Source organism: Nitrobacter hamburgensis X14, assembly GCF_000013885.1.
GTDB classification, from domain to species: domain Bacteria; phylum Pseudomonadota; class Alphaproteobacteria; order Rhizobiales; family Xanthobacteraceae; genus Nitrobacter; species Nitrobacter hamburgensis.
This window is the reverse complement of record NC_007964.1, coordinates 2,105,058-2,219,262: the sequence shown is the minus strand read 5'-3', so window position 1 is coordinate 2,219,262 and position 114,205 is coordinate 2,105,058. Positions and strand designations below refer to the sequence as shown.

The 114,205-nt window shown below is 58.1% G+C and carries 109 protein-coding genes and 8 pseudogenes (2 of these 117 only partly in view); 55 read left to right on the top strand and 62 right to left on the bottom strand.

The features are described 5' to 3' along the window. The 5 genes from NHAM_RS10175 to NHAM_RS27550 all read right to left on the bottom strand — a co-directional run. Window positions 1-1,917: the 5' portion of a UvrD-helicase domain-containing protein gene (locus NHAM_RS10175; protein ID WP_011510476.1), read on the bottom strand. The gene continues 1,416 nt to the left of window position 1, outside the view; only the first 1,917 of its 3,333 coding nucleotides appear in the window; it begins with the start codon at window positions 1,915-1,917; its stop codon lies off the left edge, out of view. Continuing rightward, complete coding sequence (locus tag NHAM_RS10170) at window positions 1,914-4,568, bottom strand: PD-(D/E)XK nuclease family protein (protein ID WP_011510475.1); 2,655 nt, start codon at window positions 4,566-4,568, stop codon at window positions 1,914-1,916. Before NHAM_RS10170 ends, NHAM_RS10175 begins: the two co-directional genes overlap by 4 nt. 416 nt (window positions 4,569-4,984) lie before the next feature. Further along, a complete protein-coding gene (locus NHAM_RS10165) occupies window positions 4,985-6,499 on the bottom strand; it encodes a UvrD-helicase domain-containing protein (protein ID WP_011510474.1) in 1,515 nt (504 codons plus the stop codon). After that, window positions 6,496-8,268 carry an ATP-dependent nuclease gene (locus tag NHAM_RS10160; protein WP_011510473.1) on the bottom strand — a complete coding sequence of 591 codons (1,773 nt, stop codon included), beginning with the start codon at window positions 8,266-8,268 and terminating at the stop codon, window positions 6,496-6,498. Before NHAM_RS10160 ends, NHAM_RS10165 begins: the two co-directional genes overlap by 4 nt. 562 nt (window positions 8,269-8,830) lie before the next feature. Further along, window positions 8,831-10,387: a helicase C-terminal domain-containing protein gene (locus NHAM_RS27550; RefSeq protein ID WP_198136917.1), complete on the bottom strand. Its 1,557-nt coding sequence runs from the start codon at window positions 10,385-10,387 to the stop codon at window positions 8,831-8,833. Window positions 10,388-10,720: 333 nt separating this feature from the next. Here NHAM_RS27550 and NHAM_RS28165 point away from each other — a divergent pair, with 333 nt between their 5' ends. Further along, window positions 10,721-11,023: a hypothetical protein gene (locus NHAM_RS28165; RefSeq protein WP_245269867.1), complete on the top strand. Its 303-nt coding sequence runs from the start codon at window positions 10,721-10,723 to the stop codon at window positions 11,021-11,023. A 35-nt stretch (window positions 11,024-11,058) separates the two neighbouring features. Here the strand turns inward: NHAM_RS28165 and NHAM_RS29270 are convergent. Next, window positions 11,059-11,310, bottom strand: a pseudogene (locus tag NHAM_RS29270) (DEAD/DEAH box helicase); the annotation flags it as partial. 382 nt (window positions 11,311-11,692) lie between these two features. On the opposite strand from NHAM_RS29270, the pseudogene NHAM_RS26655 reads away from it, so the two are divergent. After that, a pseudogene (locus NHAM_RS26655) lies at window positions 11,693-11,857 on the top strand (hypothetical protein); the annotation flags it as partial. Between the two features lie 174 nt (window positions 11,858-12,031). On the opposite strand, the gene NHAM_RS10150 reads toward NHAM_RS26655, so the two are convergent. From NHAM_RS10150 to NHAM_RS10135, 4 genes are all read right to left on the bottom strand, one after another. Next, window positions 12,032-12,421 carry a hypothetical protein gene (locus NHAM_RS10150; protein ID WP_011510470.1) on the bottom strand — a complete coding sequence of 130 codons (390 nt, stop codon included), beginning with the start codon at window positions 12,419-12,421 and terminating at the stop codon, window positions 12,032-12,034. Window positions 12,422-12,496: 75 nt separating this feature from the next. Continuing rightward, on the bottom strand, window positions 12,497-12,859 hold the full coding sequence (locus tag NHAM_RS10145; RefSeq protein WP_198136915.1) for a hypothetical protein: 363 nt from the start codon (window positions 12,857-12,859) through the stop codon (window positions 12,497-12,499). 559 nt (window positions 12,860-13,418) lie between these two features. Beyond that, the gene (locus NHAM_RS10140; RefSeq protein WP_011510468.1) at window positions 13,419-13,841 is read right to left on the bottom strand and encodes a DUF1810 domain-containing protein; all 423 of its coding nucleotides are present in this window, start codon (window positions 13,839-13,841) and stop codon (window positions 13,419-13,421) included. Beyond that, the gene (locus tag NHAM_RS10135; RefSeq protein ID WP_011510467.1) at window positions 13,838-14,305 is read right to left on the bottom strand and encodes an NUDIX domain-containing protein; all 468 of its coding nucleotides are present in this window, start codon (window positions 14,303-14,305) and stop codon (window positions 13,838-13,840) included. The genes NHAM_RS10140 and NHAM_RS10135 overlap by 4 nt, the downstream gene beginning before the upstream one ends. Before the next feature lie 51 nt (window positions 14,306-14,356). Here NHAM_RS10135 and NHAM_RS27540 point away from each other — a divergent pair. After that, window positions 14,357-14,437, top strand: a pseudogene (locus NHAM_RS27540) (flavin-dependent oxidoreductase); the annotation flags it as partial. A gap of 6 nt (window positions 14,438-14,443) precedes the next feature. On the opposite strand, the gene NHAM_RS10130 reads toward NHAM_RS27540, so the two are convergent. Then, entirely contained in the window at window positions 14,444-15,727 is a 1,284-nt protein-coding gene (locus NHAM_RS10130; protein WP_011510466.1) for a DUF2235 domain-containing protein, read from the bottom strand. A gap of 228 nt (window positions 15,728-15,955) precedes the next feature. Here NHAM_RS10130 and NHAM_RS10125 point away from each other — a divergent pair, with 228 nt between their 5' ends. The 3 genes from NHAM_RS10125 to NHAM_RS10115 all read left to right on the top strand — a co-directional run bounded on the left by NHAM_RS10125 (window position 15,956) and on the right by NHAM_RS10115 (window position 20,891). Next, a complete protein-coding gene (locus NHAM_RS10125) occupies window positions 15,956-19,306 on the top strand; it encodes a DEAD/DEAH box helicase (RefSeq protein WP_011510465.1) in 3,351 nt (1,116 codons plus the stop codon). Between the two features lie 414 nt (window positions 19,307-19,720). After that, complete coding sequence (locus tag NHAM_RS10120; RefSeq protein ID WP_198137022.1) at window positions 19,721-20,623, top strand: RES family NAD+ phosphorylase; 903 nt, start codon at window positions 19,721-19,723, stop codon at window positions 20,621-20,623. Then, window positions 20,607-20,891 (top strand): hypothetical protein, encoded by a 285-nt coding sequence (locus NHAM_RS10115; protein WP_157043590.1) that lies wholly within the window; start codon window positions 20,607-20,609, stop codon window positions 20,889-20,891. The genes NHAM_RS10120 and NHAM_RS10115 overlap by 17 nt, the downstream gene beginning before the upstream one ends. Before the next feature lie 286 nt (window positions 20,892-21,177). Here NHAM_RS10115 and NHAM_RS10110 read toward each other — a convergent pair whose 3' ends face one another. After that, complete coding sequence (locus tag NHAM_RS10110) at window positions 21,178-21,387, bottom strand: hypothetical protein (protein ID WP_041357940.1); 210 nt, start codon at window positions 21,385-21,387, stop codon at window positions 21,178-21,180. Window positions 21,388-21,577: 190 nt separating this feature from the next. Here NHAM_RS10110 and NHAM_RS10105 point away from each other — a divergent pair, with 190 nt between their 5' ends. From NHAM_RS10105 to NHAM_RS10070, 8 genes are all read left to right on the top strand, one after another. After that, window positions 21,578-22,117: a hypothetical protein gene (locus tag NHAM_RS10105; protein ID WP_011510462.1), complete on the top strand. Its 540-nt coding sequence runs from the start codon at window positions 21,578-21,580 to the stop codon at window positions 22,115-22,117. 436 nt (window positions 22,118-22,553) lie between these two features. Then, window positions 22,554-23,399: a metallophosphoesterase gene (locus NHAM_RS10100; protein WP_011510461.1), complete on the top strand. Its 846-nt coding sequence runs from the start codon at window positions 22,554-22,556 to the stop codon at window positions 23,397-23,399. A gap of 11 nt (window positions 23,400-23,410) precedes the next feature. Further along, window positions 23,411-24,070, top strand: coding sequence for a hypothetical protein (locus NHAM_RS10095; protein WP_011510460.1), 660 nt, complete (start codon window positions 23,411-23,413; stop codon window positions 24,068-24,070). 145 nt (window positions 24,071-24,215) lie between these two features. Further along, on the top strand, window positions 24,216-25,640 hold the full coding sequence (locus tag NHAM_RS23995) for an AAA family ATPase (RefSeq protein ID WP_049769323.1): 1,425 nt from the start codon (window positions 24,216-24,218) through the stop codon (window positions 25,638-25,640). Beyond that, entirely contained in the window at window positions 25,640-25,954 is a 315-nt protein-coding gene (locus tag NHAM_RS10085; RefSeq protein ID WP_011510458.1) for a hypothetical protein, read from the top strand. The genes NHAM_RS23995 and NHAM_RS10085 overlap by 1 nt, the downstream gene beginning before the upstream one ends. 42 nt (window positions 25,955-25,996) lie before the next feature. Next, on the top strand, window positions 25,997-26,359 hold the full coding sequence (locus NHAM_RS10080) for a DUF6634 family protein (protein WP_011510457.1): 363 nt from the start codon (window positions 25,997-25,999) through the stop codon (window positions 26,357-26,359). A 22-nt stretch (window positions 26,360-26,381) separates the two neighbouring features. Further along, window positions 26,382-27,095 (top strand): hypothetical protein, encoded by a 714-nt coding sequence (locus tag NHAM_RS10075; protein ID WP_011510456.1) that lies wholly within the window; start codon window positions 26,382-26,384, stop codon window positions 27,093-27,095. A gap of 327 nt (window positions 27,096-27,422) precedes the next feature. Beyond that, complete coding sequence (locus NHAM_RS10070; RefSeq protein WP_011510455.1) at window positions 27,423-27,695, top strand: hypothetical protein; 273 nt, start codon at window positions 27,423-27,425, stop codon at window positions 27,693-27,695. A 760-nt stretch (window positions 27,696-28,455) separates the two neighbouring features. Here NHAM_RS10070 and NHAM_RS10065 read toward each other — a convergent pair. Together NHAM_RS10065 and NHAM_RS10060 are read right to left on the bottom strand one after the other, a co-directional pair. After that, window positions 28,456-29,952 (bottom strand): RES domain-containing protein, encoded by a 1,497-nt coding sequence (locus NHAM_RS10065; RefSeq protein ID WP_086008312.1) that lies wholly within the window; start codon window positions 29,950-29,952, stop codon window positions 28,456-28,458. A 92-nt stretch (window positions 29,953-30,044) separates the two neighbouring features. Beyond that, complete coding sequence (locus tag NHAM_RS10060) at window positions 30,045-31,268, bottom strand: DUF6035 family protein (RefSeq protein ID WP_245270046.1); 1,224 nt, start codon at window positions 31,266-31,268, stop codon at window positions 30,045-30,047. Between the two features lie 415 nt (window positions 31,269-31,683). Between NHAM_RS10060 and NHAM_RS10050 the strand changes: the two genes are divergently transcribed. Further along, window positions 31,684-32,472 carry a HEPN domain-containing protein gene (locus NHAM_RS10050; RefSeq protein ID WP_011510452.1) on the top strand — a complete coding sequence of 263 codons (789 nt, stop codon included), beginning with the start codon at window positions 31,684-31,686 and terminating at the stop codon, window positions 32,470-32,472. Window positions 32,473-32,687: 215 nt separating this feature from the next. On the opposite strand, the gene NHAM_RS29265 is transcribed toward NHAM_RS10050, so the two are convergent. Then, the gene (locus NHAM_RS29265; protein ID WP_430707705.1) at window positions 32,688-32,894 is read right to left on the bottom strand and encodes a KTSC domain-containing protein; all 207 of its coding nucleotides are present in this window, start codon (window positions 32,892-32,894) and stop codon (window positions 32,688-32,690) included. 1 nt (window position 32,895) lies between these two features. Next, a complete protein-coding gene (locus NHAM_RS10040) occupies window positions 32,896-34,389 on the bottom strand; it encodes an ATP-binding protein (protein WP_198137021.1) in 1,494 nt (497 codons plus the stop codon). Window positions 34,390-34,419: 30 nt separating this feature from the next. Here NHAM_RS10040 and NHAM_RS27535 point away from each other — a divergent pair, with 30 nt between their 5' ends. After that, complete coding sequence (locus tag NHAM_RS27535) at window positions 34,420-34,788, top strand: hypothetical protein (protein ID WP_198137020.1); 369 nt, start codon at window positions 34,420-34,422, stop codon at window positions 34,786-34,788. On the opposite strand, the gene NHAM_RS29055 is transcribed toward NHAM_RS27535, so the two are convergent. From NHAM_RS29055 to NHAM_RS10030, 4 genes are all read right to left on the bottom strand, one after another. Beyond that, the gene (locus NHAM_RS29055) at window positions 34,774-35,178 is read right to left on the bottom strand and encodes an SIR2 family protein (protein WP_198137019.1); all 405 of its coding nucleotides are present in this window, start codon (window positions 35,176-35,178) and stop codon (window positions 34,774-34,776) included. The genes NHAM_RS27535 and NHAM_RS29055 overlap by 15 nt on opposite strands. A 15-nt stretch (window positions 35,179-35,193) precedes the next feature. Next, window positions 35,194-35,988 carry an SIR2 family protein gene (locus NHAM_RS29050; protein ID WP_198137018.1) on the bottom strand — a complete coding sequence of 265 codons (795 nt, stop codon included), beginning with the start codon at window positions 35,986-35,988 and terminating at the stop codon, window positions 35,194-35,196. A 521-nt stretch (window positions 35,989-36,509) separates the two neighbouring features. Continuing rightward, window positions 36,510-37,028 (bottom strand): thermonuclease family protein, encoded by a 519-nt coding sequence (locus tag NHAM_RS24835; RefSeq protein WP_011510451.1) that lies wholly within the window; start codon window positions 37,026-37,028, stop codon window positions 36,510-36,512. A 10-nt stretch (window positions 37,029-37,038) separates the two neighbouring features. Continuing rightward, window positions 37,039-37,407, bottom strand: coding sequence for a hypothetical protein (locus tag NHAM_RS10030; RefSeq protein WP_011510450.1), 369 nt, complete (start codon window positions 37,405-37,407; stop codon window positions 37,039-37,041). Window positions 37,408-37,584: 177 nt separating this feature from the next. Between NHAM_RS10030 and NHAM_RS10025 the strand changes: the two genes are divergently transcribed. Beyond that, window positions 37,585-37,731 carry a hypothetical protein gene (locus tag NHAM_RS10025; protein WP_347336449.1) on the top strand — a complete coding sequence of 49 codons (147 nt, stop codon included), beginning with the start codon at window positions 37,585-37,587 and terminating at the stop codon, window positions 37,729-37,731. A gap of 11 nt (window positions 37,732-37,742) precedes the next feature. After that, entirely contained in the window at window positions 37,743-38,084 is a 342-nt protein-coding gene (locus tag NHAM_RS10020; protein ID WP_157043589.1) for a hypothetical protein, read from the top strand. On the opposite strand, the gene NHAM_RS10015 is transcribed toward NHAM_RS10020, so the two are convergent. The 6 genes from NHAM_RS10015 to NHAM_RS09990 form a co-directional block, all read right to left on the bottom strand. Then, complete coding sequence (locus tag NHAM_RS10015; protein ID WP_157043588.1) at window positions 38,074-38,340, bottom strand: hypothetical protein; 267 nt, start codon at window positions 38,338-38,340, stop codon at window positions 38,074-38,076. The two genes, NHAM_RS10020 and NHAM_RS10015, sit on opposite strands and share 11 nt — an antisense overlap. Window positions 38,341-38,391: 51 nt before the next feature. Further along, window positions 38,392-38,544, bottom strand: coding sequence for an aa3-type cytochrome c oxidase subunit IV (locus NHAM_RS24830; RefSeq protein WP_081435064.1), 153 nt, complete (start codon window positions 38,542-38,544; stop codon window positions 38,392-38,394). A 934-nt stretch (window positions 38,545-39,478) separates the two neighbouring features. After that, on the bottom strand, window positions 39,479-39,856 hold the full coding sequence (locus tag NHAM_RS10005; protein ID WP_049769322.1) for a transposase: 378 nt from the start codon (window positions 39,854-39,856) through the stop codon (window positions 39,479-39,481). Window positions 39,857-40,352: 496 nt separating this feature from the next. Further along, window positions 40,353-40,562, bottom strand: coding sequence for a PRC-barrel domain-containing protein (locus NHAM_RS10000; protein ID WP_011510445.1), 210 nt, complete (start codon window positions 40,560-40,562; stop codon window positions 40,353-40,355). A gap of 476 nt (window positions 40,563-41,038) precedes the next feature. Then, window positions 41,039-41,539, bottom strand: coding sequence for a pyridoxamine 5'-phosphate oxidase family protein (locus tag NHAM_RS24825; protein ID WP_081434979.1), 501 nt, complete (start codon window positions 41,537-41,539; stop codon window positions 41,039-41,041). Window positions 41,540-41,942: 403 nt separating this feature from the next. Further along, window positions 41,943-42,395, bottom strand: a complete 453-nt coding sequence (locus NHAM_RS09990) for an ion channel (RefSeq protein WP_041357931.1) — start codon at window positions 42,393-42,395, stop codon at window positions 41,943-41,945. A 500-nt stretch (window positions 42,396-42,895) separates the two neighbouring features. Here NHAM_RS09990 and NHAM_RS26640 point away from each other — a divergent pair, with 500 nt between their 5' ends. Further along, entirely contained in the window at window positions 42,896-43,042 is a 147-nt protein-coding gene (locus NHAM_RS26640) for a hypothetical protein (RefSeq protein WP_157043587.1), read from the top strand. A gap of 964 nt (window positions 43,043-44,006) precedes the next feature. On the opposite strand, the gene NHAM_RS09985 is transcribed toward NHAM_RS26640, so the two are convergent. The 4 genes from NHAM_RS09985 to NHAM_RS09970 all read right to left on the bottom strand — a co-directional run bounded on the left by NHAM_RS09985 (window position 44,007) and on the right by NHAM_RS09970 (window position 46,058). Further along, complete coding sequence (locus NHAM_RS09985) at window positions 44,007-45,038, bottom strand: IS110 family transposase (RefSeq protein ID WP_011510441.1); 1,032 nt, start codon at window positions 45,036-45,038, stop codon at window positions 44,007-44,009. A gap of 94 nt (window positions 45,039-45,132) precedes the next feature. Then, window positions 45,133-45,468, bottom strand: coding sequence for a hypothetical protein (locus NHAM_RS09980; protein WP_011510440.1), 336 nt, complete (start codon window positions 45,466-45,468; stop codon window positions 45,133-45,135). A 69-nt stretch (window positions 45,469-45,537) separates the two neighbouring features. Beyond that, window positions 45,538-45,750, bottom strand: coding sequence for a hypothetical protein (locus NHAM_RS09975; RefSeq protein WP_011510439.1), 213 nt, complete (start codon window positions 45,748-45,750; stop codon window positions 45,538-45,540). Window positions 45,751-45,836: 86 nt separating this feature from the next. After that, window positions 45,837-46,058, bottom strand: coding sequence for a hypothetical protein (locus NHAM_RS09970; protein ID WP_011510438.1), 222 nt, complete (start codon window positions 46,056-46,058; stop codon window positions 45,837-45,839). A 1,157-nt stretch (window positions 46,059-47,215) separates the two neighbouring features. Between NHAM_RS09970 and NHAM_RS24820 the strand changes: the two are divergent. Continuing rightward, window positions 47,216-47,353 (top strand): annotated as a pseudogene (locus NHAM_RS24820) (AAA family ATPase); the annotation flags it as partial. 368 nt (window positions 47,354-47,721) lie between these two features. On the opposite strand, the gene NHAM_RS09965 reads toward NHAM_RS24820, so the two are convergent. The 3 genes from NHAM_RS09965 to NHAM_RS09955 all read right to left on the bottom strand — a co-directional run bounded on the left by NHAM_RS09965 (window position 47,722) and on the right by NHAM_RS09955 (window position 49,976). After that, window positions 47,722-48,879 carry an IS110 family transposase gene (locus NHAM_RS09965; RefSeq protein WP_011510436.1) on the bottom strand — a complete coding sequence of 386 codons (1,158 nt, stop codon included), beginning with the start codon at window positions 48,877-48,879 and terminating at the stop codon, window positions 47,722-47,724. A 106-nt stretch (window positions 48,880-48,985) separates the two neighbouring features. Further along, window positions 48,986-49,165: a hypothetical protein gene (locus tag NHAM_RS09960; protein WP_041357928.1), complete on the bottom strand. Its 180-nt coding sequence runs from the start codon at window positions 49,163-49,165 to the stop codon at window positions 48,986-48,988. A gap of 4 nt (window positions 49,166-49,169) precedes the next feature. Continuing rightward, complete coding sequence (locus tag NHAM_RS09955) at window positions 49,170-49,976, bottom strand: transglycosylase SLT domain-containing protein (RefSeq protein ID WP_011510435.1); 807 nt, start codon at window positions 49,974-49,976, stop codon at window positions 49,170-49,172. A 421-nt stretch (window positions 49,977-50,397) separates the two neighbouring features. On the opposite strand from NHAM_RS09955, the gene NHAM_RS09950 reads away from it, so the two are divergent. From NHAM_RS09950 to NHAM_RS28865, 3 genes and pseudogenes are all read left to right on the top strand, one after another. Further along, entirely contained in the window at window positions 50,398-51,093 is a 696-nt protein-coding gene (locus NHAM_RS09950) for a cyclic nucleotide-binding domain-containing protein (RefSeq protein WP_011510434.1), read from the top strand. 55 nt (window positions 51,094-51,148) lie between these two features. Continuing rightward, window positions 51,149-51,355 carry a hypothetical protein gene (locus tag NHAM_RS09945; RefSeq protein ID WP_041357926.1) on the top strand — a complete coding sequence of 69 codons (207 nt, stop codon included), beginning with the start codon at window positions 51,149-51,151 and terminating at the stop codon, window positions 51,353-51,355. 209 nt (window positions 51,356-51,564) lie between these two features. Further along, window positions 51,565-51,940, top strand: a pseudogene (locus NHAM_RS28865) (hypothetical protein); the annotation flags it as partial. Between the two features lie 6 nt (window positions 51,941-51,946). On the opposite strand, the gene NHAM_RS09935 reads toward NHAM_RS28865, so the two are convergent. Continuing rightward, window positions 51,947-53,803: a heavy metal translocating P-type ATPase gene (locus NHAM_RS09935; RefSeq protein WP_011510433.1), complete on the bottom strand. Its 1,857-nt coding sequence runs from the start codon at window positions 53,801-53,803 to the stop codon at window positions 51,947-51,949. Window positions 53,804-54,408: 605 nt separating this feature from the next. Beyond that, window positions 54,409-55,248 (bottom strand): universal stress protein, encoded by an 840-nt coding sequence (locus tag NHAM_RS09925; protein ID WP_011510432.1) that lies wholly within the window; start codon window positions 55,246-55,248, stop codon window positions 54,409-54,411. An 852-nt stretch (window positions 55,249-56,100) separates the two neighbouring features. Between NHAM_RS09925 and NHAM_RS09920 the strand changes: the two genes are divergently transcribed. The 5 genes and pseudogenes from NHAM_RS09920 to NHAM_RS26630 all read left to right on the top strand — a co-directional run bounded on the left by NHAM_RS09920 (window position 56,101) and on the right by NHAM_RS26630 (window position 58,682). Continuing rightward, the gene (locus NHAM_RS09920; RefSeq protein ID WP_011510431.1) at window positions 56,101-56,781 is read left to right on the top strand and encodes a CBS domain-containing protein; all 681 of its coding nucleotides are present in this window, start codon (window positions 56,101-56,103) and stop codon (window positions 56,779-56,781) included. Window positions 56,782-57,066: 285 nt separating this feature from the next. Continuing rightward, window positions 57,067-57,331: pseudogene (locus NHAM_RS28140) on the top strand (IS3 family transposase); the annotation flags it as partial. Between the two features lie 175 nt (window positions 57,332-57,506). Continuing rightward, a complete protein-coding gene (locus NHAM_RS09910; protein ID WP_011510430.1) occupies window positions 57,507-57,842 on the top strand; it encodes a c-type cytochrome in 336 nt (111 codons plus the stop codon). A 174-nt stretch (window positions 57,843-58,016) separates the two neighbouring features. After that, window positions 58,017-58,289 (top strand): hypothetical protein, encoded by a 273-nt coding sequence (locus NHAM_RS26635; RefSeq protein ID WP_011510429.1) that lies wholly within the window; start codon window positions 58,017-58,019, stop codon window positions 58,287-58,289. 210 nt (window positions 58,290-58,499) lie between these two features. Further along, on the top strand, window positions 58,500-58,682 hold the full coding sequence (locus NHAM_RS26630; protein ID WP_157043584.1) for a hypothetical protein: 183 nt from the start codon (window positions 58,500-58,502) through the stop codon (window positions 58,680-58,682). Between the two features lie 94 nt (window positions 58,683-58,776). On the opposite strand, the gene NHAM_RS09900 is transcribed toward NHAM_RS26630, so the two are convergent. The 4 genes from NHAM_RS09900 to NHAM_RS09885 all read right to left on the bottom strand — a co-directional run bounded on the left by NHAM_RS09900 (window position 58,777) and on the right by NHAM_RS09885 (window position 62,882). Further along, window positions 58,777-59,025: a hypothetical protein gene (locus NHAM_RS09900; RefSeq protein WP_011510427.1), complete on the bottom strand. Its 249-nt coding sequence runs from the start codon at window positions 59,023-59,025 to the stop codon at window positions 58,777-58,779. A 333-nt stretch (window positions 59,026-59,358) separates the two neighbouring features. Further along, on the bottom strand, window positions 59,359-59,913 hold the full coding sequence (locus NHAM_RS09895; RefSeq protein ID WP_011510426.1) for a cytochrome b: 555 nt from the start codon (window positions 59,911-59,913) through the stop codon (window positions 59,359-59,361). Between the two features lie 1,173 nt (window positions 59,914-61,086). Continuing rightward, window positions 61,087-61,215 carry a hypothetical protein gene (locus NHAM_RS28860; RefSeq protein ID WP_283805375.1) on the bottom strand — a complete coding sequence of 43 codons (129 nt, stop codon included), beginning with the start codon at window positions 61,213-61,215 and terminating at the stop codon, window positions 61,087-61,089. 602 nt (window positions 61,216-61,817) lie between these two features. After that, entirely contained in the window at window positions 61,818-62,882 is a 1,065-nt protein-coding gene (locus tag NHAM_RS09885; RefSeq protein ID WP_041358913.1) for an IS110 family transposase, read from the bottom strand. 221 nt (window positions 62,883-63,103) lie between these two features. Between NHAM_RS09885 and chrA the strand changes: the two genes are divergently transcribed. Continuing rightward, entirely contained in the window at window positions 63,104-64,396 is a 1,293-nt protein-coding gene (gene chrA / locus NHAM_RS09880) for a chromate efflux transporter (protein WP_011510423.1), read from the top strand. A gap of 93 nt (window positions 64,397-64,489) precedes the next feature. Continuing rightward, window positions 64,490-65,599 (top strand): acyltransferase family protein, encoded by a 1,110-nt coding sequence (locus NHAM_RS09875; protein ID WP_011510422.1) that lies wholly within the window; start codon window positions 64,490-64,492, stop codon window positions 65,597-65,599. A 768-nt stretch (window positions 65,600-66,367) separates the two neighbouring features. Here the strand turns inward: NHAM_RS09875 and NHAM_RS09870 are convergent. Together NHAM_RS09870 and NHAM_RS09865 are read right to left on the bottom strand one after the other, a co-directional pair. Further along, a complete protein-coding gene (locus tag NHAM_RS09870; protein WP_011510420.1) occupies window positions 66,368-67,186 on the bottom strand; it encodes a universal stress protein in 819 nt (272 codons plus the stop codon). Window positions 67,187-67,812: 626 nt separating this feature from the next. Continuing rightward, window positions 67,813-68,277, bottom strand: a complete 465-nt coding sequence (locus NHAM_RS09865; RefSeq protein ID WP_245270044.1) for a hypothetical protein — start codon at window positions 68,275-68,277, stop codon at window positions 67,813-67,815. A 712-nt stretch (window positions 68,278-68,989) separates the two neighbouring features. On the opposite strand from NHAM_RS09865, the gene NHAM_RS09860 reads away from it, so the two are divergent. From NHAM_RS09860 to NHAM_RS26615, 4 genes and pseudogenes are all read left to right on the top strand, one after another. Further along, complete coding sequence (locus NHAM_RS09860) at window positions 68,990-69,676, top strand: CBS domain-containing protein (protein ID WP_011510418.1); 687 nt, start codon at window positions 68,990-68,992, stop codon at window positions 69,674-69,676. Between the two features lie 157 nt (window positions 69,677-69,833). Next, window positions 69,834-69,977: a hypothetical protein gene (locus tag NHAM_RS26620; protein WP_157043582.1), complete on the top strand. Its 144-nt coding sequence runs from the start codon at window positions 69,834-69,836 to the stop codon at window positions 69,975-69,977. A gap of 26 nt (window positions 69,978-70,003) precedes the next feature. Beyond that, window positions 70,004-70,075: pseudogene (locus NHAM_RS28855) on the top strand (hypothetical protein); the annotation flags it as partial. 71 nt (window positions 70,076-70,146) lie between these two features. Beyond that, window positions 70,147-70,581, top strand: coding sequence for a cation transporting ATPase C-terminal domain-containing protein (locus tag NHAM_RS26615; protein ID WP_245270043.1), 435 nt, complete (start codon window positions 70,147-70,149; stop codon window positions 70,579-70,581). 382 nt (window positions 70,582-70,963) lie between these two features. Here the strand turns inward: NHAM_RS26615 and NHAM_RS09850 are convergent, their stop codons facing one another. Together NHAM_RS09850 and NHAM_RS09845 are read right to left on the bottom strand one after the other, a co-directional pair. Then, entirely contained in the window at window positions 70,964-71,419 is a 456-nt protein-coding gene (locus NHAM_RS09850) for a host attachment protein (RefSeq protein ID WP_011510417.1), read from the bottom strand. Between the two features lie 59 nt (window positions 71,420-71,478). After that, on the bottom strand, window positions 71,479-73,521 hold the full coding sequence (locus NHAM_RS09845; protein ID WP_011510416.1) for a protein-L-isoaspartate(D-aspartate) O-methyltransferase: 2,043 nt from the start codon (window positions 73,519-73,521) through the stop codon (window positions 71,479-71,481). Between the two features lie 798 nt (window positions 73,522-74,319). On the opposite strand from NHAM_RS09845, the gene NHAM_RS09840 reads away from it, so the two are divergent. Further along, window positions 74,320-75,357: a zinc-dependent alcohol dehydrogenase family protein gene (locus tag NHAM_RS09840; protein ID WP_041358912.1), complete on the top strand. Its 1,038-nt coding sequence runs from the start codon at window positions 74,320-74,322 to the stop codon at window positions 75,355-75,357. Between the two features lie 95 nt (window positions 75,358-75,452). Here the strand turns inward: NHAM_RS09840 and NHAM_RS28130 are convergent, their stop codons facing one another. From NHAM_RS28130 to NHAM_RS09825, 4 genes are all read right to left on the bottom strand, one after another. Beyond that, window positions 75,453-76,364 carry an HAD-IC family P-type ATPase gene (locus NHAM_RS28130; RefSeq protein ID WP_049769321.1) on the bottom strand — a complete coding sequence of 304 codons (912 nt, stop codon included), beginning with the start codon at window positions 76,362-76,364 and terminating at the stop codon, window positions 75,453-75,455. Window positions 76,365-76,462: 98 nt separating this feature from the next. Further along, entirely contained in the window at window positions 76,463-76,597 is a 135-nt protein-coding gene (locus NHAM_RS28850; RefSeq protein ID WP_283805374.1) for a hypothetical protein, read from the bottom strand. Further along, window positions 76,590-77,561, bottom strand: coding sequence for an HAD-IC family P-type ATPase (locus NHAM_RS28125; protein WP_041357919.1), 972 nt, complete (start codon window positions 77,559-77,561; stop codon window positions 76,590-76,592). Before NHAM_RS28125 ends, NHAM_RS28850 begins: the two co-directional genes overlap by 8 nt. Window positions 77,562-77,715: 154 nt before the next feature. After that, on the bottom strand, window positions 77,716-78,549 hold the full coding sequence (locus NHAM_RS09825) for a universal stress protein (RefSeq protein WP_011510414.1): 834 nt from the start codon (window positions 78,547-78,549) through the stop codon (window positions 77,716-77,718). Window positions 78,550-78,729: 180 nt separating this feature from the next. Here NHAM_RS09825 and NHAM_RS09820 point away from each other — a divergent pair, with 180 nt between their 5' ends. Then, entirely contained in the window at window positions 78,730-79,056 is a 327-nt protein-coding gene (locus NHAM_RS09820; RefSeq protein WP_011510413.1) for a c-type cytochrome, read from the top strand. 135 nt (window positions 79,057-79,191) lie between these two features. On the opposite strand, the gene NHAM_RS09815 is transcribed toward NHAM_RS09820, so the two are convergent. The 5 genes from NHAM_RS09815 to NHAM_RS09800 all read right to left on the bottom strand — a co-directional run bounded on the left by NHAM_RS09815 (window position 79,192) and on the right by NHAM_RS09800 (window position 83,119). Next, window positions 79,192-79,659: a hypothetical protein gene (locus NHAM_RS09815; protein WP_011510412.1), complete on the bottom strand. Its 468-nt coding sequence runs from the start codon at window positions 79,657-79,659 to the stop codon at window positions 79,192-79,194. Window positions 79,660-79,703: 44 nt separating this feature from the next. Then, a complete protein-coding gene (locus NHAM_RS26605) occupies window positions 79,704-79,925 on the bottom strand; it encodes a hypothetical protein (protein ID WP_157043580.1) in 222 nt (73 codons plus the stop codon). 162 nt (window positions 79,926-80,087) lie between these two features. After that, window positions 80,088-81,197 carry an ABC-type transport auxiliary lipoprotein family protein gene (locus tag NHAM_RS09810; RefSeq protein ID WP_011510411.1) on the bottom strand — a complete coding sequence of 370 codons (1,110 nt, stop codon included), beginning with the start codon at window positions 81,195-81,197 and terminating at the stop codon, window positions 80,088-80,090. Between the two features lie 3 nt (window positions 81,198-81,200). After that, complete coding sequence (locus tag NHAM_RS09805) at window positions 81,201-81,980, bottom strand: ABC transporter ATP-binding protein (protein WP_011510410.1); 780 nt, start codon at window positions 81,978-81,980, stop codon at window positions 81,201-81,203. A 2-nt stretch (window positions 81,981-81,982) separates the two neighbouring features. Next, the gene (locus tag NHAM_RS09800) at window positions 81,983-83,119 is read right to left on the bottom strand and encodes an MlaE family ABC transporter permease (RefSeq protein WP_041357918.1); all 1,137 of its coding nucleotides are present in this window, start codon (window positions 83,117-83,119) and stop codon (window positions 81,983-81,985) included. 215 nt (window positions 83,120-83,334) lie between these two features. On the opposite strand from NHAM_RS09800, the gene NHAM_RS09795 reads away from it, so the two are divergent. Further along, the gene (locus tag NHAM_RS09795; protein WP_011510408.1) at window positions 83,335-83,736 is read left to right on the top strand and encodes a hypothetical protein; all 402 of its coding nucleotides are present in this window, start codon (window positions 83,335-83,337) and stop codon (window positions 83,734-83,736) included. A 25-nt stretch (window positions 83,737-83,761) separates the two neighbouring features. Here NHAM_RS09795 and NHAM_RS09790 read toward each other — a convergent pair whose 3' ends face one another. The 3 genes from NHAM_RS09790 to NHAM_RS09780 form a co-directional block, all read right to left on the bottom strand. After that, a complete protein-coding gene (locus NHAM_RS09790; RefSeq protein ID WP_011510407.1) occupies window positions 83,762-86,455 on the bottom strand; it encodes a bifunctional acetate--CoA ligase family protein/GNAT family N-acetyltransferase in 2,694 nt (897 codons plus the stop codon). Between the two features lie 203 nt (window positions 86,456-86,658). Continuing rightward, window positions 86,659-87,099: a CBS domain-containing protein gene (locus NHAM_RS09785; RefSeq protein WP_011510406.1), complete on the bottom strand. Its 441-nt coding sequence runs from the start codon at window positions 87,097-87,099 to the stop codon at window positions 86,659-86,661. Between the two features lie 81 nt (window positions 87,100-87,180). Then, window positions 87,181-87,651: an Hsp20/alpha crystallin family protein gene (locus tag NHAM_RS09780; protein ID WP_011510405.1), complete on the bottom strand. Its 471-nt coding sequence runs from the start codon at window positions 87,649-87,651 to the stop codon at window positions 87,181-87,183. A gap of 169 nt (window positions 87,652-87,820) precedes the next feature. On the opposite strand from NHAM_RS09780, the gene NHAM_RS09775 reads away from it, so the two are divergent. From NHAM_RS09775 to NHAM_RS09765, 3 genes are all read left to right on the top strand, one after another. Continuing rightward, window positions 87,821-88,804 (top strand): zinc-dependent alcohol dehydrogenase family protein, encoded by a 984-nt coding sequence (locus NHAM_RS09775; RefSeq protein ID WP_011510404.1) that lies wholly within the window; start codon window positions 87,821-87,823, stop codon window positions 88,802-88,804. 354 nt (window positions 88,805-89,158) lie between these two features. Next, complete coding sequence (locus tag NHAM_RS09770) at window positions 89,159-90,397, top strand: AAA family ATPase (RefSeq protein ID WP_245270042.1); 1,239 nt, start codon at window positions 89,159-89,161, stop codon at window positions 90,395-90,397. A 20-nt stretch (window positions 90,398-90,417) separates the two neighbouring features. Continuing rightward, window positions 90,418-91,335 (top strand): CHAD domain-containing protein, encoded by a 918-nt coding sequence (locus NHAM_RS09765; RefSeq protein ID WP_245270041.1) that lies wholly within the window; start codon window positions 90,418-90,420, stop codon window positions 91,333-91,335. 103 nt (window positions 91,336-91,438) lie between these two features. Here the strand turns inward: NHAM_RS09765 and NHAM_RS09760 are convergent, their stop codons facing one another. After that, complete coding sequence (locus NHAM_RS09760; protein ID WP_011510401.1) at window positions 91,439-92,275, bottom strand: universal stress protein; 837 nt, start codon at window positions 92,273-92,275, stop codon at window positions 91,439-91,441. A gap of 264 nt (window positions 92,276-92,539) precedes the next feature. On the opposite strand from NHAM_RS09760, the gene NHAM_RS09755 reads away from it, so the two are divergent. Further along, window positions 92,540-93,268, top strand: coding sequence for a CBS domain-containing protein (locus NHAM_RS09755; protein WP_011510400.1), 729 nt, complete (start codon window positions 92,540-92,542; stop codon window positions 93,266-93,268). A gap of 103 nt (window positions 93,269-93,371) precedes the next feature. On the opposite strand, the gene NHAM_RS09750 is transcribed toward NHAM_RS09755, so the two are convergent. Further along, entirely contained in the window at window positions 93,372-94,091 is a 720-nt protein-coding gene (locus NHAM_RS09750; RefSeq protein WP_245270040.1) for a hypothetical protein, read from the bottom strand. Between the two features lie 105 nt (window positions 94,092-94,196). On the opposite strand from NHAM_RS09750, the gene NHAM_RS09745 reads away from it, so the two are divergent. Beyond that, on the top strand, window positions 94,197-94,541 hold the full coding sequence (locus NHAM_RS09745; protein ID WP_011510398.1) for a DUF302 domain-containing protein: 345 nt from the start codon (window positions 94,197-94,199) through the stop codon (window positions 94,539-94,541). A gap of 177 nt (window positions 94,542-94,718) precedes the next feature. After that, window positions 94,719-95,366, top strand: a complete 648-nt coding sequence (locus NHAM_RS09740; protein ID WP_011510397.1) for a BON domain-containing protein — start codon at window positions 94,719-94,721, stop codon at window positions 95,364-95,366. A 53-nt stretch (window positions 95,367-95,419) separates the two neighbouring features. On the opposite strand, the gene NHAM_RS27520 is transcribed toward NHAM_RS09740, so the two are convergent. Next, window positions 95,420-95,569 carry a hypothetical protein gene (locus NHAM_RS27520; RefSeq protein WP_198137017.1) on the bottom strand — a complete coding sequence of 50 codons (150 nt, stop codon included), beginning with the start codon at window positions 95,567-95,569 and terminating at the stop codon, window positions 95,420-95,422. 250 nt (window positions 95,570-95,819) lie between these two features. On the opposite strand from NHAM_RS27520, the gene fixL reads away from it, so the two are divergent. The 7 genes from fixL to NHAM_RS09715 all read left to right on the top strand — a co-directional run bounded on the left by fixL (window position 95,820) and on the right by NHAM_RS09715 (window position 100,498). Further along, window positions 95,820-97,355 carry a sensor protein FixL gene (fixL, locus tag NHAM_RS09735; protein ID WP_081434977.1) on the top strand — a complete coding sequence of 512 codons (1,536 nt, stop codon included), beginning with the start codon at window positions 95,820-95,822 and terminating at the stop codon, window positions 97,353-97,355. Beyond that, window positions 97,345-97,962: a response regulator FixJ gene (gene fixJ, locus NHAM_RS09730; protein ID WP_011510394.1), complete on the top strand. Its 618-nt coding sequence runs from the start codon at window positions 97,345-97,347 to the stop codon at window positions 97,960-97,962. Before fixL ends, fixJ begins: the two co-directional genes overlap by 11 nt. A gap of 69 nt (window positions 97,963-98,031) precedes the next feature. After that, window positions 98,032-98,427: a response regulator transcription factor gene (locus NHAM_RS09725; RefSeq protein WP_011510393.1), complete on the top strand. Its 396-nt coding sequence runs from the start codon at window positions 98,032-98,034 to the stop codon at window positions 98,425-98,427. A 179-nt stretch (window positions 98,428-98,606) separates the two neighbouring features. Further along, on the top strand, window positions 98,607-98,900 hold the full coding sequence (locus tag NHAM_RS26600) for a hypothetical protein (protein ID WP_198137016.1): 294 nt from the start codon (window positions 98,607-98,609) through the stop codon (window positions 98,898-98,900). Window positions 98,901-98,929: 29 nt separating this feature from the next. Further along, a complete protein-coding gene (locus tag NHAM_RS09720) occupies window positions 98,930-99,487 on the top strand; it encodes a nitroreductase (protein WP_011510391.1) in 558 nt (185 codons plus the stop codon). 9 nt (window positions 99,488-99,496) lie between these two features. After that, window positions 99,497-99,709 (top strand): hypothetical protein, encoded by a 213-nt coding sequence (locus NHAM_RS26595; protein WP_157043579.1) that lies wholly within the window; start codon window positions 99,497-99,499, stop codon window positions 99,707-99,709. Between the two features lie 93 nt (window positions 99,710-99,802). After that, window positions 99,803-100,498: a CBS domain-containing protein gene (locus NHAM_RS09715; RefSeq protein ID WP_011510390.1), complete on the top strand. Its 696-nt coding sequence runs from the start codon at window positions 99,803-99,805 to the stop codon at window positions 100,496-100,498. Between the two features lie 572 nt (window positions 100,499-101,070). Here NHAM_RS09715 and NHAM_RS09710 read toward each other — a convergent pair. Further along, the gene (locus NHAM_RS09710; RefSeq protein ID WP_011510389.1) at window positions 101,071-102,312 is read right to left on the bottom strand and encodes an MgtC/SapB family protein; all 1,242 of its coding nucleotides are present in this window, start codon (window positions 102,310-102,312) and stop codon (window positions 101,071-101,073) included. 243 nt (window positions 102,313-102,555) lie between these two features. On the opposite strand from NHAM_RS09710, the gene NHAM_RS09705 reads away from it, so the two are divergent. Genes NHAM_RS09705 through NHAM_RS09695 form a run of 3 tightly spaced genes read left to right on the top strand, consistent with a single transcriptional unit; the run spans window position 102,556 to window position 106,600 of the window. After that, the gene (locus tag NHAM_RS09705) at window positions 102,556-104,088 is read left to right on the top strand and encodes a thymidine phosphorylase family protein (protein ID WP_041357912.1); all 1,533 of its coding nucleotides are present in this window, start codon (window positions 102,556-102,558) and stop codon (window positions 104,086-104,088) included. Continuing rightward, on the top strand, window positions 104,085-105,005 hold the full coding sequence (locus NHAM_RS09700; protein ID WP_011510387.1) for a ribose-phosphate pyrophosphokinase: 921 nt from the start codon (window positions 104,085-104,087) through the stop codon (window positions 105,003-105,005). Before NHAM_RS09705 ends, NHAM_RS09700 begins: the two co-directional genes overlap by 4 nt. Further along, window positions 105,002-106,600, top strand: coding sequence for an MBL fold metallo-hydrolase (locus tag NHAM_RS09695; protein ID WP_011510386.1), 1,599 nt, complete (start codon window positions 105,002-105,004; stop codon window positions 106,598-106,600). Before NHAM_RS09700 ends, NHAM_RS09695 begins: the two co-directional genes overlap by 4 nt. A gap of 139 nt (window positions 106,601-106,739) precedes the next feature. On the opposite strand, the gene NHAM_RS24795 is transcribed toward NHAM_RS09695, so the two are convergent. Beyond that, window positions 106,740-107,417 (bottom strand): CBS domain-containing protein, encoded by a 678-nt coding sequence (locus tag NHAM_RS24795; RefSeq protein ID WP_198137015.1) that lies wholly within the window; start codon window positions 107,415-107,417, stop codon window positions 106,740-106,742. A gap of 275 nt (window positions 107,418-107,692) precedes the next feature. On the opposite strand from NHAM_RS24795, the gene NHAM_RS09680 reads away from it, so the two are divergent. Both NHAM_RS09680 and NHAM_RS09675 read left to right on the top strand, forming a co-directional pair. Further along, entirely contained in the window at window positions 107,693-110,101 is a 2,409-nt protein-coding gene (locus tag NHAM_RS09680; RefSeq protein WP_011510384.1) for a phosphoketolase family protein, read from the top strand. Between the two features lie 45 nt (window positions 110,102-110,146). Beyond that, on the top strand, window positions 110,147-111,322 hold the full coding sequence (locus NHAM_RS09675) for an acetate/propionate family kinase (protein ID WP_011510383.1): 1,176 nt from the start codon (window positions 110,147-110,149) through the stop codon (window positions 111,320-111,322). A 1,400-nt stretch (window positions 111,323-112,722) separates the two neighbouring features. Here NHAM_RS09675 and NHAM_RS28120 read toward each other — a convergent pair. Together NHAM_RS28120 and NHAM_RS28115 are read right to left on the bottom strand one after the other, a co-directional pair. Then, on the bottom strand, window positions 112,723-113,235 hold the full coding sequence (locus NHAM_RS28120; protein WP_011510382.1) for a hypothetical protein: 513 nt from the start codon (window positions 113,233-113,235) through the stop codon (window positions 112,723-112,725). Window positions 113,236-113,980: 745 nt separating this feature from the next. After that, a pseudogene (locus NHAM_RS28115) lies at window positions 113,981-114,205 on the bottom strand (efflux RND transporter permease subunit) (its annotated part continues 71 nt past the right edge of the window); the annotation flags it as partial.

Sequence of the window (114,205 nt, the reverse complement as noted above, 5' to 3'; positions counted from 1 at the left end):
GATGTCCAGAAGTTCGGTCTCGGTAAGTCCGACCATCGGACCTCGCAAGAACGCGCCAAGAGCCAGGCTGTCCCTCGGATCGGCCAAAGCGCAGGTGAGCGCGACGAGATCCTGGATCTCCTGGCGCCGGAAGAAACCCTTGCCGGCCTGCGTCGAAACCGGGATGCCGAGATCTTCGAGGGCCTCCTCGAACCTCCACAACTCGGTGCCGACAGGTGCCAGGAGAGCGATGTCGCCGAAGCGGCACTTCCTGAGCTCGTTCGTGTGGTGATCGCGCACCATCATGTTTCCCGCCAACCGGCCACAAAGGTCCGCAACTGCCAGCGCTTCGGCATCTCTCATCGCGCCCGCGCTCGGCTTCTCTTCATTCACCGTCACGTCGAGCGCCACGACCGCGGGATCAGCGCTGGCGGGGTGGATCGGCGATAGTTCCGAAAAGCCAGGTTGTCCGGCACTCTCGGACAGCACGTGTTCGAACTTCTTGTTCACGAACGCGAGGATGGGTTCGACCGAACGGAAATTCGCGGTGATCTTCAGAAGCGAACCCGGGGCGATCGCCGCCCGTGCGGCGATGTACGCATTCACGTCGGCGCCACGAAAGCGATAGATGGCCTGCTTCGGATCGCCGACGAGAAACAAAGCGCCAGGACGCAGCGGACGAGACAGCGGCTCTCCCGCGCTATCATCGCCGCAGAGCAACCATAGTATCTCGGTCTGAAGCGGGTCGGTGTCTTGAAACTCGTCGACCAGGACATGGCGGAAGCGCTTGGAAAGAGCGTTTCGCACTTCGGCGTCGTTGGCGAGAAGGTCTCGGGCCTTGTAGAGAAGATCGTCGAAATCCAGCAAAGCGGCCGCCCGCTTGTAGCCGCGCCAGTCCTCCCGCAATTGTGCCATCTCATTGCAGAGACGAAGAAGAAGCTCTCTCGATACGGCTCCAATCAGCGTCGAAATTGCCCCATGGCAGGCGTCGTATCGAAGCACCAAGGCTTCTGATGCCATCTTCCCGGCTGCCTTTGGTCGGCCGGCCTTCGCTGCGGCCTCCTGCCATTTCGTGGAGGCGCGAAGCTGTCTGCGCTTACCATCCTGTGTGAAGCAGGTCTCATGCCGGTGGAAACCGAGCGCCGCGACCAGTGCAGCGTTGCTTGGAATCGGCACTGCGAGCCCATGCCCTTGAAAGATCGCGATGATCTCTCCGAGCACTTTGCAGCATTCCGAAGTCTGCGGTTCAAGGAAGTCATAGCCGGCCAGATCCTGTTGGAACTGTCCCACGGCCGCCGTCAGATCGGTCAATCCCTGATGGGACCAGGCTATCTGCGCGCAAGTGGCGTCGCGGTTCTTCCGGAGAAATTGAGCGACCTCAGCAACGAACTTCAGTCCGCCATCTACATCGGAAAGTACGATCTGAGCGACCAGACCGTCGTCGTGGTCGCCTGACAGCTGCGACCTGAGCCACGCGTCGTAACGCTCCTGAAACGCAAGCTCGGCCTCAGCGGGATCCACGATGTCGGCGCCGGGGTCGATATTCGCCTCTGCTGGATACGGTTTGATCAAGGCCTGCGCAAAACCGTGGATCGTTCCGCACATCAATTGGTCGAATGCGCCGAGCGCCCTTGAAAGATTTTCCTTTTGCGCTGCTTCCACACCGTCCGGAAATGCTTGAAGCAGATCTTTCGGCACCCTGCCGAGTGATAGTTCGGTAGTGAACCGCTCTATGCGCTGCCGAAGCTCGCTTGCAGCGAACTCCGTGAACGTGATGGCCGCGATATGCTTTGGCTCCGTGCCCTTCGATAAGAGCACCGCGACGCGCCCCGCCATCACTGAAGTCTTGCCGGAGCCTGCTCCTGCCTCGACCAACAGCGTGCGGTTCACGGCAGTCAGCGCAGTTTTTCTCGCCTCGATATCGGGAAGCACGGTCATGGCTCACTCCAGACGTTGGCGGCTTGTCCGAGGCGCACTTGCGCGAGCGGTATCTTGCGCGGCAGATAGCCGGCACTGGCGGGAAGCGCCAGCGCGTGATCGTTGTAGGCATCCTTGGCATCGGTGCCGAACGCTGCGAAACCGGACATCAACATGTCATGCGCAAGCGCCGCGGCCGCAGCCACCTTCGTCAGAGCCGTATCGACATCGTCTAGCGGAAACAGCCCCTCATCTTCCGGCGCCTTCGGAAACAGGAGAGCGGCCTCGATCGATACGCCGCTTCCGATGAGCATCTTGCCCGCAAAGGCGTAGAGGCATCTTTGTAGTTCGCTTCCCCCTTTGATGACGGTCTCCGACATCTTCTTGCTCATCTTGCCGGTCTTGTAGTCGATCACACGTGCTTTCGAACGGTCCTCCGATAGATCAAGGCGATCTATCAGGCCTTCGATCCTGAGTTTGGTACCCGGAATTTCCACGAGCGCATCGGACTTCCATGGGAGATCCCGCCCGTCGTCGCCTTCAGCGTCAGATTTGCCGAACGGGATCTCCGTCCATGTCCGTTGTCCAGGTAACATAGGAAGCGAATAGGAAAGCGCTGCCACCGAGACCGCTCGAGCTCTTTCGGTGGCATCCCGCCAGATCACGGCGGGAGGAATTGGCAACTCGCTCTCCCAGTCTGAGGAGGCGGTGGCGAGCGCGGCATCGATGGCTGCTGTCAACTGCGCCTGGTCTGCGCTGGCCAATCCCCCGGCGATTTCCAACTGGTCGACCGCGCCTCGAAGCGAAGCATGGACCAAGTTGCCGAAATGAAGCGCGCTAAACGACAGAGGTTCTTCGGCATCTTCCGGAGCTTTCCAGCCAAGCGCATAGCGCCAGACGAAACGCATCGGGTCGCGCAGGAGCAACTTTAATGACGTGGCCGACAGTGGTCTTTCGAAAAGTTTCTGCAACCGTTCGTGTCCCGCCGCGATCAGTCCGTCATGTGGGGTGATGTCGTTGCGATACCAATCCCGCCAACAACCGAGACCGGAGACCGCTACCGGCATGCTGGCGAATTCATGCGGCCGCGCGAGCAAGCGGTCCGCCTCGCTGAAAGCATGATCGGGGGTGCGGGCGCGGTCGAGGTGGACGTCTGCCGTCGTCGAAATCAATGGAGACCGCCCCAGCATTCGGCCACCGACGTCGCGTCGGCTGAACGACGCTACTACATTCGAAGCGCTGGCGACGATCGTATCGAAATCGCGCTTGTCACCATCGGCCACAGGAAGCGGATCCAGTTCTTCGATCGGCAGGACGTGATCAGGGATTAGCCGGTCCTCCGATATGCGGCGAGGCCAACTTCCGGCGTTCAGACCCAAGAGCCAGACGTTCGGTCGCGGCGACGACGCAAGCGCGATGGCCGATGTCCAAATGACATTCGATGCAGGTTCAACCCCGTCGTCGACCCGCAACCGTGCCAATGTCACAGGAAGCGCTGCTGCGGGCCCATCCATGAGTGCCCTCCTCCATATCGAGCGCTGGGTGCCGGCGAGCAACGTCTCTCCGATGTCGGTGGCTTCGTCCACCCCGCCCTCAAGCAGGCGCAACACATCCATCAATTCCGCGGAACGGTTCTGCCCATCGGGCCAATCCGACGGTTCAACGCGTTTGAATGCCCCCTCCCATCTCGCCAAGGTCGTAAGCGGCGCATCGGAAGGTAGGAGACGGATCCATCCCCGAAAAAGGTCGTGCAGAGCCGGCGCACCCCTGACAAGCGAAAGATATCGCTTCACGCGTTCCTGCGAGATGCCTTTCAACAGGATTTCCGCGAGCGCGGCGACGGCCTGTCCATCGGCTACCGTAACAGCCTTCATGCCGTGCACGAAATGAATCGGAAGGGCACTGTCGGACGCCTGCGCGAGGACGTGGTCGTCGTAGTCCCCCGGACTGGAAGCAACGATCGCGATGTCCGAGGCGGGCGTGCCCCCGGCCAGCAACGAGCGTATCCACCGGAACGCCTCGATGACTTCGTGTTGCTGGTTCGCGCAAGAATGCACCCCAATGGAGGTCCCCGTGGCTTGGGTCGCCTCCACAACGACTTTTGTCCCGGTCAGCCATGACGGCACGTGTCGCGCCCCCGCCAGCCACTTCACCGGAACGACTTCGGCCAGCCGCGAAACAAACGGTCGCCAACACGGCGACATCTCGCTATGGCCGTGAATCTCCACGGGGCCGATCACGGACTTCGCAAGCTCGAGGCGCAGCGACGCCAACTCGACAAGCTCCGAAGGCCTCCTCATTGAGGCGGGCAAACGGCCCACGATTTCCTCTTCGAGACGGGCCAATGTAGTTAGGCGGGGATGAACAGACTCGGAGAGCCGCACGTTCGCCCGCCAAACTTTGTCGAGCGTGGCAGCGACCGCGCGAGGCATGCCGGGCAGATCTTTGATCGGCTCGAGTTCTGCCATGTCGACCGCAGAAAGTGCGGCTCGCGCCGTCTCAAGCAGGATGTCGGGATCGACCGGCCGCAGCAAGCCGCCCGCTATACGCGCAACCAACTGTCCCATGGTGAGGACTTGAACGCCGATTTCGCTCCGCCTCGCAAAATCGACACGCAACATGTGGCCCGCCAAGTTCGTATGCACGACCACACTTCGCCGCAACACAGACATCGATCCACCCCCTCGACCGCAAGCTTGAGACTTGCAGTTGCCCACCCGAAGCTCAACGGCCCCGTTCTACGCTACGCCACGTCATCTAGATGCACCATGCGAAGCATCTTCTATTTCCCGTTGTATACAGTTCGTCGTGCGCCGGCGACCCGACTGAAACCGCGGATATATCCACCCGAATGCCGAGCCGAGGCATCCTGACTATTTGCCGGTCTGTCTCAGAATCCACAGACCCTGATTTTTCTGCGTCACGCAGATGAATTCGCGCGTATCGACCAAGACGTCCTCGCTCTGGGCGCCGATTGACACATATCCACGAAGCGGTCATCCACGACCACCCCCACATCGATATTCGGGAATTGCGCGAGGACGCACCCCACCGGAATTTACCTAGCTCACGTAATCGATCTCCGAACTCAAATTGTGAGGAACGGAATTGGATGGTTGCGCGAAAGGACAAGAGCGAGCGATCTCTTGGCACGACTGATTCCGACATAGAACAGCCGTCGTTTGTAACGACTGTTCGAGAACGACTGCTTGTCACATAGCATCATTAAGGCGTTGTCGCATTCGAGCCCCTTCGATTTGTGAACCGTGCTGATGCTTCGCGGCGCCGGCTGCGGATGCGTGAATGAGCGGCGACGTGAGATTTCTGCAAACCCTTCGTCTACGTCCGCAAAGCGTCCGATCTGTATGGCGTCACGGATTTCGGCCTTGAGGTCCAAGGTCACCTCCGCGAACCCATCCTCCCTTGCGCGGACGAGTTCGGTGAATTTGTGGAGAGCGCGTGCCACTCCCCGGTGATCAGGTTCGTCCATCAGATGCCGGGCCATCGTCTGTAGATGGATCGTTGCGCCTCGTGCCCGTCTCGAACATCTTTCCGCAATTTGGACTTTCAGCCGATTTCCGTGGCTCGAAGCAGAGAATCTTGCGGTCGTCGCATAGACGAATTGCAGGAAACCGTCGGATATCAAGCCGAGATCGCCTGACGCCGACCGGACGCACGCGACCAGGGCCGTGAGATGATCTCGACGGTGTCCTTCCCAGATCGGCATCGACCTGCCGAAGAAACTATTGAGATGTTCGACACGTTCCGTTCCGACCGCAAGCACCAGCAACGAACGGTCGCCGCGTGTTAACGCGCTGATGGGCGCCCGATGCCCGGCAGTCATGCTCATTGCCTTGTTCGGTACGGAAGCTGAGTTCTCGGCGAAATGCACCGAAAGTCCGCGCGGTAAGCGCCCTGTTAAATCAATGATTCCACCGTCGCGAAGGGTGCGGCGCGCCTCCAGAACCCACTCACCGAGGTCAGGGGAATGCGGAAGCCAGCGATGTGGGTGTTCGAGTTCTCCCCACGCGCCTAGCGCCTTCAACCCTTCCCAGCGTTCGACATTTCTTCGGATATCTCCATCGCTCTTTGCAAAAATCATCTGCATGGGATCGCCGAAGAAGCGCGCCCTGGCGCCCGCGGCATGTATCGCCATGATGGCGCGATGCTGGTCTTCGCTCGCGTCCTGATGTTCGTCACAGACGATCCATGGATGACGGTCAGCCAACGCGCTCGAAACCATCGAAGAGCCCTCGAGAAGATGGCGACACCGCTTGGCCGCCTCGTCGTATTTGCCGCTCTCGCGTGCCCATCTACCGACGTCTAGCGGTAAGTCCAGTGCGGCGTGATATGCCGTTGCGATCTCAACGAGAAAGCTGTCGATCGTTCTGATCGCCACCGATCCGCTTTGTATCCGGTCAGCGAAGACGGACCTTGCCGCATGAGTATGGGTTAGGATGAGAAGTCGGCCCCGCTTGTTGCGGGCCGCAATTTCTGCGGCGAAGAGCGCACCTTGGTGTGTCTTGCCGCATCCGGCTGGCGCTTCGATGACGACCAGCGGCACCTCCGACCTCAAGAGGTCGGCGACCTCATCGTCTTTCACGGCTTCAGCGCCCCCGGAGATAGAGGTGCCTGACCAAATGCGGAGCCCAGCGCATTGATAAACGGCAAGAGATCCGCCTCGATCTTCGGCCAAACTTTCAAATCCATCGCCTTGACCGCCAGTTCGGCTCCGCCTTGCAGGGATTTAAACCATTCTTGGCTGTGCCTCCTCCATTCCTTCTTTGCCTCGTCGTTCGGCGCTCCTTCATCGTCGCCAGTCGCTGCGGCGATGATGATCGATCGCAGTTTTGCATACCGATATTCGGGAGTTCCGCAGGCGTTCAGAATGCTCGTTTCGTCCTTGACCGACAGGTTCAATCGAACCGCAATCGTGCGTAACCTCCGGCCGGACGCCCCTTCGGGGTCGAGCGCGAGCGCCATTAGATCTTTATCCATGACATGTTTGATAACGTTCTCCTCCAAACACCCCTTGGACCATTGGAAGAAACGCGGACCTAAGGCTTCAGAGACTGCCTTCCACCGACCGGAGAACCTACCTTCGTCGTCACAGAATGCTCCAATTGATAACCCGGCGCTCCGCAGCGCCTCCAACAATCCAAGCATGGCATCATTCCCGCCACCGTCGCAGACCCTGAGGCCCAAAAATGCAGGCGGCGCAGTGAACGCATTCCGAAGGACCCTGCGTAGAAATCCGACTTCAGTGACCCCCTCGGCGATGATTGGAAGCTTCGCCAGGAACGTCTCCGGATCGCGCTTCTGCTGACGCTCAATGGCTTCCCGCGGCAGAGATCCGATCTGAGCCTTCGCATCCACGAACCACAATGCGGATTGTCCGTTTCCTGATGCCGCGACCGCGACCGGGCTGTGCGTGGTAACGAAACACTGCCCGCCCCCGTCGTCCAGTTTGGCGATGAGTTGCCGGAGTCGATAGGGCTCAAGCCCTCTCTCGATCTCATCGATGATCGTCAACCTGGTGGCAGATTCAGTGCTTGCGGCGATCTCCAACGACGACATACGACGCGTGCCGGCACCCCAACTGGCCAGCGGAAGCATGACGCCGTCGCGGCTGGCCAGCAGGCCGATGAGTGCTCCGATCGACAGTCCCTGACTGCTTGTGAGGCCAAGTGCGAGGTCGTGCGGAAGGCCCGCCTTTTCCAGCGTTGTACCCAACGTTCGGAGGGCCTCAATCTCGCTATCGAGAAGCGCGGTGGCTAGGTCCGTCTCCGCGATCTGCTTATTGATCCGGGATTTAAGATTGCCGCTCGAGAGCAACCGATCGAGCGCGGAGCCTGCGACTAGGCGGAGATCGCGATCATTGCGATCATCGTTGGCCAGGCGGACGACGCCGATCTTGCGACGCAATCCGACAGGCAATCCGACGACCTCGTCGTTCGGCTGAATGACTTCCCAGGTGAGCTCGAGTTCGTTGGTCCCTCGTGCGCGAAAGCGATAAACTGGCGTTTCCGGTCCGCCGGACACATCGGGATTGGGGAGAACAGCGGCCTGCTTGTTCCACGCCCAAGGCCACAATGTTTGTTGAAGATTGCCTATGCCGACTTCTTCTGGAAGCTCGACGACCGCTTCGATCGAGAAGCCCTGCTCACTGCTACGATTGAAATAGTCGGTCTCGAACACTTGGACCATATTCGTAGGGCTGAAGAGCAACGCTATCGCATGGAGCACGGTGCTCTTGCCCGAGTCGCCACCACCGACCAAGACATTGACGCCCTGGTCGGGCCGCCACTCGAGATGCTCGATACACCTGAAGCGACTTATATCGAGACGTCTTATGTTGGGATGGATCGCCACTGCTCGTTTGCTCCGTGAATTCACCCGAACTTACGAGCTACGCGATTCCAGGCAAAGTCGAGCGTTCTCACTACACACCGCTTCTTGGATGCGACCTTTTGCTCGCATGCGGAAGGTTCATCGAACAGCAGCTGCGTGACGTAAGTCAGAAATCGTCGACCCAGAGGGAGCAATCTCGCCCATCGCATAAGACAGATCGGCAAAATCGCCGAAGCAAATTTCGGATTGACTCAGACGAAAAGTTCGCTATTTGTTCTCTACATGATGATTAATGGCAGGTCGCCGGTGGTGCTGGCTTCGAGAGTTTCGCAGGTGGCTACGCCTTTTCGTTTCAGGACTAGATTTCAAAGTCGTGGGCGATACGTGCACCCAACGCGTATTCAACGTCCAGCACATCGAGGGATCGAGTTCTTGATGGAGTTCAAGTAGTGCGCGGTGGTTGGAATGCTTACCTGATCGACCCTGGCGAATTCCGTCGCGTTCGCGGCTAACAACGATCACAACACGCTACGAGGTGATGCAGTGCGACGAAATCATGATCATTCGGCGACTTGCTCTCTCGCTATTTCTTCAATCCCTTCGCTGCATTGGACCCAGCCAAGGATCTGATAAGCCCTGCCGCATCGTATCCCTTCTCCTCAAAAGCCGCCTGTGCCTCTGCGCGCCAAGCGAGATTGCATTCATCGCCCATCGTTCGCCGCAACTGCCGCACGACGTTCAGCGCCTCTCGGGCCCAAACCCGGAAATCAGCCAGCGGCCACAAAGCAACGTCACTGAGATGTGGGAATGCGCCAGCCTCTGCCCTCTTCACAGGCGTTACCAGGACCGAGAGAATCTCGGTGTGCTCTGTGACGTGCGTGATGGTGGTATTCGCCTTCATCCATTTCGGATGTCCGGTGGTCTGGCGCGCCTTGTCAGCCCCGAGCGACGATTTTGGGTCAGCCCCTGAATGATCCTCGAACACCAGACAATATTTGCCGGACGTCCACCAAGGATCGGGCGACGCATCCGATTCATGGTGGCCTGCGTCAAACCCAAGCATTTCGCCGAGGTCCTTATGCGCGATCTCAAACTGAGTCGTGTCGGCAGAGTTCAGTCCGTCAAGGATCGTCTTTTCTCTTTGGGCAAAACGCGCTTCATGCTTTGTGCCCAGTTTTAGTAGCATCGTTTCAAGGCGCTCAATCTGTCCCTGTAGGGCATGGTTCTCTGTAGAGACTGTGGGTAGCTCGGCGCGATAACGCGCGAGTGATGCAAGCCACCGAATGGCGCCCGCCGCATCGCGCGCGGCGGCAAAGTGTATGCGTGCACGCGCGCTCATGCCGCCAACGCCGGCGCCTTCGCCGTATGCGGCCGCAGCACCGGCCAGGTAATTCCACAAGGCACGGTAGCCCTGCAATGATGGATCCGTGAGCGCCGCGAGTACTTGCCCTGCGTTCTCGACAGCGCCTTCGTAATGCTTTTGCCACAGGTTCCTTTGATAATTGATCTCCGCCGTTACGACCGCCTGAAGCTGACCGACACCCGAAGGCGTTGCCTGCGTAGCGGTGTCGCGCTTGGCCAGGATTTGACGATTGACGGCCTCCCACGCCGCATCGTTGCGCAGGAAGATGTCGAAGTTCTCGACCAAGTCTGCGATCGAGACGCTGGTCGATTGGCGCGCGCCGAAATCCAATTCGGCCTGCAACTCAGGATGCAGAAAACTCAGCCTGGCCGGACTGTTTAGATAGTCCGTCAGTTCGCTGCCGGTCACCACGACGGCCGAATAATCCTGGAGAGACCGCGTGCAGCGGCCAACCGCCTGCACGACCCGCGTCTGGATTCGGCCCTGGAGCAGCGCGTTCGCGCCCATCTTGGCAACGAAGAAGCGCTCCTGCGGGTTGGTCGTCCTCGGCAGGCCATCGAGGAAGAGCAGTCGGCATTCGTCGCCCGGAAAATCGATGCCGTCGTAACGGTTGGCGAACACGGCGGCGGCGCCGGTCGCCGTAACGAACCCGGCCTTGGATTCTTCGATTGCTGTTGCATCGAATGTGGTGATGCCGAGCGACCGAGCCTCCCGGACAACTTCGTCCTTCGTCCGGTCATTTGGCACTAGGAAAACGCTTCGCGGCACCCGCTGCATCAACGTCTGACGCAGTTCGTCCGTCTCGTCGGAATCTAACGTCATTTCGGGAAAGATGAAGAACCGGCGCCCGATACCTTGGCGGTCCCATCCCGGCGGCACAGGAAGCCGTGTGATGTTTTGCCTGCCCGTCAGACGTTCAAGGTCGCCGCCTTCGCCCAGCGTCGCAGACATGTAGATGCGTTGCCGCGCAGCCGTGAAGGGTGTGTGGGTCCACGTTGGTGGAATGAGCGGACGAACGTAGATCTGCTGTGGGGTGAGATAGACGTGACAGGCGTGCAAATTGTCTCGTAGAAGCCGCCACGTGTAACGGAGATCCTCGATTGGTCCGACGTGCTGGTCGACGATGCCAACAAATTCTGCCGCAATCGGCGCAAAGGCCGGTGTCGGCAATTTCTCCACCCAGGCTGCATCGGCGAGGTTGTCGTCGATCTCACCCGTGAGCCGGCCAAAATCTGTTGCATCGAGAAGCGGCTGGAACAGGTTGGACAACGCTTCATGCAGCGTAGCATGTTCGTGATCGTTGCGCTGTATGGACAGGCTCCACATCGATGCGATGTAGTTTTCGGACGCGTGCGCATCATCGCAGATGATGATGTTTGGGGTATCGGCCGAATATTGAACAGCGCGCTGTAGGTGGTGACGGCGATTCTCCGAGCCGCCTGGTAGTCAGCTATGGCCCCTGCGTCGAAATCGTGTTTCGATCCGACGAACCCATGAACATTGAGGCCGTATTGCTGTTCGGCCTGTTGAACCACCTGATTGACAAGCTGGCGGGTCGGGCAAAGAAAAACGACGCGCTCCTGGTTCTTCCGTCGAAGCCACTCCCCAATCAGGAGACCGACAAGCGTCTTGCCGCTTCCCGTCGGCAGTTGCAGCGCGACGTCAGGGGCGCTTTGCGCCTCCGCAACGTACTTTTGCATCATCTGTCCCTGATGCAGCAGCACGCTCGGAATCTTGCGCCGAGGCAGTTCCAGAAGGATTTTTTCGGGGCTATCTGGCACCGCTTCGGGTGGCTGTGCACTTTTGAAGGCCAAGGTCGTTTCCTCGAATACGTGGCGCGACGGGGACGATGGTTGGGGTTTCAATTAACGCGACAGATCAGAGAATGCCAGCAGTTCTGTCCTCGCGACTTGAGAGAAACTCCCGGTTATTCAACTCTTTAACGAGAGGATTAGGCCAGACGGGTACGCCGGGATATCCGCGCCGTGCTTTGCTTGGCACGTTGACGACCCAAGTGCCTCCGGTTGACGGGGCCCTGTCGGGAAGCTGTCGTGTCAAAATACGGAAGCCAATGACAGGTTGATGGCATCATCAACGAAAGGGCAAGATTCCATGTCAGAGTTACCGATGACCACCCTCGAACCCAAGCTCCTTGGATTTTGGACGAAATGTATCAGGGAGGCGTCGCACTGGTCCCAGGAGGCGGTGGCAGCCGCCGCTGGCCTAGACGTGCGCACGATCCAGCGCGTCGAAGCCGGAAAGCCAGTCAGCATTACGACCCGGCGAGCTTTGGCGATAGGGCTCGGTTACGAGAACCATGACGTCTTCCAGGATCCCGAGTTCATCGCCACGGTACACGGTTTGGTGGCCGATCTTCAGAACGGAAAGCGCGCGGATTTCCAGGCGCAGTCCGGATCACATTCATGTGCCAGCGACGCGGTCACCGGCCGCCCGGGTGCGAAATACCACGACCACAAACAGCGCCATGGCCAACACCACGACCAGCGACCCGATGATGGGCGCTGCGATATAGGCCTTGCCGCCCACAAGCACGAGGGCTATTCCGGTTGGAAACAGAATGCTGCCGAGAATGTGAAGCCAGCCCTGAATCCGGGCCAGCGTCATTCGGCCTGCGGCCGGAAACACCCGGTAATAGAGGCCAAACAGAAACAGCAGTACGCCGCCGACCAGGTTGAGGTGAGCATGAGCCGGCGCAAGGACAAAGTTCTGCTGAATCCCCATTGTGATGCCGGCAATCATGCCGGCCAGCAAAATCACCACACTCACGCACATCATCAATGATCCGATCATCGTCCTCTTTCCTATTGATGTCTGACTAAAAGGGGCAACCCGGGGTGGAGATTTAGCACAGTTTGCCTCTTTAACTTACCTTCCACCCGGTCGCCGTCCAAAACGATTCATATCAGGCGGCTCGCGAAGCTGCGGTAAGCCTTTCGGCCGATCTGGATACATGAATTCTTCGCCTCGTAGCCAGCGCCCTTCAAAGCGGTCCCCAAACTGAATCGCATCAAGCTGCACCGCGAACTCGTAGATGCACCACGTCCCCTCCCGTTGGATGCGTTCGCCAGTCCCGTCAAACGGGATGCTGTTGAGCTTGCAGACGGTGTCTACCCAATGCTCCCTGACGTACAAGTCAGCCAGCGCGACGTGGTACGGCCGCGAAGGTGATTGTGCGGCGAAGCCGATGCCTTGAAGATCGTCGCGGCAATGCACGTAGGCGACTGGCAATAAACTTGATCGCGGATGGTGAACGCGAAAAGCGCCTCATGGGCATTCTAAGCGGTGACGACGGCCCCGAACATCTGACCAAGATGGCGAAGCTGCTGGGACAGCACGCCGCGGTGAATGACGGCAAACCTTAAACAAGATTAATCGCCCGAAAGCGACAGTTTGGAGTCGCAGTCGCGCAGGCGATTGAGGCTTGCGACGGCGATCTGCGAGCGACGATCGTTGCGAACGAGTTTTTGGAAAAGCAAATCTCGCACGGCTACCGGCGCGGCGAGAAGGATGGAAGGTTCAACACCTACTCGGGATAGTGAGGCGTGTCATGATCGATATCGCGAAAGAGCTAGAGGAACGCTTTGACTTCGCATCGGCGCATTATCAGAGCGTCGGCGGCCGTAGTGATTTAGATGATCTGGTCGATCCACCGAGTCCAGCAGCGTGCCGTCCAGGTCGAAGATGGCGGCTTTCGGCAATTCTAGGTCCTCCATAGCGGGATCGGGCGAGCTTCGCATGCCGGTCAGCGGGCAGGTTGACGCTCGCCCGGTTATGGTTGGCCAATGTCCTACCCGGACAGCAGTTCCAGCGTCCTTTGGTCGGCCTTCGCGTCAAAGTATTTCGCCAGGGCCGCCGAGAATTCCGGATCCGAACCGACCGCATTGAACAGCGTCATAGATGAGCGGAATTTCAGGTCGTCGGGACTTCCTAGGATATCCAGGAGTGACCGACCCTCGACGGCGTTGACGAGCGCCGTGCATTCCCGCAGCCGGAATCCCAGGAGCGGATGCGCAAGGTAGGCGAGCGCTTCCTCGCGCGACGAGATAGCAAACCGCTGAGCCATCGCGCTGTGGCCGAGGCCGGCAATCTGGGGAAACACGAACCACATCCAGTGGCTCCGCTTTCGGCCGCCGCGCAATTCCTCGACAACGAGCGAATAGACCGGAGCCTGCGCATCGACGAACCGCTGGAGGTTGAAGGAATTAGTCATGGAGCTGAGACCGCGGTATGGGCGACGAGTCGATCGAGAAGTGTCCGCTGGCTCTGAAGAATTTTAACGTGTGCGGTGGGCAGATCGAACCAGGCAGCGCGGTCAATCTCGGGAAAGGACAGCATCTTCCTGCCTTTCGGCGGCCATTCGATCTCGAACGTGTTGCTCACGATCGCATCGACGTCGAGATCGCCTTCGACGGCAAACGCGGTCACCCGCTTGCCACCGCGCTGCCGGATGTCGCCCAGCGGCTCAAGAGGACCTGAAAGAACGCAACCTGTCTCTTCGAGGAACTCTCGCCGCGCAGCCACAGCCGCGTCCTCGCCCTCATCCATTTTGCCTTTTGGAATTGACCAGGCCCCCTCGTCCTTGTTTCGCCAAAAAGGCCCGCCCGGATGAACCAGCAGGACTTCGAGCCCGGAGCTTGTCTGCCGGTACATCAGAATTCCGGCGCTCGCAGCCATGAGGGCTTTCTCCATTGGGCCGACGCATCGCAAAAGAACCGGAGCCCCGCGAACCAGCTCGGCGTCGCCTACAATGCGCACGTCATTGAATCGATCCTAAAGCACGTGGCTCCGACGATGCGGTGGCGCTAAGGCGTTCTAGGATACGTCAGGTTCCGCCCCATCGGCTTGGCCTGCGGACATCGGAACGACCTTAGGCGTTTCCGGAAAGTTCTCGGGACGATAACTTGCGACAGCGGCCATCCTATCCAAGACGGATTGATGCACAAATGCCTCGGGCGGTATGAAGCGCGGTTCGCCGGCGGGGATGTAATGGCCGAGGAACGACTTTCGAGTGGCCCATTCCTTGTATTTGTCTCCCTTCGGCAACCGCTCGACCAGGCGCCAGACGGTCGACATGGAATCATGTGGGTCACGCATGATATCAGGTCGGACGTAGCTAAACGGGCTTCCCTTTCTCTGCACTCCCCAAGCCAACTGGTTCACGGTCCTGGAGTCGACGGCCAGTCCGTGCTTCACCGCTTCTTCGATCATCCAGATCAGCGGAAATTTCGAGAGACCGCTCTCCTGTTCCGGATAGCCGCCCCCGATATCGGCATGCACGCCTGAAAGCCACACCTGCTGCGCGTTCTGCGGCTCCGCATTGTTCGTCGCGCTGAACCTATTGTGCATGAAGGTCTGCGGCTCGTCCCAGGCATCCAGCCTGAACATTCTTCGTCGTTCGTCGATCGCCATCGCCTGGCGGAAGATGCGAACGCTAGGATTTCTTCTGGTGTTGGCCAGCGTCTGCAGGCTGAACGCGTAGAACCTGTCCGGACGCGGGACGATCACGCTGGCGACTGTGTCCCACACCCCAACGAATTTCATCGTCGGCCATCTCGATGAAACGATCCGCGCAAACTGCGACGCGCGGTCGTCCTTCGTCGAGGCAACAGACTGACCGTCTTCTCCCGTATCTTCGGATTCCTCTGTCGTTGCCGCCCGAACGGGATCGGCAGCCGATCCTGTCTGCTTGTACGCCGTCAACGCAGCGCCCGCGAGATTCCGCTGATGCGGCGAGAGAAGCCCGATCCTGTGAATGAGGCCTGCAAGGACGCGGACCGTGTAAGCGCCGCGACTGAAACCAAAGAGATAGATCTCGTCACCGTCCTCGTACTGATTGATCAGAAACTCGTAGGCCGCGAGGACATTGTCGTCGAGGCCGTAACCTGTCGCCAACCCTAGCACCGCGATGGCATCCTGCTTGAGTTTGGTCCATGGATCGGGTCGTGCCAGCGTGCCGACACCCGGATCGTAGAACACCACTTGGTGCGGCTGGGTCTTTCCGGTTTTACGAAGCACGCGATAGAGCTTCAGAACATTCGAAATATTCTCGCTAATCTCGTTCCCCGTCCCATCGCAGCAAATCACTATGTTTTTCATTATTTGCCACCCCGACCCCACTTGCAGGCAAATCTACCACCGATTTCTGGCTAAAGAGGCGAAGCTCTCAGGCCCGACTAAACTCCCTGACTGGACCTTCGCGAGTCCTGAATCCAACGGCTTCCAGCCATCTTTGATTGACACGAATCGCAATTGCTGAGCCGATCCGAATCAATCGGAGATTGCCATCTGATTTGGAAGAATGAAAATCCATTTCGGGAGTGTTAAATGCTTGAGCTTGGCGAGCCGCACAACGACGATAGTGAGGCCCCCGATAAGGTCATTCCGACCGGCGCGGCACTACACCTGCCCGAAATCGAATATCAGCAGAAACACCGGATAGGCCGGCGTTTCTGCCTAATCGCCCCTGCCCGCATTGCTACCGTCCACGAGGTCACTACGATACCCGTCTCGGTACGCAGTAGCGTCGAGCTCTATCACCTCGGAGACGGCGACCGCATAGTCGTCGTCGAAAAGCCGCTGGCGTCGATACCGGACGGAATAACAGCCGTCCTCGTGCGTAGAACGGACGGCACCGGCCGGTGGCAATGGCATAAAAAGCTCGCGGACTTCGAAGACAGGATGCACTCGAATGCTTCAGCGGTCGCCGCAAGCATCGAAGCGTCGTGGAAAGATTGCTTCCGCTTCAGGACCGAAGAAGCCGACGCTGACGGGATCGTCGCCCCGGGAAACGAAGGCCTACGTCCTCCACAAATAGGCGCGCTGCACTCGATTGGCGCGCATTGGAGCATTTTTCCGAACGAGACCGCCACGGTGGTCATGCCCACTGGAACGGGCAAGACAGAAACAATGCTCTGTACCGTCATCAACTACCGTAGAGGGCCGACCCTGGTGGCAGTGCCTTCCAATGCGCTGCGGGTACAGACGCTCGGGAAATTCCGTAGCCTCGGCCTGCTTCGCTTCCTTAAACTCATAGACGAGGACATCCACAATCCGATCGTGAGTGTGATCACCAAGGAGCCGACGACGGAAGAGGATCTGGACCTTATCCGGGGAGCGAACGTCGTTATTGGAGTCATGGCCTCGCTCGGGGCCGACTCTTCCGAGCCCATGTTCGAAAAGATCGCTGCGCTGGTCGGCTCCCTCTTCGTCGATGAGGCGCATCATGTCGCATCGAGGACATGGGCCAACTTCCGCGCGCACTTTCGCCAGCACCATATTTTGCAGTTCACCGCCACGCCCTTCCGGCAGGACGGAAAGTTGGTCGACGGCCGCGTTATCTTCAACTATCCGCTGGCCGCGGCCCAGCGCGACGGATATTTCAAGCCGATTAGGTTCCTTCCCGTGAGCGAGATCGACGAGGAACAATCGGACCTTGCAATCGCCGAAGAGGCGGTCAAAGCCCTCAGGAATGATCTCGCTTCCGGACTTAATCACCGTCTGATGGCCCGCTGCGCGAAGATACCGCGAGGAGCACAGATCAAAGACATCTACGCCCGCATCGCCCCTGAGATGAATCCCATCGTCGTCCATTCTGAGATGACGGATTCCATCATCTCAGATGCACTATCGAACGTCAGGGACGCGACAAGCCGAATCGTCATCTGCGTCAATATGCTCGGTGAAGGATTCGACCTGCCCGAGCTCAAGATCGCCGCGCTTCACGACCTACATAAAAGCCTGCCCGTCCTGTTGCAATTCACCGGGCGCTTCACGCGAAGCTCGGGGCAGCGCATCGGCGATGCAACGGTGATCGCCAACATCGCGGATCCACGGGTCTCTACCAAGCTGGAGCGCCTGTACAGTGAGAACGCAGACTGGAATTCAATACTAAGCGAAGAAAGCTCAAAGGCCGCCCGAGAACATGCTGAACTGATCGAATTCCTGAAGACCTCACAATCGCTCGTCGAAGAATCGGACGTCAGTGAGCTCCGAATTTCGCAAAGTCTCCTGCGCCCGAAGTTCAGCACCATCGTCTTCCGGTGCCAAGTGTTCTCTCCGAAGCGTTTTCAGGCCGGCCTCCCTGAGTCGGTGACCGTGCATGCCGCATGGTACAATCCCGATGCTAAGCTGGTGTTCTTCGTCTGCCGGAAGGAGGAAAGGGTCCGCTGGAGTCGTGGAAAGAAGATCCTCGACCGTCAGTGGAACCTGTTCGTCCTTTTCCACGACGAGGAGAAGCGACTGCTTCACATTAGCTCCTCCGACAAAGACTCCATGCACGATGGCCTAGCGAAGGCTGTGGGAGGTCAAGAACGCATCCAAGGAGAGGATGTCTTCAGGTGCCTTGGCGGAATCAACCGCCTGATATTCAGCAATATTGGTGTCCGGAAGCATGGCCGCCGCAATATGAGCTTCGCCATGTACACCGGAGCCGATGTGCAGGACGCACTGACGATCACTGAGACATCCAACGCCACCAAGTCCAACATGGACGGCCGCGGCTGGGAGAACGGTTCGCTTGTGACGCCCGGCTGCTCGGCGAAAGGACGGGTCTGGTCGAAAGCACAAGGGACCATACCCCAACTCGTGAAATGGGCTGTGCCCGTCGGCCGCAAGTTGATCGATCCAGCCATAGACGCGTCGCTGATCCTGAAGAACGTGCTCATTCCAACCGAGGTCAAAGGATCGTTTCCGTCCGAGACCGTCCTTTCGGTCGAGTGGCCTCCCGAACTCCTGAAACTATCGGATGAAAAGTTCTTCGTGACGAATGGCGTCGTCGAAATACCCGGAACGTTCTGCGAATGGGAACACGACGAAGAAAACTCGATGTCGGCAGAGCTCGTGTTCCGTCTGGTCTCAATCTCCGGCGAAATCGACGCCGTCGTCAAACTGACGTTCGACGATGCCGAGGGCTACCGGTTCACCATCGACAGAACCCTGACCATCAAGGTCGGTCAGCGCGAAGAGCCGCTGCAGGAGTATCTCGACGGCTATCCGCTGCTCGTGAGATACGTGGACCTAAAAGAACTTGAGGGCAATCTCCTCTATGCGCAGAACCAACCGCTCGACATCGATATCGACGATCGCTCGTTGATCGGATGGGATTGGCCAGCTTCCCAGGTCGATATCACGGTGGAGTCGATCTGGAAAAAAGGCTCCGAACGGCCGCGTTCGGTCCAGGCCTTCGTTGCAGAGTACTATCGAAACGAGGACTTCGAGCTCATTTTCAATGACGACGACGCCGGTGAAGCCGCCGATCTGATATGCCTGAAAGAGACCGACGAACATATCCGTCTCGTGCTTGTCCACTGCAAGTTTTCTGGCGGACTCACAGAAGGCAAGCGGGTCAAGGATGTCGTGGAAGTAAGCTCTCAGGCAGTCAGGTCGGCCGTTTGGCGCGGAAATTTCAACTCGTTGAATCGCCACATGCTGGCTAGGCAAAAGTTGACGGGTTCCGGGAACGTAAATCGATCCCGCTTCATCGTCGGCAACAACACCGTTCTGAGCTCGATCGTAAAGAAAAGCCGGCTGAAGCCAATCGATTTCCAGGTTGTGATCGCTCAACCCGGAGTGAAACAATCCGATCTAAGCCAAAGTCAGAGGTCGGTTCTTGGCTCCGCTATTTCATTTTTGAAACAGACAGTCGACGTCGACTTGAAGATCATTTGCAGCAAGTAGCACCACTTAGCCTATCACGACCATTGCGGCTCTTCCTAAGAGCGCGCGTCGCGATGGTCCGACCATAACTTTCCTCCTAGTCCGATCGACCTCTCGAGAAGATAAATGCCTGACGAACGTAAGCTGTGCACGGAGTGCATCGACGACGGACCGCTAAGGAAGTGGCTGGAGGGAGCTGGCACCGAAAGTGTCTGCGATTTCGATGAGGACCATGAAGGCTTTTCATGCGTGAGCGTCGACCAATTCGCAGAACAAGCCGACCTGTGGTTCAGAGAGAACTATCAGCTCGGTGCCGACACCATGACAGTGGATCCCGATCCCGATAGGGATGGGGTGATTTACGGCACCGAAGGCGAGCCCTACGAGGAGATTTTTTCATACGAACTCGGGGCATCCGACGAACTGCTGAGGGCCGTGATCGACGCCCTGCCCGACGTCACCGACCACGACATCATGCAGGGAGCGGATCCATTCTACACGGACGCTGCGAACTTTGAGTCGATCACGGCCGCCCGCGCGCGGGAACAGGCGGATCAGGATGACTACTGGTTCGCCAAGCGATACGCATTCGAGTGGGAAGACTTTTGCAAGCAGGTCCAGTTCTCCGGTAGATTTTTTGGAATCAAGGAGCGGCTGGACGAGCTCTTCGGAAAGCCTGAAGAATACGGCGAAGGGCCAGTTAAGCCCCTCTACGACCTACCAGCCGGTCAGACCGTCTACCGTGCCCGGCTTTTGAACGACGATCTTACCGAGGAAGTCATCAACGCAAGTCCCGCGTCATACCTCGGTGCGCCGCCCGTCAACCGGACGCAGCCAGGACGAATGAACGTTGAGCTCATTCCCGCATTCTATGCCGCCTTCTCCCGTGAAACCGCGATAGCCGAACTTCGACCCGGTATCGACGACAAAATCGCAGTCGGAGAATTTGCCACACGCGTGCCGCTGCGCGTGTTCGATTTCACCGTTTTCCACCAACGTGCCGCTGAACGGCATCGTTTCTTCGAACACAGCCGATATGATTTCATCGATCAGATGCAGGAAGGCATCAGCAAGCCGGTCCGCCCGCACGAAAGGCAACGCGAATACATCGCAACCCAGATCGTTGCCGAGTACCTGCAGAACTACTTCAATTGCGACGCGGTAATCTATCAATCCGCGATGCAACGCGACGAAGCCGCGGAAAAGCGCAACATCGTTGTCCTGCATCGCGAGACGTTCGTTGGTCCAGATGATCCCTGCGTCCTGTCGTACGTCAATTGGTCCCTTAAAGAGATCAGGGACGTCCGGTACACGATCATTGATGCTGGCGAATTTTGATGATGGCAGGTATCGACGGGCCTCGATGAGAAATCAAAATGATCTATCCGCTCATCAGGGCATCACCTACACCATCGGCGCACTTCGGGCCGTCGAACGTACGCTTCTGTCGGATAGGCAATCGGATCCTGCCCTATCATCCAGACTTCGGCTGCTGGATCGCAAACCGATTGCATGGGCGAAACTTCGCAACGAAGAATGGTCGCCGTTGATGCTGCTTGCCGATGGCTTAAGGATTGACCGCAACGCTCCGATGGACGCCCGATAGCGCACCCGACTTTCAGGTCGCCTCCGCAGGCTTAACGCTAAACATCCAGTACACGATGGCCTTCGACCAGTTGGACGCTGACCATCAGGGTGGGCATTGCATCACAAAGAGATGAAGTGGAGCACTGAAAACGGCTTCGATTTCGGCGGCGGAAAAATATTGGAGCCCACTGCACGAGATGTCAGCGAACGCTCGTGAGTCCTGAGTCGCCCACCCATCTCAGCGACGACGGAATGCGGGAATTCAACAAATACGCGCATGGCAAAACTCATAAAGTCCAGGACGCCTACCCTCGCCCCTTGGCGCCACGCTCGCCGGCTCTCCGCGTGAGCCAATCCTTCGTGGCCTCTTCTAAGATCTCAGATGCGGTAATATCGTCCTCAAGAGCGGCGCGCTTGAGAGACTTGATGACGTCGGCTGACATTGTCGCGAAAAAGTTTCGCTTGTCGGTCGAGGCCCCCTTGGACTTCCTGCCGACCTTTTTCGCCTGAGACATCTGCCCTCCAAGCTTGCCGCTAAGAAACTTCGCCGGGCTCGAATCTCCACAGCTTGTTGATTTTAAGAAGCTTTCGTCGAAATGGCCATAGTTGCCATGCCACCTATCTACATATGTACACATGTTCCTATTGACATTGATCATTGTTCCTGTTTTGTTCTGACTTGCATTGTTCTGCTGAGGTTGTGTGATGGCGCGAGTTCTGCCGGATTGGCGGGTCGAACTGGTGTTGACCTACCCGGATCTTTTCCATCCGGTCGGTCACCCGCCCGCAGCCATGGGCTGGCCGTCGGTCGGCGACGGGTGGCGCGACCTGCTGGAGCGCGCCTGCGTTCGAATCCGGGCGGCGGTCCGCGCGGAGGGCGGCACGTTTTGTGCGACGCAGGTCAAGGAAAAATACGCGACCTTGCGATTCTACTGGAGCGGCGCGCTTTCCCCCGCCGCCGAGGCGAAGGTTGCGGAAGCCATTGACCTGGCGGAAGCGCGTTCCGCCTGCACCTGCGAAGTCTGCGGCGAGTTCGGCCAATTGTACGACAACGGCTGGCTTACGACGCGCTGCGTGACGCATGCCGAGGGCCGGAGGCTCGTCGAGGTCCGGGCCGGATTCGAGAACATCTACATCGACGAGCGATCCGGCGACCGGCGCGAGATCAGGTGCCGCCGGTACGACCGCGGGACCGACTCCTTTGTCGACGTCGACCCCGCCACGCTCGGAATCGAGGAGGCATGAGATGGCGCAGGTTCGGAGTTGGCGGACCGCCTGCATCGAGGCGCAATCGCGATCTCTTTCATCCTTTGGAGGGGCCCCCCGAGTCGGCGGTCGGCTACCCCCTGCTGGCCGACGAGCCCAAGCACTCATTTGCGTATCCTCTCCGCGAGACCGGCTGGCGCGCCATCCGGAGCGGCTCTGCACCCGGATTGAACCCAGGCTGGCTCAGAACGATACGTTCGAGTTCGTCATCAAGCAGAGATTCGATGTGCTCGGGATCGGCTGGGAAGGCGAAATCGGCGCCGCGCTTGCCGACAGGAAGATTCGTCTGCGACCCGGTGCGCCATGCGCGTGTGCATCGGACAGGGTGTTCGCGCGCGCCATCGACGAATTGCCAGATGAGTTCATTGAGCCGTTGAGAGCCGCTGGACGCTCATCAGACCGAGGATTGACCGACATGCGTCTCTGGATCTTGTCGGATCTGCATGTGGAATTGACGCGCGGCTGGGACCTGGCGCCCCCGGCGGAGCGCCCCCGTTTCGACGTCCTTGTCGTCGCCGGCGATCTCATCCCGAGGGCCGAGCGCGGCGTCCGCTGGCTCTTGGAGCGGGTGCCCGACAAGCCGATCATTTATGTCATGGGCAATCATGAGAGCTACGGGACGGATGAGGTCAGGACCGTCGAGAAGGCGATGGAAGCCGCCGATGGCACCAGCCTGTTCGTGCTCCACAACCGGTGGATTCGGCTCGGGCATGTGACGTTTGCCGGCGCAACCTTGTGGACCGACTTCGAGCTCTTCGGAGATCAACACCGCGCCATGAGGGTCGCCGGCGAGCGGATGAACGACTTCCGCAAGATCAGGACAGCGAGATATCAGCTTCGCTTCCGTCCGCCGCACGCGCTGGCGCGGCATAGGGAATCGCGCGCTTTTCTCGAGGACGAAATGCGCAAGTCGCGGGGCGACGGAATGCTGGTGGTTGTCACCCATCATGCGCCGATGCCGGGCCGTGGCGACCGGCTGGCTCCGCACTATCCCGGCGTTCGATTGAGCGACGAGGAGATTCTGACCGCGGCGTATCGCAGCGACCTGACCGAGCTGATGTGGCCGGCCCCCATCGCTGACGGCAAGAACGCTCTGTGGCCTGCAGACGTCTGGATCTTCGGTCACACCCACGAGTCCGAAGACACGATCATCGGTCACACGCGCGTGGTGTCGAACGCGAAAGGTTACGGGCCCTGGCTGCCGGAGTGCCGCAGCTGGGACAACCGGAGCTTTGATCCGAACTTCGTCATTGAAATCTGAGCGAGGCTGATATGACCGAAATCTACAAGCGCTCGAAACGGACGGGTTCGATGCGCCCTGCCTTTCCGCCGACGTCGCGTACGTTCCAGACAAGTGCAACCAAAAGTAGCCCCGATCTGTTCGTTTCCGCCAAGACGATCGCCGCTATTCCGACGCGACACCCTGCCCGACTGGACGCGCTCATCCAGGCGTCGCTCGATCCGCAGGTGCGCTCGATTGAATACATTGCATCGGTGGCCAATGCGTCCGCGCAGATGGAGCTCGACGCCATTGTCGTGCAGCGCGACGACGGCCGTTTTCTGCTGGACATTGTTCCAGCCCGACGCTTGTCCGATGCCAAAGGAGAAAGCCTTGCTCAGATCGCGCTGACCGAGCTCCACGTCAGGCCCTGTGTCCTGGCATCTGAAGAGATCCGCCGGGAGCCGCGGTACTCCAACGCGCGGCTAGTCTGGTCGTACCGTGGCGCGCCCGTCTCCGCCGAGCTGCGCATGCGCATCCTGCAAGCGCTTCTCGACGAGGGGCCGTTGCCGCTCGGAGAGCTGCTGAAATCAATCCGTAGCGAGCATGATCCGCTGCCTGCGGTGTTGGCGCTCGCCTGCGCCGATCTTCTGTCCCTTGAGCTTATGTCCCAGCCGTTGGGACCGGCGACCCTTGCGAGGTACCGCGCGTGAGGAGATTTCTGCAGGTCCGTCGTCCTCACCAGCCGCGGTCATCAAGCGAAACCGCGGCACAAGCAAGGGCGGATCGATGGGCCCCCCGGGAGATGGCTGCAAGACGCGCAAACACTGGTGGCGTCGATCCTTTGGAGAAGGCAGCATGAGTGCGGCCGACGATATGAAGGACCTCGATCGGCGGACAGCGTCTTCCACCCCGTTGCCGGTCGAGCTGTTGTGGCAGTGGGGATGGCCGCCGGCCGCGCACCTGTTCTGGTCGCATATTGCTGGAATCCCGGGCATCCCACGCGACGATCTCGCTGCCGATTTCTGGTCGGGCGAGAAGGACCGCTGCAAACAAGCCAACCGCACCTTCGCCGACCTGCTGTTCGCCGCAGGCCGCGGCGAGGAGGCACTCGCGGCACTGATGCTCGCTGCCGACCCGGCCGCCCCGCAAACCTTCGAGATCGTGCTGCCGCAGCTCGCCCACGCCATCGAACATCTCTGGGACTGGCCGACGGCGCGAACGACACGGGCCGACACGCTTGGCCGGCTGATGGTCTGGTGGCGCGCGGCACGGGGCGATTTTACGGACCGCGACCGCAGCATCTTTCTCATCGTCAGGATCGAGATGCTGGAGCGGGACGATCCTTCCGATGGGTTGCCGGCGGCCACGAGCGAACAGACCTCGCGCGACGAGAACGAGGAGAGCCGGAGCGACGCGCCGCATACGCCCGGCCTTGTCGTGATGGCCAAGGACAAGGCGACCAAGCTCAACAATTTCCACTCCGAGTTCAAGGACCTGGTCGATGCCCGCCTGCCACTGGTCGTCGCCCGCGACCTCGCCGCGGTGCACGCAACGCTGACTGTCGAATATCCGCATGGCACGACCGCGGTCGACCTCATGCTGCGCCCCCTGCGCGAGGGAGAGCCGGTGCGGCTTACGCCGATCCTGCTGGTCGGCCCCGCTGGCAGCGGCAAGTCGCGCCTGGCGCGCCGGATCGCCGAGCTTTTGGTGCTGCCGGTCTACCGCTATGACGGCTCTTCCGCCTCGGACAACATGTTTGGTGGCAGCCCGAAGGGCTGGGGCAACACCGTACCCTCGGCGCCGGCCCGCGCGGTCAACCAGACGCGGATCGCCAATCCCATTGTGCTGGTCGATGAGATCGAGAAGGCCGGTACCTCCTTGCGAAATGGCCGGCTCTGGGAGGCGCTCCTGCCGTTCCTGGAGCGGGAGACCGCCGGCCGCTATCGCGACGTCTCGCTCGACTGCGAATTGGACCTGTCCTGGATCTCCCACATCGCGACCGCCAACAGTGTCGAAGGATTGCCGGCCCCGCTGGTGGATCGCTATCGCATCGTCAAAGTGGCCGCGCCAGCGCTGAAGCACCTGCCGCTCCTTGCCGCTGGTGTGCTGAAGGAGATCGCAATCGAAGCCGGCGAGACTGGATTTGTCTCTCCGCTCGCGCCGGACGAACTCGCGGTGATCGCGCGCGCCTGGGAGCGGTCCGGTCTGTCGCTTCGCAAGCTGCAGAAGATCGTTGCCGCGACGCTCGAGGCCCGCAACGCCACCGCGGTGAAGCACTGATGTCGCTCGCGCAAGGCCATCTCGACCGGCTGCTGAAGCTCGATGTGAAGAGCTACCTCAAGGCACCGAGCCGGTTTGCGCGTGCGGAAGTCCCCTACCTCGAGAACTGGCGGGTCGCGCTCGCGTGCGAGGCCGCAGGATGTCCGTCTTCCATCCTGCTCGCGGCGGCGATGGTGATCACCGGTCGCGCCCAGCGTTCCGGTCGCGCCCCCGTCACGACGCCACCGCTCGTCTGGCTGATCGCAACGGGACGAGGAACGGACTCTATCGGCTCGGTCATCAGGCCATGTCCTCATGAGCCCGCAACGTCATGAGCCTGCCAATGAAAAAGGATCGCCAGATCGGGAGCACTGACCATGTCGACGGACGACGATGACGAGAACGGCGCCGGCGTGCGGCGGGCACGCGAGGTCGCATCTTACCTGAGGGGCAAGGCGCCTCCCCCACCCGAGCTTGCCTGCGCGCCGCGGCTCCAGGGCTGGCGAGCAGTCATCACGCGCACCAGCAGCGACGATGGTCGGCTGCGCCTGCTCATGGTTCTGGTCGGGCGCGTCACTGGCCATCCACAGATCGCTGACGGCCGGACGATTCACACCTCGGAGGTGATCTGGCTCGATTGCAACCGCAACTGGGCGCGAAGCTGGAATCGCCTCTACCGACTTGGCGCGCCGGCCGGCGACGATACTGATCCCGGAGAAAGCGAAGAGAGTGCGGCGTGAACACGAAGCAAGGGTGGAAGCCATGATCAAGGTCACCATCACCCAGAACGGCGAACTGCTCGACACGATCGAATTCGACGCGGACAACGTTATCGCCAGCGCGGGCGGCCTGAGGGTCGTCTTTCGCGACGCGATGCAGGACTGCCCCGCCAACGGGCTCTGGCACCGGGTCACGCATGCGGCCGGTACCGTCGCCGGGCGTAGATATCTCCGCGGAGCCGATAAACCGCACGACGCCGTGATCGACGGGCCGCTATCCATCCTCGACGAGGCGCCGGACCTTCCGCCGGATCACCGCGATGACATCGAACAGGACCCAGGCGCCCGCGCCGATAACGATCTCTACCATCTCGACCGCGATCCGGACGAAACAGATGAGGAGTATCGCGAGCGCTGCAAGATGCTCGGTTGCGACGAGAGCGGCCACATCCGGCTGCCGCGGCGGCGGCCAGTTGCGTGCCTGGTCCCCTGCATCATCTGTGGCCGGCCACTCGAGGACGATAGTGCCGGCAACAACCAGCCGGTCCGAGGTCTGGCGTTTCAATGTGGGGGGCACTGGCCGAGCGCAGTATTCGACGCCGCGCCCGGCTGGCTCGAGATCAACATCTGCGAGCCCTGCCTGCAGCGCGCGGCCGGTCGCCAGCTCGTGTTGCACGGAGATCGCGCGAGTCGGTCTTTGCCCGCCATCTACAAGCTCTGGCAATGGCCGAAACGCAGCAAGGATCATTTGCCATGAGATCTGCCAGCCGGGGCATCATTCGATCCCAGTTGACGACACGAACGCAACAGGGGTCGATCCACATGGCCACGATCCCGATCCCGCGCTGGAGGCCATCATGGAGCAGCCGCTGTGCTCATGGTCCAGGCTTTGCCAAGGCCATGCGATTTAGGTGGAGAAAACAATGAGAACGCTTGTGCTGATCGAGGATGACCATGCGGCGCGACCCAGTGGCGTCCGAAGCAACGGACTGCGACGGCAAGCAGCGGAGCACAGCAGTCGCGGTCGAGATGCAAGGCGCGGCGCTCAGACTAGATTGAGCTATTTTGCAGTAGGAGGGATGCAATGCTGGTTGTAACGATCGATCTCGTTCCGGGCGGATTTGAGCCAATGCGGCGCACAATCGCTTCAATGCGAATCGCGAACATTTCCGATCTGGCGGAGGTCTCCGATTATCGGGTTGAGGCGAGCGAGACGAGCAATCCGCTTGTCGGCACTCCACCACGTAACGCCCAGTGCTTTGTGCACGGTCACGCGCGCGCGCAGTCGGTTTGGGCTCTGCTCGCAAAGGCATCCGAGGAGATCATGAAGACGGATCCACCGAATTCTGGCGAATAGGCTTGAGGGCCGTTTGAGGTTTACGCCGAGCGGTGCAGCAGCATCTTCCTGTCGCCCAAAACATTTTTGCTCGTCTTACGCGCCAAGCATTACGAGCAACCACCATGGCGACATCCACTCCTGCTGCTCATCAGCGTGAACCGAGCCGGCTCGCCGCCTGAATCGGGACGCTACGGACGGGCCGCTTCCGGGTCGCGCGCCGGCTCTTCGAGGAGACAATGAGGACATGCTTCGATTTGTTAATCGGCGCCGAACTTGGCCCCGTGAACTATCGGCCACAATTCCTTGTCGCAGTTGACATAACCCGCGCCGGGGTGGGGTCAAAACCGGCGCCTATCGTGACCCCACTCCGACGAAGCTTTCTCAATCTCCTTCAGGACGTTACTGCTCATCCTTCGAGCGACGTGACCCCGGCGCCGTTTTACAGCAGTACGCCCGCGCCCTAGCCAATTTGTGTGTGACTTAGTGGTGAAAATGCTCGCATAGGATGGCCAGATTCGGCCAAAGTGCGCCGCAAATCACCCCAAAGTATCGCCGCCCCCTCTAAGAACCGCCGCGACAGACCTGAGAAATAACAAAAACCCGCCGAAAACGGCGGGTTTCAAATTGTTGAACTCTGTTTGTTGAACTCTGTGCGGAGTCCCACAAATCCGGAAGAGTTCTTACCCACCTTTCAGATCAGGCCGCTTTCAAGAGCGGCGGCTTGCCCAACTTCTGTCAATCGAATGATTGGCCCCTGCAAGCAGGGGTCCTCATTGGCCTAGAATGGCTGCCGATCATGCTTCTCCCAACGGAGCCGACGAACTCTATGTTCGTCAGTCTTGAAGACCACCCCCTCGATACGGTGTACCCGAACGCTATCCGGCATTACGCGAAGACTTGGCTTTCGCGGATCGGGATCGACCTTTGTCCAAGGCATTGCAGGCATGGCGGCAAAATCGGGCCATCCTAGCGTCTTATCCTTTTTCTCATCTACCTTTGGTGCAGGCGGCACCTCCTCGATCACCGAGAAGTCGTCCTCCCAACCATCCTCACCATACTGACCCGTCCTGGCATTGATCTCAGTTCCCCCCGGGATGTCCATGTCCTCGACGCGCGCAGCCTTATGGAACAGCACGACGTTGAGCACGTCTCCGGCAACCTGAACCGATGGAAAGATGATGCCATCGATGCGTACTGAGGATTCCGTTGCCAGAAAATCGGCGACGGCCTGCGTCGCCAGGTACTCGAAAGGCTCATCGTCGGGCATGACTGGCTGCGTGATGCGGCCGCTAAGAGATCTCAGGAATTGCGCTCGCTCCAACCGGCGTGCGAAATCGAATTCGAAGATGCTGCCACGCACCTGCACACTCTTGAGCGCTGTCAGATCAAGCAACCGAAGCTTCCGGATAATCTCGAATTGCGCGACAGCGACCTGACTTCCAACCGGAGGCCGCACCTCGGCGATGGCCGCCTTAGGATCATTGGCAGCGTAGAACACGGAAATGCCGCGCGCATTCATACGACCTGCCGCAGCCAAAAAGGTCGGCGGCGACCCGAGCTGCTGATCAGGCCGACACATCGCCGCCTCCAGCTTGTCGTCGGACTGGAAGACCCGGGCGCGATAAAGCGTATGGAAGACCGTTCCGGGCCCCGCATCCACGACAAGGGGTAGGCCTTGTTTTGTCTGTAAGTCGTCAACACCATCGAAGATCGCCGCAAGATGCGCAGCCGCTGTACGGCTGAAGAAACGTGCCTCGGTCTTCAGGGAGTTCTCGAAGCGAGCCCAGTCTTCGCGCCAAGCACCATCGCTGACCTTTTTCTCCTGATAATTGCTGCCGCTCGCGAACTCTGTCTCTTCGCCCATCGCTGCGCTGTCGAAATCGCTATGCTCGTCCTCGAGGATCGACTGGATGTCCTGAGCGGCGTCTTCCGAAACTTCGGCGGCGTTCAAGATCGCGTATATGACCTCTTCGCCATGTCGGCTCCATTCGTAGCTCGACTCCTTATCACGCTGGAGCATATGCTCGTAGTCGTTCGGTTGGTCTGACGTTCGGTCGTAGTGCTGTTCGAACGCAGTTTCCACACGCTCAGCGACCTTGCCAAGGCTGTAGGTACGACGGGTCTTTTCGCAATAGCTGCATTTGGCCCGCTTCCCCTTCGCGTGAATTTCATCGCTGAAATGCTGCTCGCCAACACAGGCATAGCACATGTGTTTTGCTTTGAGCTCATCAATGTTTTCTGAATGCACGATGCCCCCTGCGCCTTCCCCAGGCATTACGAATTCGCTGCCCCAGCGAACTCTCTTCGCTTCCAGTGATCCTTAAATGATTTCGTTGAGCTCTTCAGACATTGAAGAGAACGTCAGCGCTACAATGCCTCGCTCGTATCTCGTGGAGCTGAAGAAAATATTTCCGGAAACAAGGCAAGTGCGATCTTTCCTGCGACGCTCTGACGGCTATCTTGCGCAACAGCGCGTGCCTTTATGAGTTTACTGCGCACACTCTCGACCTCAAAAAGCGCCTCCCTGCTCGTGAGCTGAGCGAAGGTGCGGATGAGACGCATGTAACGCTGCCGTCGCCCGACGTTGAGGAAGGTATTCAGCACCTCGACAAGGTTCTGTTGCCGCGACCCGACCGGCCGACCGTCGACCAGCGAAAGCAGGCAATTGATCAAAGCATCCATGTCAAGGTCGTGGAGCTCACTGACGCCAATCTCGGCAAACTGCAGTTTGGCAACAAGCTCACCGAAAAGAATTTCGCGCTCTTTCCACTTCGTGCCCCGTTCTCCAAGCGCGCCACGCCAGCGCGCGAGAAACTCCCGATGCCATGATAGCCTCGACGGCACTGCGTTGGCGCGCCCTCCGTCGAGCCAGTTGAGATCGGAGATGCTAACAAGTTTCGAGCGCCAGGCCTCGCCATCCATCCAGAACGCCCGCAAAATGACGTCATACCTCTCTTTCGAGAACGTGATCGTTTCTTCGTCCATTGAGAATAGGTTTTTATCGTGAGAATAGAAGATATCCTCAAACGAGCTGAGTAGCCGGCCGTTCGTAGGCGGCTCAAAATTCCAGGTCAGCCACAAAAGGCGAATGGACGCATTCTCATAGAAATCTTCACGCTGCACGATGATGGGAATCTGCGTGGTCGCCAGTTGAACCTCGACGACGAGCGGCATACCATCGTAGATCGCGCGGACATCCGGGCGGCGGCGCCCGTTCTCTTGAATGAGATATTCATCGACAACAACGCTCCCTGCCGCCGTGCGGGGATCGACCGTCAACAATTCACCAACGGTCTGCTTGATCCTGGCATGAAGCGGGCTTTCCTGTGCACCTTCAAATTGTCGCGCACTAACCGCGTCGACGCCCGACGGCGCCCCAGTCCACCACGGACAATTTTGTGACGCACCCGGATGGTGTTTCCAATAAGGCTGGCCGGTCCTGCCCTCGCGCGGTGCATAGACGGCATGACCGCAGCTTCCGCAGACGTAACGTGCCTTCCGGTCGAGTCGTGCCCGCGTCGCGGCGCGCCGGACGATCTGATAGTCGTCCTTGCTCATCGACATTAGCGCATCGCTTGTAATGGTCTGCATCGAAGAAAAATCTACGGCTCTCTTGAGTGTTCTCCGGAATACAGCCTCACCCATCTACCCGAATCTCCCCAGCGCCGGCATAATTATAGACCTCGGGGGTATAATCTGATCGAGGACCTTGTTCTTGCCCATTCGACGCACCAGAGCGAACGTCGGCAATTGCTGCTCATTTTCTTCAAATAGGTTCGAAGGCTTTGACATCGTGTCCAGTCGAACTCGATTTTTGGCCTGTCGCGCACCCATCGACACAATTAGCCCCCGGAGCCTTTGGGGCGGATTCAATGATTCCAATAGTTTAGCAAACCGATTGGGGACATTTCTTAAGCGCCCATCCGCCGATGACCCGTTAACAGCAAACGTCTCTCCAGATGTCGGTCCATTCCATAGTGTCCATCCATTGAGATAGAACACAGCAATGCCCTACAACTTTCCAGACCTTCATGCCGAAAAGAACAGCGTCGTGCGAGAGTTATTCATCTCCACGGCCGATGACAATTACATCTTGGCAAGATGGTGCTTTCAGCAAAAGCTGAACGTCGATTTCTTCTGGCTGGCGGTCCACTGCTTAGAAAAGTATTTCAAGGCCGTCTTGCTGATGAACGGCCGCTCCTCGAATGGACACGGACACGATATCGTCCGGCTATATGACGCGGTACAGCCTCTGGCACCCGAATTACTGATCTCTGAGTTCGCCAGACCCGAGAATATGCCGGCTCGCATGTGGCGCAATGAAACGGTGATGGAATTTCTCACTCGGCTCTATCAGGATGGCAACGCGCACAACCGTTACTTGATTTATGGATATGTCAGAAACGCCGAAGATCTCTTCAAGCTCGACCAAGTCGTATTTTCAGTCAGACGACTCACGCAAGCTCTAGAAGTTCGATACGTGGGCGACGACGAGAATGACGGGTTGCCGACATACTCCCGGCGTGAGGCATTGGCGAGGAGACCGACCCGGCATGAAAACATGCAGAGCAACTTAGAACAGACAATGGAAGGCAAGCGCGGCGTGGAATTGCAGAGAGTGCTCCTCAACTGGAATTTCCCTTTTCCGAAATCACAATCGAGTTTATTGAGCCTGACGTCACGAGCGTTCCGGAACGCCCTAACGGTAGTTTTGCAACGCAAGCGCGCAAGCGAAGGCGTAATGATCACCGCCCTCACCCGGAAGGAAAACGAGAAACAAAGCATACTGTGTTAATCGGCGCCGAACTTGGCCCCGTGAACTATCGGCCACAATTCCTTGTCGCAGTTGACATAACCCGCGCCGGGGTGGGGTCAAAACCGGCGCCTATCGTGACCCCACTCCGACGAAGCTTTCTCAATCTCCTTCAGGACGTTACTGCTCATCCTTCGAGCGACGTGACCCCGGCGCCGTTTCACACCCAGCGAGCGCGTAGAACGGTCGGCGTAGCGTCAAAGTTTTGCGCACTGATAATTGGGCTTAATATTGGCATTCAAGTATTGGCCCTTTGAGTCTGCGTGTTGGAACTCTTGATATCTCCACTCTTCGACAGCGTGATATACGTACGTCTCACCGGACTTTAGAAACCGCACGTGAAGTTCTTGTGTCTCAACGTCGTAACCGAATGCTTCGATGTTAGTGGAGTCGATAAAAATCATTTCAGGCATTTGCCTGCCCCTCCCCATCTTCGTCCTGGTCATTCTCAACTTCAACAGATGTTGACTGAGCACGCCAATTCGCCAGCGCTTGCGTATACCGGTCGCCGTCTGGACGATCCGGTACTTGCCATACGTCGGGGAGCTTTGGATCGTCGCCGACGGGTTTCTGCTTGGCCTTGCGCACTCTGACGCGCGACGGGATCGGCATCACCTCGCCCAGGAAGACCCCCTCACCCGTCCGCAGCGAAGACAACTGGTCCACCAGTCCACCCAGGTCGTCAGGGACCGCTGCTGAGACCTTGGCGCGGTCCGCCGAATTGGTAAGCCGCAGCGCAATCATGGAGCCACACTGACTTAGAATTGCGCTGTCGATCTCGGATGGGCGCTGCGTGACCAGCATGAGGCCAGTCCCGTATTTCCGGCCTTCTTTTGCGATCATCGACAACGTGCGATGGGCCGGCGTGTCAACGCCTTCCGGAACGAAGCGATGCGCCTCATCGAGCACCACAAGAAGCGGCTGCAGCCGCCCGCCGATAGGGAGGTCCTGCGCCCAAAACAGCATGTCGTAGACGATCCGGAGCATTGTGCCGACGATGGTTGGAAGAACCTCCGACGGTAGTCCCGAGACGTCGAATATCGTTATCGGCTTGTCGTGTCCGACCCAGTCCCTGACAAGCGTGTTGAGGTCGTTCGCGACCTCTCCATTCAAGTCGGGCTCGTAGCCTCCGCCGGGCGAGAAAAGGAACGAAAAACGGGCGTCCTTGAGGCGACTTCGCATGAGGTCGAGCTGCCGCTCAAGGTTGCGTTTTTTCTGATTCTTGTAGGGCGCCTGATTATATGGACTGGCTGCCGGATACCGGTCCGACCGGAGCAACATCGCGTCTCCGACTTGCTCCGGAGGATGAACGTTGGCGTCGGTCTGGTTCGCGCTGACGGGGAACGTCATCCTTTCGAACTTGTCGAGTTCGTACCACAGCTTCTTGATGCTGAACGGCACCGGGGTGTCCGCCGTCAGTGTTTCAGGCGGCGGCGGCACCGCGAGATGCGCGGCCCCGGCCACCTTCATATCCAGCACCTCGTCGCGAATCGTGGCCTCGTGGTTGGGCTGAAGGCCGCCCAGTGTGAGTTGCTGAAGTTCGACAAATGGAAGTGCCCAGAACGGCACCCAAAGAGCCCTTTCACCGGCCGCCTCATTCGGCCGAATGCGAAACACTCGCGCACGATCGCCGAGCGCGGTGGCATATTCGCCGTGCGGATCGATGACGATCGCGCGCGCATTCGGCAGACTTCCGTCAGAAACGGTCTCCAGGAGAACGGTGACGAGATTGGATTTTCCGGCGCCGGTTGAGCCGACGATGGCGCTATGGCGGCTTACAAGGCCGGCAACGCTGATGTCGGCCGATATTCCCGACGCCGCCGCGATGCGCCCAACCGAGATCGTGCCTTTCTTGCCCTTAGCCCAGCCATAAATGACCTTCAGGTCATCGTTGGTCACCAAGTGCACTTCATCTCCGACAGTCGGGTATTGACCCACACCACGTTCAAATTCGCCGCCGAGGGCCTCGCCGAACAGCACGATCGTCATCCAGCGCTAACCGGAGAGATGAAGTCGCATGTCATCTTCAAGCGCGGCACCGAATGCTTTCTCCGCGCTGCCTGGCGGGGCGGCATCGGCACCGATCTGCGTACATACGGCGTAAAGGTTTGTGTACCCAAGGGGCACCCTGAAAAACCCGCCGATTTGCCCGACGCGATACGACTCGCCGCCGATCATGACGAGAGTCGACGGCATGTCCTCGCGCAGGCGCACACGGATGATCGCGCCCGTGACGGACGCGATCTGACCGATGTACGTGGGGTCGCCGAGCGGCATAGGTCGTCAACCCGCCATTGAATCGAGGAAGTTACAGAAGCGAGCGAAGTCGCCTATTTTCATCAGCCCTGTCTTGGCCGTTTCCGGAGCTCCGGCGGCGGCTGGAGTCTCCTGGAGTTCGAATACGCCATCCATGAATGCGGGGGTGTCGGAGGGAGCCCACTTCGCGCGGCGTCCCCCGATCACGCCGGTTTTCGGACCGACCACGATCAAGTTCGAGCGCTGATAGGCGCGCTTGATCAGGACGCTGTCCTCCGAAAGCTCCTCGAACTGCAAGGCATAGACGTGGGTGCGTGGTCTATTTTCCAAGGCGCCGAAAATCAGGTTGTTGATGTGTTCGTCGCCAAAGCTGAATCCAGCCACGATCAGCAGCGCATCGTCTTGTTCGAGAAAGCGGGTCAATCTGTCCACGAAAGCCGCATACGGCTAATGCCGTGATTCGTCGTATTTCTGGGATGACGGCAGGATCATTTCGTCGGCGAGGTCGGGATCGCCGCGGACGACGCGCATGCGCCCATCCTGCTCGATGCGTCGCCACGTGACCGAGCCGTGCATCTTCCACAGGCGGGTCCAATGTGGTCCTGGTGCCGTTTCGGCTCGGCGCAAGCTGTCTGCGAGAAAGAAGGGCTGATAACTTCCGACGAAACCGTCGAAGACGGGAACACGCTCGGACTCGAGGCCGTGCTCGATGAGAACGTCGTAATTCACGGTAAAAATCTCGACACAGGCTTTCCGAGACGTCTTCGCAAGCCACCGCGCGAATTTCCGATGCGGAAAGTCTGTGGGAAGCCCCTTTAGATCGGGCGTGACGAGCCTCGCGATCGTTTTTCGCACTGATTCCTCGAGCTTCTCCAGCTCATCCGTCTTCAGGCCGGACAGCGTATCGTCCTTACCGATCGCGTTAAGCATCATCCTCAAGCGCGAAAGAATGTTCTCAACGTGCGGGTCCTGCTTGGCTTCGACGCACTGGGCCTCCATCAAGGCCCACGCCTTTGCGTATTTTTCGCCCAGGTCGGCACCATCCTTCTTGCATGCAGCCGTGAGGCCGGGGACCGCGGGTATCAGCGGCTGCGCTGGTGCGCCGTCGCCGGTCGGCACCCTGACCGAGCATGAGGTGCCCGCACCAAAAAAGAATGCTATCGGCTTGTCGTGCCGCGCCAGATGGTCCCTCAAATCGGTGAGCGTCTTCTGCGCGTCGTGCGACTGTTGCTCCCCGTTCATGCTGGGCCCCCTGTCGTGACCGGAAGGTTTTGAGGTGATGCCGGAGGACGCGCGTCGCCCGGCGATCGTGCTCACTGGTATTGAGAATGCTTGGCCGGAGTGCGAAATTCGCGAATCAGCCGTTGTACCCTAGACGAGAAAACAAGTGTGTGCTGTGGCAGACGAAACGGAAGCGGCTTACAGGCGTTCGGACGCGTTGGCGAAGCGGCGGCTATTGATGGGGGAATGGGAGACGTACTGTGCAGGCGGCCGGAGTGTTCGGCACGGCTGACGCCTGAAGCCGTTAAGGCGTTTCGCGCTTTGGGGCTGATGCCACGCCACTATACGTCGCCGCGTAGACTGCCGCGTCTTTTGCGGCTCTAATTTCGCGGGCGGCTTTGAGAGCCCGGCGCAGAAAGTGCAGGCCGGGCAGCGGATTTTCACCTTGTCATCCATGGCCATACCCCCCTTGTGAGAAAGGGTAGCGTTGCGCAACGGGATTACAAAATGCTAAAAAGAATCGATAGCAATGTGCTTTCTTCTTATCGAGCGTTCGCATCATCCGAACAGCCGCTAGGCCGCCCACCGTCACGTCTGCACGCCCGATAGGCCCGGGGCACAACGTACGATCCCGCCCATACCCCACGCCCTGCCCGCTCCGCTTCTTTCTGAGCGCCTGCATACTTGCCACGCGAATACCTAGGCCAATCGAACGCGAGCCCTCCCCGCACAAGCCATTCCCCAACGTCTTCGCCATCAATCGAACAAACCGCCACAACTCTCCCATATTGATCCCTGCCGACGCCTTCGCAGCTTACCGGCCTGCCCGCGATATGCTCGTCAAGTTCGTTGGCTGATTTGGCCCCACATCGATATTGCAGGCTGTCGTCACCGCGACAGAGTTGGGATGATTCGGGCGCGTCGATGCCTGACAGGCGGATTCGCTGTCCGTGAATTTCGAGCGTGTCGCCGTCTATGACGGATGCCTGCCCAGTCAGGCTTTGGGCGAGAGCGGTCGTGGCCAGCATCGATGCGAGGGCGGCTAGGAGCAGTCGTGCCATCAGGCGATGATCAGGCCGTCCGGGTGCGAAATACCACGACCACAAACAGCGCCATGGCCAACACCACGACCAACGACCCGATGATGGGCGCTGCGATATAGGCCTTGCCGCCCACAAGCACGAGGGCTATTCCGGTTGGAAACAGAATGCTGCCGAGAATGTGAAGCCAGCCCTGAATCCGGGCCAGCGTCATTCGGCCTGCGGCCGGAAACACCCGGTAATAGAGGCCAAACAGAAACAGCAGTACGCCGCCGACCAGGTTGAGGTGAGCATGAGCCGGCGCAAGGACAAAGTTCTGCTGAATCCCCATTGTGATGCCGGCAATCATGCCGGCCAGCAAAATCACCACACTCACGCACATCATCAATGATCCGATCATCGTCCTCTTTCCTATTGATGTCTGACTAAAAGGGGCAACCCGGGGTGGAGATTTAGCACAGTTTGCGTCTTTAACTTACCTTCCACCCGGTCGCCGTCCAAAACGATTCATATCAGGCGGCTCGCGCGGTGAATGACGGCAAACCTTAAACAAGATCAATCGCCCGAAAGCGACAGTTTGGGAGTCGCAGTCGCGCAGGCGATTGAGGCTTGCGACGGCGATCTGCGCGCGACGATCGTTGCGAACGAGTTTTTGGAAAAGCAAATCTCGCACGGCTACCGGCGCGGCGAGAAGGATGGAAGGTTCAACACCTACTCGGGATAGTGAGGCGTGTCATGATCGATGTCGCGAAAGAGTTAGAGGAACGCTTTGACTTCGCAGCGGCGCATTATCAGAGCGTCGGCGGCCGTAGTGATTTAGATGATCTGGTCGAGCTATTGGAGCGGTTGCGAGACACTGTTGACCAGATACCCGGGCCAATGATCGAACGGGCGCGGGAGCTTTACGAATTTGTCGGGCCGGAGCAGTTTGAGCAAACATTGGCCGCGGCGGTGCAAGGTGTAGGTAGGACGTTTGCGCCGAACGATGCGTCCGACTTCGTGAAGATGCTGGATTTGTCTTTGTCGTTTTTGCAAGCTGCGTGGTGGGCTGGCGCTCGCAGGAGAACTACGAACTGACGAGCGAGCGCGACTTCAAGCGCATCGAGGAGATGGCGATACCTTTCAGGTAAAGGATCGGCAGCAACGTCTCGATCGACTTCGAGCGGCGCACGTAGGGCGGCAGGATCGCCGGCGTGAAGCGGATACGGATGAGGTTATAAGCTGGGCTCAGGTGGCCTTGGATAGCTTGCCTAGGGGCCGCGAACTGCCGGGACCGTCGATCAACGCCACAACGTCCGCCGTGGTCAACGGGCAAGCCGTCGACCACGCACAACTAAAGCACCAGCCACATTGCAAACGAAAATCCGGAACGACGACCGGACAATCAGGTAAGGAAAATCGCCAACAACACGATAACGGTGGCGGCGGTCGCTGTGCCCAATATCCCTATCTTGAGGAACGTCTTATACTGCTGCTCGTGCGCCGGATAATCCATTCCTTCCGCCGTCGAATACAAAATTTCACTATGATCAGACATGTCAAGTCTCTCAAGGTACTGTTGATCTTGCCTCTCCCACGACGGTGACCGGTGAGACAGATATAGCTGCCCGCAGTCGCCGCCCATTTATGCAGTTCTGCGGGCTTACCCTTGCGGGTGTTCGCGATGGTAAGCGGTAGTCTGACGCTGGCCATAAGCTATAGCTAGAGAGAATATGGTTATGACGCCGGTAACAAGCGCGGTCACAATGGTTGTTTCGGTTGGCATGTCGATCTCCCTTTTTGGTTTCGACGAGCCAAGAATACATACAAATCTCATGCATGTTTTGATCTAGCTCAAAGACGCCGTTCTGGGGTAACGGATTTTCTATGCTCGGCGCTTCTGGGATGGGGATGAGAGGATTGCTACTCGTCCGAGCCGAACGATGCTTGGGGCAGCGGGGCCATTCGCACCAGAGCGAAATAGCCCGCTAGTCTAACCGTTCTTCCTAACCGTTCTTCTCGCACGGGTGCCGACGCTTCAAGGCCTCACGAACGTCGTCGTCCTCCAATGCGTCCTGAACCCAACGTTGCTCGGCAATCTGCTTGTTCGCGGTTGTGGCGGATTGTGAGGCAATCGCGCGTTCTCTTGCTGGTCGGCCATCACTCTGCTCATGGGGTTAAGAAAGCACAAGGCAGCATGTGCCGCGGCCGGACGAATGCGTTGAGCGAGATCAATAGTTACTTGTCTCCCAAGCGGGTGAACGCCGTCCAGCGGTTAAGCAGGTAATTGATGGCCTTAGCGGTGTCGTTGCTTGACTGTGAATCGGCACGGCGGGTCAGATTGCTGCAGGTGCCGGCAGTAATGCCATAAAGACAGTCGGGAAAAAGCCAATCGGAGTGGGGTCAGGATCAGCGCCGATCGTGACCCCACTCCGACGTAGATTCCGTTACTTGTCACAAGGAGCTAACGCTGTAGCTTCAAGGGGCTTTGTTCAACGCCAATTTACATCCGTCCGCACCACAATATCGCCGATCGCAATCCCAAGCCGGGCCAGCCGAGCCGGACGCTCCTTCAACGGCTCTTCCACCATCAGCGACGCGAACGTCGACCCCGGAGCCTCTCGCGAAGCCAATTCGCTTCGCTGGCGAAGCCGCCGACGCCAATCGTAAACCTGCCAGCGCATCGCGCCGTGCTGGCGCGCCACCTCCGACACCTGAGCGCCGGGCATCAAACTCTCGGCAACGATCCGCGCCTTCTCAGCCTCCGAGCGCGTCCGACGCTCCGATGGTCCTTCAAGCACTTCAAGTCGGCTGACACTTCCAATCGTTGAGACGTCCAAACGGACGTCCTTTTTGCCGTCCAATCCCATCCCAAACCTCCGTTCAAATCGGAGGAAGCTTCGCATGTTCAATTCGATCCCGACACCAGGGGATCAAATGAGCGCTTACGTCTCGGATGCGGCACCCGCGACACCGCCATCACGAGGCGATGGCAGTCAGGGGGCTTTCCCGACGGATCGCTCAGGATTGTCGCCACCGGTGAACGACAGGGCGGTGAAACCGCCTAGACTTCACGAGACCGTCGATCTCGTAAGCCGCCCGGACCATCAAGGCCTTCGCGGCTTGTCAGGATAGCGTCAACTCGTCATGCGTGGCCAGATGGTCAAATTCGTTGAGTCCTGCCCGTTAGCCTCACCAGAAGCGGCCGCGCGCAAGCTGGTCGAGATCACCCGAACACCGCGTTTTTGCGGGCCGGCGGCAGCGTAGCGGAGTATGGCGCCGGCATCGCGCACGGCAAAGCCCTCCGGAACCCGGATAACGGTCCTGGAAACGACAGAAAGCTCGACGCCATGAAGGCACCGGGCTCTACGATTGAGCAAGTTTTATCGTCGAGACCGGCCGCTTGCCATCGTGACCTGTGATAGAAACTCGGAGTCCGTGGAATTCATCAAGCCAAACCTCTTCCACTGTCCCTGCCGTGCCATCGGCCAGTATGACCGCTTTGCCAACAAGCTCGCCTTGCGCCCACTCGAAATTGGCGAGAATTGTGGACGCGTAAGCCTTTGCATTGGGCATGAGTAAGTTCGGAGTGTCCGTCGTCAGATAATTGAGGCTGATCAGGCCATTCGAGAAGAGAGGCTTTGGCTAATCAGGGGTAGAGTTAGCGCCCCACAGCTGCGGGCTAATTCAGGCGGCCCGGGCCACTTCTGGCATTGAACAAATTAGAAAACAGGCTCCGGGTTTCAAGTGTTCTCACAAAGTTTTTTTGGATTCTTCGGCCGAGCGGGATGCCGGCGGGTTCGTGAGACGGCGTTCTTAAGCGCTGGCCGGCCGCCGTGTTGCCAACACCAGGCGCAGCGACGATAACGGTCGGGATGCCGCGAGAGGTCCATGCCGAGGGCCGAGCCGGCATGGCAGCTTGAAAGGGCCGCGCCATCCACCCGAAGTGAGCAGCGCAACCTAGTCCGATTAAAAAAACTCGTCCGAGTGAGCATGAAGGAGCGGCCCTTAAAGGGCTTAGCATCGCCGGTGAACGGCCGATTGGCCGGCGCCTATCTCAGCGGCCAAACTCGTACTTTCCCGCCCGCACCGCGTAGCACGTGATCGGTCCGACAGGCGCGGTGCGGGTGATTGCATCTGGCCGAAATCGCGACCGAGGTTACATTCATAGCGCGCACAGATTGGATCACGCATTCGCCCCGTAGGTGACGAGGTCGGTATGGCCGAAGCCCTTGCTGTAATTTCACAATACGCAAAATCTTCTCTCCGTCCGCCGGATCGGTCACGGGCTGCGCATGCCCTGCCATTGATAACCCGGTGATGGCCATCAGCTGATCTGTGTCGTGGTCGATGGTCAGCGACACCCGATCATCGCGGGCGAGATTGTTGGCCTTCTGGCTGTTGAGGCCGCACATAAAATAGAGCGTCAAGCCTTCGTTTGCGTAGCCGACGGTTGTCGCCTGCGGCCAGCCATCGGGCCGGTTCGTGGCAACCGTCATGACCCGGTGCTCATCCAGAAGCTTTTGCATCTTTTGCCCCATCTCCTCATTCATAGGTCGCCTTTCTGACTGGGTGTGCGCAAAATGACTCCGAAAGCGCGAACAGGAATTGATTTAAATCAAGCTGGGCCGACGCGACTTATTGCCGTTAGCCTGCCACCGCAGGCCTTTTCTTCCAACGAAGCGAAGCCGCTATGGTGCCTGCACCGCAGGTCCAACTGGTATCTTTACGCGCGACACCCATGTCGTCGTGCGCAAGATGGAGAAGTTGGAATGGTAGGCAGCCCCGCGACGCATGAATGAGTACGAACTCTCGCGCCCGGCGCAATTCGGCGCGCCGGCGCGAGTCTGCGCCGAAAGTACGTGACCATCACAACTACACGCTGCGCACCAATGGCGCGATCCCTCACGCATCAACCCGGATGAGGTTTTCAGCAAACACAGGTAGGAAACCCGCTCAATCGCTTCCCTCCTCATTCGTCCGGTCAGAGTGCAGCGGCCAAAGCCGGTCCATTACGAAGTATGTAAACGAAGTCGACCACGCGATAAGAAACAAGCCATTGATACTTTCGAGGCCGGAAATGAGTCGAAACACGCCGGTTGGATAAACGTCCCCGATTCCTAAAGTGGAATAAGACGTCGCGGAGAAGTAGAGGAAATCGGCGAAGTGCTCCTCGGTATGACCCTTTAGCGATCCAAATCCAATCTGCTCAAGCAGCAAATATGCGAAGGCATACAGCCAAACTTCAATCGTGTGGGCGATGAAGCATCCAAAAACGACAAGCAGAACTTTAAGGCGAACCGCGACCTTGAGTGATGGTATCAAAACGGACATGTATCGCAGCGTTTCATAGTGAATAACGATACATGCAGCGACCATGAACGTGGCGAGGGCGAGAGCTTTAAACATAGGTGGGCCTTCCGACAAAGCGCGACTCACTCAATCTTGGCGCAGTTTGCACCATCAGCCGGTTAAGGCCTGAACAACCGGAGCAATCTCCATGCCGTCCGACTACCCGATGCCAACCTTCCCGTCCCAGAAACAGCCGATGCCGGGATCGACCGAGAAAATGGAGCCGCGGCCGGACCACGGGGAAGAGACTTACAAGGGCTCAGGCAAGCTGGAGAGCATGAGGGCCATTGTCACCGGCGGCGCCCGCTCGCTGACCCGGAGCAGCAGTCATCCACGCCATCAATCGAGATGGCGTTCGCAAAGCCCACCTGCGAAAAGTCGCCGAACTCGCCACAGCATGACAGCAGTAACCGCCAATGCAAACATGGCCATGATCAGATCGTAGTAGGGTCATCCATCGCAGCTTGAAATCATCGACGACCGCAGCCATCGCCTTTGACTATCCGCGCGCGCGCTAGTTACGGCGGGCGATGGCCGCGCGGTATTGGAACGTGGCCATGAGCATTTTGTTCCCGGGTGCGTTCACGCTCCACCAAGCGCCGCTCCGCTCATTTTTGCTGCGTATGCCGCCCAAGAATCGCGCGACGTTGCAGTCGGCCATGCCGGGGACGGCATCGCTGGCGGTGGTTGGTGCAGCTCCGTAGGGTGGAGGGTCGCTTCCATCCCATGCTTGAGCTACCGGCTAACCTGTCTTGCGAACCCGTCGTAACTCGTTGGCGAATGAATGACGATCTTCGATTACAGCAATAGCCTTGTTCGCTAACACGATCTTGTGCCGCACGCCGAGCTTGCACTCATCCATGATTGCGTCGGCTGCAAACTTCTCGACGCTGGCGTACTCTACTCATCCCTGATGAGCCAGACCCTCCCTTCTCGAATTGCCTAATCAGTCTCAAATCATCTGACGACGTCACCTTATCGAACGAAGAAATGGTCCTCGCTTAAGGCCTGGGGAATCAAACTCGCAAATCGGATCGGCAGCATCGTAAAGCCATATCAAGCCATGAATGATCAACTGGTTCAAAGCTCCGATCAACCCGCTCCGACTTTCGCTGGAGCAAGACCGCAGTGATGGCATAGGAGATAGAGCGTTTGGAGCGAGCCGAAACGGCAGCGCTCTCCTGAGGTCCCGTCGCCAGGACGGGGGCGCGCAAGGTCGTGTGTAGTGCTGTGAATGCTTCGGCAAACCACGCTTCCTAGATTGACCTGTCAGCTCTGGATCTGATGACATGGTGTGGCGGCCTTCGCGCTGACCACGGACAGAAGCATGATCCTGGCGATGAGTTATCGTTCAGAGGGGACTTGACGAACGAAGGCCCATTACAGAAGGAACTACTCTGGCGCATATGTGGAACGGCCCGGTTAGCAAGGTATTCGTCGCATAAATCGCCGTCGGACGGTGCAGTCATATGTCCGGCCTAATTGGCGCGGTCCTTAACCGCTGGCCACGATGAGATCCGCGATACCGATCGCCTAATCAAATTCACGCGCTCGAAGGCGCAGTGCGTCAGACGGTCCGGTCGGCATCGAGGTATCGTCCCTCAGGTTCATCATGCTTTGGCACCTTGCCGCTTGATCCCGGCGCGAGACGCCGGAATTCCTTTTGTTCTATGCCCTCGTCATGATCGCGGGTGCTTGGTACGTGCCGCCTTTGACGAGAAGCGCCCAAATCGTGCGGGCGATCTTGTTGGCCAGCGCGACGGCTACGACCTTATATGGTCGCCGTGCCATCAGCGAGATGATCCACGAGGGCAGCTTTACGCCTCTGCGAGCTTGCTTCAGGATCGATGTCGCGCCAACGATCAGCAGCGTGCGCAACTGTTTATTTCCCTGTTTTGATATTCGGCCAAGCCGCTCCTTGCCGCCGCTGGAGTTAGCTCGCGGAGTAATTCCGATCCAGGCAGCAAGATCGCGGCCCGTTTTGAATACCGTGGGATCCTGAATTGTGGCTCGGACTGTCGCGGCGATGATCGGTCCGACGCCTGGGATGCTGGTCAGTCGCCAGGCGGTCTCATCTGCCTTCACTGTCGCGATGATCTTCGTATCGAGTTTCTCGATACGTGCCGTCAGCATCTCGATTTGCTCGGCCATCTCGAGGAGCGCTGCCCGAGCCGCGACTGGGAGACGCGTGTCCTCTGCGTCCCGCAGGACCAGGATGAGCTTCGCGATACTGGTCATGCCCGCGGCGGCGATGATGCCGAGTTCAGCCATATGAGCACGCATTGCATTCGCCGTCTGGCTCCGCTGACGGACGAATAGTTCACGGGTCCTCAGCACCATGCAGGCTGCCTGTTCGGCGGTGGTCTTGATGGGCACGAAGCGCATGGTGGGCCGCGATACTGCTTCGCAAATCGCCTCGGCATCAGCAGCGTCGGTCTTGTTTCTCTTGACGTAGGCCTTCACGTAGGTCGGCGGCATCATCCTGACCGTATGCCCGAGTTGCCCAATGGCATTCGCCCAGTAGTGCGAGCTTGCACACGCCTCGATCCCGACAAGGCACGGGTCGATAGCGCGGAAGAAGTCCAGCACCTGCGATCGCCGCAAGGCTCGGCGGACGACGATACTCCCGTCGCCGGCAATGCCGTGGACCTGAAATACCGACTCGGCCAAGTCTAAGCCGATCGTGATAATCTTCTCCATGGGAACGGTTCCTTTTGTTTCGTGGCGGTTTGCATCACCACGATAAGCACCTTCGGTGCCGCTTCGAAGGGCCGTTCCACACCATCAATAGAAGTCATTCATCGCGACGCGCACGGTCGCCGGCTGCTGCTGCGGTCGGATTGCGCTCCGCCGATAGCCCGTTGCGCATTCTGGCCGAGCAAATCTCCGGTATTGCGCCGAGCGTAACCACGGACGTCCTACGCTCCGCCAGCGCAACCACAGTCGGCTCGTGCTCGATGATCGTTGGATCGGGCACCGCCGACGGATCGTCAGCGTAACCATAGCCGCGGGCGTAACCATACAACGTTACCACCGCAAGCCCGCCAGGCGGCGATGAAGCGTAACAGCCAAACGTAACCATGGGGCCCAAGTCGGGCGCACGGGTGCCGGCGCCGGAGATGCCGAACACGCAGCCCTGCCGGGCGGATCATCATGAGTCAAGAACGGATGCAGTCGGTCGGATCCGCGATACCCGGGACTACGAAGGAAAGTCGGCCGAGTCGATCTTAAGGCGATCCGCATGCAGAGACCAGTCATGAATCCCATGGATATCGCAGAACCTCAGCTTGGCCTTCCGTTCCGCGTCGCTCTCGTCCTGGGCCTCTAGTTCGACGGTGGTCTGGCAGACCTCGGACATCCGGCCGTTTTCGCCGAGTATTTCCTTCAGGAAGCGGACGATGAAGCGGGGCATGAGACACCTCCTATGCTTATGGTGGCCGTCATTCAGGCAGAGGTCTCGGTCCTCGACGACAACTCAGGAGGTCAGACCTTTAAGTCCTAAAGACGCCCGGCGCCGGACGATAGGCCCAGCATTCGCGCCAGCGTCGTCAGCGCCCGGACTTGGGCCTGCCAGACCGGCAACCATGGCGAAGGCTTGCCATCGACGACATAGGCTGCAGCCAACTCACCGGCCGCGATCCGCTCGCCAACGATGGCTTTCGAATAGGCGGCCAGCAGCGGCAGATCGGGATGGCACGAAGTGATCCGGCCAGATGCCAAACCAGCGCGGCGAACTCGGTGCGCTCCAGCTTGTTGAAGTGATCGTCGCCGAGAAGCGTCGTTATAGCAACACTTTGCCCTTTAGTTTGCTTCTATGTGCGAGACCGTTCATCAGCTTGGTTGGAGCTACTTAGCTGCGGCGTGCCTCTGCCCATGGTTGCCTAATTGGTCCTACGATCCTGAGATCAGCCTCAAGCTCTAAGATCATGAGGTGTACGACAAGCAGCAAGCGGATCGGTCACCTCCTGCTCCAAGAACCTACAACGCGCGATCTGGGTTTCTAGATCTCTGAACTGGCGCTCTGTCATCGCGTTTTCGCCCTCTGGCAAACCGACGCCCAAATGCCCGGGTCGTTCCGCTAAAATCTTCGAATAATTTTCTATCGTTTCGATCTTGTTGCCCCTCGGACTCTGGCTTGGGATGATCCGAGTTCCGCCGCGCGCGCGAGGCGCAAGCCGACTGCTTGGCTGGCATGGGCCAACTGACCCTAAACCTTCAACTCCCGCAAACTGGGTCGTGCCGGTCGTGCTGTGAGACGCCTCGACTGCTCGCAATAGGCGGCACCGCGTAATAAGATTGCGGGCCTAGGGTTCCAGCTCGAAGGGGACTTGACCGTAAATTCTTGTTGGACCGCTTGCGTCAGTCCAACCTGGCCGATGATGTCCAGGTCAAGAACGACGTGGTGAAAATGGCTTGCTCCGCGTCGAATTGACTCGCGAATTCCAGAGGCCATGAAGCCCCGACGAGGAATGCGGCTGGAGACCGGCCGTCGCGGCCGAGCAGGCCGTGACTTGCGGGAACCTTAGGTTGCGCTGATCTCCTTCATACAGAGCGGGAGTCTGCGGTGCCAAAGCAGGAGTCGCTTCGCCACTGACGTCGCTGGATGTTAAGCTGATGGCGAGCGCGGCACGGCCGGACATCGGCAAGGCGCTCGATACCGTAGCTATCGATCAGCGTAATGAAGCGGTCGATGGGCGTCGAATGCCCCACGGTGAATATCGCGCCCCTCGGCCACTGTGTTTGCTTCTTCGGCAGATGTTTCAAGGCGGACTGGGTTTTACGAGCATCGCGCCGATCCTGGGAAGGTGACCGTGTAGAACAACGGCCCCGTCGATTGGGATACAAATTTAACAAACCCTTGCTGGATAATTTCGGGATGGAGAGGAACATTGCGCTCCTCATTGGTCTTTACGGTGCCCGCTTCGGGAGATCGCATCACTTACCAGGTCAACATCCTCGAGATGAACGGCGACGGCTATCGTCTCGCGCAAAGCCGCGCCCGAAAGCCCGGCTGAAACCCCTCGAAAAATCGCCGCGAACGCAGGAGACCCCGCTCGGGCTACGCCCTTGTATGGGAGTTGTTCTGTCAAGGCTTCTCGCGTCGGTTCTCCTGATATTTTCTGAGCCGAGTGGAGCTCGCCATTGGGCGCAATGCATCGCGCCGCAACCTTGTATTCGGTTGGGTCCTCGCAGGATCCAAACCATGAAGCAGGCATTCGCTTCGGGGGCGAGGCTCCGAAGCGGCAGGCCCATTCTCCCTACGGCGTCGAAGCCAGGGCGTAGCTCGGGTCACCGCCACCTCGGATCAGCATTGACCGCCTGTCGCAACGTTGTAACCGGCCGTCAAAGGATGTGTCTCCTGTGGACCTATTGGAGCTGCTGCTCACATTCCCGGTCGCAGCACGACACCGGTCGGGACTTCGCCGACTGTCACCATGCGCCAGAGCGCGATCAGCAGCTTTCTGGCGAGCGCCACGATCACCGTCGTCTTGCGCGCACCCTGACCAGTTCGAGCCCGGTACCATTGCGCCAGCCCGCTATCCTTTTGGAACATCAAGAATCGCCAAGCGAGCTGGATTAACCCACGGCGCACTCGGGCATTGCCCGCCTTGGCAAGCCCCTTTTCCCGTCGCCTCGAGCCACTCTCGTCAGGAGAGCCCGTCAAGCCGGCATAGCGGGCCACCGCCCGACGATCGCGCAGGTTGCGGTTCAACACCTCCTGAACCAACATATCGGCCGTTTCCAATCCGACTCCGATAACCCTGGCCAGGAGCGTTGTCATCGCGTTCGGTCGCGACGTGGGTGCCTGCTGCAATCGTACAAGTCGCGCTTGTTCGATGGCCGCGATCTGCTCGCGGATCAAGGAGAGCCGCGTCATCTCGCGCCTCATCTCTTCCAGCAGATTCGAGGGAAGCAGCTCCCCTTCCGGTGTAAGCAACGCGCTCAGTTTTTCCGGAGCTCGCCGCAGTTCCGGCTTGAATCCGCGAATCCCCAACCGTGCCAGGGCGCCCTTCATTCGATTGATGATCCGCGTCCGTTCGCCAACCAGACTTTCTCGCTCTCTGCTCGGCCGCTTGGCGTCTTCCTCCTCGTAGGTCGGAATCGCGACCATTCGGCAATGACCGCGTTCGCCACGTAACCAACCGAGAAAAACGCGCATCAGCATCGCCGTATCCAGCCGGTCGGTCTTCGCCCGTCGGTGCTCGCGCGTGACCGCGACGCTCGTCGAATGGATCACATACGCCTCGATGCCACGCTCTCGCAGCCATCGCGCCAGCCAGAATCCGTCGCGGCCCGCCTCGAAGGCGAGCACGACCCGCTCGATCCGCCGCTCCTTCCTCTCCGCTTCGCAGCGCCAGCGACTGACCAGGTTGAGCAAAGCCACCGGATCGGGATCGAGCTTCTTTACCGGATGACGCTCAATGCCTGGCACCATCCCGGCGACGAGCCAACTCGACTTGCTCAGTTCGATAACCGTCATCAATGTGCTATCTTGAGCCAACGCGGTGAGGGAACGACTCAAATCATCGACTGCGGGCATGAGCTACATCCATCTTTGGTTGTCCAAGCGCCGATGGTGCCTCAACCTCGCCGCTTCCCATAGCTTCTCCCGGCGGTCTCCTGCGTTCGCAAACCGTGGCCGACTATTACTCCGGCGCGTGGCCGGGTTTTACCCCGCCGGTGGTGGCTCGGACCTCTTCGGCGCTATCCGGCAATTCCTCGTCGGTCAGCCAGACCATGGGCCCGCGCATGAATGCACCAAAGGCAAGCGTGTCACGCGCGTCGGCGAGCGTTCGAAGCAAAGCAAGCAGATTGGCGGGTACCACCCGCTCAATCCAGACGCTGATGGCCGTCGTTGGCGGCAAGGCGTCGAAATCGTCGTCGCATCGTATCGACCTTGAAGATGTACGCCGCAACGAGATGGTCCCCGCATCGTTCGGTAGCGTTCATCTGGAAGTGACGTCGTGCGTATGCGGTGGCGGGGCCTCCGCCGCAGAGATGGATGAAGGCGGCAAGATCCTGCCTTTGCCGCTCGTTAGCCGGTACGTTGCCCGCCCGGGTGAGGACAGCAGCTACGTTCCGGTCCAAATATATCGATGCCAGCTCGACGGCATGGCTGGGTATGACGCGGATATAGGGGCCGAAACCACAACCAGTATCTTTGACCGATCTTGCTCGGATGCAGAAACGTGCGACCTCGGAATAGGCAGGATCGGTCATTTGGAATAGGCCGACGGCGCTGGATGCCGGCTGATAGATCTTGAAAGGATTGAAACTGAATTGCCAGCGCCAATAGGTCCGATCGACCGGATTGCCTGAACTCTCGACTTGAGCGAGCGCGGCCAACAATTCCGGCGAGATCGAGCGGGTCGCATATGTCCGAAACAATTGCCCGTAATGTCGCCACGTCCCGGCCGGCTCCTTGTCGAGTCTGTGACCGACGAAGAAGAGCAACTCGGCTGGCTTACGGACTATCTGATAAATGAGGTTCGCCGTCACGCCGGTGGCGAGCACGACCGCCACAGCGCCTGCGATCCGGACAGATCGTGGCGCCTTGGCGATCTTCTGACACGCCCGCGTTCCGCGGCGCCGCCAGCGGCGAAGGTGCGAGGCGAAACGTCTTGATGTTCTGGACATACTGATCCGGGAGACAGGACCCGGCAGTGGTATGGCGGAATGCCTTAACGGTTTCCCAAAGTCCGAAGATCGGGCGTGGCATCAGGTGACTACTCCCAGCTCGCCCAGCCGCGCGGCGAGCACCAGGCTCAAGAGCAAATGGTCGATGCGCAAACCGGCGTTTCGAACATGAAATCCCCGGCCAACCCTGCTTACTCAGGAAGGTCGAGAACGTCTGCGAACGGGGAAATCGACGGGGTGGAACTTGTTAATCGATTGCGGCATGGAACGCGTTCGAAGCACCATCGGCACGTCTGTGCCACGTCCTGAAGCAGCACCTCCGTAAAAGCCCCTAGGAGGCACCCCTTAGGATATCGACCGAAATATTCCGGCGCGCACGTCTCCGATAAACCAAGCCATCACGCATCGAGGAGATGGCGATATGCATACCCAGACGATCACTGCCCCGACCGTCAACGCTCTCGACATTCCGCACGTCATGGCGGCTGAACCGGCCGACCAATTCAGCGCAATCGTCCGTTGCTCGAGAGTGGTCGCAAGCGAATTTTCCTACAATAAGGATGAGGAAATCTACGGCGAGGGTGAGCCTTCCGAATATCTCTACCAGATCATCAGCGGCGCAGTCCGTACCTATAAACTCCTGAGCGACGGACGACGGCAAATCAGTGCATTCCATCTGCCGGGCGATGTCTTTGGCCTCGACCCCGGCTCGGAGCACCGGCTCACTGCCGAAGCAATCACAAACACCACTGTCCGCCTGGTGCCTCGTCGCAACCTCGAGAAGGCTGCAGCGTCGAACGTTCAGGTTACCCGCAATCTCTGGACGATAACGGCAAGCGACCTCCGGCATGCCGAAGACCATATGCTGCTTCTTGGCCGCAAGACTGCGATGGAGCGCGTCGCCACTTTCCTGCTGGAAATGGACCGCCGACTCGCCAGAGCCGGCATGATGGCGCTCCCGATGTGTCGTCGCGATATTGGCGATTACCTCGGGCTGACGCTCGAGACCGTCTCGCGGGCGCTCTCACAACTCAACGATGAGGGCATCCTGATGTTTTCGAGCGCTCGCCAAATCGCGCTGCGCAACCGACAACGGCTGTCCACCATGGAGGCTTGAGGGCACCAACCTGCGGTCCACCTGGCCCGCATCCGCAGAAAACGAGGAGTTTCCCATGAACGGCTATCGCGTCTCTTTCTACAAGGATCTGCTGAATTCGAACGGTCATAATTTCAAGTGTCTTCAGCGTCAGATCGACATTGAATCTGACGATCCCTCTCAGGCGCGGGTCCTGGCAGAACATCAAATCGGCAAAGCGTGCCTGAATATCGACTGTGTCGAGGTGGTGCACCTGGCAGACGACCCCCATGTCGCCAGTTAGTACTTCGCGACGACATGGCTTGAGCAATTATGGATATAAAGGTCGCACCAATCGACGTGACAGAAGCGGCCGTTACGCGATCGGTGGGGATGCGTGAGCATCACGCCGTAAACCTTCCTATCCATGACCATCGCATGGACACATATCCGCCATCGCGCCCGCTAGACGCTGGTGACAATCGCGGGCGTCACAGGTCGGTTTCTCGATGCAGATTGCCGTCACGCGGCGCCACCTCACGCGGAGAGGAATTACTGATATCGTTCGGGCTGAGCGATCACCTTCGCAAAACACCTCGGGTAGGCAACGGCAGCGCGTCGCCGTGGCTCGTGCAACGGCCAACGCCCCTCCGGTCATTCTTGCCGATGAGCCGACCGGGAGTCTGGATTCGCTCGCCACCGCTCAGGTGTTTGGCATCCTTCGTGACCTTGTGACGCTCCGCGGCAAGACCGTTGTCGCGGTCACTCATGATCTAAATCTCACCGTACAAATGATCGGCGAATTCATATTGTTCACGGGAAATTGGCCAAGCATTCGGTCACGTCAAGGAACTGCTCATCGACGAACACGGCTGTACGGTCGGCCTGAGCTGCCTTACTTCGCAAGCGTATATTGGATCTCATTTCCGCCGAGCGCCCGCAGCGCGTTTAGTATGACCGCGACGTCGATCACCTCCTGAAGCAAAGCACCTTGAACGGGCGTGATATAACCAAACGCCGCGGCGATCATACCGAGCAGCGATAGTCCAATCCCCGCAGCGACGCTTTCGAGCGCGATCAAGCGCGACCGCCGCGCGATTTGAATAGCGGGTACGATACGATCAAGATGGTCAACCAGAAGGACTACATCTGCTGCCTCGGCCGACGCTGCTGTGCCCCGTGCGCCCATTGCTACTCCAATATCAGCCGCGGCCAGCGCCGGGGCGTCATTCACACCGTCGCCGACCATCATGACCGGACCGTTCTTCCGCTCCGTAAGAACAACCAACACTTTCTGATCCGGCGTCAACTCCGACCTAACGCCATCGATTCCGAGTCCGCGCGATATAGCTTGCGCGACTTCGCAGCGATCCCCGGTCGCGAGAATAATTCGCTGTATTCCCAATTTTCTCAGCGCCTGCAGAAGGGCCTGCGTACCAACGCGCAATTCATCGGCGAGCACGATCTCGCCAGCCATCTTGCCACCAATCGCAACGGCGACAATCACTGCGCCGGCCTTTTGCGTTGGCTCAAACGAGGTTGTTTCCGTCTTCGTCAATTTAGAACGGACGAAGTGGACGCCGCCGACCGCCACATTTAGCCCGTCAATGCTGCCCTCGATGCCATCGCCCGCTGTCTCGATCACGTTGGACGGGGTCGAGAGGTGCAGCTTGCGGTCCCGCGCCTCGATCACAAGGGTTTGGGCAATAATGTGCTTCGACGCCTGATCGAGCGAGGCTGCAAAACGCAAGATGTCGTCGGGTTCGAGATGATCCCGAACGTTGACCGATACGACCCGCGCCCTACCGTCGGTCAGTGTTCCCGTCTTGTCAAGGACGAGCGAGGACACGCGCGCCAGCGCCTCAATCGCCTTTCCGCCCTTGATCAGGATGCCAAATCGCGCCGCGCGTGAAAGGCCGGATACAATGGCGATCGGCACGGCCAGAATAAGCGGGCACGGCGTTGCAACCACGAGAACGGCGACGGCACGAATGGGATCATCGGTGAAGTACCAGGCTAAACCTGAAATCAGCACGGTCACGCCAAGAAACAATATGGCAAACCGGTCGGCAAGCCGCGACATCGGCGCCTTGGAGCGCTGCGCCTCCTCGACCAGCCTGACAATGCCGGCATAGGTGCTTTCGGCGGCGTGATGTGACGCTACCAGGTCGAAAGCTTCGCCGGCATTGGTCGATCCGCTCATCACTGCATCGCCGGCCCGCTGTTGCACGGGGATCGGTTCACCTGTCAGCGCCGATTGATCCAGAATTGCGACACCGCTGGCGACCGTTCCATCGACCGGGACAACATCCCCCTGTCGAATGAGTAGCCGATCACCGGGCACGATTGTCTCAAGACCGACTTCTTCAAGCACGCTATTGCCATGCCTGACAGCCGTACGAGGTACCCGCGCAAGGATCGCCGTCATCTCGCGGCGCGCGTGACCCTCGGCGTAGGCTTCGAGATACTGACCACCCGAATACATCAACGCGACAACGACAGCCGCAAGGTTCTCGCCAACCGCCAGCGCTGCCGTCATCGACAGCGCTGCTACGATATCGAGCCCGACCTCCGCGCGTCTCAGACTTGCTGCAATCTCATAGAGCAGAGCCACCAGAACCGGCACAGTGAAGGCAGCCCATACCCTTCCTTGCAATGCTGGCAAACCAATTAAAGGCACAGCAAAACCTGATAGAAGGCCGAGAGTCGGTAATACAACAAGGACTGACCGAACGGAAAAATTAGAACGCATGGTCAACGACCTCGATCGAAGCACTGGTCCGGATCTCGAACCCGTCCCGTCGCGCCGGCCGCGAAAATGGGTTCACAACCGACGTCATCTGAATATCGAACTCGCGGTCATGGCGACGCAGGTCGAAAGACCGACCGTAGGAACCCAGATGACGAGAGTAGCCAGCGAGGTACTTTCCGTGAGCCACGCAAACGACACCACTACCGTCAACGGCATATTTTACGCCGCAATCAGCGCCGTGGCTACGAGCGGACTTCCCGTCTGCGGACTCCCCTGCGCAAGAATTTTGGGAAAATCGCCTTCCAGATGCCCGCGCCAATAGTGATCCCGGTGCGTAAAGCAGGAGCAAGGGCAGTCCCAACCGTCGCTTGAGCTTCGCTGGCTGCTTGGTGCCAATCTCATTACCTTCAAACCCCCGTTAACCCAAGGCGTCACCTCGTCGAAACGCTCGACATCAAGCGCGTGGTCCGTCGCTTTGCGCCCCAGCGCAGGAAAAGCCGGGCGACTGAGGATTGCTCAGCAGACCTTCTGGTCCGAGCTCAGACATTTGCGCTGAAGCGCCGCAATTGCCAGCAACCAATCACCGACGCGCACCTCAGCAATGGTCAGTGGGAAAACAGAATCGGAAGGGGTGGACTGGCCAACAAGCTTCTTGTAGCACCGCCGAGAATGAACTCCCGGAGTCTGGAGTGACCGTACGCACCCATCACAAGTGCGTCGGCGCCGCATGAAGCGGCATGGCTCTCGAGAACCTCGCCGATCGTCCGGGCCGCGGCGCCAACCTCATCAAGCGTCACATAGACGCCATGCCGTGAAATGTTTTTCGCGACTTCCTCCGCCGAATTCCTCGCGCCCAAAGCCTTCTCGTTAAAAACGGTCACAACCCGCACCTGCTGTGCTTTTTCCAATACAGGCATGGCATCAGCAATCGCCCGGGCCGCCGTACGACTAAAATCCCACGCTACCACAACTGTCTTGAGTTCGAACCAGTTCGTGCGGTGCCGTTCCGGCAAAACCAGGGTCGGTTTTCCAGATCCAAAAATCACCGCTTCCGCATACCATTGGTTATAGGAGTCGGGCACCGAGATGATCGTGAGATCGCGAAGGCGTGAGTATTCCACGAATGTGTCCGACACCTTGTATGTGACACACCGCTCCAAGATCTTTTCGTGGAGCAGGCCTGCCCTCTCGGCCGCCGACTCAAATGAAGTGAGTAAATCCTGGGCGTTCTTCAGGCTCTTACGCGCCTCGCTGGCGACAATTCCCGCGACGTCCACAAGCGAGCTGGAGAGGAAGGTTCCAGGAATCTCTACACGTGCCTCGCAGGCGATCGCCGCAATGTGTGCGCCCAGCGACGAGGCAAACGAAACTGCATCCTCAATAACCGAAACCGGAGTCGGTTCGGGATAGCTCGTCAAAGTGAGAAGAACGTCTTTTATAGCCATCTGCTTCTCCCCTGAAGTCCTACGAAACTAGCCTCCTCGTTCGGAGGACAATTGATCTGTCGCAGACTCGTCTGCGTCATTTCGTCGCCGAGCGGCTATCGATCGGCGTCGTCAAAATGACGAGAAGATCGTGCGTTCACCGAAGCTTTTGCGCAGCCGGCTCCGTGCAAGGGTCAGGTCATACCCGAGGATTTGACTGATCAACTTTTTCCGTGCTGCTGTCGATGTCGGTAGAAGATCCAGCCGAATATTCAGATGGGTGAAGTCAACATGCCGGATCGGATATCGAGGTCATCGAGATAGTCGAAAAGACCGTCGGTCCAGCGAGCAATGATGATGACGAGGTTTCAGCGACGGACTAGCGTTTCCGGCCCGTTTAACGGCCAGATTCCGCGAGCATGATTTTCGAAGTGTTGGGGAAGCCGATTACGATCCACCGCTATCCCATCCTCCGTGGACAAATGAACGTCCCCGCTGGCGGGCTTCATTCTTGCTTTTAATCCGGATGATGGGCCCTCCATCTGTCGAGAACTCCAAAAGAAAGCATCGCCATCATTCTGCTCGTCGGTTCTAACTAGATCCGAAGACCATCTCAGTATGTCGATGCTCGAAATGACAGATGCCGAAGGCGAGATTTGAGAATTCAGCGTCACGTTTGTTCGTCTGACGAGTTCTCGTCATCAAGTCGGATCAGCCCATTACAATCCTGAAGCTCCTCCTTGGTCTCTGGGTGGCCCGAATATTGACCCAGATCAATCGAAGGATTCGTTCCTCGATTTAGGTTCTGATTGACGTGCCGCAATCATACGGTTCCGTTCTTGGATGATCTTCATTGCAAACATGGAGGTATGAATGCGTGCACATCAGATCATGACCCGCAAGGTGACAACGGTGACAGCCGACACGTCTATTCTGGATGCTGCAAACCTCATGTTGCAACAGCGTATCAGCGGTCTTCCGGTGGTTGACGAGACGGGGCGGCTGATTGGCGTGGTCTCGGAAGGAGACTTTGTGCGACGGAGTGAGATTGGTACGCAACGTCCTCGTATCAGATGGCTAGAATTCTTGATGGGGGTTGCCGGAAATGTCGCGCAGGACTTCGTGCGAGAGAATGGTCGCAAGGTCTGGGAGATTATGACACAAGACGACCTCTGTACCACAACCGAAGACATGCCGCTTGCGGACCTTGTGCGTTTGATGGAACGTCGCAATGTCAAGCGTCTGCCCGTGGTGCGTGGACACACGGTAATCGGGATTGTGACCCGCACCGACCTCCTTCGTTCTGTCGCAAGCTTCGCAAGGGACGTTCCGGACCCGACGGCAGATGATGATCATATTCGTGACCGCGTGATCGCCTCCATCGAAAAGAACGACTGGCGACCAGCGCAATTCGGCGTCACGGTCTGCAACGGAATTGTGCATCTTACAGGCATCGTCGCGGACGCGCGTTTCCGGCGAGCTGCGATCGTGGCGGCTGAAAACGTCTCGGGTGTGAAGCTGGTTCACGACCACCTCTACCTAGTCAACGGTTAGACCCGCCCGAAGCCGCCGAGCAAGACGCATGCGGGGCACGTTCAGCGGCAATAGGTCAGCGTTGCGCATCGCGATGAACGCCGAAAGCGGCTGTAGTCTTCCGCCAGACGTGCGGGGCCATTCAGCAGCGCTCGCAGATCCGAAATCCGAGGGAGCGAAGCCTCGAACGACTTACGCAATCACTGACTGGCCATCGCGCTCGTAACCTTTTGAGGACTTCCCGAAGGGGAGGATTTCCCATTCGTCGCAACCATATGGAGCGAAGATGAAACACCGGTAGAACGAATGTTGAAGGATATTCGGCATCAGACACGTCCGCAATACTCATCAAGAGAAAGTTGGGCTGCGCGGCGAGAGGAATGTCTTGGAGCTTTGCCGCCACAAGGGCATCGTCGCCTCGATGTATTACGGCTGCTCGAAGAAGTCCCTCAAGGCCGGTAAGCGCCGGCTGGCGGGCGACAGGGCCCGCGCTGCGACGTCCGACGAGGTGAAGCGAGATTCGGTTTTGAAGGAGATCGTCGCCTACCTGAGCCTGGAGAACTGGCTGCTCAATAACGTATGGCTTTCCCCATCTGCAAGTGTTTTGTGGCTGATCAATCAGCACCAAGGTGTGCACGTACGCGCGATTGCCAGGATTGTCGAAGAGGCTGGCTCGCAACCCGCGGTGCTTTTGCATTGAAATTGACGTATGGTCTCAGCTGGTTTGGTGAACAAAAGGAACGTCGATGCCGCGACAATTGCTCTGGATCGGTTACTGCACTTTGGTCAGCTCACTCTTGGCGACCGCATGTTTCGCCATTCCGGACCATGGTCCGACGCGGGATGCCGATCACGGCCGGGTGCTGGTCAACCGTTGGTGCGTTAGCTGCCATCTTGTCGGAACGGATCAAAAACAGGCAACGACTGACGCGCCGCCGTTTGCAACAATTGCAAAGAATCCCGACTTCGATGCCGCGAAGCTCGCATTTTTCTTGCTCGAACCACATCCGAAAATGCCCGACATGCAGCTAAGTCGAGATGAAACTTCAGATATCGCGGCGTATATTGCGACGCTTAAATAGCACGACGGTGATTGCTACAGCTCGACCGCCCGGCCATATGAGCCGGTCTGTTAGCCGATGTACTGACCTTCGTAAGGCTGCTATGGCACCAACTGGATCCTTCATCGCCCACGGAGCAGACGTATTTTGGTATGGCTGTTTGAGTACTAGATCGAGTGCCGCGGCAGTTCACTAGTGGAGTGGCGTCATGCCCACGGCCACATGTATCTGGAAGAAGCCGTGGCCGCGCTCTATTCGGGTTGTTTCCTGGCGGCGACGGTGACGTTAGGCGTGGCTGCCGGGGCCGAATTTCTCAGGCTGATCAACGCCGCGAAAAAGAACGCGAAGATCGGCAAGTCGTTCGACAAGGCCTCGAAGGAGAGGTTCATCAGAGCCAAGATCGAAGCATTCCCAAAGGGACAATCTGAAAGCCCTTCCCGACGCTGTCAAGGAAGACCTCTACATTAACCTGAACGACTTCCAGTCGATCATCACGATCTCCAGGAACGAATCCAGACACCATCTGGGGCACAACCTCCCTCGCGTGAACAGGTCTACATCGATCTGCAGATTTTCGCGCCTTATGTGGCTCAGGTCAGGCGCCTTGATCTCGATCAACGCAGTCGCCGGGCCGCGGCCCATGCTGCCTCGACCCTTCTTAACCCCATGAGCAGAGTGATGACCGACCAGCAAGAGAATGCGATTGCCTCGCAATCCGCCACAACCGCAAAAGACAACAGCAAGCAGATTGCCGAGCAACGCCAGGTTCAGGACGCGTTGGAAGACGATGAGGTTCGTGAGGCCTTGAAGCGTCTGCACCAGGCGCGAGAAGAACGGTTAGTTCGGCACCTAACGGATTGAAGCTGATGAATCGATGCCTAGGCCGGCAGAAAGCTTTTGATCTTCGCATAATTCGCCGGCGCCATGGGTCATCGCACCAATACGACGCTTACGCTTATTGCTGCTTCTTGCCCATGTGGTGAGATTCGGTCTTTGGACCGCCCGAGTAGTGATGACCTCCCGACTTTCTCTCGGCCGAAACGCCCAACGTCTCCTTCTTGCCCATATGGTGAGGAACCACGGTCTTCGGTCCCCCGGAGTAATGGTGGCCGTTCGTTTCGGTGTCGTAGCTGGTCTGCGAAACTGCAGGAAACGCGATGAACGATAGCGCGGCAGCGGCGGCAATGATCGTGCGGGCCGTCATATTTGGTTCTCCATTGTGATACGTAAGCGACGAGATGTCAGATCAAGACCTTACGTCGGATTGATTTGGACTACGCAAGGTAACTGACGGAGGCCGTTCTCACTGTGAACAATTCCACATCCTGAAGGTGTCGGGGACGATAGGAATGGGAAGCAATTTAAGCGGCGTCGTTTCTTCCAGGATTGACCTGCATCAATCGATAGGCGGCGGAAATCGGCAGCGGGTTCTGGCAGGCGACGCTGCCGAAATCGCGATGCTTGGAACTCGGCGCGTAGTGCAGCAGATTGTCCTAATCGATCAGCTCACCCAGCGTATGTTGGGATCGAACGTTACCTACTCGCCGAAACGAGGAAGCATCCTTGCGAGCGTTTGATCACGAAGTATCCAATGATGGATCAAAGCAGCGGCGGCATGCAAGCCTGCGACAATCATCAGGGTATGAGCAAGAACTTCGTGCACCTCTTCAATATTCCCGGAGAACGCCCGATCCTTAACCCAAGGCGATGCAATTTCGAACAATCCAAATAATGCAATAGAGTCGCCGCGCGCAAATTGCAGCACGATCCCGGCGACAGGAACTGCAAACAGCAGGACACAGAGCAAGTAGTGAGCGGCGTGCCCCGCGCGAACTAACCAAATGCCAAGCGTTGTAGACCCCGCGGATGGCGGTGGGTTGAAGAAGTTCCACGCCAACCGAACAACAAGTAGAATTATAACAGCGAGTCCTGCGGATATATGAACAAATAGCCCGGCATCACGCTGCGTTCCTTTGGGCAACTCATCGCCTAAAAGACCCAAAGTCCAGGCAACAACCACAAGAATGACGGTAAGCCAGTGGATCGCCTGCGGTATCGCACCGTATCCCTTCGATGAATTGCAGATCAGCATATTGGACCTCCTCCTCACATCTACATCGCGTGTCACCGGCGGTTGTTGATATCGATCAAATGCAGAAGGAGGCGCCGTAACCTGTCTGAACAGGCGCAAGTTAGCTTCGAAGGTGTGTTGCCATAAACCGCGACAAGCGGTTTTCGACGAAACGGCGCCTAGCGCATTCCGCAGTTGCGCCGGGTAATTCGCGAGCACAGCAGCTTGATGCGTGTTTTATTTAGATCGTAGTCTGAAAAATGAGACCACTTTGATGGAGTCAGACCCCGAAGGCGCCGCTTTGTCGCGAAGCAGAAAATATGCCAAGACTGCAACGAACATCGCCGCGATCCTCGACCCCGATCGCGAAAACTATTGGGACCAGCCGCTTCGATCCCGCTTAATGTTGAGATCAACTTGTGTCTTTGTCTACCAGGATCGGGTGCAGGAAATTACCCACACGACGAGTGCGCCGTAGGCGATAAGACCACCCCCTGTCAGACTGAACAGGTGCGAGAAGATAATTCACGCCTCACCGTTAAGCTCAAGCTCCGGGCGCGAACCGGCAATGAAGCCGTCTTTGTTCGGCATCGCCACCTTCGGCAGTGAAACGTTCGACGCTGCAGCCTTTGCGAGGCTGCGACAAGGCACCAGAATAGGCACAGCCTTTCCGTTCGGGCATCTCAGCGCACCCGGCCATTCGTTGTTGCCAATTCTCAAGCGACGTCACAGAACGCCCGGGATGATGATCAGCGTAGCTGCCGCTGCTGTCCTCTCATGTTGATCCAGATCATCGCCCCAACTCCCGAACTCGTGCAAGCAAGCAATGATTAACGGCTGTTCGTAGGAGATTGCAATGAGCCACAGTAAGCAAGGTCAACCACCTTTGGTTGCAACCAAATGGTCCGACCAATACCTGAGCGGAGAGCCGAACGAATATGTCAGGCATAACCCCGCAGAGCGAATAACTATCGCAGCCCTATTCCTTCTGCTTGTAGTGCAGATCGCAACCGGTGTGGTCTTGGCGGCACCGATCTATTCTGGCCGCCGTTAGGCCGGTTCGTTTCGAAGCCCTATGGTGATGGTCCATCTGGCGCCGAGTACGGCCGCTCGCAGTCAGCCAATGCGCTCGACAAGGTGGTTTCTCGCTAGGGCAGCTTATTCACCGATCTTTCCGTCGCGTCTGGCCGAGCTTTACAGATCCTGCGGAGGTCCATTCAAGAGCTCGCGACCGGTGAACTGCCAGTCACGACAACCGCAATCCTTGTTCGGCAGCATCAGTTTGATGGCGGTCCATTCGTAATCGCTGAGTTCGTAGCGCATGATTTAAGGGTCCGGTTTCGGAGCTTAAATCACGTCTCGAGTCGCGCCATCAACCGGCAACGGCCCGTGGTCGTGCGACTAATACTCTGAATTCACTTCCGCGTTCGGCGGCAGGGATATGACTGGAGTTGCTGCTGCTCGAGCCGGTCGCTAATGACCCAATGTATGGTCCGGCCGTGCGTTGCAAGAGGTTTTCGTCGAGCTGTTGGTTTGCGGTCTTGCATCAATGTATCCGGCCTCTGATTGGAGCTTTTGCTGCGGGCCACCATGGATATCAGCGCGCATGCGTTCTCATTAGCGGACAGGCCTCAAGTGGGCCATTCGGGTCACCAGTGTTCGCATGCGCCGGGAAGACCGATCCTCCATCTCTTCTTATTCCTCTCGCAGACCTCGGCTGGAAACTGTTGATAGGGTTACGTCATCGCTTGCTCCTCATTTCGCGCAGTTCCTTTGTTCGAGCCAAGCGTCCGTTCCTTCGTCCCGGCCCGTAGAATCGATCGCGTCGCGCGCAGGGGCGGTCGAGGCCGGCCGTCGCGCTTGGCTTGCGGCTGGCTCCGGCGTTGCCAGGCTGCGCCTTGACCGCGCCGAGCACGGCGCGAGGATCAAGCGGGTCGGACGCCTGCATCGTCGGTCCTCGTCAACTCGAAGGCGCGTCCTTTAGCCAGCACCGCCCAGGCGATGCGGGCAAGCTTGTTGGCGAGCGCGATCGCCAGCACGTTGTGGTGCAACCGCCTCTTGGCAGCTTCGATCCAGGATTTGAGCCCGTAACGTTCCCAGTTCTTTATCCTGACCAGCACAACCCATGCCGCCTGCACAAATAGAACGCGCAGGTAGCGATTGCCGCGCCTCGAGATTTGGCCGAGGATCGTGCGGTCTCCCGTCGAAATCTGCTTGGGCACCAGTCCGAGCCAGGCGCCGAAGTCGCGGCCTTTGGAGAATACGTCTCCAGTGCCGATCGCGGCCACCATGGCGCTCGAAATGATCGGTCCGATGCCAGGCACCGTCATCAGGCGCGAACATGCCTGATCTTGACGGGCCAGTGCTTCGATCTCGCCGGATAGGCCATCGATGCGCTGATCCAGCCGACGCCAGTCGCCTGCCAACTCCTCGATGACACGCAACATGCGTGGCGACAGGGCATCAGTGCGCGTCGCAAGGATGGTGGGCAGTTCCGTGCGCAGGAAGCCGATACCCTGGCGCACGGCGATTCCGCGTTCCAGCATGAAGGCGCGAATCTGGTTGATGAGGCCGGTGCGTTGCGACACCAGCCGCTCGCGCACCCGATGCAGCGCCTGCAGATCCAGTTGTTCCGCGGTCTTGGTCGCCACGAACTTCATCGTCGGGCGCTGCACGGCTTCGGCAATCGCTTCGGCATCATTGAAGTCGTTCTTCTGTCCCTTGCTATAGGGGCGGACATATTTGGCCGGCATCAACCTGGCATCGTGACCAAGCGATGCGAGGTTGCGGCTCAGGTGATGTGCGCCGACGCAGGCTTCCATGCCGATCAGGCAAGGCGGTATATTGGTGAGCCGCGCTTCCACTTGGCCACGCGACCACTTTTGCCGCAGCACGATGGCGCCGCGCGCATCGTGGCCCACGACGTGGAACGAGTTCTTGCCGATATCGATGCCGATCACGGCGATCGCGGTATTGGGTGTCTGAGACATGGCGTGCTCCTTGTCTTTGGCGCCCCTTGCCAGCTTCGCTTGCTGGCAGGGCAGGAGCACGGCCGGACCATCCCATTAGCGGAAATACTGTGCAATTGGTGGATGAACGGAGAGTTGGTACGAGGCGATGGCTCCGTCCCGACACAAGTTACACGTTAAGCAACTGCCACGGGACGCCACTCAGCAACAAGCGTCATTGAGTTTGAAACAGCGAGGACAGCATGGTGCTGGCCGACCCAGAAAATTGCCGCCATCGAATTCTAATTGGAGAGTGGACGTTTGTGAGCAACCTCAACTCCTCGAACGAAACAGGTACTGGACGCGCGGCGAGGCTCGGTTCACCTCTGGAGGTACTCCGGATTTTTCTTAAGCTCGGACTGTCCTGCTTCGGCGGCCCGATCGCCCACATTGGTTACTTCCGCGATGAGTTCGTTGTGCGCCGGAAGTGGATAGACGAACATGCCTTCGCCGATCTCGTCGGGCTTTGCCAGCTCCTGCCGGGCCCCTCCAGCAGCCAGGTCGGTTTCTCGATCGGGCTGATGCGGGCAGGCTATCTCGGCGCACTTGCCGCCTGGAGCGGCTTCACCCTGCCATCGGCCGCTATCCTCGTCGTCTTCGCATATTCCGCCCGCGCCCTGAGCGGATCGGTGGGCGCCGGGCTGCTGCATGGGCTGAGGCTGACGGCGGTCGCTATCGTCGCGCAAGCGGTTTGGGACATGGCGCGCAACCTCTGTCCCGACCTTGAGCGCGCGTCGATCGCCGTGATGGTAACACTTATCATCCTGTCCTTTGCAACGTCAGTCGCCCAGATTGGAGCGATCGTGCTCGGCGGGCTCGCCGGTCTCTGGCTGTGTCGCAACGAAGCACAGACTCCTTCGGGACAGGTCGATAGCCCGGTGTCGCGCAGTGTGGGACTGGTGGCCCTCGCCATGTTCTTCCTCCTGCTGGCGGTGCTTCCCGCACTGCGTAGCCTGACGGTATCCAGCAGCGTTGCCTTGTTTGATGCCTCCTACCGTTCCGGCGCACTCGTCTTCGGCGGCGGCCACGTCGTGCTCCCCTTTCTGCGTGAAGCGTTCGTCGCGCCGGGCTGGTTGACCGACGACGCCTTTCTTGCTGGCTATGGCGCCGCCCAGGCGGTGCCGGGCCCGCTATTCACCTTTGCTGCCTATCTCGGCGCGGTGGTCTCTCCGGAGCCGCACGGACTTGCCGGTGCATCACTCGGCCTCATCGGTATCTTCCTGCCGGGAATGCTAATCCTCCTTGGCGCGTTGCCGTTCTGGGACTCGTTCCGTAAGCGCGTCGGCGCCCAGGCCATGATGCGAGGCGTCAACGCCGCGGTGGTCGGCGTGCTGGGCGCGGCCCTCTACAATCCGGTGTGGACCACGACGATCCACGCACCGGCCGACTTCGGCATCGCGCTGGTTGGTTTCGTTCCGCTGACCGTCTGGCGGGTGCCACCGCTCGTCGTCGTGGCTTTCAGCGCCGCCGCTGGCGCGGCAGCAGCGTTCCTCTGACGTCCGGAATAGCCGAATTAAGCCCGAGTTACTCGGCCCCGTTAAGCCGATCTTCAATGAAATTGCCGAAAGTTCCCGATCTGGAGATCGCGCGTGGACCAGAACCGGACGGATGCTTCGCGGGTGCCCGCGCTCGACCTGCTGCGGCTCGCCGCCGTGGCGGCCGTGATCCTGTATCACTATGGCTTCTGGGGGCCGGCTTCGCACGGCGCACCTCAGGTGGCCATGCCGGCGCTGGCGCCGGTGGCGCAATACGGATTTCTCGGTGTCCCGGTCTTCTTCGCGATCAGCGGCTTCGTCATCGCCTACTCGGCGGAAGGGCGCACCGCCCTCGGTTTTGCCATCGCCCGCTTCAGCCGCATCTATCCGACGTTCGTCCTCTGCATGACGCTGACGTTCGCGGCGGTCCTCCTGTTTGGCGCCGACCATTTCGAGGTGACAGCGCGGCAGTGGTTCGCCAACCTGTTCATCGCGGCGCCGTTGCTCGGCCAGCCCTATATCGACACGTCTTACTGGTCGCTGGTGATCGAAGTGGTGTTCTACACCTGGGTCGCCGTCTTTATGGCACTTGGACTGTTTCCACGCCGGATCGACGCGATCATTATCGTTTGGCTCGCGATCACCTTCGCCAACGAACTAACGATCGACGCGCCGATCTTCGAGAAGATGTTCATGGCCGACGACAGTGGATTCTTCGCGGTCGGTCTCCTTATCTACCAGCACTATCGCGGCCGTCGTGACGCGCGCTGGTGGGCGCTGTCGGCGCTGGCGCTCGGAACGGCCATTTTTCAGGCTGTCCACAAGCTCGAACGTCTTGGCGTACACACCAATGGATCCTTCGATCCCAAAGTGGTTGCCGCAATATGCGTCGTGTCGCTTGGAATCGTGCTCCTCGCCACACGGGTCAAGCGCGTACCACTACCGGCCAAGTTAGTGCTGGCCGCAGGAGGCATCACCTATCCGCTCTATCTGCTGCACATGCAATTCGGGTACGTCATTTTCAACACGCTCGCCCCACAGCGGAATGTCGCACTTTTCGTCGGCACCATCATCGCCGGCGCATTCACACTCGCTTACGTCGTCTGGCGCTTCTTCGATCGACCGGCACACCATCGGACCAAAATTGTCCTCTTGGGTCATGCAAACAGGTTCGGGTGGTTGACCGGTCCTAGGGGCTCAACAGGCGAAGTTCGCTCCGTCTGAGTCTTGCTTCTTGGCCCTCCGCGTCAGCGCTGCAAACCATGGTCGCTATCAGTGCATAGCGGACGTCACCGTCCTCCGGCTGTCTGCAACGGCTTGTTGTGGTGCGGAGTTCCGGAGGCGGTCAGGCGAATCTCGGTCGCCATGATCACCGCTGACTACCCGCCGACGACGCTGGAAATTTCTCGCGAGGCTGGCATTTCGGTGGAAAGCAGTCGCCCTCACCGGAAGAGAGATCGCGGAAAAGGATTCCGCAGTGCTCCGCGCGCGCCTGAAACCGTGCGAGCCTTGGCCCACGTGATGCCGAAACAGAAGCTGGTGCATGATCGTTCGCTATGACTGGCGACGAGCTCAACAATGCTCCCGCTCTAAGGGGACGCAGGTCGCCCTCGGCGATGGGGCAAGCGGGGTACGGATGTAGTTCGATTGGCGTTACTGCCGGTTTTGTTCAGGATGCCCCCGCTCTTCTTTCCCATGCACCCCATTTTGCTTGCACTCGCCATCGACCCGACGCCGCAGATTTTGCTGCTGTAATCCTCGGCAGCCTGACCCTCGCGTTTGCTGATCCCGCCGAGATCGGAAACATTCTTCTTCGATACCCGGCGCTATGCGGTTTGAGGCATTTCATCTCATGGTCACTGTTATAGCCCATTCGACGAGGTCAGCGCTGTGTTTCACGTCACGTCACCGTCACTTCCTGTACTCGCTTTGACCATCCTCGCGGTCTCGGCGCCGGCAGTTGGTTCGGCGTTGCAAATTCGGGGCTTCGCTTCACTGAGACATCAGGCAGCAGATCGGGCTCGACGTTAGTAGATCGCGGGTCATCCCACCAAAGATCCATTCATTGAGTCGGCTATGGCCGTAGGCTCCGGTGACCAGGAGATCAGCTCCTTCGTCCTCTGCCAATCCGATGATCTGATCCGCACCAGACCCGCGGGCTTGTATTTCAACCCGACGTTCGGCCTTGATCCTGTGCTGCTCGAGGTAGCGGACGACGTCGTCAACATGATGGCGCGCGGTGTCCATCTGATCCTTCTCACATATCTCCAGGATGGTCACGCGTTTTGCTTCGTGAAGAAACGGCAATGCATCCTGAACCGCTCGCCGCGCCTCCCGCGTGTCCTTCCATCCGATCACGATGTGGTCAGCGGCCAGGGATTTCACTGCCGCAGGTACCACCAGGAATGGACGGCCAGCTCCCAAAATGGCCGCACCAAGATCGACGGTCCGGTAGATATCGCCCGATCTATCTCTTTCGACGAGGATCAAATCAGCACATCGCGCTTCGCCGATCAACGCCAGCGTGGGAAACTCGATGGCTGATCGCCATTCGACCCGACGGCTAACTCCGGCAGCTGCTTGAACCTTGTTTCCAGCCTCCGCAAGACTGGCTTTCATCTTTGCGATATCGAATTCCGTCGCGTTGTCGACGATCATAACACCCCCGGCGACAACCGGCGGCATAATCGCAACGGTCGACAATCCAAGGAGCTTGGCTCCGAATTTGTCTGCCACACCCACTGCGACTCTAACGAACTGTTTCGAGACGTCGTCGACACTGACCCAAACCATCAGCGTTGCATAGGACATACCATTCTCCTCTTATGGGGCTCACTTCTTTCACTGAATCCACGTCTTGGCGCAGGCTCCTTGAGCCAGATCAAATTCTTGTGACGCAGCGTTTGTGGCCCCGGGAGACTCGCACCACATGATCAAAGTTCAAGCGATCGCGAAGATCGCGCCGCGATGCGGCTGTGGCATCGCGTCCCATTGCGCGGCCCCTGGAAACGAGCAGCCACACGTCCTGAGCAGTCGATGAAATCTAATTAATGGCGCTGGCGTGAACTCTCTGGTGCTGATGGAGTTGGTCCGAACTTGATAGGCAAAGTGCCTGCAAACGGCTTTAATCCCGACAAGATGGCAATCGGCATTTATTGGGTCGTCGCTCTAATATAAAAATGCCATCGGGGCCTCGGCGGCCCCTCGCCGCTACGGCTTTAGCGGGCTCAGAGAACCAGGCGCGTTGACGGCAGCGCAGCCGGTTCTGTAGCCCGCCGCCAAAGAAACACACCAACGGCCTCCTGAACGACCTGAGGTTGGCGATTTGGTCGCCTCGGCAACAAAACCCTCCTCGCGCTCTGCGGGATACACGGCGAGTCGTCATCCTCGCCGCTTTCAGTGCAGCAAAACCATCAAGCAGGTCACTTCGTCCTCACTCACTTCGTCGCCGGCGTCACCGCATCGAGGCGATAGCTGCCGTGGCAGGCGACGCAGGCCGATAGCTGCGTGCTGAGACTCGCGAGCAGTTGTTCGCTGCTCGCGCCCGAACCGGCCGCAGTAGCAATTTCATCAAAGCGCTTATGGACGCTGAGCCCGAGCTGTTTGAACTCGAGTGGCAACTTGGCCATCAGTGCCGGATTGACATCGGCGGCCGCTGCCGCGCCGCTCGCGCGCGCCGCCTGCGCAACCTGCTTCATGTCGCCTGTCTTCACCCCATCGACGACAACCTGCACGGTCTCAAGCATGCCGCGCATTTCGGTGAGCACGAGATCGCGTTCATCCGATGCCAGCAGAACAGCCGTGCGCCCGTCGGGCGCCACCCGCGTGTGACCGCGAATGAAGAAGAATACGGCCACGGCAATAGTAACAAGCCAAAGGGCGATGGCCGCGATGGACAGCATACGTGCAGTCATAGGATCATTCTCCTTGTTGCCCGTGGGTAGCAATTGTTGCCGGTGAAGTAACCGCCATCCATGCGGTGTCTACCATCGGTTAGCCGGATTGACGCACGAGCGGCTTCCATGGTGCACGGGCCGGCACCAGCCGTCAAATACCCTAGCGGCTTGTGAACTCCGCCTCACCAAGCGCATTCTCTGTCTGCCATAGGCACCAAATCTAGCGACAGGCTAGGCCACCTGTCCGCATCGCGGGCGACCGGGCGGCTGAGGGAGGCCGCCAAGCTCGCCTGTGAAGCGTGGACCAAACGCATGCTCGCCTTCGACGGACCGGCACAGTCGTCGCCGATGCCCTCAACTCCAGTGCCTTGATTTGTGTCAAGCGATAGGTGTGCCGGCTCTCACCGAGTATCGACTTTTTCGGCTCCGCAATTTTGTGGCGTGCTACGTCCCGACGTGTTCGCTTGGAACATCGAGAGGCTTTCTGGGTTGATTTGCCTCAATCACTTCCGCGTTAGATACGATAATTCATTTATGTCTAACTTTTCTTGGAGAGGGACTCGTGGATTCAAGTAAGCTCTGACCATGAAATCTCGACCTGCTGACTTCTCGGTGGCGTTACGCGCGAGATGCTGAAAATGATGACGGTACCGACACTGTTGTCCCATCGAAAAGCGTCTTCCAAGACGGATCACTCGGAATTCTGTTGGAGGTTCCTATGAAAGCGCGTGACGTAATGGTGTCGCCGGTTATCGCGGCCGGAGAGGATGCAACCGTGCAAGACGTGGCGAAGACAATGATTGCCAGACGCATCAGCGCCGTACCCATCGTCGACAAAGCAGGAAAGCTCGTCGGAATCGTCACCGAAGCTGACCTAATACATCGCATCGAGGTGGGGACTGAACGCCCCTACTCCTGGTGGCTGCATATGCTATCCGGAGATCGGACGATGGCAGAGGGCTATGTCAAGTCTCATGCCAGAAAGATCACGGACATCATGACACGAGAGGTCAAGACAGCCGATCCCGAAACGCCTCTGATTGACATTGCCGAGCTGTTCGAAACGAACGGCATCAAGCGAGTGCCCATTGTCAACCAAGCGGGCGACCTGATCGGCATTGTCAGTCGCGCAAATATCATCCAGGCCGTGGCGAGTGCCCGGCCACACTTCGAGATCATGCTGTCGGACGCTGCGATCCGTCAGAAGTTGATGGAAGAACTCAAGAAACAACCGTGGGCGCACACCCACAAACTCAATGTCACCGTCACCCACGGGATTGTCGATTTGTGGGGTATGGCCGAGTCCGAGCAGGTCAGAAAGGCGATCTACACCGTGGCGGTAAACGTGCCTGGAGTGGACGCTGTCAACGACCACCTCATTCAGGAGCCGGTGTTTATTTACTGACCGCCTGACTTCGTCGAATGATGAATGGGACGGCCTAAACTGACCGCGACATGGATACGTCAAATCGAGGAATTCTCTCTTGCCGACGTGAGAAGGGACCAAAGTCCCAACTATCGCTCGTAGCTTTCATAACCTGGACAGCGGCGGCGTGTTGATCATGCCGGTCGCCATGATCACCGGCGAGTATCCGGCCAGGGCGCTGGAAATTGCGTACGAGGCAGGCATTTCGGCGGAGGCGGGCATTCTCACCGGACGCGAGATTGCGGAAATGGACGCCGCGGCACACTTCGCGAGCGCCTGAAGACCGTCCGCGTCTTTGCGCGGGTCATGCCGGAACGGAAGCTGGCGCTGGTGGAGGCGCTGAAGGTAAGCTGCATGATTGTCGCCATGACCGGCGACGGGATCAACGACGCCCCTGCCCTCAAGGCAGCGCAAGTCGGCTTGGCGATGGGCAAGCGGGGGGGACGGATGTGGCTCGGGAAGCGTCCGACATCGTCCGGCTGGCCGACCGCTTTCCGTCCATCATTGGTGGCATCAAAGCTCGGCCGCCCGATTTCTGCAAATCTGCGCAAGGCGTTTATCTACATCACGGCAACCCACATTCCCATCGCCGGGCTGGCATTACTGCCGGTGCTGTTTGCGCTGCCTCCGCTTTTCTTTCCTATGCACGTCGTTCTGCTCGAACTTGCCAGTGCTCGCTCGTGTTCGAAACCGAGCCCCCGACGGCGGAAATCATGCGACAGCCGCCGCGAAACGATATCACCCTGTTCGGGCGTCGGGAATTGTTGCTCAGTCTCGCCCAGGGAATAATGATTCTGACCACGGCCTTTTCGATCTACTACGGCCTGTTTCACTTCGGATACGAAGTCACCGAAGCGCGCACCGTGGCGGTCGCGCTGCTTTGATCGTATCGGAGGTCTTGCGGGATTCGCGACTTGCAGGTTGTTGACGATAGACGAACCGGACCATCAGCCTTCGAACAACGGCCAGTCCGGCCGATCGCTGGGCTCGCCGCGCTCGACCGACTCATTGCCCTCTATCGGAATCTCGCGTTCGACGTCGACCTGCTCCTTTTCGCTCAGACTCGGAGCTTCGTCTGTTCGTTCTCGCGGCTGAGGACGCCTCTTCCGCGGAGACGATACCGATCTAGAGACTTTCTGTCCAAATGAATTGTACGCGCTCAACTCGTCACCTTAATGAGACATCAGGCAGCAGATCTGACTCGTGGTGAGACGATCGCGGGTCATTTCGCCGAACATCCATTCGTTGAGCCGGCTATGGCCGTGATCAGGTCGAACCATCACTCATAAGATGCTTTTCAATTTCACCGACCGAATGCTTGGTCAGGTCCTTGTTTATCTCGGCGACAATGCAAGCCTTCACCTCAGGATGGAAGGCGGTCCGCAAGTCGCCCAACGTTTTTGGCGGTGCAACCACGATGAGAGTCGTCGCCTTGCTCGTTCGGATCATCTGCTCCATAGCCGCCGCGACCGTTCGCGCGAACTGATGCTCCTCGATATCATGCCAATCAGTCTGCTCGACAGCGCTCTTGCGATTGGGCGGTGAGGATTCGATGACCCGTCCCGGTCGATCGCTCCCTTGCTCGCGAGTCATCGGATTTGTGTCTTCAAAGACTTTCTCTGTTTTGAGATTGACGGATAAAGCATCGCCGACATTTCGCAGAAACAACGCCTTTCGACCGTCGCCGACAAATACCAACGCATCACGTGGAATTCTAAACATGCTGATCTGCTCCTCAGGACAACTTGGTTCTCTCCAACGTGCTCGCATACACCGCGGCGTCACACGCCAAACGGATATGTATCCGGAAGGCCCTTGATCATCGCCGTCTCCAGCGGAGCCACTGCGCGAGTGTTGTCGAACCAGATATACTCATCGAACTGCCGCGGCAGACTGGCTTGAAAATAGTGGCTTGCACGTTCGGTTTCTGGCCGGTAGATGACGCCGATCGCCCGTTCGAGACGTTCCTTGCCAAGACCGGCTGGCCCGCAAAGATCATCGCGGCCGCGCAGACCCAGCATGAAACGCGCCAGCCCGGTCGCGTGACACAACTGTTCGTAACTCTTCGGAAGCGCCAGCCGCACGGTTTTGATCTCCATCGGCCCATCCCATTTCGATGCCGCAGCAACCGTCCCGCTATGAGTTCCAAATCCGACCAGATAAGCCTGCGCGCCAAATGCTTTGCGGCAGAGTTGACCCAGATTGTGCTCGCCCCGCGCGGCCATTTCGGTCGCTTCGGCGTTGCCAACATGGGAGTTGTGCGCCCATACGATGGCCTTGCTGCCCGGACCGTGAAACGCGAGCAAATTTTTCAGTGTTGCGAACATGTGGCTGTCGCGCAAATTCCAGGACGCGCGCGAGCCGTAATACATGATGCGATAGTAGCGTTCCGCGTTGGTGATGAGGCGCGCGTTCTGTTCTGCGTCGAGAAACCGTTCACCGTCGTGCTCGGCATAGGCCTGACGTTTCGCAAGAAGGTCGGTAAGCGCACGTACTACGTGCGACTCGCACGTCGGATAGGAGCTGGTCAACGCCGCATGGCCGTACGTCGCCGGATCGCGCTGCCATGGCGTGAGGCAACCATAGCGTTCACGAGCGACCCGCGCAGAGTCCGGATCAACTTCATCGAGATAGTTCAAGACCGATCGGATCGAATCGTAGAGGCTGTAGAGATCGAGACCATGAAACGCGATACGCTCGTTGCGTTCGACTGTGCCGTTATGCTTGCGTAGCCAGCTTACGAAGTCGTGCACCTCGGTATTTCGCCACATCCAGGTCGGAAACCGGGCAAACGCAGTCCATTCAGACGGTGGATATTGAAAGTGCCGCACGTAGTGATCGACGCGCGCGGCATCCGGCCAATCGGCCTCGATGGCAACAAAGCGAAATTCCTTCTTGATGATAAGATCGCGGGTAATGCGCTCGCGCATCCGATAGAATTCCGAGGTGCCGTGGGTTGCTTCGCCCAACAGGACGATGCGCGCCGACCCGATCCGATCCATCAGCGGCTTGAGATCGGCTGCCTCGATCGATGAAAACGATTCTGCAGCGTCCGCCAGATTACGAACCAGGGTCTCCTCGTGCGAATAGATTGAATGCAGTTCGCCGCGCGCTTTCCTACGGCCGCTTCCTCTGGCCGTTGCCCATCCCCCCTCTCCGATCAACGGAACGAAGCGAACATCGGCAATGTCTTCACTACGGTACTCGTCCGCCGAAATCCGGGTGACCCGTACCAATTCCTGACTACGAGGGTCTGCGCCAACCGGAATCACCAGCCGGCCGCCAATTTTCAACTGTTGCTTGAGGGCTTCCGGAACCTGCGGCCCGCCCGCAGCCACGACGATCGCATCATAGGGCGCGTGCTCAGGCCATCCTTTTGTGCCGTCGCCATGCAGAACGTGAACATTGTCATAGCCGAGTTCAGCGAGTAAGCCCGCTGCCTTCTCGGCAAGCGGGCCGAGCTGTTCCACGGTGTAGACGTCGGCCGCTATCTCCGACAATATCGCGGCGGCGTAACCGGATCCGGCGCCGATTTCGAGTACCCTTTCGTTGCCCGTCAGCAACAAGGCTTCAACCATGAAGGCAACGATGTAGGGTTGAGAAATCGTTTGCTCTCCGGCAATCGGAAGCGGCGCGTCCTCATAGGCGAATTCACGAAGCCTCTCCGGCACAAACAATTCGCGCCGCACCCGACGCATGGCATCGAGCACCAGCTCGTCGCGGACGCCACGCGCAGCTATATGGTTTTCAACCATCTGCCTTCGAAGAGACGAAAACGAAATCCCTTCATTGGAAGGAACTTCTTTGGAGGCCGGATTTCTCATGAGACGGCTCCTCGTAACTCGCGCGACTATCAACAATGACCCGACCACCGCCAGTCAAACAAGATAAGCACACCGGCGGGCCGGCGTTGTATCCGTCAAGATCACTGACGTTGCCGATACGCAAGCGGAGATGCCGGAACAACGCCGCCTGCCAACATGACCGAGGCAGCACCGGTTTCGATTTGAAACCAGCTAAAGTATCTGCATCATAAAAATCGCCCAAATAGTTTGATCGGTATCAAGGGCCGGGCCACCATCGGCCAGCGGCTGCCCCGGAATTCACAACGGAATCCTGCGAGGTAGCCGCATTGCGCGGGCTTGCAGATGCGAGCGATCCAAGCTCGAGCGCCGCCAATCAATAGCCGTGGCGTTCAAGATCGGTTCGACTCCCAGAATCAAGCCGGCTGGTGGCTCCCTACCTGGCAATCGACGAGGGGCCGCGGCCCGATTGATTCCGGTCAATACCAGCATCGCGAAACGACGCCACTAAAGGCTACAGTTCACCTTTGAACAGACGATGAGCGCGGCCGTCCACTAAATCCGGCTGACCGCCGTATTCTGATATCAGAGGTCGCGTCAGACAACAGCGCCGTGAACTTGCATCGGTCGATTCTAAGCATCGAATGCAGCCGGATAAGAAAGCCGCGTTCGCCGTCGCACCACGATATCAGGTGATGCCCCATTGCGGCACAACTGACATCTTGCCAAGCCGAAAGGTCGGCCTTGATCGAAATCAAGGTGCGGCGCGGCGGAGCTGCTTTCATTGACACCAAGCAACCCTTTGGATCGGAACATCCCATGAAAGCGCTTGTCTACCATGGACCCGGCCACAAAGAGCTCGATGATCGTCCCAAGCCGGAAATACGGTCCGCAGGAGATGCTATCGTCAAGATGGTGAAAACGACCATCTGCGGCACGGACCTGCATATTCTGAAAGGTGACGTGCCGACTTGTACACCCGGTCGGATTCTCGGGCACGAAGGTGTCGGCATCATTGATTCAGTTGGCGCCGGTGTCACGACCTTCAAACTAGGCGACCGTGTCCTCATTTCCTGCATTTCCTCTTGCGGTAAATGCGAATACTGCCGTCGGGGTCTCTATTCCCACTGTACGACCGGCGGCTGGATCCTTGGCAACGAGATCGATGGGACACAAGCTGAATATGTCCGGACCCCACATGCAGATACTAGCCTTTACCGTATTCCGGCTGACGCCGACGAAGAGGCGCTCGTCATGTTGAGCGATATTTTACCGACCGGTTTCGAATGCGGCGTTCTGAATGGCAAGGTGGCACCGGGGTCAACCGTCGCGATCGTCGGCTCCGGGCCGATCGGTCTTGCGGCGTTGCTGACAGCGCAATTTTACTCCCCCGCCGAACTGATCATGATCGATCTCGATGACAAACGTCTCAAGATCGCCAAGATATTTGGCGCTACACATACGATCAATAGCGCGAGCGGGAAGGCTGCTGACAAGGTGAAAGCACTGACCGGTGGCAAAGGTGTCGATACGGCGATCGAGGCGGTCGGCGTTCCCGCAACCTTCGTGCTTTGCCAGGATATAGTCGCTCCCGGCGGCATCATCGCCAACATTGGCGTACACGGCAGCAAGGTCGATCTGCACCTGGAGAGACTATGGTCGCACAATATCTCAATTACGACCCGGCTGGTTGACACGGTCACAACACCCATGCTTCTCAAGACGGTGCAATCAAATAAAATCAATCCTGCCCAATTGATTACGCATCGATTCCCGCTCGATCAAATTCTTAAGGCGTATGATACATTCAGCCGCGCAGCTGATACGGGCGCACTGAAAGTAATCATCACTGCCTGAGGCTAGAGGACCCGTCCTGTTCCAATCAATCTTTGGTGGATGCACATACAGCATCTAGCCAGCTCTGGATAGGACGCCTCCGAGGGAGGCCGCTCCTAAGAAGCAGGCATTTTGTGGAATGAAACGTCTCGATACGGCGGCATAACGACCCGCTTCAGAAGCTCAGCCGTCACGAGATAAACCCCGCTCACGCCGGCGATCGCAGCTAATAGGACCGAAGGCAGTGCTACAAACCCGACAAAGCCGCCAAGCGGCGTTAACGCCAGAATGAGCGCACCTCCGAGCGCCCCAAGCGAAGTCACCACAAGCGCAGGATGGGGGCGGCTTGCCCATAAAGGCTTGGCGGTGCGAATTACAAAAATGATGAGAATCTGCGTCGCGATGGATTCGACGAACCAGGCGGTCCGAAACACAGCCTCATCCGCGCCAAAGCCAAGACGGAGTAGCGAAAATGTCGCTGCATCGAACAGCGAAGACAAGGGACCCATGACCAAGGTAAAGCGCAATACGGATTTCATGTCCCAGGCTTGCGGCCTGACAAGCTCGTTTTCGTCAGCCGGATCGAATGGAATCCCGATCTCAGAAATATCGTAGATGAGGTTGTTGAGAAGGATTTGCAGCGCCGTCAGAGGCAGGAACGGCAGCACCAGCGAGGCCAGCGCCATCGACAGCATGTTACCGAAATTCGAACTGGTACCCATCCGCACATACTTCATAATGTTGGCATAGGTCCGCCGACCTTCCGCAACACCGGCGGCCAGCACGCCGAGCTCCGGAGCAAGAAGAATAATGTCGGCTGCCGCACGCGCCACGTCCGTGCCGCCATCAACGGAGACGCCGACATCAGCGACATGGATAGCTGGCGCATCATTGATTCCGTCGCCCAAAAACCCGACGGTATACCCGCTCCGGCGCAACGCACGTACGATCCGCATCTTTTGATCCGGTGAAATGCGAACGAAGATATCCGTTTCAGTCACGCGCGCAGTAAGCGCCGCATCGGTCATTGAGGGCATCTCGTCCCCCGAGAGTAATCCGCGTGCTAGAAGCGCGGGCGTGTTGACGAGATGTAAAACGACAGGCGCCGCGTCTCCGGATACAATTTTTACACAAACCCCGGCTTCACAAGAACCGACGATCGCCGCCGTTCAAAATCGAACGGCAGGTCGTCGAGACAGGTCACCCCGTCGGCAAGCGGCGGAATTTCAAACAGGATTGCATCGTCGAGACTACTACGCATGCCGCTCGCGAAACGGCTGTTCAGGCGAGCAAACCGTCATAACCATCGGCAGAAGTTCGGGAGTGAGGCCCACCGCCAGCGCCACCGCAAACAGAACACTCTCTAGCGAAAGCGCGTGTTTAATCAGCTGAGTCAGTAATACGAATAGCACGAGAAAGCCGGTCAAGCGCAGAATGAGCATGCCAAGTGCATGCACACCGCGTTCGAACGCTGTCGGTGCGACCTTGTCCTGAAGCGAAGCTGCAATGGCGCCGAAGCGGGTCGCACCACCTGTGGCAACGACCAGCATTACGGCTTCTCCGCCAACAAGGCTCGTGCCGCTGAACAGCGCGTTGAAGGCGTCCACCGGCGACTTGGCATCGCACGGACCGCAGCGCTTCTCCGCCGGGTACGGCTCGCCGGTAAGGATCGCTTCATTGGCCAGCGCCCCCCGGCTCCGCAGCACAATGCCGTCGGCCGGCACCAAATCACCTGCGCGAAGCTCGACCACATCTCCGGGGACGATTTCCGGTACCGCAAGCTCAACAGGCCGCCCGTCACGCAGGACTGACGCCGTAATAGCAACGGAGCGTCTCAGCGCCTCAACAGTGTTCTCCGCCTTTTGCTCCTGAAAAACGTCGAGTGCGATGGAGAACAGGACAATCAAGACAATAACGATAAGACTCTGCCAGTCACCCACCACGCCGGATATCAATGCGGCGATGAGAAGAATGGCAATCAGTGGCTCCGCGATACGCCTGCCAAACTTGATGACGAGACTTCGCCGGATGTTCAGCACGGAGAGATTAGGACCATAGCGAACCAGTCGCCGTTCCGCTTCCGCGTCGGTCAGTCCCTGCTTCTGGGTCGCGAGACCACGCAGAAGGGCGTCGTTGCTTTCGTTCCAGAACGTTTCGTTGAGTGCGAGAAGCCTGTTATAATGATCGCTAGAGACCTCAGAATACCTCCCATGCGCAATCGTCATCGTGCTGTCTCCACGGGCCGGATCGGACCAGCGATTCCCAAACGTAACGTGATTGCAGGTCTGCTTCGCCCGTCAGGACATCACCGCCAGCCTCACATCCGGCGCACCCGGACACAGTTCCGCAATTGAACGCGTGTAAAACTACCTGCTCTGCCTAGTGCGACATGAAAACAGGAACCGTCATCGCCGACAGCATTCCGAGCGTTGCTCCGCCAAGTACGAATTCGCGCAGACGAGAATGTCCATAGCCGCCCATCACAAGCAAGCTCGCCGAGCAGTCAGCAACGTGCGATAGAATGGTATTCGCTACATCGATGTCAGCGGCAGGCGTCCTTCTCACTTCTATCTTGATATCATGCCGGGCGAGATGCCTACCGATTTCAATACCGCTGATGACGCTCTCACTAGAGGTCTTCTCGTTCTCGACGATAAACAACTCGACGGCCTTGGCTTTCCTCAACAAAGGTAGCGCATCATTGATGGCACGCACTGCAGCGCGACTTCCATCCCAACAGCACACGACACGGTCGAGCTTCAACCCATCCTGCTGGATGTAAGGGACGACAATGAGCGGCCGCCCGGAATCAAACAGCGTCGCTTCGATCAGAGTGCTGTTATTGATGCCATTATAATCGTCCGATTGCATGATGATGCTGAGATCGAAACACCGTGCCATCTCCGAAAACGCCCTAGGTGGTCCGAAGTCGGTCTGCAAGACCAGCCGCGGTTCAGCCGCAAGACTGTCGCGCTTCATGGCCCCCTCAAAGCGGTCAATTGCACCGCGCGCCGCTGTTTCACTCTCGGCAAACAGGTCGGCGAGAACACCGGCAGGGAAACTCGGAGCAATATAGTTGGGAATGCCTGCCGCAAAGGCAAAGGAAACTCCCGTCAGATGAGCGGAAAACATCTCGGCCGTCGAAGCAGCAAAATCCCGAACAATGTCCCGGGACGGATCGCGCTCTAGATGGAGAATGATGTCTTTAATCATATAATTCTCCTAGTCGGTGTGATCTAGATTCATACGACAATGACATCAGGTCGAATTGATGTACCTCAAGGCAAGGCCGCAAACGTCCTGGCGTCGATGCCTTGACCTAAGTCAACAAGGCCGGGCCGCGATCTGTTAAAAATATTGTTCGCCGATGCAACTTTTTCTGCAGGAAGAGCAATGCGCGTTGCTAACTCATCGTTGCTTCTAGCGCTGTCCATGATCCTCGCCTTAGGATCAGCGCAACGCATGGAAGCCGCCAACACCGAGCAAGGTCGGCGCTTGGCGCTTCTTTATTGCGCAGGATGTCACGCAATCGACAAGGTGAGTCCCAGCCCACTTCGAATTGCGCCGCCATTTCGCAACTTACACAAGCGTTATCCCGTCGAGACGCTTGAAGAAGCCCTTGCTGAAGGACTCATGACTGGACATCCCAGCATGCCACAATTCCAATTCGAACCCGATCAAATCAACAATTTTATCATGTTCCTGAAATCTCTGGAGTGATTGGCGCTGCCGTTGCGTAACGAGCGCGGCGGGTTGCGCATCGATAGCTCAGTCTCATTGGGCCACGACGTGAGGTCGTACTGACCGAGAGAATCTGACCTAAAATTTTGCGAAGGGAAGCCTGCCGCAGCGATCTTACGGTTTCGCGGCCGGCTCGAATATCTGGTTGCTGAATGGAGAAGACGTCGGCACCTGGATCACGATGAAGCCGCGACCGATCGCCTGATGACAACCGTTGCATGCCGCTGTCAATTCTGAGAAAGCGGCAGAGAACTTCCTGGGATCTTTCTTCTGAATGGCTTCGCCAAGCAGCCGAACCGGTTCCGCCATAATTGTCATGTCCGTAACCGGAATCCCGGGATAGAGCGTCACCGCATCCTGCAAACTGTCTTTAATCTGATCGAGTTCATAGGAAGCAAGTTCCCAGTTCCGCAACTTGCCCGCAAACGACAGCTTGAAGTGGCGAAGCTGTGTCGCTCCCATGATATCGCCAAGATGTGGAATGTAGTTCGCGCTTGGCAATCCGCCCGGCGATTGCGCCGCGGCGAACGATGTCAAGATCGCTCCAGCGCACGAGACAACAATCAGCATATGAGATTTCATCTCGCACTCCTCCTGCCAAATGACTTGCCGCCCGGCCAAGCCGCCTATTCGACCACGAGATTTGTGAAGAACGGCTCGATGATTTCGTCGCGAGGTGCGCTTTCTTCTTCAGACGCGTTGAGAGTGACGAACTCATTCCTGCATTCGAGGCACCTCCAAAGCTGCTGAATCTGGTGCGGATCAAGACGCTCCTCCCACTCAAGATGAATCAAGCGTGAACCACATCGCCTGCAAGTCTCGTTATCGTCTTTTGTGGTCGATGCCATCGTTGCACTCCCTTATTTTCCTGGTGTCCCTTTCAGGTTACACAGGTTACGGAGCTGGTTCGCCACGGTGCTGATCTAGGTCAAAGAAACGCGGCGCCGAACCCACGCGTCAAACCATACAATCCGCGCGCCGCCATTGATCCCGGCCATTGAACGCGCGCTTTATATTGCCTTAACGGTCCAGGCGATCATGTCCTTGGCTATCCGCCCAAATGCATCGTTGAACGCCGCGCTGGCCGCCGCTGGCTCGATTTTGTCCAGCTTCTGGGTGTCCTGGAATAATCGCGCCGCAACCACCTTGCCATCCTTGTTCAGGATTCGCGCCGACAATCCGATATCGACGGCCGGTTCGGGATCGGTCGCGATCTGAAAGCGCCGGATGTCGATCAGGAGTTGATAATCCCCCTGCACTCCATCCATTGAGCGTAGCGGCGCATGGGCGATGTCGTAATTTTCGAAGCTCTCAAGCAGTTTTGCCTGCAGCAACTTTGGAATGCTATCAGCCCATATCGCCTCGGCGAAACCCGGATACTCCTTGGCCGGCGAAAACAGAAAACGCTGCGTGTCGAGCTTGATTACCGCAGTCGGCTCCGGAATGACGAGTTTGCTCTTGAGGGTCCGCTCGGGCGGGCTGGAAAAGCCATGCGCCGCACGGAGATCGTAAGTGACTTTCTGTCCCGATGAAACGCCTCCTCCTGTCATGCGCTCAAGGCCGGCCACAATGCCATCGAGTTTGTCGGTGTTCCGAGCCAGTCCGTCGGAAAAGACCTGCAAATTTGCGATGGTGCTTTTTATCGGCCCCGCATTTTCCGCCAGCACCGCATCAACATGCCGCAACGCATCGCGTGCAGCCTGAGTCATACTTTGGCCCGCACCAGCTTCGGCGATTAATGTCGAGACCGGACCGGAGGCTGCGAGTAGCTGACCGCCTTCCAGCGCAACGACCGGAACGCCGGTCAGGCCCTGAAATTCGAGGCCGACTTTGGTGTCGGATCGCACCGGCGTCGTCGATGTTACGGCAATCGCCGCGTCGACGCGGTGCGGATTGTCCGGCGCGAGGCTAAGCTCAGTCACCTCGCCAACGCGAATGCCATTGAAGAGGACGGCCGCACCAACCAGCAGGCCGGGCACAGATCCCTCGAATTGCACGTGGTAGGTCGCTCGCGGCCCCAGGCCGCCGGTATTATGGAGCCAATAGACGAAGCCGAAAACCGCGGCGATGGCCGCCAGCACGAACGCGCCGATGATGACAAAGGGGGCACGGGTTTCCATCGCTCAACTCGCTTTCGGTTGCAGCATCAACGAGCGCTTGCCATGGAAGTAGGCCCGCACCCACGGGTGTTCGGATTGGAGCAGCTCCCGCATCGGCCCGATGGCGACAATTTTGCCGTCCGCCAGCGCCGCGACGCGGTCGCAGATGGTATTCAGACTGGCAAGATCGTGGGTCACCATGAACACCGTCAGGCCCAGGGTTTTCTGCAATGTCTTGATCAGGGCATCGAAATCGCCCGCCGCGATAGGATCGAGGCCGGAGGTCGGCTCGTCGAGAAAAACGATCGCCGGGTCGAGCGCCAGCGCCCGTGCCAGCGCCACGCGCTTGGTCATGCCACCCGACAGTTCGGAGGGAAACTTGTCGCCATCCTCCGGGGTCAGGCCGACCATTTCCAGCTTGGCTGTAGCAATCTCGTCCAGCAGCGCATCTGACAGCACAAGATTCTCGCGCAACGGAAACTGGATATTCTGCCGCGCGGTGAGCGAGGAGAACAGCGCTCCCTGCTGGAACAAGATGCCCCATTTGCCGGCGACCGTCTGCGTTCCGCGATCATGGGTCGAGCCGATCTTGGCGCCCATCACCTCGATCTCACCGCCCCTTCGCGGGATCAGGCCGATGATGGTTCGCATCAGCACCGACTTACCGCCGCCCGACGCGCCGACCAAGCCAAGGATCTCGCCACAGCGTACATCGAGCGCGAGATGATTGATGACGACGCGGCGCCCGAAACCCACGACGAGGTCGTTGACCTGAATTGCGAACTCCCCAACCGATGTATCCATCGCTACATTCCAATCGACGCGAAGAACACCGCGAACAATCCATCCAGCACGATCACCAAGAAGATCGACTTCACCACCGATGTTGTCGTTTGCTTACCGAGCGATTCGGCGCTGCCCTTGACACGCAAACCCTCGCTACAAGCCACGATGCCAATCACCAGGGCCATAAAGGGTGCCTTGATCATGCCGACCTCGAAATGCGTCACGGAAACTGCGTCGTGCAGCCGCGCAATGAATATGGACGGGCCCATACCGCCATAGAACCATGCGACCAGACCGCCGCCGTAAAGCGCGGCCATTGATCCTATGAACGTCAGGATCGGCAGCGCAGAAACCAAGGCCAGAACGCGCGGCAGGATCAAAACGACGACGGGATCGAGACCCATGGTGGATAGTGCGTCGATCTCCTCGCGCATCTTCATGGAGCCGAGTTCGGCGGTGTAAGCGCTGCCGGATCGGCCGGCGACCATGATCGCAACGATCAACACGCCGAGCTCGCGCAGCACGAGAATTCCGACCATGTCGACGACGTAGGAATCGGCGCCGAACTTGCGAAAATGAAAAAAGCCCTGCTGAGCGATGATCGCGCCGATCAGAAACGTGATGAGCAGGATGATGGGGATCGCCTGCCAGCCGACCCGATACAATTGATAAACCAACGACGTGAGCCGCAGCGAACGCGGCTTGCGAATGATGCCGAGCAACGCGACGCAAAGTGAACCGAGCATTTGCAAGAACACGGCCACGTCTTCGCGGGAGCCCCAGGCCGAGCGGCCAATCTCCTCCACTTTGGCAATCACAGGATTGCGCGCCTTGGGTGGCGGAGGATTGTGCCGGTTTACATGCCGGACCTCCTCGATCAGGCCGGCGTAGTTTTCAGAAACTCCGACGACTTCAACCGGATGATCGGCAGATGCCACTCGCCGCGACAATTTTTCGAGCAACCAGGCTCCTAGCGTATCGAGTTCGCTCAGGCCGCTCATATCCATTTTCAGGGACTTCGCCCGCTCGACCTGCGGCGCGACGGCGTCCGCGAGGGTTTCCAGGGCGATGACATTCGCCGCGATCCAGGAACCGTCCGGGCGCAACTCGAGCGCATCGCCTCTTGAGGTGGCCGTCAATTGGGGTGCCGTCGCCAATGGAAATCTCCAGCTCGCCGCCCCCTCCATAAACTGCACCCGGGAATGAGCGTTGACTTGCCTCAAACCGCCGCTAAGGCAGCCGGTCGAATAGACATTTGAGGCAAGTCAACGGCACGCAGCGCCACCCGTATAGATTTCCGTCCGGTTCGGAAAAGGCAGAGCCTGGAACTGGCTCATCGGCCGAACGTCCATCAGACGCGAGGATTGTGATCATGCATCTCAAACCGATCCTGAATACCTCCCTGCCGCTGCAATTCCGGCAGATTCGCCTCGATCTGGCGCGCGAACCCGGCCACCCCGAAGGAGACAGCGATGTCGGCTACATCGTTATCGCCCCGCTCGCCCCTGATGGCCGCATCGATCACGAGTCATGGAAAGAGCATCGTGAGGCATGTCGCGTGACACGTTTACGGCCGGACGTGAACGACGATGTCGGTCATCTCGTTCATCGTCCCGGCGGCGCCTGGGCATTCCATTACGATGACGCGACCAACCTGTCCGACGAAGCCGGATATCACTTCGCGGACGAGCGTTTCGTGCCTGGTGAATACGTTTCAATCAACGAAGGAGGTACTATGCACACCTATCGCGTCAGGTCGGTTTCCCGTCTGTGACACGATGATTACAGACATGCCTCGGCTAAAGCACAAGCCTGACATGGAAAATGTCATGCTCGACGGGATCGTTCACAATCTCGAAGCCAAGATCCCGGCACATTGCCAACATCACCGTGTTCTCCGCTAGAACATCGCCAGCAATGTACTTTAACCCCTCGGATCTGGCATACTCGATGATCAATTGCATCAGCATCCAACCCAGTCCTCTGCCTTTCAAGTCCGAGCGAAGCAGTATCGCATACTCACCGGTCTCATAAATCGAATCTGAGTGGATTCGAACGACGCCAACCATTTCGTTGGTAACCTCATCGAAAGCGACGAAAGCCATTGCGCGCGCGTAATCGAGTTGGGTCAACCGCGCAATGAATTCATGGTTTAACGGCTTTATGGCAGCAAAGAACCGGAATCTCAGATCCTCCTTTGTGATGTGGCGCAGAAAGTCAGAAATCAACGGTTCGTCGTCAGGCCGGATCGGCCGGACCATGATCCGCCAATTATCCTTCAACACAAGATGTCGCAGCCATTGCGACGGATACGGCCGAACAGCAAAGTTGGCATTGCCCGGGCCGATAAATTTTCGCATCGGAGGCCCCACCGCGATACGGGCATCCACCGTAAGAACCCCGGTCTCATCGGCGAGCAGCGGATTGAGGTCCAGTTCGCTGATCTCGGGAATATCTGCCGCGAGTTGTGCCAGTTTCACCAATGTCAAAGGTATTTCGTCCTGTTTGACGGGAGGCACATCGCGATAGGCACGCAACAGCCGGGAAACGCGGGTGCGCTCGACAAGATCGCGGGCGAGCTTGAGATCGAGCGGCGGCAGGGCCAGCGCCTTGTCGTTGATCACCTCCACGGCCGTGCCTCCGTGGCCGAAAACGATGACGGAGCCGAAAGTCGGATCGCTGGCGATTCCCAGGATGAGTTCACGAGCCTTCGGCCGCAGGATCATCGGCTGCACCATGAAACCATCAATCCTTGCATCCGGGCGCTTCGCTTTGGCACTCGCCAGAATGCGGAGGACCGCGGCGCGAACCGAATCGACGCTGGTCAGATTGAGCACCACGCCGCCGACATCGGATTTGTGCGAGATGTCGCGCGAAAGCACCTTCAGAACAACGGTCGCGCCCTGCGCAAACAAGGATTCCGCATGAGCAGCGGCCTCTTCGGCATTGGCAGCCGCCCGCGTCGGCACGCTGGCAATCCCGTAAGCATCCAGGACGCCCATGACCTCAATCGGATCGAGCCATCCTCTACCCTCCGCCACCGCCGACTCGACAACTCGCCGCGCCGCTTCGGTATCAGGTACGAATTCATGTGCCAGGCTCGGCGGCACCGCGGCAAGCGATTCGACCACCTCGCGGTGATGAACGAGATGCATAAATCCGCGCACGGCGTCGTCTTCCGTCGGAAAATCGGGAATGCCTGCATCGGTAAACGTTCTCGAGATCTTTTCGTCGGCGCCGACCCATACCGCCAGCACCGGTTTGGCGGAAACAGTGTGCTTGCGCCGATCGGCGTCAACGGCGCGGGTGACCGCCGTAGCGATGGCGCCTGAATCGGCAATCGCCGTTTGCACGTTCATGACAAGGACAGCATCGCTATCACCATCCTCCAACAAAATCTCGAGCGCCGCGACATAACGCGCCGGATCGGCGTCACCAATGATATCGACCGGATTGGAGCCCGACCATGTCACCGGCAAAACGGCGTCGAGCTGTTGTTTGACGACGGGATTGAGTGCCGCCGGAATCCCTCCCAACTCGATAAGCCGATCCACCGCGAGGACGCCGATGCCGCCCCCGTTGGTGAGCATGGCCAACCGCTTTCCAAACGCAAATTTGACTCGGCTCAGTGTCTCCGCACAATCGAACAGCTCCCGGAGATCGAACACCCGCAGTATGCCCGCGCGACGGAACGCCGCGTCATAGACGGCATCCGAACCGGCCAGCGCACCCGTATGCGTTGCCGCCGCCTTGGCTCCTTGCGCCATCCGTCCCGATTTGACGACGACGACCGGCTTGACTCGCGCCGCCGCCCGTGCCGCGGACATGAATTTCCGGGCGTCCTTGACCGCCTCAATGTACATCAGGATCGCCTTGGTATCGGTATCGAGTGCAAAAAACTCCAACAGATCAGCGATATCGACATCAAGCTGGTCACCGACCGATACGATTCCAGAAAATCCGACGTTACGGCGCGCTGCCCAATCCACCATCCCGGTTGCTATTGCACCGGATTGGGAAATCAATGCCAGATTACCCGCGCGTGGCATATGAGCCGCGAAGCTCGCGTTCAGATTTATCGTTGGCATTAATATGCCGAGGCAATTAGGACCGATCAGCCTCATATGATAGGCACGCGCCGCGCGCTCGGCGGCTTCCGCCAATGAGCCCGCTCCGTGGCCAAGGCCGGCGCTGACAATGATGACTCCAGCGGAGCCGAGTTGTCCGGCTTCGGCAACGATCTCAGGAACCGTTGCCGCCGGCGTGGTGACAATGACTAGCTCCGGGACAAACGGAAGCTTAGCTAAACGCTTGACCGTCGCTATGCCGTCAATCTCCCGATAATGCGAATTGACGACACCGAACGGACCTCCAAACCGGGACGCGCGGATGTTTTTTATAATCGCTCGCCCAACCGAGCCGCTGTGCGTGCTCGCACCGACCAACGCGACTGAGTTCGGAGAAAGCAGACTATTCAATCGATAGGTTGACATGGAACTTTCACACCGAAAGACGTCTGCGCTGCAATCTCGATGGCTTTTGCGGCACATCAGGCGCATATATTCGAGAGATGATAACACCGAAAGTGCGAAGTTCGAGTGGATTTGTTCGGGGATTCGCACACCGACAGCCTTGCGCAACTGCCGCTGCAAAGATGCCTGGCTCAGCAGCGTGACGAGAAATTTTCAGATCGAGTTTACACGGCACGCTGCTCGCCACGCGTGCAGTCTCGCAAAGCCCGCATAACATCCTCGCGCGCGATGATGCCGACCAGATGCTGGCCCGTATCCATAACGGGAATGCTGCGAAGCCGGTGTTCGACCATCAACTGCAACACACGCACCAACTTCGTCGTTGCGTTCACATAGATAAAGTCGTGGATCATCACATCGGAAACGGTTCGTTTCATAAGTTCGTCATAGCGCGGAACCATTGAGCTCACCGTAAGGGCAAAACATTTGAGGAAGTCGAACTTTGTCACCAGGCCAACGACCTCCGATTGGTCGACGACCGGATAGGCATTGAAATCATCGCTGGCGAACAGACCGTTGAGTTCGTCCATCGTGACCTCGCGCGATACCGTCTTGACTTTGCGCGTCATGTAACGGTCGACGGTCTGTTCGAGAAATTGATACAAGATATCACCCAATTTTGCTGTAGCGACCTCAGCGACCTCGGGCGCGCGCAGTGCATGCTACGCGCGCCCGGCCCTCTTAAATCAGGCTGCCGTTTTGACTTCGATTGTTTTTGCCTGCGCGGGTGCCGGCTTCGGTACCGTGACCTTCAGGACACCCTTCGACATCACTGCCTTGATGCTGTCGAGGTTCACGCCCGGCGGCAGTTCGACAGTTCGCACGAAGGAACCGTAGGCCCGCTCGACAAGATGATAGTCCTTTTCTTTTTCCTCTCGCTGGTTCTTCTTTTCGCCGCGAATCGTCAAATGATTGTCCACGACATTCAACTGCACGTCTTTCTCCTCCATGCCGGGCAGTTCCGCGGTCAATTCAATCTCCTTGTCCGTCTCGGCAAGATCCATGCTGGGCATCAGCGTCCGTGACGACAGACCGGCAAAGCTCCTGCTGAAACCATCGAACAACCGGTCCATCTCTTGCTGCAATCTCGCCAACGGATTTGCTTCGGTACGTGCCAGGGAACTATCCCGTCCTACCGGGATGAGCGACTTCATCATGATTGATCCTCCAAATAATGACCTCTGGGCGGCGTCATCTCACCACGCGCCAGCGGGAATATTTTGATCGAGGTCAAACAGGGGTGGCTGTTGCACTGCAATGAATACCCGCGTTACGTTCCAAGCTGATCGGACGTACTGCGCTGCTGGCCTTGTTAGGAGGCATTCCATGCGCGCGATGGTGCTCTCGGCTCCAGCCACACCGCTCCAGGTGCAGGAGCGCGACGATCCAGTCCCCGGCGACGGAGAAATCCGCGTCAAAATCAACGCGTGTGGGGTTTGCCGCACCGATCTCCATGTCGTCGATTCGGAACTTCCCGGCATCCGCTATCCGATCATCCCTGGTCATGAAATCGTCGGCCGCATCGACCTGATGGGTATCGGCGTAACCGGTCATCAGATTGGTGACCGCATTGGGATCCCCTGGCTTGGGTACACCTGCGGCGTTTGCCGTTATTGCCGCCTCGGCATGGAGAATTTGTGCGACCGCCCGCTTTTCACCGGCTACACCCGCGATGGCGGCTTCGCAACCCACACCATCGCCGATGCGCGCTATGCTTTCGCGATCGGCCGAACCGGCGATGACGTGTCGGTCGCGCCGCTATTATGTGCCGGCCTGATAGGTTGGCGGTCGCTGGTCATGGCGGGCAACGCCGAACGGCTCGGTATCTACGGATTTGGCGCGGCAGGCCATATCGTCGCTCAAATCGCTATCTGGCAGGGGCGCTCCGTATTTGCCTTCACCCGCGCCGGGGATGTCGCGGCGCAGGACTTCGCGAGGCAACTTGGCGCCGTCTGGGCCGGTGCATCCGATCAGCGTCCGCCGGCCGAACTGGATGCCGCCATCATCTATGCCCCGGCCGGTGAATTGGTCCCGCTCGCCCTGCGCGCAGTTCGCAAGGGTGGCCGGGTTGTATGCGCTGGAATCCACATGAGCGATATTCCGTCATTTCCATACAACCTCCTTTGGGAGGAGCGGCAACTGCTGTCCGTTGCCAATCTGACGAGGCGGGACGGCATCGAATTCTTCAAGATCGTTCCTCAGGCCGGAATTCACATCCGCACGACGACCTTTCCCCTCGACAGGGCCAACGACGCCCTTGCCATGCTGAGGGCAGGACAACTGCTGGGGGCGGCCGTACTCCAACCCTAACCAAAGCCGGACATGACAAGCCCGACCACCCAGGACACGGTCACTCAGCAGGAGGTTTTTGACTTCCTGGCCGCCCCCGCGACACATGACGATGCCGACGTGCGCCGCATCGACACCCACGCCGCGGTGGTCTTTCTCGCAGGCGACAGGGCACTGAAGGTCAAACGCGCGATCCGGTTTCCATTTCTCGACTATTCAACACTGGCGAAACGAAAGGCGTCCTGCGACGAAGAGATCAAGATCAACCGTCCATCCGCGCCGCAAATCTACCGCCGCGTTGTCGCAATCACACAAGGCGATGACGGTTCATTCTGCATCGGCGGCGACGGGCTGCCGGTCGAATATGCCGTCGAAATGAAGCGCTTCGATGAACGCCAGACGCTGGATCACCTCGCTCAGGCCGGCGCATTGGAGCCTGCTCTGGTCGTGGATCTTGCCGACACCATCGCGGCATCGCATCGGGTCGCACCCGCCGCCGCGGCTGACCGATGGATTACTTCCATTCCATCCATCATCGCCGACAATACATCCGCGTTCCGGGCTTCAGGCTGCTTACCTGTAGACGCCATCGATGAGCTTGACGCAGCAAGCCAGACTGAGTTCTCGAGGATTCGAGCGCGATTGACGGAGCGCGGCCGATTCGGGTTCGTTCGACGTTGCCACGGCGATCTGCATCTCGCCAACATCGTGCTGATCGAGCATAAGCCGGTTCTGTTCGACGCGATCGAGTTCGATCCTGCGATCGCCTCAGTCGATATTCTTTACGATCTGTCGTTCACCTTGATGGATCTTTTGCACTACGGACGCCGTCTCGAGGCCAATATCCTTCTCAACAGATACCTGATCACACCATTTGAAGACAATCTCGACGGAATCGCGACACTCCCGCTGTTCATGTCGATGCGCGCCGCCATTCGCGCCAACGTCCTGCTGGCACGCCTCGGCGGATCCAATACCGATAAAGAGAGCATACGACTTGCGGCCCGCTCATATTGTGCTTTGGCACGCCAACTGATTTCCCCTGCCTCGCCAACGCTTGTCGCTATTGGTGGCCTGTCCGGAACTGGAAAGACCGTGCTGGCTCGCGCGCTCGCCGACGCCATTGACCCTCCGCCGGGAGCCTTGATTTTGCGTTCAGATGTCACGCGCAAACAGTATTTCCAGACCCATGAGACGCAACGGTTGCCTACAACTGCCTACCAGCCAGAGGCTACCTCGATCATTTATCAAACCCTGACCGAACGAGCCGGACGAATTCTCTCGCAAGGGCACTCCGTCATTCTCGACGCGGTCTTTGCCAAGCCGGCCGAGCGGCATTCGGTTGCCGCTATCGCTCGCAAGCTCAACCTGCCATTTCTCGGTTTCTTTCTCGTGAGCGACATAACAACACGAATGAAACGGGTCGGACATCGCGTAAGCGATGCTTCCGATGCCACCATCGATCTCGTCAGACACCAGGAGAACTACGACATCGGCCCGCTTGACTGGCACATGATCGATGCTTCCGGAACATCTCAGCAAACTCTGCAACGTTGCAGGGAAACGTTTGGCGCGACTGAAACCGTCTTGCCAAATCCACTGGACCCACCATGACTGGACCACGAAAGTCTCCCTTGGACGGCTCACGCTCCAAACAGCGACAGGGACGGCATCGCCGCTACAAACTGCCGCGACTGACCGCAACGATGACATGCCAGGAAGCATTTCGCGCGATTGCGCGCGGATGTCTCGACGATCTGGCAGCGAATCAACAGGCAACGTGCGAGGGAGACCGGGAAGCGCTGCATCAGATGCGCATTGCGCTGACCCGTTTGCGAGCTGCCCGATCTTTTTTCTCCTCTTCCATTCCATCTCCAGAATGGTCTCCCTTGAAGGGTGAATTGAAATGGTTGAACAAACGCCTGAGCCGGGCGCGCGATCTAGACGTCGCGCTTAAGCGGCTTCCCTCATCCGATGACACGAGGCTGCAAGCACAATCGCTCGGTCGCGCTTGGCGGAAAGCATGGAGCACCAGCCATCGAGAGCTCAGCTGTGCGCTTCACTCAAGGCGATACCGGATACTGCTGCGCGACATGTCAATCTGGATTGAGAATGGAAATAGGTCGCAGGACAGCCTGCAATCATCAACCTCGCTCACGACGTATTCTGACCGCCAGCTTGATCGGTGGCACAAGAAGCTGATAAAAAAGAGCCGCGCCCTTGAGGATATGAATGCAAGTCAGCGTCATCGACTCAGGATAAGAAGCAAGCGACTCCGTTATGCACTCGAAATCCTCGGACAGCTTCTCCCAAGTCAATCTCACGCAAGCGTGAGAGAGTATCTTAAGTCTCTACGCAAGACTCAGAAATATCTGGGGCAGCTAAACGACGCTGAGCAAGGCCGCGTTATCGCAACCACTTTGGCAAAACCGACGCGGGACGACGGAGCGGGATGGCGCTCGCTGTTTCCGACGGACCGAAAAGCCAGAGAACGGATGATCAAGGCCGCTGCAGTCACTTTCCGGAAAATGGCGGAATTAAAGCCATTCTAGCTGGGTTCCTCGCTTCCAAAATTTGACAATTCGCGAACCTGGAACGGGCTTGTAGCGAGTCACTCACTCGGTTCCTCCACTGGCTCATCTCAATTCTGTCGAGTCAACGCGATAGCAATACGCAACGCGTCGATTCAGTTGCAAGGTGCTGCGTCACGCCACCGAGTACCCACTCGCGCCACCGCGAATGACCATAGGCTCCCGCAACAATCACGCCTGCTCCGACACTGGACGCAATACTGTCCAGCGAAGCCGCAGCATCCCGTGTCGAACTCTCTTCCGGAACAAGCGCATTCGCTGCAATGTCATGATGCGACAGCCACGTAACCACATCATTAGTACGCTTCAATGCCGCCTCGTGGCTGCCGCCGTCCTCGACAATCTCGGTGATCGTGACGTCCTTGGCTTTACGAAGCAACGGACGCGAATCGACGATTGCCCGCCGCGCCTCGGGGGTGTCCTTCCAGGCGACCAGCACGCTTCGCAAATCGAGCCAGTCAGCCTTTTCCGGAACAATAAGCAGCGGCCTGCCCGCCTGCACCACCAGATCGCTCGGGTTGACCCTGGCAAATGGGTCTGTAAATGCGCTGTCTCGACTTTGTCCGATCACGATAATATCGGCGGCGCGCGCTTCGCGCGCGACAAACCGAATAGGCACCTCCATGTTGGCACGCCATTCGACGTGTTTCGTGCCCCGATTCATGACCTTTCGGAACTCGGACTCAAGCTCAGACAATCGCGTCTTGACGGCGTTCCGACCTTGCTCAATCAGCTTATCGGCTTGCTCACCCGAAGTGAAATAAAGCGGCGGACTGAACTCCGCAGCCGCGATTCCAACAACTCTCGCGTCAAATCGTTCGACCATTTCGCTGGCAATGGCGAGACAGCTCTCGTTCGGCTGATCGGACGCAAGGCTAACCATGATCGTCGCGTAGGTCATTCTTTTCTCCCGATGCGGCTCAATCGACAAATTACAATAGTTTCTTCCACCGATATGCATGGAGCCGAGATGATGAAACGCGAATGATCCAGATCAAGTACCTACAAATGATGCGGCCGCTGTTGCAAACGATGAGAGACACTAGCAGCCAGGCGGTAGTCTCCCATATTCCGAGCAGCCATCGCGCTTGACCTAGGTCAAGCCATCTCGATGCATTGGCGATAGCATTTTGAGACGCTTTATCCAAACTTTTGGAGCTTTTCGATGCGCGCTCATCAGATCATGACTAGACAGGTCACCACGGTCAATCCTGACACGACTATCGTCGATGCCGCGAACACCATGCTCAAACAACATATCAGTGGCCTCCCGGTGATCAACGCAGCAGGAAAGCTGGTCGGCATCATTTCGGAAGGAGATTTTATTCGCCGTGCCGAAATTGGAACACAGCGCAGGAGAGCTCGATGGCTGAAATTCCTGCTCGGTGCCGGCAGGGACGCGTCGGACTTCGTTCACGAGCAAGGTCGCAAGGTCGGTGAAATCATGACACCGAACCCTTGTACCGTATCAGAAGATACGTTGCTGGAAGACATTGTGACAACGATGGAAAAGAACAGCATCAAGCGGTTGCCGGTGATGCGGGGCGACCAGATTGTCGGAATCGTCACACGCGCCAATCTACTGCAGGCCGTCGCAGGGCTTGCCCGCGAGGTTCCAGATCCGACCGCGGATGATGACCATATTCGCGACCGCATCATTACATCCATCGAGAAGAGCGACTGGTGTCCATACGGCCTGGGCGTCATTGTGCACGGCGGAATCGTGCACCTCAGCGGGGTCATTACCGACGAACGGGCCCGACAGGCTGCCGTGGTCACGGCAGAAAATGCCGCCGGCGTGAAAAACGTTCACGATCACCTTTGCTGGGTCGATACCATGTCTGGGCTCTACTTGATTTCTCCGGAGGATGACCAACTGGCAGCGGCGCGTTGATTACTCCGGAAGAACACGACAGATGCAGGCACACTATCGCTGTCGGCCCTGAGACGGATTGAATATTGGCTCACGACCGCGTCCGGGCCAAGCTTCCACGCATTCAAGAGGGCGAGCTGGATGGAATCGGCTCTTGCATCGATGTCAATGAATATGGTCGCAACTCGACCGGTGCTGCCGCTAGGCGCCGATACAAAGCACGCCGCTGCGCAATCGGCCACCAATCATAAAGAAAGATTTCCAATGGGCGCCAGTTTGCGACCCATCCCAGGATCAGGAAACTTTCTCTAGCTACATTTTTTAACTGTGCGCCAGTTAGGTATCCGTCGGCGAAATGCGCGGAAGCAAGGCATAATATAAGAATCGCGATCCCAATCCCAAGCGATCTGCGTCCAATGCGAAAGAGTTCATTCAATTCATGCTGAATAACGACTGCACGGCCAGTGAAATAGCGGCTGAATGCCTCGCCGATGTCTTTGAACACGCTCGTTTTGAATTCGGTATCCGAGAGATAAATAATAATTCTGATCGGCTCGTTGCCGGGTAACTCCCGAGCCCAGCTCACGATATAATTTTCGACGTCCTGGTCGAGATCCTTTTCTCGAAATGGAAAGGGATCGAGTGTGTGAAAGAGCTGCGCAATCTTGTCGACGCGCACCTCAGTATAACTTTCCCGATTTTCTGATGTCATGGCAACACCATATCGAACAGTGTCGAAGTTCCTACTCTCGTCCTCGTTCGAATCTGCTGAAGAGCACTTGGCGTAGGCCGCGTCATGACCATAGTTGTTACCCTGCATTTGATCTGCCGCAAGGAGCGCCAACGAAATGTCTTCATGCTGACTAGAGCATTGTCATTTCACCATTCCGAAGGAACCCGTAATGCAGTCTGCTTCAGTAAAACCTTGCCACTCGGGTTCGATGAGGCCATGCGGAAAACGATCGGCGCTCTTAGAGGCGAAGGCTTCGGCATCATTACTGAGATCGATGTCAAAAAAACGCTCAAGGAAAAGCTCGGCGTCGAATTTCGCAACTACCGCATCCTTGGGGCGTGCAATCCCAAGCTGGCTTATGAGGCGCTACAACTTGAGGGCAAGATCGGCACCATGTTGCCATGCAACGTCGTTGTTAACGAAATTGCTCAAGGTCGCACTGAAGTTGCGGCCATCGATCCCGTCGCTTCCATGCAGGCAATCGATAATCCGCAACTTAAGCAGTCGGCGGAACGCGTCCGGACCTTGCTGCAGAACGTGATCGAAAGCCTCAAAGGCTAGTTTCTTCGATTACGAGCGGCGACACTGAGACGTCGCGAACGGCCCAGATCGATCCGTACTGATCTGGCTGATTGTCGATGTCCAATGGCGATTCATTGCGGCCTTTTTGATTCCGATCAATACGCCGCACCGTGGACAAGCGAGATTATTTGTTCATAAATTCGATGGAGAACGACCATGACTGACTCCCAACTTCGTCAAGACATCATCGATGAATTTGATTTTGATCCAGCTTTTGATGGCGAGCATATTGGCGTCGCCGTCGATAGCAACGTCGTCAGCCTGACCGGCCATGTTACCAGCTATGCCCAAAAGGTCGCGGCCATCGCAGCCGCCCGGCGCGTCAAGGGTGTGCACGCGATCGCGGAGAATATCGAGGTCCGCTACTCGTTTCAGGCCAAGACGGCGGATGACCAGATCGCCAAACGCGCGATAGATATCCTGACATGGGATGTCATTGTTCCCGACACTGTCGAGGTGCTCGTTCAAGACGGCTGGGTCACTATAAGCGGCCACGTCAATTCGTACTATCAGAAAACAGCGGCGGAAGACGATGTTCGCAAACTATCCGGGGTGCGCGGTGTAACGAACACGATCACCATCAAGCCCCGCGCTGAGGCATCGAACGTCAAAACCAAGATCGAGTTAGCGCTCAAACGCCACGCAGAAATCGAAGCCAATGCAATCCGCGTTACGGTCGAGAATGGCAACAAGGTCATTCTAGACGGCAAGGTCGACAATTGGGATGAACGACGTGCCGCCGAGAACGCCGCTTGGTCTGCGCCCGGCGTAGCTTTTGTCGAAGACCACCTCACGATCCGCTGATCGTTCGGCCTGCAGCATCTTTTGACGGTGCTGCAGGCTGATCAAAACACGGCTCATTTCTTCTCTGGACAGGGGGTCGGCAGCTCCTTTGCCTCCTCCTCCGCCAGCAATTTTAAAATGATCTTGCGCTTTTGTTCATCCATCGTGTCCGCAAGCAGCTTTCGGTAGAGAAGAATGTTTTCCTCGTGAACATAGCGTTGCATCGAGAAATCCCCTTCGCTCGGAAGCACAGGGCTTTGTAGGGAGAGACAAAGCGCCCGCCGGGGCCGGCTGCATAGTATTTTGTGATATATTTTAGCCGGATAAAGCCATATCTTCAAGCCTACGCGGCTCTACCATAAGTCGCGGTCACGGCCCCGTGATAGCCTCATTAGCTGGGAATACGAGGGGCTCATTACGCGACGGACAGTCGATTTTTCAATGAAGCTTTCCATGCCGTGCCGGAAGTGAACCGTGACGAGTGACGATCTGCCATCCTTAAATAGCTTGTTCCGTGACGACGAGTTGCAACGCGGAATTGACAAATCCGGTGTTGGCATCTGGGATCTTGATCTCTCGACCCGGAAGCTGTTCTGGTCCAGCCCAACACACAGGCTTTTTGGCGTCCCGGAAAATGCCCCGGTCAGTTACGATCTTTTCCTCTCCCTGCTCCTGCCGGAAGATCGCGCGCGCACCGAATCGGCTATCCAACGCTCTATCAAGACCGGATGCAGGTTTGATATTCAGTACCGCATCCGTGGGACACCGGCAGGGAGTCGATGGGTTCGGGCACGAGGCGGTCTCGTCATCAACGACGACGGAGTGCCGCGGCGCCTGAGTGGCGTGGTGCTCGATATCGACGATCAGAAGTTAATCGAAGAAGCCCTGCTTGCGCGCGAAGATCACCTGCGTTCGATTCTCGACACGATTCCCGATGCGATGATTGTTATTGACGATCACGGCATCATACAGCACTTCAGCACTGCAGCCGAACGTCTATTCGGCTATTCAGAACATGAAGCCATTGGCCAGAATGTCAGCATTTTGATGCCTGAACCGGATAGCAGCCGACACGACGGCTATTTGGCCCGCTATCAATCCACTGGCGAACGGCACATCATCGGCATCGGACGGATTGTCACCGGGAAGCGCCGAGATGGGGCCACGTTCCCAATGCATCTGTCCGTCGGTGAGATGCACTCCGGTGGAAAGCGGCATTTTACCGGATTTGTTCGTGATCTTACAGAGCATCAGCGAACCCAGGCCAAACTTCAGGAACTGCACTCTGAACTGGTTCACATATCTCGCTTGAGCGCGATGGGTGAAATGGCCTCTGCGCTCGCGCACGAATTGAACCAGCCGCTCACCGCGATCAGCAACTACATGAAGGGCTCGCGCCGTCTTCTGGCGGCGAGCACCGACCCTAACATCGCGAAGATCGAAACGGCGTTGGATCGCGCCGCGGATCAAGCCATCCGCGCCGGCCAGATCATTCGACGGTTGCGCGATTTTGTCTCCCGGCGGGAGTCCGAGAAGCGCGTCGAAAGCCTGGCGAAGCTGATAGAAGAGGCCGTTGCTCTCGGCCTCGCGGGCGCCCGTGAACAAAATGTCATGCTACGGCTTGATCTGGATGCGGAATGCGATCGCGTCCTCGTCGACCGCGTGCAGATTCAGCAAGTCTTGATCAATCTCTTTCGGAACGCCCTGGAGGCGATGGTGGAATCACCAAAACGGGAAATCGCCGCCTCCAGCACGAAAGCTTCAGACGATACGGTCGAACTGTCCATATCGGATACTGGCCATGGCTTCAGTGAAGCCACTACCGCAAACCTGTTCGAGACTTTCTTCACGACCAAGGAAACCGGTATGGGCGTGGGGCTCTCTATCAGCCGATCTATCATAGAAGCCCACGGCGGCCGAATGTGGGCCGAACCGAACGATTCCGGCGGCGCCACCTTCCGACTGACCTTGCCTATAGCACCGACCGAGGATTTGCCTGATGTCGCATAAGGGAAATGTCTATGTCATCGACGACGATCCTGCGATGCGGGACTCGCTTGATTTCCTCCTTGGCTCGGCAGGCTTCAAAGTCATGCTGTTCGACGCTGCCGCCGATTTCCTCAATGCTCATGCCGGTCTTCGTTTTGGCTGCCTCATATCCGACGTTCGCATGCCTGGCATCGACGGAATGGATCTGCTTCGACGCCTCAAAGCCAATGCTTCGCCCCTGCCCGTCATCATCATGACCGGACACGGGGATATTCCCCTCGCAGTTGAAGCGATAAAGTTGGGTGCGCTCGATTTCATTGAAAAGCCATTTGAAGATGAACGACTGATCGGGATGATCGAGACCGCACTCCAACAGAGTCCCGGTCATGCGAAGAGTGACGCCATCTCGGCGGAGATCGCATCGAGGATCGCGAGTCTCAGTCAGCGCGAGCGTCAGGTCATGGACGGCCTCGTCGCAGGGCTGTCCAATAAGCTGATCGCCCGCGAACACAACATCAGCCCCAGGACGATTGAGGTTTACCGGGCAAATGTCATGACCAAAATGCAGGCACATAACCTGTCCGAGCTGATCCGGCTTGCGCTACGCGCAGGCATTTTGAACGATTGAGCTAAATCAAGTCACCGCATTCCCACAGTCGTATCGTTCACGATTAGCTATCGGGATTTGCGACATCAGATGCCAGAGTTCACAATCGAAAAACACAAAATCTGGGTTCTCGATGACGATCATGCTGTGCTTCAGTCATTGCGATTCCTGCTCGAAACCCATGGGTTCAAGGTTCGCACCTTCGGCGCCGCCGTGACGCTGTTGACTTCCATTGACCCGGACGATGTCGATTGCCTGGTGATCGATTACAAATTGCCCCATATGGATGGGCTGGATGTGGCGGCTCGCCTCCGTCAACGAAATGTCGCGGCGCCGATTGTTCTCATCACCGGCTATCCCAACCGGCATATGGGGGAGAAGGCCGCGGCCGCCGGCATAGATTCTGTTTTATTCAAGCCTCATTTGGAGGAGAGCCTTGTGACACGCGTTCGGGAGGCCATCTCTCGCCGATATCCAAGCGATTAGAACCCATCTCATAATGGTTATAATGGCAAAAGTCATATCTGATGAGGATTGATGGTCCTCCACGGATCGACCGCGATTCGGCAGTACCGGCAACAACAGGAACGACATCGCAAGCAAGTCAGCACGGCGCGAATCCTGAAGCCATTGCGCCAGCTCGCCGGCGACGTAGCCCGGGGGGCGTGGATGCGCTCGAGGATTGCAGGCCAAAGCTGGGACGGGTCTGGAACCGCATTCCCGAAGACGTGCGGGATCAGATCGTAGCCAGCGAACCGGCATTGTATCCGAACACTCCACAGATTTTTGTCGAAATGGTTGCCGAGAACAACGAGCCGCCAAACAGTTTCGCCTTGCCGACACCACCCGTAGCCATCGCTCCGGCCGCAAATCTCTTCCATCCGACTAAAAATATTCGCATCACCGCGCGAGTGTTTGATCAACATCAAGGGGGCCCGGCAACTCGGGCTCAAATATAAATATAGCTACGGCTCGATGGGAAGCGAGAATGGACATCAGAGAAGCAATCGACGGCCGGCGAGCCGTCCGCGAATTCACAACGAAGCCCGTAGAAGAAGCGGTATTGCACCTTCTCGTCGACGCAGCGATCCAGGCTCCCAGCGCGGTCAATCGGCAGCCATGGCTGCTTACGATCGTTAGAGACAGCAGCCTCCTGGCGCGCGTTTCGAACGAAGCGAAAGCCTACATGCTCAGAACTTCTCCAGCGGCGCTGGCTCCGCACCATTTCCTGGACATCCTGAACGATCCGAAGTTCGACATCTTCTACGGCGCTCCCGTGCTGGTCGTAATCTCCGCAGCCGCAGGTCCTTGGGCGGTCGAGGACTGTTCGCTCGCAGCAGAGAACCTGAAGCTCGCAGCGCACGCGGCAGGGCTTGGCACTTGTTGGATAGGGTTTGCGCTAGGTCGGCTCGGAACCCCCGACGGCAAATCAGCCCTGAAGTTAGCTGACACCGGTATCCCGGTTGCCCCAATTATCGTCGGGCATCCGAAGTCAGTTCCTTCCGCGGTTTCGAGGAAAGCTCCAAGGATTAATTGGATCTCGTAGGAACACCGCATGACAACATCTTCGCCCGGCCCTCTGCATGTCACCAAAGCTCGTCGGACACCATCACCACAACCGGCCAAGGACAGGGCGAACTCCAAATGGCAACGCCGACGTAAAGTCGCCACCGTTTCATTCGGCACGCTCCTGATAGTTGGCGCGTTGTCGATCGCGGCCGGATGGGAAAGTTTTCGGCAGATCCTCGTGATCATCACCCTGGACTGAACGCAGCAGCTCTACCGGCGTGATGGAGATCAATCCTGAATCAAACGACACTACCCAAGATTGAAGTTGCGAAACCAACAAGGAGTTCTGATCATGCAAGCGCGCGATGTGATGGTTTCCCCCGTAATTACCGTTGGGAAAATTGCGACGGTTCGGGATGTCGCAAAGATCTTGCTTGAGAAGCGCATCAGTGCCGTTCCCGTCGTCGACAATGTCGGCAAGGTTATCGGCATCGTGACTGAGAGCGATTTAATGCACCGCGCGGAAGCCGGGACTGAACGCCCCTATTCGTGGTGGGTACATTTCCTCGCTGGCGATGCGACGATGGCGGCCGATTATGTCAAATCGCATGCGACGAGGATTGAAGATGTCATGACCACCGATGTCGTAACGGCGACCCCGGAAACGCTATTGCATGAAATCGCCATGTTGTTCGAGGAGCGACAGATCAAACGTGTTCCGATCGTTAACAATGACGGCGACCTTGTTGGTATCGTCAGCCGGGCCAACCTAATCCAGGCGGTCGCCAGCGCGCGGCCCAAGCTAGAAATGACCCTTCCAGATTCGACTATTCGACAGAAGCTGCTCGACGAACTGAAAAAGAAGTCGTGGGCGCACACTCACAATCTGGGCGTGACGGTAACCAACGGAGTTGTCGACCTCTGGGGTTATGCAGTATCCGCCGATCAACGGGGAGCGATCCGCGTCGCAGCTGAAGCCATTCCGGGCGTCACGGCGGTCAACGATCACCTCGCGGACAGCTCAACTTTTGTCTGGACACCCGGGTGAGCGTGCCTCAGGCTGCCGCCTGATCGCTGGCGACGCCTGCGGAGCATAAGGGAGGCGAAATGCTCTGCCGTCAGGGATTAATGTACGATCAGAAGTTCCACCCCGGCGCCCGCCGCCTGTCCGGGATCTGTTCGCGGATGACGAGGGCCAGGGCAATTTTGGCTTCGATGCCGCACGCAAGGAATATGTCGACCAGGTCGAGGCCGGCATTGTCGATCCTGCAAGGGCGGTTCGCACCGCATTGGTAAATGCAGTCTCGGTCGCGAGCGTGCGCGCGAGGCCATCTCTCGTTGACATCCGAGCCATTAGAACCCCTTCACAGGAACCAAGCGCCCCGGCTCCTCGGACGCCCTCGCTGCCTGCCTCACGTCCGGTAACCTACTTAGGACGCGGCCCCTAAGTCGCAATACCTGTGACGCATCTGACAAACCGTCGTCCCGACCCAAGGAGATGGCGCATGCTAACGCAGCCGCCATCCGCTCAGCACGAATACCTAAAGGCCGCCGTCCACCGGTCGGATTTCAATCCAGATCCAAACGATGATGTCGACCAACATAGCCGACCACGTCAGACTAGGCAGCCACGACGAGACCTCCGGCAAGCGCAACAGCGCTAATTCCCCCGACCAGAAGCCCGACTCTCTTGCTTCCCACCCAACCGGCCATAATGGCCTTGGAGACGGTGTTGATTGCAATCGCAATCATGATGGCACGGGCCGCTGTATTCAAATCTACATCGTCTCCGGCCATGCGAGCGATTGAGATCGTCACGGCGTCGACGTCCGCGATTCCGGAAAGCGCCGCCACAGCCAGGACGCCGACGCCACCGAACGTTCGACGCACCAGTTCTGCGGCCAGCATCACGGCTGCAAGTAATGCAGCCAGCTTGATTGCAGTTCCGAGGGCAAGAGGATTGCTGATCTGAAGTTCAGGCGTCTCCTGCTGGACGTTTCTGAACCACAAGATGGCGGCTCCGATGCTGAGCACCGCAGCGGCGGTCAAGAGTGTGGGTAAAAGCGATGTCAGCAACGCACCGTTGAGCGCGACTGCAATGGCTCCCGCACGCAGCATCATGACGACACCCGCGACCAGAATACCTGCACTCAACAATCCTGATGATGACGGATGCTCGCGAGCCAGCCTCGCCAAAGCGAGCGTGGTGGCTGTGGAGGAAGCCAGCCCTCCCGCGACGGCCGCCATGAAGACCCCAAGTCGATTTCCGAATGCTTTCACCGCCACGTAACCGGCGAATGAAATTGCCCCGATCATGATCGCGAGAAGCCATACCTGATAAGGATTGATCGTTTTCCACGGATCGGTCGGTCGATTCGGCAGCAGCGGCAACAGCAGGAACGACATCGCGAGCAAAGTCAGCACGGCACGAATTTCCTGCCAGCTCAGCGAGTCAATCCACCGATGCAACGGCTCACGCAACGCCAGAAGAACCGTCATGCCGACGGCGCAGGCAATGGCAAGTTGAAGATCTCCGACGACAGCCATCGTCCCGAGCAGGAACGTGAGCATTCCCGCAACAACTGACGTTACACTGGCATGGCCTTCGTTCCTGGCTTCCAGCCAATGAAAGGCCGTGAATGCTGCGATATATCCGAGAAAGACCCACCCAATGACCGAAGCGGTCGTTTGAAGCGCGATGAGACCGGTGACGCCACCCAATAGTCCGGAAAGCGCGAAAGTACGAAAGCCCGCGGCTCGCCGATTGTCCTCCGCATCACGCGTTTGCCAGCCGCGCTCCAGGCCGACAAGGAGCCCAATGGCCAGGGACACCGTAAGGCGACTCAGATCTTCACTATCCATGCCGGTCAACTTCCTCCCAGGACATCACCCCGGCAACGGCTCGACGGCTTCGACTCCGTCGGCCTCCGGTCCTTCCTATCGTATGGCATCATCGGCCTCCGGACGATGTCAGCACCCAACTCAATCTCAACACCCCATGACTTTTGATATCGACACTGCAGGCGACGAGCATGATTTAAATCAATGAGAGTTCCGGGATGCACGTTAAGGCTGATCCATTATGTCAGTCCGCAGGTCCTAAACATGAATGGTACCGATCTTCCTCGGCTTCAGCCGAAGATCCGTCGTGTCAATCTCGATACCGGCCGCGAAAATGTCGTCGTCATATCGCGGCACTCTGCAGCCCTACGACCGGAAATATTTCGGGGCTTCAGTCGCGTGGAGCTCCGTCGGAATGCCAAGATCATGTTGGCCACGCTCATTATTACCGACGACGACTCGTTGGTGGGCCCTGACGACCTAGGACTTTCCGAGCCGGCATTCCGGCGCTTCGCAGAGCCCGTGGGCAGCGCGGTAACAATAGCGCCGGCAGCATCTCCGGCCAGCCTCGATGCGGTGCGCGCCAAAATCATGGGGCAAACCTTCAGCGCAGTCGACATCAGCGCAATTATCGACGATCTCACCCATTATCGGTACTCCGACATGGAGATAGCTGCATTCCTGATCAGTTCTGCCAGCTTCATGACAAATGGCGAACTGATTGCTTTGGTCGATTCGATGGCCCGGGCCGGTACGCAACTCAAATGGAGAAATCCGATTATTGTCGACAAACATTGCATCGGTGGCATTCCCGGAAATCGCACATCCATGATTGTGGTGCCGATCGTGGCAGCTCACGGCCTCACGATTCCAAAGACGTCGTCCCGAGCTATTACGTCCCCCGCCGGTACGGCAGATACGATGGAAATGCTGGCGCGTGTCGATGTCGGCGTTGAAGAAATGAAAGACATCGTAGCTGCATGCCGCGGCTGTCTGGTGTGGGGCGGACATGTCAATCTGTCCCCGGCGGACGACATCCTGATTTCTGTTGAGCGGCCACTTGGCCTCGATACTCGCGAGCAAATGGTAGCTTCTATTCTGTCAAAAAAGCTCGCCGCCGGCTCAACCCATCTCCTGATTGACTTGCCTGTCGGTCCGACCGCCAAGCTCGTCAACGAGATGGAAGCGATGAGGCTCCGCAAACTGTTCGAATTCGTCGGCGATCATTATGGAATATCCGTCGAGGTTGTCGTTACCGATGGTCGCCAGCCGATCGGCAATGGCATTGGTCCCGTTCTTGAGGCGCAGGATGTTATGGCGGTTCTAGCCAATGATCCGGAAGCACCAGCAGACCTGCGCGAAAAATCTTTGCGGCTTGCCGCACACTTACTCGAATATGACCCCAAGCTGCGTGGCGGCAGCGGTTATGCACGCGCCCGCGAACTGCTCGATAGTGGCGCCGCGCTCAAACAAATGCAAAAGATCATCGACGCGCAAGGGCCTCCGACCTGTTGCACAGATTTGGGGAATTTGACGTTCGATGTCACAGCCTCACGCGATGGCTTCGTTTCAGGCATCAACTGCCTGCAGTTGAACCGGCTTGCACGAATCGCGGGAGCGCCCATCGATAAAGGCGCCGGCATCAGACTATTCAAGAAAATTGGCGACCGTGTCCAGCAAGGAGAGCCGCTTTACCGCATCCATGCGTTCGAGCGGTCGGGGCGCGATCTTGCCGCCGCCGGCACAACGGCCTACACGATCGACAGCGAGGAATCCAACCTGGAAGCGACGCCGTGAGCGATATTGCCATCCAGTATCTCCCAACCTCCGCGTCCGATGCAAAGCGCCTTGCATTGCAGCTTGGCGTTTCTGCTCATGAAATTACCCTGCATCATTTTCCCGACGGCGAGATGCGCGTAACGGCTGGTCCAGCGACATCGACGGTGATTGTCTACGCCTCGCTCCACCGGCCCAACGACAAACTGATCGCTCTCTTGTTTGCCGCTGAGTCGCTACGCCGCCAAGGTTCAAAACGCCTCGTGCTGTTGGCTCCATATTTTTGTTACATGCGTCAGGACTCCGCTTTCCACGCAGGTGAGGCTATCAGCCAAAGAGTGATCGGCAAGCTGATCGTGGACACCGTCGATCGTGTCATCACGGTGGACGCCCACCTGCATCGGACCTCTGATATCCGAGCTGCCTTTCCAGGCATCGAGGCCGATAATCTTTCGGCGATACCCGCGATCATGAGCGCGCTTCGATCGGAAAATATCCACCCGGCGACGGTCGTGATCGGCCCTGATTTCGAAGCCCGGCAATGGGTGAGCCGCCTCGCAGAATGTCTAGGCTTGACTTACACAGTTGCGCAAAAGGTTCGTTACAGCGACCAGTCTGTCGAGCTCAGATTCGCCAACCCCTCAATGTTTGCCGGCCGCCCTGCCCTGATAATCGACGATATCGTATCATCAGGCGGCACCCTGATCGCCTGCGCGAAGGCTCTTTCGGCCGCCGGCGCAACGGCCATAGATGCCGTCGTCACGCATGCACTGTTCCCACCGGAACTGATGGTTGCATTCACGAAAGCCGGTATTCATTCCATCCGATCCACCCACAGCGTGCCGCACGCCACCAACACGTTTGATCTCGATGATCTCTTCGCTTCGGCCCTCCACTGCGAGTTCGGCGATACCACCCCGCTCGAGGTCATTTCATGAGCGTCACCATTCAATTCTGCGGTGCGGCACGCACAGTTACGGGTTCTTGTTATCACTTCAAGACTCCGACCGGCAGCTTTTTGGTCGACTGCGGGCTTTTTCAGGGACAGAAGACGCTCAAGGAGCTGAACTATACCGCCTTTCCATTTCGCCCGGCTGATATCGATGTTGTCCTTCTGACTCACGCCCACATCGATCACAGTGGACTGCTGCCCAAACTGGTGCGTGAAGGTTTTCGCGGCCGGATACTGGCGACGCGCGGAACGATCGATCTTTGTTCGTATATGTTGCCGGATTCCGGAAACATTCAGGAGTCCGAAGTCTTCGCTCTGAACCAGCGTAACGTAAAACGCGGGAAATCCGAGGTCAGTCCGATCTACACGCAGGCCGACACCATTGCGTCACTGCAGGCGTTCCAGGCCGTTGAGTACGAGGCATGGACCGATGTCATACCAGCCGTACGCGCTCGTTATTGGAATGCCGGCCATCTTCTCGGATCTGCCTCGATCGAACTGGAGTTTGCTGAAGAAAGTACATCTTCTCACCCGCTGCGACTGCTCGCGTCCGGCGACGTCGGCCCCGATATGAAGTTGCTGCAACCCAATCCTGTGGCCCCAGCGGGATTCGACTATGTCATTTCGGAATCGACCTATGGCGATCGTATTCGCCCGGAAACGACACGACAAAGTCGCCAGCGATGCCTGACCGCCGAGGTCCGCGAAGCCGCCGCAGCAAAAGGCGCCTTGCTGATCCCCGCTTTCGCCGTCGAACGCACGCAGGAGCTCATCATCGACTTGGTTGATCTAATGGAACGCGGCGAAATACCTACCTCACCGATCTTCCTCGATTCTCCTCTCGCGATTCGCGCAACAGAAGTCTTCCGAAAGCATGCTGCAAGCCTTGATCCGAGCATTGATGTGGTTCGCTTGCTCAATTCACCTCATCTCAGGTTCACCGAGACGGTGGAAGAAAGCAAGTCGATCGCAAAGCTCTCCGGCTTTCACATCATTATAGCAGCGAGCGGGATGTGTGACGCCGGCCGTATCCGCCACCATCTCAAGCATTGGCTCTGGAATAGTAGAGCCACGGTGCTTCTGGTCGGCTTCCAGGCCTGCGGCACGCTGGGGCGATTCCTCGAGGAGGGAGCCAAAGCCGTCCGCATCCAGGGTGAGGAGATCAAGGTGTCGGCGCGGATTCGTCGGATCGACGATTATTCAGGACATGCGGACGGATCCGAACTGGCCCGATGGATCGCAGCGCGCCGCCCCATCCGGAGGGGTATATTCCTGGTCCATGGTGAAGAGCCGGCCATTACAGGACTGTCAGAACAGATTGCAGATCGGATTGTACCATCCGCAAAAATTTTTCTTCCTCTTCTCGATGACATTTATGATTTATCGACAAATGTGCCGACGAACCTCAACGCGGCGAACCGCCGTCGGCTAACACCCGAGGCTGTTGTCGCACTCGATTGGCACAACGATATGTCCAAACTCATACTCGACATCAACGAGAGGGTTGCAGCGGCCGCAGACGATCGTGCACGAAACGTCGTCATCAGAAGATTGAGACGAGCACTGGACCCCGAACACTGAGCGACGATTATTTAACAATCATACCTGAGAGGTGAATCGCTCGAATTACGCCAGGATGGTCCCGATCCAGAATCCAGCAACAGCGAACCAGTAGGAGCGTGCAATTCGGAAACGAGCAAGATCTGGTCCGGTTTCCTACTCAAAGCGGCAACTCATCTCTAAGTTTTAGATGATCCGCGATCCGCTCGACCCCGGCAACATTCTCAATGAGCGCCTTCAGGGCCTTGCGTTGATTATGGTCGACAATCACACCCCACATCTGGATTTCCCCGCTCGTCACAACGACGTCAACGATAGCTCCTGCCGCCCAGCTTTCTTTCCGAATCGCAGCGAGGATGTTGTCGCGAACATCCTGCCCGGCGTGGTCGCTCTGATCGAACTTGCGTTCCACCGCTGCAAGGAGTTCGGTCTTCGAGATCATTCCAAGGACAGCACCTTCAAAGACGACTGGAATCTGCGCAACGTGACGGCTCTCCATCAAGGCAATCGCTTCGGTTAAATCCGCATCCGGTGCCACGCATACCGGGTCTTGCGTCATAATCTCATCGACGCTGCGGCCATACGCACGCGCAAAGGCCGTGGCGCTTTCTCCTGCTCCAAAAAATGCGTCGAACCATGGCCGATCTGTTGGCACTGTTCCAAGTTCAACGCGACGCAGAAAGTCACCTTCCGACACGATCCGGACGAGAATGCCGGAACTGTCGACAACCGGTAACCCTCTCCGATTGGTTTCCATCAGAAGCCGAACCGCATCAATCACGCGACAATCCGGCGCGACACTCACCGCCGGCGATCGCATCACTTCGGAAGCCTTCATGGGCAGCCCAACTATCATTGTTTTCGTCACTTATCCGGCACGACGGCGCTGAGGTCTTGATCCACATCAACGCGCATGGATGAAGAACAGCGGGCGTTAGAACCCGCGAAGTTTGCGATAGCTCAACGTTGGATAGAAGGCTTCTGCTTTAGGTGCCTAATAATGACATACACACCGCGATCGCTCATGAATTTCGATCGCGTAACCGTTACCAAGCGATGGTTCAATTGAACCACAATTGTATTGCCTCATGGCCCTACTGTTGGAGTTTCGAGATGGAAATGGCAGCACCACATAATCAGGCTAGTTCCAATGATCTTGATCTGCTCGACAGGTACTGGCGCGCCGCCAATTATTTGTCGGTCGGACAAATCTACCTTCTCGACAATCCGCTATTGCACGAAGCTTTGCGTCCCGAGCACATCAAACCACGGTTGCTGGGACACTGGGGTACGACACCGGGACTCAACTTCATCTACGCGCACCTCAATCGGGCGATCCGCGCGTTCGATCTGAACGTGATTTACATCTGCGGGCCTGGCCATGGCGGGCCCGGCATGGTGGCGAACACTTACCTCGAAGGCACTTATAGCGAGATCTATCCCAACATCAGCCGCGACACTGACGGTCTGCGCAAGCTGTTTCGTCAGTTTTCCTTCCCTGGTGGCATTCCAAGCCACGCCGCGCCGGAGACGCCCGGCTCGATCCACGAAGGCGGCGAACTCGGCTATGCGCTGACGCATGCCTATGGCGCGACATTCGACAACCCGGATCTCATCGTCGCCTGCGTGATTGGCGATGGTGAGGCCGAGACCGGACCACTCGCCGCTTCGTGGCATTCCAACAAGTTTCTGAACCCGATACATGATGGCGCGGTGCTGCCGATCCTGCATCTCAATGGCTACAAGATCGCGAACCCGACCGTGCTCGGCCGGATGGGCGATGAAGAGATTCGGCAACTCTTTACAGGCTATGGCCACGCACCGCTGTTCGTGGAGGGTGACGAGCCCACGCTGTTGCATCGGCAGATGGCCGATGCAACGAAACAGGCGATCGAGAGCATTCGTGCGATCCAGAGAACCGCGCGCGATGGGCGCAAGACAACCGATCTTCCGAAATGGCCGATGATCGTGCTCCGCAGTCCAAAGGGCTGGACGGGGCCGAAGGAAGTCGATGGCCTGAAGGTTGAGGGCTTCTGGCGGGCGCACCAGGTCCCGATCGCCAATCCGCGGGGAAATCCTGAGCATCTGAACCTGCTCGAGCAATGGATGCGCAGCTATCAGCCGGAGCTGCTGTTCGACGAGAATGGCTGCTTGCAACCGGAATTGCAGGCACTCGCCCCGCGCGGGGGCCGACGCATGGGCGCCAATCCCCACGCCAATGGCGGGCTCTTGAAACGCGAACTCAAGCTGCCGGATTTTCATGACTACGCCGTCAAGGTGCCCCACCCCGGCGGTACGGTTGCCGAAGCAACACGGGTGATGGGACAGTTCCTTCGCGACGTCTTGCGCCTGAATGCGGAGACACGAAACTTTCGGATCATGGGCCCGGATGAGACCGCCTCAAACCGTCTCGACGCGGTGTTCGAGGCAACTGAACGCGTCTGGATGGAGAGCACCGAGCCTTACGATGTTCATCTGGCTCAGGATGGTCGCGTCATGGAGGTCTTGAGCGAACATCTCTGCCAGGGCTGGCTTGAGGGATATCTGCTGAGCGGACGGCATGGCTTCTTCTCATGCTACGAAGCCTTCATCCACATCGTGGATTCGATGTTCAATCAGCATGCCAAGTGGCTGAAGGTTTCACGTGGGCTGCCGTGGCGTCGATCGATTGCATCATTGAATTATCTTCTGACTTCGCATGTCTGGCGGCAGGATCATAATGGCTTCAGTCACCAAGACCCTGGCTTTGTCGACCTTGTGGTCAACAAGAAGGCCGATATCGTGCGCGTCTATTTCCCGCCGGATGCCAATTCACTGCTCTGGATCACCGACCACTGCCTGCGCACCTACGATCGCATCAACGTGATCGTCGCCGGCAAGCAACCGGCACAGCAGTGGCTGACCATGCAACAAACCGCCACGCATTGCGACGCTGGCATCGGGATCTGGAGATGGGCCGGCACAGAGGTCGACGGCACCGAACCCGATGTGGTGATGGCCTGCGCCGGTGACGTGCCGACACTGGAAACGTTGGCTGCTGTCAATCTGCTTCGCGAAGGGTTGCCCGACCTGAAAATCCGTGTCGTCAATGTCGTCGACCTGATGACCTTGCAACCGAGGGAGGCGCATCCGCACGGTCTCAGCAACCGCGATTTCGACGGAATGTTCACCCACGACAAGCCTGTAATCTTCGCCTACCATGGTTATCCGAACCTGATCCATCGCCTGACGTACAATCGTACCAACCACGCCGGAATGCACGTTCGCGGGTTCAAGGAAGAAGGCACCACGACGACACCATTCGACATGGTCGTTCGGAACGAACTCGATCGTTTTCATCTGGCGATCGAAGTCATCGAGCGCGTGCCTGGCCTCAGCACCGCTGCTGCCCACCTCAAGCAACAATTTCGCGACGCATTGATCGAACATGCGCTTTATATTTGCCAGCACGGCGAAGATATGCCGCGCATCCGCGACTGGACCTGGCCCTATGGCCATTACGTCGCCACTGACACTGCTTGACGATTGTGGACACGCGAGAGCCGCGCTCCAGTAGGGGTTTTCTCCATGTCCGGCGCCATTCTGGTCCTGAATTCGGGCTCCTCCAGTATCAAATTCGGGTTATACGCGCTCACCGGGAAGAGCGATCCGAACCTGCTCTGCAAGGGCTTGCTGGATGAACACGATGCTACCCCCCGTCTTACCATCAAGGATGTCTCGGGCAATGTCGTCTTCGATCAGCCCCGGCACCGAGATGACAACGGCAATAGAGTTCTGCTCACCGGCCTCCTTGAATGGATCGACGCTTATCTCACTGGCGACCGGCTTTTGGCCATCGGTCACCGGGTTGTTCACGGTGGTCGCGATTTCGTGACCCCGGTGGAGGTCACCGATGCGATTCTTGACGCCCTGTTCGCACTGACGCCACTCGCCCCGATGCACCAGCCGTCAGGCCTGTCGCCGATACGGACCCTGAGATCGCTCCGGCCCGGTTTGCGCCAGATCGCCTGCTTCGATACCGCCTATCATCGTCGCCTTGCGCCACCCGTCAACCGCTACGCCCTTCCGAGACGCTATGAAGCGATCGGCATTCATCGCTATGGCTTTCATGGTCTCTCCTACGAGTTCATCGCCGGATGCCTGCCTGAAATATCGCCCGCACTCGCCAGCAAACGCACCGTTGTCGCACATCTGGGCAGCGGCTCCAGCCTATGCGCCATGCGTCAGGGCACGAGCGTCGACACCACGATGGGTCTGACCCCGCTGGACGGACTGATGATGGCAACACGTTGTGGCGCCATCGATCCCGGCGTACTGTTGTATCTTCAGCAAGGACTTGGCATGTCCGTCGGAGACATCGAGCATCTATTATACAACAAGTCGGGCCTGCTGGGCGTCTCCGAGCTGTCCGGCGACATGCGCGTATTGCTGGCAAGCGCTGACCCGCGCGCTGCGGAAGCGATCGATCTCTTCTGCCTTTACGCAGCGCGAGAGGTCACCGTAATGGCAAACGCGCTGGGTGGCCTGGAGTGCCTGGTTTTCACGGGCGGCATCGGCGAACACAGCATTAAGGTAAGACAGAAAATATGCGATCGGCTGCAATGGCTGGGAGTTCAGCTCGACATGGTTGCGAATGATCGAGGTAATCAACGTATCAGTAAAGAAAACAGCCCGGTGGAAATACGGATCATTCCTACAAACGAAGAGATTATGATTGCCCGCCATTGCTTGGAAATGTTGTAAGCGCAGCGTTGAAGTCCGCCTTCTAACGAAGGCTGCTTAGCCAAACGGTATGTAAGCTTACGTATTATCGCCGGACCATTTCACCTCAAGGATAAAGCCCGCGCCCCCAATAGTAAGCGGTAGCCTGACGTATAAATCGCTCCAATGTGCCCGCCACTGACCGATCAGTCAGGAATGGGATTTGGACACCAGAGACAGATCGCAAAAAGCGTCGAAATAGCCTTGCAAACGTCGGCAGAAACGCGATTCAATAAAAACAACCCCTGCGAATGGCGGGGTATTCGTATTCATCGGATCGAATAACGAAAAATGCCCGACCGCCGATTAGGGCAGCCGGGCCAGTCCTGGGGAAACAGGCCCCGAGCGGGCCTGGCATCGCCGGGGCATGGTTTCCGGCGATTTGTGACGGCCCTATGCATGGGGCCGAATTTCAAACAGATTGACGGTATCCATTCTGATATTTTGAACATAACGTTCAGATCTGCTGTTTGACCTGTATCAATAGACATCTCTCGCCAGCATCACGACAGGGAGTTGGCGACCGTTCGGGGCACGGGTGGGACTCGTTTCGTCGTTCGAGGTCGCTTCAAAGGCGTATGGTTTATCTGCCCAAAAACCGCCGCGAGTAATGGCGTTTTTGAGCCAGATCAAAGAACCCCTGTAATGAATAAGTATCCTCGGCTTGTCGAAATCAAAAAGGGAATCGACATGTCAACCGATACAATCACTGTCGTCGTGTTTGTTATCGCCGTTATAGGTCTATTTGCACTAGCCAGAGCTTGGGCCGATTATCAGTCCACAACTTACCTGCGCGGAAAACAGCCAAGAAGAGAGTCTCGCTGAACTTCATCATCGCGACTGCCGCTCGACCATCTTGACAGTCGCATAAAGCCAGCGTGAAGAAACATGGCGACGGACGGCGCTTCGCTGTCCTCGCCGACCGCAAAGACTTCCATCGTATCGTCAAGCACGATAACGGTCACGCAACCCACCTCCGCCGTAGCCTCCCGCTTCGATCTCATCCGCGAGTTTTCAAAGCAGGCAGCCGGATCACGAAAGCTGCTATCGCATACCCGTTAATGCAGTCACCGGAAGCGGCAACTGTGAGACGAAATTAGTAATTCAATGAGCCATCCCGATCCGGCGGATACAATCTCCTCGTGGACGGTCCACAATCTAGATCGGCTCCGCGACCCGAACAGAGCCCCTGTCGGTCTGACAGAGACGTGCCAGAGGATAACGATTCGGAAAACGTGAACCAACTCCGCCGAATGCGGTGACGCGCCCTCAGGCCGCCGCAGCGGCGCTTTCCTCGTTTGTTGACCTTGAGTTGGCGTTAGCCTTTCAAATTATTTCCGGTTTGCCGACCCGCGATTCATCCCGGATGAATATCGATCCTATTACTGGTCCTTCTTATCAGGGTGGCGTACCGTGATGCCAACACTGGTAGATGGGTTGCACACAGCGACCGGGTCGCTGGCGGGGAAAGTCTGCATCAGGCCTTCATCGAGCAATGCTTCCAGCTTCTGAGATGTCACCTCGTTGACTGGTTGCGCGTGCTTTCCGTGGGACCGCCCAGAACTCCCGGAAGGGAAAAGGATCGTGAGCAGCAGCGATGTGTCCTCGATTCCCCGGATCGAGTGCGGGACACCCCCTTCGAGATACACCCATTGGTAGCCCGAAAGCTCCAGCGTCGTTTCAGGCAAGCCGAGCAGAGCCCGGCCTTCCAGGCAATGCAGCGTGATGGGGCCGTCAACCTGGTGCGTCTTGATCTCCACCCCAGCGTGAACGACGAGGCGTACGACCTCGAACGCTTCCGATTTGACGATGGCGGTTGTCCGCGCATCCTTCAGATTCGAACCCAATGGTGCGAGGTCAAAAACTTCTGCGGGGCTGGCGTGGTGTATGGCCATCGCTTTTATCTCCCTCTACATCCGCCTTCGGCAGGTCTGTGCTGATCGTTATCTTCTGTTCTTCATTATGAGCAGTTGAGCGGAAAACCCAACCCGGTAACCTGTCTTGCAGACACATATCTCACCTCGGTCGGCGCCAAGAGCGGACGAGCCATAGGTCGTCGCGAACAGGCCATAGGCCACGCTGCGGACAATACCAGCAGCTCCATATAGGCGGCCGCTATGAACGGCGCGGCAACAGGGATCCGCTCCAAATGAGCCTCCTGTATTTCCAAGCGGAAGGAGCTGCGGCGCGATACAGGAGCCTGAAGCCGGGCAAGATGAATGGCCACAAGAGGCAACCCCTTTTCGGCGCGAATGCCGACTGGCTCGCTAACCTACCGGCAGAGATGCACGCACGGCGCGTTCTGCGAGAACTGCGGTTTGATCTGCGACAATCACCGAGCGGCCGTGGAAATGCGTGCGCGCTTGCACACGTGGTGGCGCCGGCGCGCCCTGCCAGCAATGCAACCCGGTTGATGAGGCCGAGGCGCCATACTTGCCGCAAGGCTTCAGGACCGAGTTCGACAAAAAGGCTGGCGATATTGACAGGCGAAGGTGACCAGCGGCATCTAAAGAACGATCTACTTCTTTCGCCTATTCTTTCTTCAGCCTTTCCGTAATCGCCTCCTCAGCGAGCTCGTAGGCAGGCCGTTCCTCATTCAATGCAGCACGCTTGAGCTCTCTGATGACGTCAGGTTTCCACTCACTGTTTTGTCACTCGCTCTTCGGCTTTCGGCCGCTCGCCGAGAGGCCGCCCCCGCCCCTTCACCAAACCGAAGATCGCCGGGATCACGACGAGTGTCAGCAGCGTCGACTAGGTCATCCCGCCAATCATCGGCACAGCGATGCGCTGCATAATGTCCGACCCTGTACCGGTGCTCCACTGATGGGCAGCAGGCCCGCCATGATGGCAACCACCGTCATCATC

Excerpts from the sequence above, each read along its gene's own strand:
- NHAM_RS10170 (WP_011510475.1), bottom strand. The coding sequence starts at position 4,568 with ATGTCTGTGTTGCGGCGAAGTGTGGTCGTGCATACGAACTTGGCGGGC.
- NHAM_RS27550 (WP_198136917.1), bottom strand. The coding sequence starts at position 10,387 with ATGCAGCGGGTGCCGCGAAGCGTTTTCCTAGTGCCAAATGACCGGACG.
- NHAM_RS10150 (WP_011510470.1), bottom strand. The coding sequence starts at position 12,421 with ATGATCGGATCATTGATGATGTGCGTGAGTGTGGTGATTTTGCTGGCC.
- NHAM_RS10140 (WP_011510468.1), bottom strand. The coding sequence starts at position 13,841 with ATGACTAATTCCTTCAACCTCCAGCGGTTCGTCGATGCGCAGGCTCCG.
- NHAM_RS10135 (WP_011510467.1), bottom strand. The coding sequence starts at position 14,305 with ATGGCTGCGAGCGCCGGAATTCTGATGTACCGGCAGACAAGCTCCGGG.
- NHAM_RS10130 (WP_011510466.1), bottom strand. The coding sequence starts at position 15,727 with ATGAAAAACATAGTGATTTGCTGCGATGGGACGGGGAACGAGATTAGC.
- NHAM_RS10125 (WP_011510465.1), top strand. The coding sequence starts at position 15,956 with ATGCTTGAGCTTGGCGAGCCGCACAACGACGATAGTGAGGCCCCCGAT.
- NHAM_RS10115 (WP_157043590.1), top strand. The coding sequence starts at position 20,607 with ATGCTGGCGAATTTTGATGATGGCAGGTATCGACGGGCCTCGATGAGA.
- NHAM_RS10110 (WP_041357940.1), bottom strand. The coding sequence starts at position 21,387 with ATGTCTCAGGCGAAAAAGGTCGGCAGGAAGTCCAAGGGGGCCTCGACC.
- NHAM_RS10105 (WP_011510462.1), top strand. The coding sequence starts at position 21,578 with ATGGCGCGAGTTCTGCCGGATTGGCGGGTCGAACTGGTGTTGACCTAC.
- NHAM_RS10100 (WP_011510461.1), top strand. The coding sequence starts at position 22,554 with ATGCGTCTCTGGATCTTGTCGGATCTGCATGTGGAATTGACGCGCGGC.
- NHAM_RS10095 (WP_011510460.1), top strand. The coding sequence starts at position 23,411 with ATGACCGAAATCTACAAGCGCTCGAAACGGACGGGTTCGATGCGCCCT.
- NHAM_RS23995 (WP_049769323.1), top strand. The coding sequence starts at position 24,216 with ATGAGTGCGGCCGACGATATGAAGGACCTCGATCGGCGGACAGCGTCT.
- NHAM_RS10085 (WP_011510458.1), top strand. The coding sequence starts at position 25,640 with ATGTCGCTCGCGCAAGGCCATCTCGACCGGCTGCTGAAGCTCGATGTG.
- NHAM_RS10080 (WP_011510457.1), top strand. The coding sequence starts at position 25,997 with ATGTCGACGGACGACGATGACGAGAACGGCGCCGGCGTGCGGCGGGCA.
- NHAM_RS10075 (WP_011510456.1), top strand. The coding sequence starts at position 26,382 with ATGATCAAGGTCACCATCACCCAGAACGGCGAACTGCTCGACACGATC.
- NHAM_RS10070 (WP_011510455.1), top strand. The coding sequence starts at position 27,423 with ATGCTGGTTGTAACGATCGATCTCGTTCCGGGCGGATTTGAGCCAATG.
- NHAM_RS10065 (WP_086008312.1), bottom strand. The coding sequence starts at position 29,952 with ATGCCTGGGGAAGGCGCAGGGGGCATCGTGCATTCAGAAAACATTGAT.
- NHAM_RS10060 (WP_245270046.1), bottom strand. The coding sequence starts at position 31,268 with ATGCAGACCATTACAAGCGATGCGCTAATGTCGATGAGCAAGGACGAC.
- NHAM_RS10050 (WP_011510452.1), top strand. The coding sequence starts at position 31,684 with ATGCCCTACAACTTTCCAGACCTTCATGCCGAAAAGAACAGCGTCGTG.
- NHAM_RS29265 (WP_430707705.1), bottom strand. The coding sequence starts at position 32,894 with ATGATTTTTATCGACTCCACTAACATCGAAGCATTCGGTTACGACGTT.
- NHAM_RS29050 (WP_198137018.1), bottom strand. The coding sequence starts at position 35,988 with ATGAACGGGGAGCAACAGTCGCACGACGCGCAGAAGACGCTCACCGAT.
- NHAM_RS24835 (WP_011510451.1), bottom strand. The coding sequence starts at position 37,028 with ATGGCACGACTGCTCCTAGCCGCCCTCGCATCGATGCTGGCCACGACC.
- NHAM_RS10030 (WP_011510450.1), bottom strand. The coding sequence starts at position 37,407 with ATGATCGGATCATTGATGATGTGCGTGAGTGTGGTGATTTTGCTGGCC.
- NHAM_RS10020 (WP_157043589.1), top strand. The coding sequence starts at position 37,743 with ATGATCGATGTCGCGAAAGAGTTAGAGGAACGCTTTGACTTCGCAGCG.
- NHAM_RS24830 (WP_081435064.1), bottom strand. The coding sequence starts at position 38,544 with ATGTCTGATCATAGTGAAATTTTGTATTCGACGGCGGAAGGAATGGAT.
- NHAM_RS10005 (WP_049769322.1), bottom strand. The coding sequence starts at position 39,856 with ATGGGATTGGACGGCAAAAAGGACGTCCGTTTGGACGTCTCAACGATT.
- NHAM_RS10000 (WP_011510445.1), bottom strand. The coding sequence starts at position 40,562 with ATGCCCAATGCAAAGGCTTACGCGTCCACAATTCTCGCCAATTTCGAG.
- NHAM_RS24825 (WP_081434979.1), bottom strand. The coding sequence starts at position 41,539 with ATGAATGAGGAGATGGGGCAAAAGATGCAAAAGCTTCTGGATGAGCAC.
- NHAM_RS09990 (WP_041357931.1), bottom strand. The coding sequence starts at position 42,395 with ATGTTTAAAGCTCTCGCCCTCGCCACGTTCATGGTCGCTGCATGTATC.
- NHAM_RS26640 (WP_157043587.1), top strand. The coding sequence starts at position 42,896 with ATGAGCATTTTGTTCCCGGGTGCGTTCACGCTCCACCAAGCGCCGCTC.
- NHAM_RS09985 (WP_011510441.1), bottom strand. The coding sequence starts at position 45,038 with ATGGAGAAGATTATCACGATCGGCTTAGACTTGGCCGAGTCGGTATTT.
- NHAM_RS09975 (WP_011510439.1), bottom strand. The coding sequence starts at position 45,750 with ATGCCCCGCTTCATCGTCCGCTTCCTGAAGGAAATACTCGGCGAAAAC.
- NHAM_RS09965 (WP_011510436.1), bottom strand. The coding sequence starts at position 48,879 with ATGCCCGCAGTCGATGATTTGAGTCGTTCCCTCACCGCGTTGGCTCAA.
- NHAM_RS09955 (WP_011510435.1), bottom strand. The coding sequence starts at position 49,976 with ATGTCCAGAACATCAAGACGTTTCGCCTCGCACCTTCGCCGCTGGCGG.
- NHAM_RS09950 (WP_011510434.1), top strand. The coding sequence starts at position 50,398 with ATGCATACCCAGACGATCACTGCCCCGACCGTCAACGCTCTCGACATT.
- NHAM_RS09945 (WP_041357926.1), top strand. The coding sequence starts at position 51,149 with ATGAACGGCTATCGCGTCTCTTTCTACAAGGATCTGCTGAATTCGAAC.
- NHAM_RS09935 (WP_011510433.1), bottom strand. The coding sequence starts at position 53,803 with ATGCGTTCTAATTTTTCCGTTCGGTCAGTCCTTGTTGTATTACCGACT.
- NHAM_RS09925 (WP_011510432.1), bottom strand. The coding sequence starts at position 55,248 with ATGGCTATAAAAGACGTTCTTCTCACTTTGACGAGCTATCCCGAACCG.
- NHAM_RS09920 (WP_011510431.1), top strand. The coding sequence starts at position 56,101 with ATGCGTGCACATCAGATCATGACCCGCAAGGTGACAACGGTGACAGCC.
- NHAM_RS09910 (WP_011510430.1), top strand. The coding sequence starts at position 57,507 with ATGCCGCGACAATTGCTCTGGATCGGTTACTGCACTTTGGTCAGCTCA.
- NHAM_RS26630 (WP_157043584.1), top strand. The coding sequence starts at position 58,500 with ATGACCGACCAGCAAGAGAATGCGATTGCCTCGCAATCCGCCACAACC.
- NHAM_RS09900 (WP_011510427.1), bottom strand. The coding sequence starts at position 59,025 with ATGACGGCCCGCACGATCATTGCCGCCGCTGCCGCGCTATCGTTCATC.
- NHAM_RS09895 (WP_011510426.1), bottom strand. The coding sequence starts at position 59,913 with ATGCTGATCTGCAATTCATCGAAGGGATACGGTGCGATACCGCAGGCG.
- NHAM_RS28860 (WP_283805375.1), bottom strand. The coding sequence starts at position 61,215 with ATGCGCTACGAACTCAGCGATTACGAATGGACCGCCATCAAACTGATG.
- NHAM_RS09885 (WP_041358913.1), bottom strand. The coding sequence starts at position 62,882 with ATGTCTCAGACACCCAATACCGCGATCGCCGTGATCGGCATCGATATC.
- chrA (WP_011510423.1), top strand. The coding sequence starts at position 63,104 with ATGGTGCTGGCCGACCCAGAAAATTGCCGCCATCGAATTCTAATTGGA.
- NHAM_RS09870 (WP_011510420.1), bottom strand. The coding sequence starts at position 67,186 with ATGTCCTATGCAACGCTGATGGTTTGGGTCAGTGTCGACGACGTCTCG.
- NHAM_RS09865 (WP_245270044.1), bottom strand. The coding sequence starts at position 68,277 with ATGCTGTCCATCGCGGCCATCGCCCTTTGGCTTGTTACTATTGCCGTG.
- NHAM_RS09860 (WP_011510418.1), top strand. The coding sequence starts at position 68,990 with ATGAAAGCGCGTGACGTAATGGTGTCGCCGGTTATCGCGGCCGGAGAG.
- NHAM_RS26620 (WP_157043582.1), top strand. The coding sequence starts at position 69,834 with ATGCCGGTCGCCATGATCACCGGCGAGTATCCGGCCAGGGCGCTGGAA.
- NHAM_RS09850 (WP_011510417.1), bottom strand. The coding sequence starts at position 71,419 with ATGTTTAGAATTCCACGTGATGCGTTGGTATTTGTCGGCGACGGTCGA.
- NHAM_RS09845 (WP_011510416.1), bottom strand. The coding sequence starts at position 73,521 with ATGAGAAATCCGGCCTCCAAAGAAGTTCCTTCCAATGAAGGGATTTCG.
- NHAM_RS09840 (WP_041358912.1), top strand. The coding sequence starts at position 74,320 with ATGAAAGCGCTTGTCTACCATGGACCCGGCCACAAAGAGCTCGATGAT.
- NHAM_RS28130 (WP_049769321.1), bottom strand. The coding sequence starts at position 76,364 with ATGACCGATGCGGCGCTTACTGCGCGCGTGACTGAAACGGATATCTTC.
- NHAM_RS28850 (WP_283805374.1), bottom strand. The coding sequence starts at position 76,597 with ATGCGTAGTAGTCTCGACGATGCAATCCTGTTTGAAATTCCGCCGCTT.
- NHAM_RS28125 (WP_041357919.1), bottom strand. The coding sequence starts at position 77,561 with ATGACGATTGCGCATGGGAGGTATTCTGAGGTCTCTAGCGATCATTAT.
- NHAM_RS09825 (WP_011510414.1), bottom strand. The coding sequence starts at position 78,549 with ATGATTAAAGACATCATTCTCCATCTAGAGCGCGATCCGTCCCGGGAC.
- NHAM_RS09820 (WP_011510413.1), top strand. The coding sequence starts at position 78,730 with ATGCGCGTTGCTAACTCATCGTTGCTTCTAGCGCTGTCCATGATCCTC.
- NHAM_RS09815 (WP_011510412.1), bottom strand. The coding sequence starts at position 79,659 with ATGAAATCTCATATGCTGATTGTTGTCTCGTGCGCTGGAGCGATCTTG.
- NHAM_RS26605 (WP_157043580.1), bottom strand. The coding sequence starts at position 79,925 with ATGGCATCGACCACAAAAGACGATAACGAGACTTGCAGGCGATGTGGT.
- NHAM_RS09810 (WP_011510411.1), bottom strand. The coding sequence starts at position 81,197 with ATGGAAACCCGTGCCCCCTTTGTCATCATCGGCGCGTTCGTGCTGGCG.
- NHAM_RS09805 (WP_011510410.1), bottom strand. The coding sequence starts at position 81,980 with ATGGATACATCGGTTGGGGAGTTCGCAATTCAGGTCAACGACCTCGTC.
- NHAM_RS09795 (WP_011510408.1), top strand. The coding sequence starts at position 83,335 with ATGCATCTCAAACCGATCCTGAATACCTCCCTGCCGCTGCAATTCCGG.
- NHAM_RS09790 (WP_011510407.1), bottom strand. The coding sequence starts at position 86,455 with ATGTCAACCTATCGATTGAATAGTCTGCTTTCTCCGAACTCAGTCGCG.
- NHAM_RS09780 (WP_011510405.1), bottom strand. The coding sequence starts at position 87,651 with ATGATGAAGTCGCTCATCCCGGTAGGACGGGATAGTTCCCTGGCACGT.
- NHAM_RS09775 (WP_011510404.1), top strand. The coding sequence starts at position 87,821 with ATGCGCGCGATGGTGCTCTCGGCTCCAGCCACACCGCTCCAGGTGCAG.
- NHAM_RS09770 (WP_245270042.1), top strand. The coding sequence starts at position 89,159 with ATGAAGCGCTTCGATGAACGCCAGACGCTGGATCACCTCGCTCAGGCC.
- NHAM_RS09760 (WP_011510401.1), bottom strand. The coding sequence starts at position 92,275 with ATGACCTACGCGACGATCATGGTTAGCCTTGCGTCCGATCAGCCGAAC.
- NHAM_RS09755 (WP_011510400.1), top strand. The coding sequence starts at position 92,540 with ATGCGCGCTCATCAGATCATGACTAGACAGGTCACCACGGTCAATCCT.
- NHAM_RS09745 (WP_011510398.1), top strand. The coding sequence starts at position 94,197 with ATGCGGAAAACGATCGGCGCTCTTAGAGGCGAAGGCTTCGGCATCATT.
- NHAM_RS09740 (WP_011510397.1), top strand. The coding sequence starts at position 94,719 with ATGACTGACTCCCAACTTCGTCAAGACATCATCGATGAATTTGATTTT.
- NHAM_RS27520 (WP_198137017.1), bottom strand. The coding sequence starts at position 95,569 with ATGCAACGCTATGTTCACGAGGAAAACATTCTTCTCTACCGAAAGCTG.
- fixJ (WP_011510394.1), top strand. The coding sequence starts at position 97,345 with ATGTCGCATAAGGGAAATGTCTATGTCATCGACGACGATCCTGCGATG.
- NHAM_RS09725 (WP_011510393.1), top strand. The coding sequence starts at position 98,032 with ATGCCAGAGTTCACAATCGAAAAACACAAAATCTGGGTTCTCGATGAC.
- NHAM_RS09720 (WP_011510391.1), top strand. The coding sequence starts at position 98,930 with ATGGACATCAGAGAAGCAATCGACGGCCGGCGAGCCGTCCGCGAATTC.
- NHAM_RS26595 (WP_157043579.1), top strand. The coding sequence starts at position 99,497 with ATGACAACATCTTCGCCCGGCCCTCTGCATGTCACCAAAGCTCGTCGG.
- NHAM_RS09715 (WP_011510390.1), top strand. The coding sequence starts at position 99,803 with ATGCAAGCGCGCGATGTGATGGTTTCCCCCGTAATTACCGTTGGGAAA.
- NHAM_RS09710 (WP_011510389.1), bottom strand. The coding sequence starts at position 102,312 with ATGGATAGTGAAGATCTGAGTCGCCTTACGGTGTCCCTGGCCATTGGG.
- NHAM_RS09705 (WP_041357912.1), top strand. The coding sequence starts at position 102,556 with ATGAATGGTACCGATCTTCCTCGGCTTCAGCCGAAGATCCGTCGTGTC.
- NHAM_RS09695 (WP_011510386.1), top strand. The coding sequence starts at position 105,002 with ATGAGCGTCACCATTCAATTCTGCGGTGCGGCACGCACAGTTACGGGT.
- NHAM_RS24795 (WP_198137015.1), bottom strand. The coding sequence starts at position 107,417 with ATGAAGGCTTCCGAAGTGATGCGATCGCCGGCGGTGAGTGTCGCGCCG.
- NHAM_RS09680 (WP_011510384.1), top strand. The coding sequence starts at position 107,693 with ATGGAAATGGCAGCACCACATAATCAGGCTAGTTCCAATGATCTTGAT.
- NHAM_RS09675 (WP_011510383.1), top strand. The coding sequence starts at position 110,147 with ATGTCCGGCGCCATTCTGGTCCTGAATTCGGGCTCCTCCAGTATCAAA.
- NHAM_RS28120 (WP_011510382.1), bottom strand. The coding sequence starts at position 113,235 with ATGGCCATACACCACGCCAGCCCCGCAGAAGTTTTTGACCTCGCACCA.